This is a genomic window from Pseudomonas sp. LFS074 (assembly GCF_047978165.1).
Taxonomy (GTDB): domain Bacteria; phylum Pseudomonadota; class Gammaproteobacteria; order Pseudomonadales; family Pseudomonadaceae; genus Aquipseudomonas; species Aquipseudomonas putida_P.
Genome location: NZ_JBFPFV010000003.1, coordinates 315,172 through 429,587 on the forward strand (window position 1 = coordinate 315,172; position 114,416 = coordinate 429,587).

103 protein-coding genes, 1 other RNA gene and 4 pseudogenes (2 of these 108 only partly in view) are annotated in these 114,416 nt (G+C 61.7%); 51 read left to right on the forward strand and 57 right to left on the reverse strand.

What is annotated here, in order from left to right; all coding sequences use genetic code 11:
* From carB to grpE, 6 genes are all read right to left on the reverse strand, one after another.
* On the reverse strand, positions 1–722 hold the 5' portion of the coding sequence (gene carB, locus ACNQP3_RS25435; protein WP_012274252.1) for a carbamoyl-phosphate synthase large subunit. Its footprint begins 2,500 nt before the window's first position; only the first 722 of its 3,222 coding nucleotides appear in the window; its start codon is at positions 720–722; its stop codon lies beyond the left edge, outside the window.
* A gap of 105 nt (positions 723–827) precedes the next feature.
* Positions 828–1,964 (reverse strand): glutamine-hydrolyzing carbamoyl-phosphate synthase small subunit, encoded by a 1,137-nt coding sequence (gene carA / locus ACNQP3_RS25440; RefSeq protein WP_003249935.1) that lies wholly within the window; start codon positions 1,962–1,964, stop codon positions 828–830.
* A gap of 264 nt (positions 1,965–2,228) precedes the next feature.
* Entirely contained in the window at positions 2,229–3,032 is an 804-nt protein-coding gene (gene dapB / locus ACNQP3_RS25445) for a 4-hydroxy-tetrahydrodipicolinate reductase (RefSeq protein ID WP_012274253.1), read from the reverse strand.
* A 13-nt stretch (positions 3,033–3,045) separates the two neighbouring features.
* Positions 3,046–4,170, reverse strand: coding sequence for a molecular chaperone DnaJ (gene dnaJ, locus ACNQP3_RS25450; protein WP_012274254.1), 1,125 nt, complete (start codon positions 4,168–4,170; stop codon positions 3,046–3,048).
* Between the two features lie 194 nt (positions 4,171–4,364).
* Complete coding sequence (dnaK, locus tag ACNQP3_RS25455) at positions 4,365–6,290, reverse strand: molecular chaperone DnaK (RefSeq protein WP_012274255.1); 1,926 nt, start codon at positions 6,288–6,290, stop codon at positions 4,365–4,367.
* 101 nt (positions 6,291–6,391) lie between these two features.
* Positions 6,392–6,946 carry a nucleotide exchange factor GrpE gene (gene grpE / locus ACNQP3_RS25460; protein ID WP_012274256.1) on the reverse strand — a complete coding sequence of 185 codons (555 nt, stop codon included), beginning with the start codon at positions 6,944–6,946 and terminating at the stop codon, positions 6,392–6,394.
* 190 nt (positions 6,947–7,136) lie between these two features.
* Here grpE and recN point away from each other — a divergent pair, with 190 nt between their 5' ends.
* Positions 7,137–8,810 (forward strand): DNA repair protein RecN, encoded by a 1,674-nt coding sequence (recN, locus tag ACNQP3_RS25465; protein WP_012274257.1) that lies wholly within the window; start codon positions 7,137–7,139, stop codon positions 8,808–8,810.
* A 116-nt stretch (positions 8,811–8,926) separates the two neighbouring features.
* Here recN and fur read toward each other — a convergent pair whose 3' ends face one another.
* Positions 8,927–9,331 carry a ferric iron uptake transcriptional regulator gene (gene fur / locus ACNQP3_RS25470; RefSeq protein ID WP_012274258.1) on the reverse strand — a complete coding sequence of 135 codons (405 nt, stop codon included), beginning with the start codon at positions 9,329–9,331 and terminating at the stop codon, positions 8,927–8,929.
* Between the two features lie 97 nt (positions 9,332–9,428).
* Between fur and ACNQP3_RS25475 the strand changes: the two genes are divergently transcribed.
* The gene (locus tag ACNQP3_RS25475) at positions 9,429–9,965 is read left to right on the forward strand and encodes an outer membrane protein assembly factor BamE (protein ID WP_012274259.1); all 537 of its coding nucleotides are present in this window, start codon (positions 9,429–9,431) and stop codon (positions 9,963–9,965) included.
* Positions 9,966–10,025: 60 nt separating this feature from the next.
* Here ACNQP3_RS25475 and ACNQP3_RS25480 read toward each other — a convergent pair whose 3' ends face one another.
* Entirely contained in the window at positions 10,026–10,460 is a 435-nt protein-coding gene (locus tag ACNQP3_RS25480) for a type II toxin-antitoxin system RatA family toxin (protein WP_012274260.1), read from the reverse strand.
* A 163-nt stretch (positions 10,461–10,623) separates the two neighbouring features.
* Here ACNQP3_RS25480 and smpB point away from each other — a divergent pair, with 163 nt between their 5' ends.
* Positions 10,624–11,106: an SsrA-binding protein SmpB gene (gene smpB / locus ACNQP3_RS25485; protein ID WP_012274261.1), complete on the forward strand. Its 483-nt coding sequence runs from the start codon at positions 10,624–10,626 to the stop codon at positions 11,104–11,106.
* 132 nt (positions 11,107–11,238) lie between these two features.
* Here smpB and ACNQP3_RS25490 read toward each other — a convergent pair whose 3' ends face one another.
* A complete protein-coding gene (locus ACNQP3_RS25490) occupies positions 11,239–12,006 on the reverse strand; it encodes an FCD domain-containing protein (RefSeq protein ID WP_071984694.1) in 768 nt (255 codons plus the stop codon).
* 255 nt (positions 12,007–12,261) lie between these two features.
* Between ACNQP3_RS25490 and ACNQP3_RS25495 the strand changes: the two genes are divergently transcribed.
* The 10 genes from ACNQP3_RS25495 (at position 12,262) to ACNQP3_RS25540 (ending at position 24,515) form a co-directional block, all read left to right on the forward strand.
* Entirely contained in the window at positions 12,262–13,932 is a 1,671-nt protein-coding gene (locus tag ACNQP3_RS25495; protein ID WP_012274263.1) for a lactate permease LctP family transporter, read from the forward strand.
* A gap of 63 nt (positions 13,933–13,995) precedes the next feature.
* Positions 13,996–15,141: an FMN-dependent L-lactate dehydrogenase LldD gene (gene lldD / locus ACNQP3_RS25500; protein WP_012274264.1), complete on the forward strand. Its 1,146-nt coding sequence runs from the start codon at positions 13,996–13,998 to the stop codon at positions 15,139–15,141.
* 75 nt (positions 15,142–15,216) lie between these two features.
* Positions 15,217–18,027 carry an FAD-binding and (Fe-S)-binding domain-containing protein gene (locus tag ACNQP3_RS25505; RefSeq protein ID WP_264316564.1) on the forward strand — a complete coding sequence of 937 codons (2,811 nt, stop codon included), beginning with the start codon at positions 15,217–15,219 and terminating at the stop codon, positions 18,025–18,027.
* A gap of 317 nt (positions 18,028–18,344) precedes the next feature.
* A complete protein-coding gene (locus tag ACNQP3_RS25510; protein WP_012274266.1) occupies positions 18,345–18,635 on the forward strand; it encodes a hypothetical protein in 291 nt (96 codons plus the stop codon).
* A 99-nt stretch (positions 18,636–18,734) separates the two neighbouring features.
* Positions 18,735–19,133, forward strand: a transfer-messenger RNA (tmRNA) gene (gene ssrA / locus ACNQP3_RS25515).
* 188 nt (positions 19,134–19,321) lie between these two features.
* Positions 19,322–20,578 carry an integrase domain-containing protein gene (locus ACNQP3_RS25520; protein ID WP_264316565.1) on the forward strand — a complete coding sequence of 419 codons (1,257 nt, stop codon included), beginning with the start codon at positions 19,322–19,324 and terminating at the stop codon, positions 20,576–20,578.
* Between the two features lie 966 nt (positions 20,579–21,544).
* Positions 21,545–22,942 carry a YfjI family protein gene (locus ACNQP3_RS25525; protein ID WP_264316566.1) on the forward strand — a complete coding sequence of 466 codons (1,398 nt, stop codon included), beginning with the start codon at positions 21,545–21,547 and terminating at the stop codon, positions 22,940–22,942.
* On the forward strand, positions 22,926–23,285 hold the full coding sequence (locus tag ACNQP3_RS25530; RefSeq protein WP_264316567.1) for a hypothetical protein: 360 nt from the start codon (positions 22,926–22,928) through the stop codon (positions 23,283–23,285). The genes ACNQP3_RS25525 and ACNQP3_RS25530 overlap by 17 nt, the downstream gene beginning before the upstream one ends.
* On the forward strand, positions 23,263–24,243 hold the full coding sequence (locus tag ACNQP3_RS25535) for an integrase domain-containing protein (RefSeq protein WP_264316568.1): 981 nt from the start codon (positions 23,263–23,265) through the stop codon (positions 24,241–24,243). The genes ACNQP3_RS25530 and ACNQP3_RS25535 overlap by 23 nt, the downstream gene beginning before the upstream one ends.
* Positions 24,240–24,515 (forward strand): hypothetical protein, encoded by a 276-nt coding sequence (locus ACNQP3_RS25540; RefSeq protein ID WP_095169491.1) that lies wholly within the window; start codon positions 24,240–24,242, stop codon positions 24,513–24,515. The genes ACNQP3_RS25535 and ACNQP3_RS25540 overlap by 4 nt, the downstream gene beginning before the upstream one ends.
* Positions 24,516–24,573: 58 nt before the next feature.
* On the opposite strand, the gene ACNQP3_RS25545 is transcribed toward ACNQP3_RS25540, so the two are convergent.
* From ACNQP3_RS25545 to ACNQP3_RS25575, 7 genes and pseudogenes are all read right to left on the reverse strand, one after another.
* Positions 24,574–25,290 carry a M48 family metallopeptidase gene (locus ACNQP3_RS25545; protein ID WP_264316569.1) on the reverse strand — a complete coding sequence of 239 codons (717 nt, stop codon included), beginning with the start codon at positions 25,288–25,290 and terminating at the stop codon, positions 24,574–24,576.
* Positions 25,290–28,442 (reverse strand): type I restriction endonuclease subunit R, encoded by a 3,153-nt coding sequence (locus ACNQP3_RS25550; RefSeq protein WP_264316570.1) that lies wholly within the window; start codon positions 28,440–28,442, stop codon positions 25,290–25,292. The genes ACNQP3_RS25545 and ACNQP3_RS25550 overlap by 1 nt, the downstream gene beginning before the upstream one ends.
* A 19-nt stretch (positions 28,443–28,461) precedes the next feature.
* A complete protein-coding gene (locus ACNQP3_RS25555) occupies positions 28,462–30,435 on the reverse strand; it encodes a DUF262 domain-containing protein (protein ID WP_264316571.1) in 1,974 nt (657 codons plus the stop codon).
* Positions 30,428–31,837, reverse strand: coding sequence for a DUF262 domain-containing protein (locus ACNQP3_RS25560; protein ID WP_264316572.1), 1,410 nt, complete (start codon positions 31,835–31,837; stop codon positions 30,428–30,430). The genes ACNQP3_RS25555 and ACNQP3_RS25560 overlap by 8 nt, the downstream gene beginning before the upstream one ends.
* Positions 31,834–33,051, reverse strand: coding sequence for a restriction endonuclease subunit S (locus ACNQP3_RS25565; protein ID WP_264316573.1), 1,218 nt, complete (start codon positions 33,049–33,051; stop codon positions 31,834–31,836). The genes ACNQP3_RS25560 and ACNQP3_RS25565 overlap by 4 nt, the downstream gene beginning before the upstream one ends.
* Positions 33,042–35,525, reverse strand: a complete 2,484-nt coding sequence (locus tag ACNQP3_RS25570; RefSeq protein ID WP_264316574.1) for a type I restriction-modification system subunit M — start codon at positions 35,523–35,525, stop codon at positions 33,042–33,044. Before ACNQP3_RS25570 ends, ACNQP3_RS25565 begins: the two co-directional genes overlap by 10 nt.
* A 454-nt stretch (positions 35,526–35,979) precedes the next feature.
* Positions 35,980–36,273: pseudogene (locus tag ACNQP3_RS25575) on the reverse strand (helicase-related protein); the annotation flags it as partial.
* A gap of 413 nt (positions 36,274–36,686) precedes the next feature.
* Between ACNQP3_RS25575 and ACNQP3_RS25580 the strand changes: the two are divergent.
* The 12 genes and pseudogenes from ACNQP3_RS25580 to ACNQP3_RS25635 form a co-directional block, all read left to right on the forward strand.
* A pseudogene (locus tag ACNQP3_RS25580) lies at positions 36,687–37,252 on the forward strand (WYL domain-containing protein); the annotation flags it as partial.
* Positions 37,253–37,985: 733 nt separating this feature from the next.
* Complete coding sequence (locus ACNQP3_RS25585; protein ID WP_264316575.1) at positions 37,986–38,228, forward strand: hypothetical protein; 243 nt, start codon at positions 37,986–37,988, stop codon at positions 38,226–38,228.
* An 87-nt stretch (positions 38,229–38,315) separates the two neighbouring features.
* Complete coding sequence (locus ACNQP3_RS25590; protein WP_264316576.1) at positions 38,316–38,585, forward strand: DUF3077 domain-containing protein; 270 nt, start codon at positions 38,316–38,318, stop codon at positions 38,583–38,585.
* Between the two features lie 315 nt (positions 38,586–38,900).
* Entirely contained in the window at positions 38,901–39,110 is a 210-nt protein-coding gene (locus ACNQP3_RS25595; RefSeq protein ID WP_264316577.1) for a hypothetical protein, read from the forward strand.
* Positions 39,111–39,167: 57 nt separating this feature from the next.
* Positions 39,168–39,401: a hypothetical protein gene (locus tag ACNQP3_RS25600; protein ID WP_264316578.1), complete on the forward strand. Its 234-nt coding sequence runs from the start codon at positions 39,168–39,170 to the stop codon at positions 39,399–39,401.
* Between the two features lie 84 nt (positions 39,402–39,485).
* Positions 39,486–40,355, forward strand: a complete 870-nt coding sequence (locus tag ACNQP3_RS25605; protein WP_069942895.1) for a GTPase — start codon at positions 39,486–39,488, stop codon at positions 40,353–40,355.
* 11 nt (positions 40,356–40,366) lie between these two features.
* A complete protein-coding gene (locus ACNQP3_RS25610; protein ID WP_069942896.1) occupies positions 40,367–40,960 on the forward strand; it encodes a hypothetical protein in 594 nt (197 codons plus the stop codon).
* 7 nt (positions 40,961–40,967) lie between these two features.
* Positions 40,968–42,731: a dynamin family protein gene (locus ACNQP3_RS25615; RefSeq protein WP_264316579.1), complete on the forward strand. Its 1,764-nt coding sequence runs from the start codon at positions 40,968–40,970 to the stop codon at positions 42,729–42,731.
* A complete protein-coding gene (locus ACNQP3_RS25620; RefSeq protein ID WP_264316580.1) occupies positions 42,728–44,362 on the forward strand; it encodes a dynamin family protein in 1,635 nt (544 codons plus the stop codon). The genes ACNQP3_RS25615 and ACNQP3_RS25620 overlap by 4 nt, the downstream gene beginning before the upstream one ends.
* Positions 44,355–44,684 carry a YkgJ family cysteine cluster protein gene (locus ACNQP3_RS25625; RefSeq protein WP_069942899.1) on the forward strand — a complete coding sequence of 110 codons (330 nt, stop codon included), beginning with the start codon at positions 44,355–44,357 and terminating at the stop codon, positions 44,682–44,684. The genes ACNQP3_RS25620 and ACNQP3_RS25625 overlap by 8 nt, the downstream gene beginning before the upstream one ends.
* A 10-nt stretch (positions 44,685–44,694) precedes the next feature.
* Positions 44,695–45,435, forward strand: a complete 741-nt coding sequence (locus ACNQP3_RS25630) for a DUF3944 domain-containing protein (RefSeq protein ID WP_069942900.1) — start codon at positions 44,695–44,697, stop codon at positions 45,433–45,435.
* Positions 45,435–46,331 (forward strand): hypothetical protein, encoded by an 897-nt coding sequence (locus tag ACNQP3_RS25635; RefSeq protein ID WP_069942901.1) that lies wholly within the window; start codon positions 45,435–45,437, stop codon positions 46,329–46,331. Before ACNQP3_RS25630 ends, ACNQP3_RS25635 begins: the two co-directional genes overlap by 1 nt.
* Positions 46,332–46,440: 109 nt before the next feature.
* Here the strand turns inward: ACNQP3_RS25635 and ACNQP3_RS25640 are convergent, their stop codons facing one another.
* Positions 46,441–46,701, reverse strand: a complete 261-nt coding sequence (locus tag ACNQP3_RS25640) for a hypothetical protein (protein WP_264317310.1) — start codon at positions 46,699–46,701, stop codon at positions 46,441–46,443.
* 119 nt (positions 46,702–46,820) lie between these two features.
* On the opposite strand from ACNQP3_RS25640, the gene ACNQP3_RS25645 reads away from it, so the two are divergent.
* Complete coding sequence (locus tag ACNQP3_RS25645; RefSeq protein ID WP_264316581.1) at positions 46,821–47,696, forward strand: WYL domain-containing protein; 876 nt, start codon at positions 46,821–46,823, stop codon at positions 47,694–47,696.
* Between the two features lie 98 nt (positions 47,697–47,794).
* On the opposite strand, the gene ACNQP3_RS25650 is transcribed toward ACNQP3_RS25645, so the two are convergent.
* Together ACNQP3_RS25650 and ACNQP3_RS25655 are read right to left on the reverse strand one after the other, a co-directional pair.
* Positions 47,795–50,188, reverse strand: a complete 2,394-nt coding sequence (locus ACNQP3_RS25650; RefSeq protein ID WP_264316582.1) for a TonB-dependent siderophore receptor — start codon at positions 50,186–50,188, stop codon at positions 47,795–47,797.
* A gap of 119 nt (positions 50,189–50,307) precedes the next feature.
* Positions 50,308–51,852, reverse strand: a complete 1,545-nt coding sequence (locus tag ACNQP3_RS25655) for an MFS transporter (protein WP_264316583.1) — start codon at positions 51,850–51,852, stop codon at positions 50,308–50,310.
* 126 nt (positions 51,853–51,978) lie between these two features.
* Between ACNQP3_RS25655 and ACNQP3_RS25660 the strand changes: the two genes are divergently transcribed.
* On the forward strand, positions 51,979–52,848 hold the full coding sequence (locus tag ACNQP3_RS25660) for a LysR family transcriptional regulator (RefSeq protein WP_264316584.1): 870 nt from the start codon (positions 51,979–51,981) through the stop codon (positions 52,846–52,848).
* A 7-nt stretch (positions 52,849–52,855) separates the two neighbouring features.
* Here the strand turns inward: ACNQP3_RS25660 and ACNQP3_RS25665 are convergent.
* From ACNQP3_RS25665 to ACNQP3_RS25680, 4 genes and pseudogenes are all read right to left on the reverse strand, one after another.
* Positions 52,856–53,467: pseudogene (locus ACNQP3_RS25665) on the reverse strand (PDDEXK nuclease domain-containing protein); the annotation flags it as partial.
* A gap of 110 nt (positions 53,468–53,577) precedes the next feature.
* Complete coding sequence (locus ACNQP3_RS25670; protein WP_264316585.1) at positions 53,578–54,897, reverse strand: amino acid permease; 1,320 nt, start codon at positions 54,895–54,897, stop codon at positions 53,578–53,580.
* Between the two features lie 387 nt (positions 54,898–55,284).
* Positions 55,285–56,640 carry a glucarate dehydratase gene (gudD, locus tag ACNQP3_RS25675; protein ID WP_264316586.1) on the reverse strand — a complete coding sequence of 452 codons (1,356 nt, stop codon included), beginning with the start codon at positions 56,638–56,640 and terminating at the stop codon, positions 55,285–55,287.
* Between the two features lie 19 nt (positions 56,641–56,659).
* Positions 56,660–58,012 carry an MFS transporter gene (locus tag ACNQP3_RS25680; RefSeq protein WP_060494254.1) on the reverse strand — a complete coding sequence of 451 codons (1,353 nt, stop codon included), beginning with the start codon at positions 58,010–58,012 and terminating at the stop codon, positions 56,660–56,662.
* 260 nt (positions 58,013–58,272) lie between these two features.
* On the opposite strand from ACNQP3_RS25680, the gene ACNQP3_RS25685 reads away from it, so the two are divergent.
* Positions 58,273–58,974, forward strand: coding sequence for a FadR/GntR family transcriptional regulator (locus tag ACNQP3_RS25685; RefSeq protein WP_012274295.1), 702 nt, complete (start codon positions 58,273–58,275; stop codon positions 58,972–58,974).
* Positions 58,975–59,140: 166 nt separating this feature from the next.
* Here ACNQP3_RS25685 and ACNQP3_RS25690 read toward each other — a convergent pair whose 3' ends face one another.
* The 7 genes from ACNQP3_RS25690 to ACNQP3_RS25720 all read right to left on the reverse strand — a co-directional run bounded on the left by ACNQP3_RS25690 (position 59,141) and on the right by ACNQP3_RS25720 (position 65,489).
* Positions 59,141–59,902 carry an ABC transporter ATP-binding protein gene (locus ACNQP3_RS25690; RefSeq protein ID WP_060515619.1) on the reverse strand — a complete coding sequence of 254 codons (762 nt, stop codon included), beginning with the start codon at positions 59,900–59,902 and terminating at the stop codon, positions 59,141–59,143.
* On the reverse strand, positions 59,899–60,960 hold the full coding sequence (locus tag ACNQP3_RS25695; protein ID WP_012274297.1) for a FecCD family ABC transporter permease: 1,062 nt from the start codon (positions 60,958–60,960) through the stop codon (positions 59,899–59,901). Before ACNQP3_RS25695 ends, ACNQP3_RS25690 begins: the two co-directional genes overlap by 4 nt.
* Positions 60,957–62,069: an ABC transporter substrate-binding protein gene (locus tag ACNQP3_RS25700; RefSeq protein WP_264316587.1), complete on the reverse strand. Its 1,113-nt coding sequence runs from the start codon at positions 62,067–62,069 to the stop codon at positions 60,957–60,959. Before ACNQP3_RS25700 ends, ACNQP3_RS25695 begins: the two co-directional genes overlap by 4 nt.
* 130 nt (positions 62,070–62,199) lie before the next feature.
* Positions 62,200–63,210 (reverse strand): zinc-dependent alcohol dehydrogenase family protein, encoded by a 1,011-nt coding sequence (locus ACNQP3_RS25705; RefSeq protein WP_012274299.1) that lies wholly within the window; start codon positions 63,208–63,210, stop codon positions 62,200–62,202.
* A 102-nt stretch (positions 63,211–63,312) separates the two neighbouring features.
* Positions 63,313–63,906 carry an HAD family hydrolase gene (locus ACNQP3_RS25710; protein ID WP_012274300.1) on the reverse strand — a complete coding sequence of 198 codons (594 nt, stop codon included), beginning with the start codon at positions 63,904–63,906 and terminating at the stop codon, positions 63,313–63,315.
* Complete coding sequence (gene tesB / locus ACNQP3_RS25715) at positions 63,903–64,772, reverse strand: acyl-CoA thioesterase II (protein ID WP_012274301.1); 870 nt, start codon at positions 64,770–64,772, stop codon at positions 63,903–63,905. The genes ACNQP3_RS25710 and tesB overlap by 4 nt, the downstream gene beginning before the upstream one ends.
* A gap of 147 nt (positions 64,773–64,919) precedes the next feature.
* Complete coding sequence (locus ACNQP3_RS25720; RefSeq protein ID WP_012274302.1) at positions 64,920–65,489, reverse strand: GNAT family N-acetyltransferase; 570 nt, start codon at positions 65,487–65,489, stop codon at positions 64,920–64,922.
* A gap of 179 nt (positions 65,490–65,668) precedes the next feature.
* Between ACNQP3_RS25720 and ACNQP3_RS25725 the strand changes: the two genes are divergently transcribed.
* The 3 genes from ACNQP3_RS25725 to ACNQP3_RS25735 all read left to right on the forward strand — a co-directional run bounded on the left by ACNQP3_RS25725 (position 65,669) and on the right by ACNQP3_RS25735 (position 68,698).
* Positions 65,669–66,355, forward strand: a complete 687-nt coding sequence (locus tag ACNQP3_RS25725; RefSeq protein WP_060494258.1) for a histidine phosphatase family protein — start codon at positions 65,669–65,671, stop codon at positions 66,353–66,355.
* A 38-nt stretch (positions 66,356–66,393) separates the two neighbouring features.
* Complete coding sequence (locus tag ACNQP3_RS25730) at positions 66,394–67,308, forward strand: histone deacetylase (protein ID WP_012274304.1); 915 nt, start codon at positions 66,394–66,396, stop codon at positions 67,306–67,308.
* 148 nt (positions 67,309–67,456) lie between these two features.
* Positions 67,457–68,698 carry a TIGR03862 family flavoprotein gene (locus ACNQP3_RS25735; RefSeq protein WP_060494259.1) on the forward strand — a complete coding sequence of 414 codons (1,242 nt, stop codon included), beginning with the start codon at positions 67,457–67,459 and terminating at the stop codon, positions 68,696–68,698.
* Between the two features lie 108 nt (positions 68,699–68,806).
* Here ACNQP3_RS25735 and ACNQP3_RS25740 read toward each other — a convergent pair whose 3' ends face one another.
* From ACNQP3_RS25740 to ACNQP3_RS25760, 5 genes are all read right to left on the reverse strand, one after another.
* A complete protein-coding gene (locus ACNQP3_RS25740; RefSeq protein WP_060494260.1) occupies positions 68,807–70,138 on the reverse strand; it encodes a DEAD/DEAH box helicase in 1,332 nt (443 codons plus the stop codon).
* Between the two features lie 55 nt (positions 70,139–70,193).
* Positions 70,194–71,108: a drug/metabolite exporter YedA gene (yedA, locus tag ACNQP3_RS25745; RefSeq protein WP_012274307.1), complete on the reverse strand. Its 915-nt coding sequence runs from the start codon at positions 71,106–71,108 to the stop codon at positions 70,194–70,196.
* A 133-nt stretch (positions 71,109–71,241) separates the two neighbouring features.
* On the reverse strand, positions 71,242–71,847 hold the full coding sequence (locus tag ACNQP3_RS25750) for a PolC-type DNA polymerase III (RefSeq protein WP_060494261.1): 606 nt from the start codon (positions 71,845–71,847) through the stop codon (positions 71,242–71,244).
* Positions 71,848–71,855: 8 nt separating this feature from the next.
* A complete protein-coding gene (locus ACNQP3_RS25755; RefSeq protein WP_060494262.1) occupies positions 71,856–72,335 on the reverse strand; it encodes an NYN domain-containing protein in 480 nt (159 codons plus the stop codon).
* A gap of 180 nt (positions 72,336–72,515) precedes the next feature.
* Positions 72,516–73,274, reverse strand: a complete 759-nt coding sequence (locus ACNQP3_RS25760; RefSeq protein WP_060494263.1) for a DUF2076 domain-containing protein — start codon at positions 73,272–73,274, stop codon at positions 72,516–72,518.
* A gap of 166 nt (positions 73,275–73,440) precedes the next feature.
* Between ACNQP3_RS25760 and ACNQP3_RS25765 the strand changes: the two genes are divergently transcribed.
* Together ACNQP3_RS25765 and ACNQP3_RS25770 are read left to right on the forward strand one after the other, a co-directional pair.
* On the forward strand, positions 73,441–74,097 hold the full coding sequence (locus tag ACNQP3_RS25765) for a YciC family protein (RefSeq protein ID WP_012274311.1): 657 nt from the start codon (positions 73,441–73,443) through the stop codon (positions 74,095–74,097).
* A gap of 87 nt (positions 74,098–74,184) precedes the next feature.
* Entirely contained in the window at positions 74,185–74,676 is a 492-nt protein-coding gene (locus tag ACNQP3_RS25770; RefSeq protein WP_060494264.1) for a hypothetical protein, read from the forward strand.
* Positions 74,677–74,694: 18 nt separating this feature from the next.
* Here ACNQP3_RS25770 and hrpB read toward each other — a convergent pair whose 3' ends face one another.
* Positions 74,695–77,223, reverse strand: a complete 2,529-nt coding sequence (hrpB, locus tag ACNQP3_RS25775) for an ATP-dependent helicase HrpB (RefSeq protein WP_060494265.1) — start codon at positions 77,221–77,223, stop codon at positions 74,695–74,697.
* Between the two features lie 116 nt (positions 77,224–77,339).
* Between hrpB and ACNQP3_RS25780 the strand changes: the two genes are divergently transcribed.
* Entirely contained in the window at positions 77,340–77,759 is a 420-nt protein-coding gene (locus tag ACNQP3_RS25780) for a hypothetical protein (protein WP_012274348.1), read from the forward strand.
* A 22-nt stretch (positions 77,760–77,781) separates the two neighbouring features.
* A complete protein-coding gene (locus tag ACNQP3_RS25785; RefSeq protein ID WP_012274349.1) occupies positions 77,782–78,654 on the forward strand; it encodes a cation diffusion facilitator family transporter in 873 nt (290 codons plus the stop codon).
* A 34-nt stretch (positions 78,655–78,688) separates the two neighbouring features.
* On the opposite strand, the gene ACNQP3_RS25790 is transcribed toward ACNQP3_RS25785, so the two are convergent.
* Positions 78,689–79,525, reverse strand: a complete 837-nt coding sequence (locus ACNQP3_RS25790; protein WP_060494266.1) for a DUF6515 family protein — start codon at positions 79,523–79,525, stop codon at positions 78,689–78,691.
* A gap of 393 nt (positions 79,526–79,918) precedes the next feature.
* On the opposite strand from ACNQP3_RS25790, the gene ACNQP3_RS25795 reads away from it, so the two are divergent.
* Together ACNQP3_RS25795 and ACNQP3_RS25800 are read left to right on the forward strand one after the other, a co-directional pair.
* A complete protein-coding gene (locus ACNQP3_RS25795) occupies positions 79,919–80,395 on the forward strand; it encodes an Lrp/AsnC family transcriptional regulator (protein ID WP_003249795.1) in 477 nt (158 codons plus the stop codon).
* A gap of 54 nt (positions 80,396–80,449) precedes the next feature.
* Positions 80,450–80,653, forward strand: a complete 204-nt coding sequence (locus ACNQP3_RS25800; RefSeq protein ID WP_003249787.1) for a DUF2788 domain-containing protein — start codon at positions 80,450–80,452, stop codon at positions 80,651–80,653.
* 35 nt (positions 80,654–80,688) lie between these two features.
* On the opposite strand, the gene ACNQP3_RS25805 is transcribed toward ACNQP3_RS25800, so the two are convergent.
* From ACNQP3_RS25805 to ACNQP3_RS25820, 4 genes are all read right to left on the reverse strand, one after another.
* Positions 80,689–81,327 (reverse strand): pseudouridine synthase, encoded by a 639-nt coding sequence (locus tag ACNQP3_RS25805; RefSeq protein WP_060494267.1) that lies wholly within the window; start codon positions 81,325–81,327, stop codon positions 80,689–80,691.
* A 6-nt stretch (positions 81,328–81,333) separates the two neighbouring features.
* Positions 81,334–82,797, reverse strand: a complete 1,464-nt coding sequence (amn, locus tag ACNQP3_RS25810) for an AMP nucleosidase (RefSeq protein ID WP_012274352.1) — start codon at positions 82,795–82,797, stop codon at positions 81,334–81,336.
* 105 nt (positions 82,798–82,902) lie between these two features.
* Entirely contained in the window at positions 82,903–84,555 is a 1,653-nt protein-coding gene (locus tag ACNQP3_RS25815) for an acyl-CoA dehydrogenase family protein (protein ID WP_060494515.1), read from the reverse strand.
* A 125-nt stretch (positions 84,556–84,680) separates the two neighbouring features.
* Positions 84,681–86,669 carry a sensor histidine kinase gene (locus ACNQP3_RS25820; RefSeq protein WP_060494516.1) on the reverse strand — a complete coding sequence of 663 codons (1,989 nt, stop codon included), beginning with the start codon at positions 86,667–86,669 and terminating at the stop codon, positions 84,681–84,683.
* Between the two features lie 265 nt (positions 86,670–86,934).
* Here ACNQP3_RS25820 and ACNQP3_RS25825 point away from each other — a divergent pair, with 265 nt between their 5' ends.
* From ACNQP3_RS25825 to ACNQP3_RS25840, 4 genes are all read left to right on the forward strand, one after another.
* Positions 86,935–87,732: a hydroxymethylpyrimidine/phosphomethylpyrimidine kinase gene (locus tag ACNQP3_RS25825; protein ID WP_012274355.1), complete on the forward strand. Its 798-nt coding sequence runs from the start codon at positions 86,935–86,937 to the stop codon at positions 87,730–87,732.
* A 13-nt stretch (positions 87,733–87,745) separates the two neighbouring features.
* The gene (thiE, locus tag ACNQP3_RS25830) at positions 87,746–88,369 is read left to right on the forward strand and encodes a thiamine phosphate synthase (protein WP_012274356.1); all 624 of its coding nucleotides are present in this window, start codon (positions 87,746–87,748) and stop codon (positions 88,367–88,369) included.
* Between the two features lie 16 nt (positions 88,370–88,385).
* Positions 88,386–89,669: a glutamate-1-semialdehyde 2,1-aminomutase gene (hemL, locus tag ACNQP3_RS25835; protein WP_060494518.1), complete on the forward strand. Its 1,284-nt coding sequence runs from the start codon at positions 88,386–88,388 to the stop codon at positions 89,667–89,669.
* 286 nt (positions 89,670–89,955) lie between these two features.
* Positions 89,956–90,501, forward strand: a complete 546-nt coding sequence (locus tag ACNQP3_RS25840) for a tetratricopeptide repeat protein (protein ID WP_012274358.1) — start codon at positions 89,956–89,958, stop codon at positions 90,499–90,501.
* Between the two features lie 3 nt (positions 90,502–90,504).
* On the opposite strand, the gene ACNQP3_RS25845 is transcribed toward ACNQP3_RS25840, so the two are convergent.
* Positions 90,505–90,831, reverse strand: a complete 327-nt coding sequence (locus ACNQP3_RS25845) for a DUF1820 family protein (RefSeq protein ID WP_041166798.1) — start codon at positions 90,829–90,831, stop codon at positions 90,505–90,507.
* Between the two features lie 188 nt (positions 90,832–91,019).
* On the opposite strand from ACNQP3_RS25845, the gene ACNQP3_RS25850 reads away from it, so the two are divergent.
* From ACNQP3_RS25850 to lnt, 4 genes are read left to right on the forward strand one after another with little or no spacing between them, the layout of a single operon-like run.
* Positions 91,020–92,018, forward strand: coding sequence for a PhoH family protein (locus ACNQP3_RS25850; RefSeq protein ID WP_060494519.1), 999 nt, complete (start codon positions 91,020–91,022; stop codon positions 92,016–92,018).
* Positions 92,011–92,484, forward strand: coding sequence for an rRNA maturation RNase YbeY (gene ybeY / locus ACNQP3_RS25855; RefSeq protein ID WP_012274361.1), 474 nt, complete (start codon positions 92,011–92,013; stop codon positions 92,482–92,484). Before ACNQP3_RS25850 ends, ybeY begins: the two co-directional genes overlap by 8 nt.
* A gap of 25 nt (positions 92,485–92,509) precedes the next feature.
* Entirely contained in the window at positions 92,510–93,349 is an 840-nt protein-coding gene (locus ACNQP3_RS25860) for an HlyC/CorC family transporter (protein WP_003249762.1), read from the forward strand.
* A gap of 8 nt (positions 93,350–93,357) precedes the next feature.
* Entirely contained in the window at positions 93,358–94,875 is a 1,518-nt protein-coding gene (gene lnt / locus ACNQP3_RS25865) for an apolipoprotein N-acyltransferase (protein ID WP_012274362.1), read from the forward strand.
* A 126-nt stretch (positions 94,876–95,001) separates the two neighbouring features.
* Here lnt and ACNQP3_RS25870 read toward each other — a convergent pair whose 3' ends face one another.
* Positions 95,002–95,763 (reverse strand): YdcF family protein, encoded by a 762-nt coding sequence (locus ACNQP3_RS25870; RefSeq protein ID WP_264316588.1) that lies wholly within the window; start codon positions 95,761–95,763, stop codon positions 95,002–95,004.
* 133 nt (positions 95,764–95,896) lie between these two features.
* Entirely contained in the window at positions 95,897–96,211 is a 315-nt protein-coding gene (locus ACNQP3_RS25875; protein ID WP_012274364.1) for a hypothetical protein, read from the reverse strand.
* A gap of 228 nt (positions 96,212–96,439) precedes the next feature.
* Between ACNQP3_RS25875 and leuS the strand changes: the two genes are divergently transcribed.
* The 6 genes and pseudogenes from leuS to ACNQP3_RS25905 all read left to right on the forward strand — a co-directional run bounded on the left by leuS (position 96,440) and on the right by ACNQP3_RS25905 (position 103,161).
* Positions 96,440–99,046, forward strand: a complete 2,607-nt coding sequence (leuS, locus tag ACNQP3_RS25880; protein WP_264316589.1) for a leucine--tRNA ligase — start codon at positions 96,440–96,442, stop codon at positions 99,044–99,046.
* Positions 99,047–99,107: 61 nt separating this feature from the next.
* The gene (gene lptE / locus ACNQP3_RS25885; RefSeq protein ID WP_012274366.1) at positions 99,108–99,713 is read left to right on the forward strand and encodes an LPS assembly lipoprotein LptE; all 606 of its coding nucleotides are present in this window, start codon (positions 99,108–99,110) and stop codon (positions 99,711–99,713) included.
* Positions 99,714–99,752: 39 nt separating this feature from the next.
* A pseudogene (gene holA, locus ACNQP3_RS25890) lies at positions 99,753–100,691 on the forward strand (DNA polymerase III subunit delta); the annotation flags it as partial.
* Complete coding sequence (gene lasR / locus ACNQP3_RS25895) at positions 100,690–101,409, forward strand: transcriptional regulator LasR (RefSeq protein ID WP_347032980.1); 720 nt, start codon at positions 100,690–100,692, stop codon at positions 101,407–101,409. The pseudogene holA and the gene lasR, both read left to right, overlap by 2 nt.
* Positions 101,410–101,619: 210 nt before the next feature.
* Positions 101,620–101,784, forward strand: coding sequence for an alternative ribosome rescue factor ArfA (gene arfA / locus ACNQP3_RS25900; RefSeq protein ID WP_012274368.1), 165 nt, complete (start codon positions 101,620–101,622; stop codon positions 101,782–101,784).
* A gap of 60 nt (positions 101,785–101,844) precedes the next feature.
* Positions 101,845–103,161 carry a lytic murein transglycosylase gene (locus ACNQP3_RS25905; protein ID WP_012274369.1) on the forward strand — a complete coding sequence of 439 codons (1,317 nt, stop codon included), beginning with the start codon at positions 101,845–101,847 and terminating at the stop codon, positions 103,159–103,161.
* Between the two features lie 90 nt (positions 103,162–103,251).
* On the opposite strand, the gene ACNQP3_RS25910 is transcribed toward ACNQP3_RS25905, so the two are convergent.
* The 13 genes from ACNQP3_RS25910 to ACNQP3_RS25970 form a co-directional block, all read right to left on the reverse strand.
* On the reverse strand, positions 103,252–104,190 hold the full coding sequence (locus ACNQP3_RS25910) for a S66 peptidase family protein (RefSeq protein ID WP_012274370.1): 939 nt from the start codon (positions 104,188–104,190) through the stop codon (positions 103,252–103,254).
* 87 nt (positions 104,191–104,277) lie between these two features.
* Positions 104,278–105,294: a lipoyl synthase gene (lipA, locus tag ACNQP3_RS25915; RefSeq protein ID WP_012274371.1), complete on the reverse strand. Its 1,017-nt coding sequence runs from the start codon at positions 105,292–105,294 to the stop codon at positions 104,278–104,280.
* Between the two features lie 2 nt (positions 105,295–105,296).
* A complete protein-coding gene (gene lipB, locus ACNQP3_RS25920) occupies positions 105,297–105,944 on the reverse strand; it encodes a lipoyl(octanoyl) transferase LipB (RefSeq protein ID WP_012274372.1) in 648 nt (215 codons plus the stop codon).
* Positions 105,944–106,219: a DUF493 domain-containing protein gene (locus ACNQP3_RS25925; RefSeq protein WP_003249736.1), complete on the reverse strand. Its 276-nt coding sequence runs from the start codon at positions 106,217–106,219 to the stop codon at positions 105,944–105,946. The genes lipB and ACNQP3_RS25925 overlap by 1 nt, the downstream gene beginning before the upstream one ends.
* 73 nt (positions 106,220–106,292) lie before the next feature.
* Positions 106,293–107,453, reverse strand: coding sequence for a D-alanyl-D-alanine carboxypeptidase family protein (locus ACNQP3_RS25930; RefSeq protein WP_012274373.1), 1,161 nt, complete (start codon positions 107,451–107,453; stop codon positions 106,293–106,295).
* A gap of 222 nt (positions 107,454–107,675) precedes the next feature.
* A complete protein-coding gene (locus ACNQP3_RS25935) occupies positions 107,676–108,677 on the reverse strand; it encodes a septal ring lytic transglycosylase RlpA family protein (protein WP_060493401.1) in 1,002 nt (333 codons plus the stop codon).
* Positions 108,677–109,687 (reverse strand): lytic murein transglycosylase B, encoded by a 1,011-nt coding sequence (gene mltB / locus ACNQP3_RS25940; protein ID WP_012274375.1) that lies wholly within the window; start codon positions 109,685–109,687, stop codon positions 108,677–108,679. Before mltB ends, ACNQP3_RS25935 begins: the two co-directional genes overlap by 1 nt.
* Before the next feature lie 17 nt (positions 109,688–109,704).
* Positions 109,705–110,808, reverse strand: coding sequence for a rod shape-determining protein RodA (gene rodA / locus ACNQP3_RS25945; RefSeq protein WP_049773313.1), 1,104 nt, complete (start codon positions 110,806–110,808; stop codon positions 109,705–109,707).
* 38 nt (positions 110,809–110,846) lie between these two features.
* Positions 110,847–112,736, reverse strand: a complete 1,890-nt coding sequence (gene mrdA, locus ACNQP3_RS25950; protein ID WP_012274377.1) for a penicillin-binding protein 2 — start codon at positions 112,734–112,736, stop codon at positions 110,847–110,849.
* 16 nt (positions 112,737–112,752) lie between these two features.
* Positions 112,753–113,220: a 23S rRNA (pseudouridine(1915)-N(3))-methyltransferase RlmH gene (gene rlmH, locus ACNQP3_RS25955; RefSeq protein WP_012274378.1), complete on the reverse strand. Its 468-nt coding sequence runs from the start codon at positions 113,218–113,220 to the stop codon at positions 112,753–112,755.
* Positions 113,221–113,230: 10 nt separating this feature from the next.
* The gene (gene rsfS / locus ACNQP3_RS25960; protein ID WP_009685825.1) at positions 113,231–113,650 is read right to left on the reverse strand and encodes a ribosome silencing factor; all 420 of its coding nucleotides are present in this window, start codon (positions 113,648–113,650) and stop codon (positions 113,231–113,233) included.
* A 43-nt stretch (positions 113,651–113,693) separates the two neighbouring features.
* Positions 113,694–114,353, reverse strand: coding sequence for a nicotinate-nucleotide adenylyltransferase (gene nadD, locus ACNQP3_RS25965; protein ID WP_012274379.1), 660 nt, complete (start codon positions 114,351–114,353; stop codon positions 113,694–113,696).
* A gap of 1 nt (position 114,354) precedes the next feature.
* Positions 114,355–114,416, reverse strand: partial view of a glutamate-5-semialdehyde dehydrogenase gene (locus ACNQP3_RS25970; RefSeq protein WP_060493402.1) — the 3' end only. The gene runs 1,210 nt beyond the window's last position; the window shows 62 of its 1,272 coding nt (coding positions 1,211–1,272); the start codon falls outside the window, past its right edge — the gene reads right to left on this strand; the stop codon is at positions 114,355–114,357.

Consider the following 114,416-nt stretch of genomic DNA (forward strand, 5'->3'; position numbering starts at 1 on the left):
CCCATCGGGTCGAAGTTTTCGATGGAGCAGACGATGATGCAGTTGTCCTTTTTGTCGCGGACCACTTCCATCTCGTACTCTTTCCAGCCGATCAGCGATTCGTCGATCAGCAGCTCTTTGGTCGGCGACAGGTCCAGACCACGGGTGCAGATTTCTTCGAACTCTTCACGGTTGTAAGCAATACCACCGCCAGTGCCACCCATGGTGAACGACGGGCGGATGATGCATGGGAAGCCGAGCTTCTCGAGGACCGCATTGGCCTCTTCCATGCTGTGGGCGATACCGGAGCGCGGGCACTCCAGGCCGATGTCCTTCATCGCCTTGTCGAAGCGCGAACGGTCTTCAGCCTTGTCGATAGTGTCGGCGTTGGCACCGATCATCTCTACGCCGAACTTCTCCAGAACGCCGTGGCGCTCCAGGTCCAGGGCGCAGTTCAGTGCAGTCTGGCCACCCATGGTCGGCAATACGGCGTCTGGGCGCTCTTTCTCGATGATCTTGGCCACCGACTGCCACTTGATCGGTTCGATGTAGGTGGCGTCGGCCATGGCCGGGTCGGTCATGATGGTGGCTGGGTTGGAGTTCACCAGGATGACGCGGAAACCTTCCTCGCGCAGGGCTTTACAGGCCTGGGCGCCGGAGTAGTCGAATTCGCAGGCCTGGCCGATCACGATCGGGCCAGCGCCGAGAATCAGGATGCTTTTGATGTCTGTACGTTTTGGCATGGTGGTCACTCAAATCCGGGGTCAGTCGGCAAGCCGCTTTGAACAATCTGGGTCAGGCGCTTCCGGGCGCGGCAGGAGCCGGCCCGGGGCCTTGATGCAGGATGCTCAGCGGCGCTTGGCCATGGCATCGGTGAAACGATCGAACAGTGGCGCGACGTCGGTCGGGCCTGGGCTCGCTTCAGGGTGGCCCTGGAAGCTGAACGCGCTCTTGTCGGTACGCTCGATACCTTGCAGGGTGCCGTCGAACAGCGACTTGTGGATGGCGCGGACGTTACCCGGCAGGGTGGCTTCGTCAACGGCAAAGCCGTGGTTCTGGCTGGTGATCATGACCACGCCGGTGTCCAGGTCCTGGACCGGGTGGTTGGCACCATGGTGGCCATGGCCCATTTTCACGGTCTTGGCGCCGGAAGCCAGGGCCAGCAGCTGGTGACCGAGGCAGATGCCGAATACCGGGATCTCGGTTTCGAGGATTTCCTTGATCGCCTGGATGGCGTAGTCGCACGGCTCGGGGTCACCAGGGCCGTTGGACAGGAACACGCCGTCCGGGTTGAGTGCCAGCACTTCGCTGGCCGGGGTCTGGGCCGGCACCACGGTCACGCGGCAGCCACGGGCAACCAGCATGCGCAGAATGTTCAGCTTGACGCCATAGTCGAAGGCAACCACGTGATACGGCAGGTCGGCAGCGTCGATGGTCGGGTGGCTGTCGGTTTTCAGCTCCCACACACTGGAGCGCCATTCGTAGCGTTCCTTGGTGGAGACAACCTTGGCCAGGTCCATGCCCTTCAGGCCTGGGAAGCCACGGGCAGCGGCGATGGCGGCTTCTTCGCTGATGTTGTCACCGGCGAGGATGCAACCGTTCTGGGCGCCCTTTTCACGCAGGATACGGGTCAGGCGGCGGGTGTCGATGCCGGCGATGGCAACGACGTTGTTGGCCTTGAGGTACTCAGGCAGCGACTGGGTGTTACGCCAGTTGCTGGCCAGCAGCGGCAGGTCACGGATGACCAGGCCAGCGGACCAGACGCGGTTCGACTCGGCATCTTCCGGCGTGGTGCCGGTGTTGCCGATGTGCGGGTAGGTCAGGGTAACGATTTGCTGCGCATAGGAAGGGTCTGTAAGGATTTCCTGGTAGCCGGTCATAGCGGTGTTGAATACCACCTCACCAACGGTCTGACCGTCGGCACCAATGGCTTCACCGCGAAAAATACTGCCGTCGGCAAGGGCGAGTATGGCTGGCTTTGTCAAGAAGACCTCCCGTAAATCAAGCATGAAAGGGCGATCGCAGGTTGCAAAAAAGCGGAGTGACGTATGGACACGTCACCCCGCTTTCATGTGCTGAATTCAATTCGCTGCGCGCTTTTAGTGGACACACTAAAGCTGTAGCTTACAGAAAAGTGCGTTTTCGGTCTACCGTGGATGTGTCTCTAAAACACATGAATGCGACAGGCTGACGTCCATGTTGGTTTCTTCGCGGGCAAACCCGCGAAGAAACCAACACCGCGTAGCGGCTTAACGCAGCTCGAGCACATCCTGCATGTCGTACAGCGCAGGCTCACGCCCATCCAGCCACAGCGCCGCACGCACGGCCCCCTTGGCGAAGGTCATGCGGCTGGAGGCCTTGTGAGTGATTTCCAGGCGCTCGCCTTCGGCAGCAAACAACACGGTGTGATCGCCCACCACGTCGCCGGCCCGCACGGTAGCGAAGCCGATGGTCTTGCGATCACGCGCGCCGGTCTGGCCTTCGCGGCCATACACCGCCACTTCCTGCAGGTTACGCCCCAGCGCATTGGCAACCACTTCACCCATGCGCAATGCAGTACCCGACGGCGCATCGACCTTGTGCCGGTGGTGCGCCTCGATGATCTCGATATCGACATCATCACCCAGCACCCGCGCCGCCATATCCAGCAACTTGAGGCTAAGGTTCACACCCACACTGAAGTTGGCGGCGAACACGATTGGAATGTCCTTGCCGGCCTCGGCCAGCAACTGCTTCTCTTCGACAGAGAAGCCCGTGGTGCCAATGATCATGGCTTTGCCGTGCTTGCGGCAGAACGCCAGGTTCTTCAGGGTCACCGAAGGGTGCGTGAAGTCGATCAGCACGTCGAACTCGTCAGCCACCTTGGCCAGGTCATCGGAGAGCAACACTCCGATCCGGCCGAGGGCCGCCAGCTCACCAGCATCAGCGCCCACCAGCGAGCTGTCAGGGCGATCGATCGCCGCCGTCAGCCCAGCACCAGGGGTTTGCTGTACGGCTTCGATCAGGGTCTTGCCCATCCGCCCAGCCGCACCCATTACCGCAATACGTCGCATAGCCATTTCCTTGTCAGAGATCGCCGAAGAAGCGCTTCACGCCATCGAACCAGCCACTGGCCTTGGGCGAGTGGGAGCTGTCGCCTTCCAGCGAATCACGCAGCTCCTCGAGCAGCTCGCGCTGGCGGCGGCTGAGGTTGACCGGGGTTTCCACCGCCACGCGGCACAGCAGGTCGCCCGCACCACCACCACGTACCGGAGCAACGCCCTTGCCGCGCAAACGGAACTGCTTGCCGGTCTGGGTGCCTTCCGGAATTTTCAGCTTCACGCGGCCATCCAGGGTCGGCACTTCCAGCTCGCCGCCCAGGGCGGCATCGGTGTAGCTGATCGGCACTTCGCAGTACAGGTGCTTGCCGTCGCGCTGGAAGATCTCGTGCTCACGCACGCTGATCACCACGTACAGATCACCGGTCGGGCCACCATGGGTACCGGCCTCACCCTCGCCCGACAGGCGAATGCGGTCACCGGTATCAACACCCGCCGGCACCTTGACCGACAGCGTCTTGTATTCTTCGACACGGCCTTCGCCGTGGCACGAGGTGCACGGGTCGGTAATGATCTTGCCTTGGCCATGGCAGCGCGGGCAGGTCTGCTGCACCGAGAAGAAGCCTTGCTGCATGCGCACCTGGCCGATGCCGCCGCAGGTCGGGCAGGTCGAAGGGGTCGAACCCTTCTTGGCACCAGAACCGTCGCAAGGCTGGCAGTTGACCAAGGTAGGCACGCGAATGCTGACCGTGGTGCCGCGCACCGCTTCTTCCAGGTTCAGTTCAAGGGTGTAGCGCAGGTCGCTGCCGCGCTGGGCACCGCCACGTCCGCCACCGCGGCCGCCACCGAAGAAATCGCTGAACACATCACCGAAGATGTCGGAGAAGTTGGCGCCACCGAAGCCGGCACCGCCGCCACCCATGCTTGGGTCGACGCCAGCGTGGCCATACTGGTCGAAGGCCGCGCGCTTGCTCGCGTCAGACAGCACTTCGTAGGCCTCGTTGGCCTCCTTGAACTTGTCTTCCGACTCTTTATCGCCCGGGTTGCGGTCCGGGTGATACTTCATCGCCAGACGGCGATACGCCTTCTTGAGGTCAGCTTCGCTGGCGCCGCGCTCGACACCCAGGACCTCATAATAATCACGCTTGGACATAGGTCATTTGCACCTTGTTAGGCGTCAGGCATCTGCGCCGCGCCGTCAACACCTGCCCACCCCCAAGGAGCGCTGACAGATGCTGTAAAAATTCTCGAATTCCAGATACGCCAACGCGGGAGCAAGCCCCCGCGCGGCGACATCCTACCAGTTCACCGGCAAACACCGGTGAACTGGCCGACAACATGCAACGATTACTTCTTGTCGTCGCCTTTCACTTCTTCGAACTCGGCGTCAACCACGTCATCGTGCTTGGCTTCCGGCTCGGCCTGCTGCGCGCCACCCTGAGGCTGTTCGGCCGACTGCTCGGCGTACATCTTCTGGGCAACCGGGGCAGAGACCTTGGACAGCTCTTCGACCTTGGCGTCGATTGCGGCCTTGTCGTCGCCTTTGACAGCGGCTTCCAGGGCAACCACGGCAGCTTCGATCGCGGCCTTCTCTTCAGCAGTGACCTTGTCACCGGCATCAACGACCATCTTGCGAGTCGAGTGCACCAGCGCGTCACCCTGGTTACGGGCAGCGGCCAGTTCTTCGAACTTGCGGTCTTCCTCGGCGTTGGCCTCGGCGTCACGCACCATGCGCTCGATTTCCTCGTCCGACAGACCGGAGTTGGCCTTGATCACGATCGACTGAGCCTTGCCGGTGGCCTTGTCTTTGGCGCCAACGTGCAGGATGCCGTTGGCGTCGATGTCGAAGGTCACTTCGATCTGCGGTACACCACGTGGTGCTGGCGGAATGTCAGCCAGGTCAAACTTGCCCAGCGACTTGTTCTGCGCAGCCTGCTTACGCTCACCCTGCAGCACGTGAATGGTCACGGCGCCCTGGTTGTCATCGGCGGTCGAGAACACCTGCGACTTTTTGGTCGGGATGGTGGTGTTCTTCTCGATCAGCGCGGTCATCACGCCACCCATGGTTTCGATACCCAGGGTCAGCGGGCTGACGTCCAGCAGCAGTACGTCTTTCACGTCACCGGCCAATACCGCGCCCTGGATGGCAGCACCCATGGCAACTGCTTCGTCCGGGTTGACGTCCTTGCGCGCTTCTTTACCGAAGAAGTCAGCAACGGTTTTCTGCACCAGCGGCATACGGGTCTGGCCACCGACCAGGATCACGTCGTCGATCTTGCTGGCGTCGATGCCGGCGTCTTTCAGGGCGATGCGGCAAGGCTCGATGGTACGTTGAACCAGGTCTTCAACCAGCGACTCCAGCTTGGCGCGGGAGATTTTCACGTTCAGGTGCTTCGGACCTGTCGCATCTGCGGTGATGTACGGCAGGTTGACGTCGGTCGACTGAGTCGAGGACAGCTCGATCTTGGCTTTCTCGGCAGCTTCTTTCAGGCGCTGCAGGGCCAGCGGATCGTTCTTCAGGTCCATGCCGGACTCTTTCTTGAACTCGTCGACAAGGTAGTCGATCAGGCGCATGTCGAAGTCTTCGCCACCCAGGAAGGTGTCGCCGTTGGTGGCCAGTACTTCGAACTGATGCTCACCGTCGACTTCGGCGATTTCGATGACCGAAACGTCGAAGGTACCACCACCCAGGTCATAAACGATGACGGTGTGGTCGCCTTTGGCCTTGTCCATGCCGTAAGCCAGAGCAGCGGCGGTCGGCTCGTTGATGATGCGCTTGACGTCCAGACCAGCGATGCGGCCGGCATCCTTGGTGGCCTGGCGCTGGCTGTCGTTGAAGTAGGCCGGAACGGTGATGACCGCCTCGGTGACAGGCTCGCCGAGGTAGTCTTCGGCGGTCTTCTTCATTTTTTTCAGCACTTCGGCGCTGATTTGCGGTGGCGCCATGTCCTTGCCGCCGGCCTGTACCCAAGCGTCGCCGTTACCGCCCTTGACGATTTTGTATGGCACCAGCTTGATGTCTTTCTGCACGACCTCTTCTTCGAAGCGGCGGCCAATCAGGCGCTTCACTGCGAACAGGGTGTTGTGCGGGTTGGTCACAGCCTGGCGCTTGGCCGACTGGCCAACCAGGATTTCGCCGTCGTTGGCATAAGCCACGATCGAAGGGGTAGTACGCGCGCCTTCGGCGTTTTCGATGACCTTGACGTTACCGTTTTCCAGAATGGAGACGCACGAGTTGGTGGTCCCCAGGTCGATACCGATGATTTTGCCCATGTTAACTCTCCCGAAACTTGAATTTGGCGGCAGCGGCTACTTCGGCCAACTGCGGTAATACTTGATCGCTTGACACCTAGATGGGGATGCCCGGACTAATTTCAAGCCTTCTCGTCGATAGAAGGTTGCGGGGCAGCCGGCGCCTTGCTGACCACCACCATGGCGGGGCGCAGCAGGCGGCCATTCAGCAGGTAGCCTTTCTGGAACACGTTCAGCACGCTGTTTGGCTCTACTTCGGCGTTTTCCTGCATGGCCATGGCCTGGTGGTGCTCAGGGTTGAACGGCTGACCGTGCGGGTCGACAGCTTCGAGGTTGTAGCGCTTGAGGGTGTCCTGGAACATCTTCAGGGTCAGCTCGACGCCTTCACGAATCTGCTTGACGTGCTCGTCGTCGGCGCTGGAGTGAGCCAAGGCCAGTTCCAGGCTGTCGATCACCGGCAGCAGGTCGCTGGAGAATTTCTCGAGGGCGAACTTGCGGGCCTTGTCGACTTCCTGCTCGGCGCGGCGAATGCTGTTCTGCGCTTCTGCTGCGACACGCAGGGACTGATCCTTGGCGGCGGCCAGCTGCTCCTCGAGCTCCTGAACGCGGGCGCCGTTATCCACTGCAGCGGCTTCTTCGGCATTAAGGTCTTTCTCGTTCAGCTGATCGTCAGCCATGGGTTCTCTCCTCCGCAATTTCTGTAGTACGAGCAAAGCTCGCCGTGTCTGCCGGCTATATGGGGCCTGAAAAACCAGCTTCAAGGGGCAAGGTGGTTTTCAGGGCCGCAACAGAATCTGCCAAGGGGCATTGGCAGGCCTGAAAAAAGTACTGTATAAATAACCAGACCTGACTTTCGGGAGCCGCCCCATGCTGGTGCACCTGTCCATTCACAATTACGCCATCGTCGAGCACCTCGACCTCGAAATCGCCCGTGGCATGTCTGTCATCACCGGCGAGACCGGCGCCGGCAAATCGATCATGCTCGACGCCCTTGGCCTGGCCCTGGGCGACCGAGCCGACAGCGGTGTGGTGCGCCCCGGCACCGACAAGGCAGACATCCTCGCCACCTTCGACCTGGTGGACATCCCCGAGGCGCATGCCTGGCTGACCGAGCGCGACCTGGACAACGACGGCCTGTGCATCCTGCGCCGGGTGATCACCGCCGAAGGCCGCAGCCGCGGCTACATCAACGGCACGCCCTGCCCGCTTGGCGACCTTAAAGCGCTGGGCGAACTGCTGATCGACATCCATAGCCAGCACGAGCACCAGTCGCTGCTCAAGACCGACACCCATCGCCGCTTGCTCGACGAGTATGCGGGCGCCGTCGACCTGGCCCGCCAGGTACAGCTGGCAGCCAAGCGCTGGAACCAAACCCGCCTGGAGCTGGAGCGCCTGTCCAATTCCGGCGACGAGCAGCGCGCCCGCCACCAACTGCTCAGCTACCAACTGGAAGAACTGGACAACCTGGGCCTTGGCGAGCACGAACTGGAGCAGCTGGAACAGGAGCACAAGAACCTGACCAGCGCCGAAGCCCTGTTCGGCATCTGTCGCCAGGTCATCGACCAGTGCAGCGAGAGCGACTCGGGCAACGTGCTCAGTGCCCTCACCTCCTGCCTCAATCGTCTGGGTGCCGCCACCAACTCACCCAAGGCACTGGGCGAAGCAGCCAACCTGATCGCCAGCGCGCAAATCCAGGTCGAGGAAGCCGTGGGCGAACTCAACCGCTTCCTCGACAACTTCGATGCCGACCCGATGCGCCTGCAGGCCTTGGAAGAGCGCCTCGACACCCTCTATACGCTGGCGCGCAAACACCGCGTGCACCCCACCGAACTGCCTCACCTGCAGCAACGGCTGATGGAAGAAATCGAAGGCCTTAACGCCAGTGACGAGTCGATCGAGCGCCTGGGTGAAGAGCTTGCCGCCTTCGCCCAGCACTATAAAGAGAAGGCCCGCGAACTCAGCGGCCTGCGTCAGCAGGCAGCCCAGCAACTGGCGGGCGCCGTCGAACAGGAAATCCAGCGCCTGGGCATGCCTGGCGGTCGCTTCTGCATCGAGCTGACACCTAACGAGGGCTCCGACCTCTCACCCCATGGCCTGGAGCAGATCGAGCTGCTGGTCAGCGCAAACCCCGGCCAACCACTCAAAGGCCTGGCGAAGGTGGCCTCGGGCGGCGAACTGTCGCGTATCAGCCTGGCGATCCAGGTGATCACGGCACAGACCTCGCGCATCCCGACCCTGGTATTCGACGAAGTCGACGTGGGTATCGGCGGCCCCACTGCCGAAATCGTCGGCCAATTGCTGCGTCGCCTGGGCGAGCGTGGCCAGGTGCTGACCGTGACACACCTGCCACAGGTAGCAGCACAAGGGCATCATCACCTGTTCGTACACAAGGTGCGCAACAGTGATACCACCCACACCGCCGTGGCCAGCCTGGGCAAACGTGAGCGGGTAGAAGAAGTGGCGCGGATGCTGGGCGGCATCGACCTGACCAAAGAGTCCTTGGCGCATGCGCGCAAGATGGTGGTTTCTGGAAAGGCTTGAGCTGCTCTACCAGGCCAATGCAGTTGTTGTGAAAGCGACCTGCGTTGCCTTAAGACCCTCAGAAAGCACAAAGGCGACCCGAAGGTCGCCTTTGCTATTCATAACGATATAAATCGTTACTTCTTCTTACGCACGTACAGGACCAGATTGTGGTCCACCAGCTCGTAGCCATGCTCGGCCACGATTTCGCGCTGGCGCTTCTCGATTTCGGCATCCATGAACTCGATGACTTCACTGGTATCCACGTTCACCATATGGTCGTGGTGACCGCCATCGGCCAGTTCGAACACCGCGTGGCCGCCGTCGAAGTTGTGGCGAACCACCAGACCCGCCGCTTCGAACTGAGTCAGCACGCGATAGACGGTGGCCAGGCCCACATCTTCGCCAGCCTCCATCAGCGCCTTGTAGACATCCTCTGCACTCATGTGACGCTGCTCGGTAGAGTCGAGCATCTGAAGGATCTTTACTCGAGGCAGGGTCACCTTGAGACCGGCTTTGCGCAATTCGCTATTTTCAACCATGGTCAGCTTTCTCGCCGATGCTGCTTCGCAGCTTCTCTTAATACGGGTATGATCGGGGTTTACGTTGTCCAGCCAAGATAGTGGAAGTCGCCCACCGATGCAAAACACCAAGCTCTTGCTAACCAGCCTCACCCTAGTGGGACTGCTCGCACTCGCCGGTTGCTCGTTTCCCGGGGTTTACAAAATCGACATCCAGCAGGGCAATGTCGTCACGCAAGACATGATAGACCAATTACGCCCGGGAATGACCCGACGGCAAGTAAGGTTTATCATGGGCAACCCGCTGATTCAGGATACCTTCAACACCAACCGTTGGGATTACCTGTATAGCCTGCAGCCTGGTGGCGGTAAACGCCAGCAAGAGCGCATGAGCATCTTCTTCAACGAAAGCGACCAACTGGTCAGCCTGTCTGGCGACTTCATGCCGGGCGTAAGCCGCGACCAGGAAATCCTCGGCGGCAGCAGCGACACCACCGTCAGCCCAGCCACCGAGCCAGGCCAGGCCGAACAGCCGGCACCACAGCCGGTGGAAAAACCAGCCAAGCCTGGTTCGACCGAAGAGTCCATCCAGCGCGAAATCGATACCATCGAGACCACCCCAGTCCCGACGCCAGCACCACTGGAAACCCGGTAATCGCACAGCAGATACAAAAAAGCCCGGACCTGGTCCGGGCTTTTTTTTGCGCCTTATCCGTCAGGCATGCAATTGCTTGGCGCGCTGGCAGAAGGCATCGACCAGGGTGTTGGCTGCCTGATTGAACAGCGGCCCCAACGTGGCACGCACGATCGGCCCGGCATAATCGAAGGACAGGTCCAGGCTGATCTTGCAGGCTTTTTCACCCAGCGGTTTGAACACCCACACACCATGCAGCTGAGTGAATGGCCCCTCTTCGAGGTTCATCTCGATGGACTGCCCCGGCACCAGCACATTGCGCGTGACGAAGTGCTGGCTCATGCCGCCCTTGGCCACTTCGAGCTTGGCCCGCATGTGCGTGTCACTGGCTTCGATCACCGTCGAGGCCGAGCACCACGGCAGAAACTCAGGGTAGCTGGCCACATCGTTGACCAGATCGTAGAGCGCCTGGGCGGGGTATGGCAGCAGGGCGGAGCGTTGAATATGGGTAGTCATCCAGGCGTCACTTCCAAGGCTGGGTGGCGGCGCTTCGCAGCGTGCCGAAAACAGGTTCTGTGCGTATGACAGGGGTTGTATTGTCCGGTATTCATTCCGGTGGCTCAAGCACACCGAAATCCCATAGCGGACGACGCGCGGACTTGCCTATAATGCCGCCCCTATGGCTAAGCAAAAAAAACATCCGACCGGGACCATCGCGCAAAACAAGAAAGCGCGACACGATTACTTCATCGAACACAAGTTCGAGGCCGGGCTGGTCCTGTCCGGCTGGGAAGTAAAAAGCCTGCGAGCTGGCAAGGCGCACCTGACCGACAGCTACGTGCTGCTCAAGGACGGTGAAGCCTGGCTGTTCGGCAGCCACATCACTCCGCTGACCACCGCCAGCACCCACGTCATCGCCGACCCCATCCGCACCCGCAAGCTGCTGCTGAACAAGCGCGAGCTTGAGCGCCTGGAAGCGGCCGTGGCGCAAAAAGGCTACACCTGCGTGGCCTTGGCGCTGTACTGGAGCAAGCACCTGATCAAGTGCGAAATCGCACTGGGCAAGGGCAAGAAGGAGTTCGACAAGCGCGACACCATGCGCGAGCGCGACTCCAACCGCGAGCTGCAGCGGGCTGTGCGGAACAAGGGCAAGGAAGACTAGATCTTCTTTCGCCTGTTCGGCCCTCTTCGCGGGTAAACCCGCCCCCATAGGTATATCACTGCCCTTGAAGGCTGTGAGAACCCTGTGGGAGCGGGTTCACCCGCGAAGAGGCCAGCACTGCCACCACAAATCTCAACGCCCGCTACGCCGCTCTGCCCGCGCCACCCGCTGCGCCTCTTCGTGCGCCTCTTCCAGCACCTCCTGCACATACAGAATGTGCCGGCTGGACACCTCGCGCGCATCCTCCGCCCTGCCCTCGACAATCGCCAGGTACAGCTCCCGGTGCTGACTGATCAGCATGTCCCGGGTTTCGGTGCGCTGCTGGTACATGCCGCCAATGTTAGTCACCACGTTGCGCTTGAGCAGGTCGAACAACCCCCGAATGGTATGCAGCAACACTGCGTTATGGCTGGCCTCGGCAATCGCCAAGTGGAAGCGTGCATCCGCCGCGCCCTCCTCCGCCCGGGTCACTTCGTCGACCCTGGCATAGCAGTCCTGCAACACATCGAAGGCCGCCTTCAGCCGCGCTCGGTCAGGCTCGGTGGCACGTTGGGCAGCATAGTAGGCACACGACGCCTCCAGGGTATGGCGGAATTCGAGCAGGTCACGCTGCGCCTCAGCACTGTGCTCGAGCAACTGCAGCAATGGGTCGCTGAAGGTGGACCCCAGCGACTCGGCAACAAAATTGCCCCCGCCCTGACGGCTGACCAGCAGCCCTTTGGCCACCAGCTTCTGGATCGCCTCACGCAGTGACGGGCGGGACACACCAAATTGCTCGGCAAGGACGCGCTCGGCCGGCAGCCGCTGCCCCGAGGTCAGCGTGCCTTCCAGAATCATCCCTTCCAACCGATCGACAATGTCGTCGGACAGGCGCCGTTGGCGGACCTGATCAAAAACCATCACATGCTCTCCACAAACCCCCAGCAAATTTCAGGGGGCGCCTATTCTCGCCGATCCAGGACGCGCACACACCCATCAAGCCGCGATTTTCCCAGCGCATCAGGTGCCCGCTCATCGGCACGCGACCAAAGTTTTGCGCAGGACAAATTGACACACCCACGACAGCGCTTTTAACCTAGCGACCAGCCATTGTAAATTGGTCTTACCAATTATCCAATGCCAGTGCTGACCAACAACAATTAGGGGCCACCCCATATGCAAACCTGGCAACAACTCTATAGCCCGCTTGGTAGTCTTGGCCTGTCCGCACTGGCGGCGGTCATCCCCATCGTGTTCTTCTTCCTGGCCCTCGCCGTGTTCCGCCTCAAGGGCCACGTAGCGGGCAGCATCACCCTCGCGTTGTCGATCCTGGTGGCGATCTTCGCCTTCCAGATGCCTGTCGACATGGCCTTCGCCGCCGCGGGTTACGGCTTCCTCTACGGCCTCTGGCCAATTGCCTGGATCATCGTTGCCGCGGTGTTCCTGTACAAACTCACGGTCAAGAGCGGCCAGTTCGAGGTGATCCGCAGCTCGGTGCTGTCGATTACCGACGACCAGCGCCTGCAAGTACTGCTGATCGGCTTCTGCTTCGGTGCCTTCCTGGAAGGCGCTGCAGGCTTTGGCGCACCCGTGGCAATCACTGCCGCGCTGCTGGTGGGCCTGGGCTTCAACCCGCTGTACGCCGCCGGCCTGTGCCTGATCGCCAATACCGCACCGGTGGCCTTCGGCGCCCTGGGCATCCCGATCATCGTGGCCGGCCAGGTCACCGGCATCGACGCCTTCCACATCGGCGCCATGACCGGCCGCCAGCTGCCACTGCTGTCGCTGTTCGTGCCGTTCTGGCTGGTGTTCATGATGGACGGCCTGCGCGGCGTGAAGGAAACCTGGCCTGCCGCGCTGGTCGCCGGCCTGAGCTTCGCCGTCACCCAGTACTTCACTTCGAACTTCATCGGCCCAGAGCTGCCAGACATCACCTCGGCACTGGCCAGCCTGATCTGCCTCACCCTGTTCCTGAAGGTCTGGCAGCCCAAGCGTTCGTTCAGCGAAGCCAAGGGCAGCGTCGGCGCCGCCGTGGTGCAGCCAAGCGGCAGCCAGCCTAGCCCGTACAGCTTTGGCGAGATCTTCAAGGCCTGGTCGCCGTTCCTGATCCTGACCGTACTGGTCACCATCTGGACCCTGAAGCCGTTCAAGGCAGCGTTCGCCCCAGGCGGCGCGATGTACAACTTCGTGTTCAACTTCGCCATCCCACACCTCGACCAGCTGGTGATCAAGACCGCACCGATCGTTGCCGCGCCGACCGCCATGCCTGCGGTGTTCAAGCTCGACCCGATCTCCGCCACCGGCACCGCGATCTTCCTCTCGGCACTGATCTCCATGGCGGTGCTGAAGATCAACTTCAAAACTGGTCTTACCACTTTCAAAGAAACCTTCTGGGAACTGCGCTGGCCGATTCTGTCGATCGGCATGGTGCTGGCCTTCGCCTTCGTCACCAACTACTCCGGCATGTCCTCGACCATGGCCCTGGTGCTGGCCGGCACCGGCGCTGCATTCCCGTTCTTCTCGCCGTTCCTCGGCTGGCTGGGCGTGTTCCTGACTGGCTCGGACACCTCGTCCAACGCCCTGTTCAGCTCGCTGCAGGCCACCACCGCGCACCAGATCGGGGTTAACGACACCCTGCTGGTAGCGGCCAACACCAGCGGCGGCGTGACCGGCAAGATGATCTCGCCGCAATCGATCGCCGTGGCCTGCGCCGCCACCGGCCTGGTGGGCAAGGAATCGGACCTGTTCCGCTTCACCGTCAAGCACAGCCTGTTCTTCGCCACCATCGTCGGCCTGATCACCCTGATCCAGGCTTACTGGCTGACCGGCATGCTGGTTCATCACTAAAGTGAAAGGGGCCGGGCGCCATCGCGCGCCCGGCACTCCCCACAAGCAACGCTGCGAGAATCCATGATCATTTCTGCCTCTACCGACTATCGCGCCGCGGCCCAACGCAAGCTGCCTCCCTTCCTGTTCCACTACGCCGATGGCGGCGCCTACGCCGAGCACACCCTGCGCCACAACGTCTCGGACCTGGCCAGCATTGCCCTGCGCCAGCGCGTGCTGAACAACATGTCCGAGCTCAGCCTTTCCACCCGCCTGTTCGACGAAACCCTGAGCATGCCGGTGGCCCTGGCCCCGGTCGGCCTCACCGGCATGTACGCCCGCCGTGGCGAAGTGCAGGCGGCGCGTGCGGCGGCCGCCCATGGCATCCCGTTCACCATGTCCACGGTGTCGGTGTGCCCGATCGAAGAAGTGGCGCCCGCCATCGACCGGCCGATGTGGTTCCAGCTGTATGTGCTCAAGGACCGCGGCTTCATGCGTAACGCCCTGGAGCGGGCCAAGGCTGCCGGGGTCAAGACCCTGGTATTCACCGTCGACATGCCAGTGCCCGGCGCCCGCTACCGCGACGCCCACTCCGGCATGAGCGGCAAGAACGGCCCGCTGCGCCGCGTGCTGCAAGCCATGACCCACCCAGAGTGGGCATGGGATGTCGGCGTGATGGGCCGCCCGCATGACCTGGGCAACATTTCCAAATACCGTGGCAACCCAACCGGCCTTGCCGACTACATCGGCTGGCTGGGCAACAACTTCGACCCGTCCATTTCCTGGAAAGACCTGGAATGGATTCGTGAGTACTGGGACGGCCCGATGATCATCAAGGGCATCCTCGACGCCGACGACGCCCGCGATGCGGTCAAGTTCGGTGCCGACGGTATCGTCGTGTCCAACCACGGCGGGCGTCAGCTCGACGGCGTGCTGTCCAGTGCCCGCGCCCTTCCGGCGATTGCCGACGCGGTCAAGGGCGACCTCAAGATTCTGGCCGACTCCGGCATTCGCAGCGGCCTCGACGTGGTGCGCATGATCGCCCTGGGCGCCGACACCGTCTTGATCGGCCGCGCCTTCCTCTACGCCCTTGCCGTGCATGGCCAGGCTGGCGTGAAGAACTTGCTGGAGCTGTTCGAGAAAGAAATGCGCGTGGCCATGGTGCTGACCGGTGCCAAGTCGATCAGCGAGATCACCCGTGACTCGCTGGTACGCGAACTGGGCGCCTGACCGCCTGCAAGAACGACCGCCTGATTGACCCGGGGCATGTGGCGCACAGACGCCACAGCCCCGCGAGGAGATTGCATGAGCCTGCCCGCCGCGTTCCTGCGTGATGCCGAGCGCCTGATACCCGCCGAACGCCGCTTCGACGACCCCACTTCCACCCTGGCCTTCGGCACCGACGCCAGCTTCTACCGGTTGATCCCCAAGCTGGTGGTACGCGTCGAGTCCGAGGACGAAGTGGTCGGCCTGATCAAACTGGCCCAGCGCGAGCGGGTGCCGGTCACCTTCCGCGCCGCCGGCACCAGCCTGTCCGGCCAGGCCATCACTGACTCGGTGCTGATCGTACTCGGCGACAGCTGGGGGGGTAAGGAAATCCGCGGCCAAGGCGAGCAGATCCGCCTGCAACCTGGCGTGATCGGCGCCCAGGCCAACGCCTGGCTGGCCCCCTTCGGCCGCAAGATCGGCCCGGACCCGGCCTCGATCAACGCCTGCAAGATCGGCGGCATCGTCGCCAACAACGCCAGTGGCATGTGCTGCGGCACCGCGCAGAACACCTACCACACCCTGGCCGGCCTGCGCCTGGTGCTGGCCGACGGCACCCGCCTGGACAGCGAAGACCCGGCCAGCGTGGCCGCCTTCGAAACCAGCCACGCCGAGCTGCTGGAGGCGCTGGCCCGCCTGGGCCGCGCAACCCGCGCCAACACCGCGCTGGCCGAACGCATCCGGCACAAATACCGGCTGAAGAACACCACCGGCCTGTCACTGAACGCACTGGTGGACTACGACCAGCCGCTGGATATCCTGCAACACCTGCTGGTTGGCTCCGAAGGCACCCTGGGCTTCATCAGCGCCGTCACCTACGACACTGTGCCCGACCACCCGCACAAGGCCAGCGCCCTGCTGGTGTTCCCCAGCGTCGAAAGCTGCTGCCGCGCGGTGACCGTGCTCAAGCACCAGCCAGTCTCGGCCGTGGAACTGCTCGACCGCCGCAGCCTGCGCTCGGTGCAGAACATGCCTGGCATGCCGCTGTGGGTAAAAGGCCTGTCGGACAACGCCTGCGCCTTGCTGATCGAGTCCCGCGCCGCCAGCCAAAGCCTGCTGCACGAGCAACTGCAACAGGTGATGGCCTCGATCGCCGACTACCCACTGGAACAACAGGTGGACTTCAGCGAAGACCCGGCCGTGTACAACCAGCTGTGGAAAATCCGCAAGGACACCTTCCCCGCTGTCGGCGCTGTGCGTCAGACCGGCACCACAGTCATCATCGAAGACGTCACCTTCCCCGTCGAACAGCTGGCCGAAGGCGTCAACCGCCTGATCCAGCTGTTCGACAAGCACCGCTATGACGAAGCGATCATTTTCGGCCATGCACTGGAAGGCAACCTGCACTTCGTCTTCACCCAGGGCTTCAACAGCGCCGAAGAAGTCACCCGTTACCAGGCGTTCATGGACGACGTGGCGCAACTGGTGGCGGTGGAGTTCGGTGGCTCGCTCAAGGCCGAGCACGGCACCGGGCGCAACATGGCGCCGTTCGTGGAGCTGGAATGGGGCCATGACGCCTACCAGCTGATGTGGCAGCTCAAGCGCCTGCTCGACCCCAACGGCATTCTCAACCCCGACGTGGTGCTGAGCGAAGACCCGGACATCCACCTGAAAAACCTCAAGCCACTGCCTGCCGCCGACGAAATCGTCGACAAGTGCATCGAATGCGGCTTCTGCGAACCGGTGTGCCCGTCCAAGGGCCTGACCCTCAGCCCACGCCAGCGCATCGTCATGTGGCGTGACATCAAGGCCAAGCAACGCGCCGGCATCGACACCCGCGAACTGATGCAGACCTACCAGTACCAGGGCATCGACACCTGCGCCGCCACTGGCCTATGTGCCCAGCGCTGCCCGGTCGGCATCAACACCGGCGAACTGGTGAAGAAACTGTGTAGCCAGGCCGCCGACCACAAAAAAACCGCCGACTGGCTGGCCGAACATTTCCACACCGCCCTGAGCGGTGCGCGCCTGACACTCACTGCCGCCAACACCGCCCGCAAGCTGCTGGGTGCCCCGCGCCTGGGCCGCTTGAGCGCCTCGCTGAGCAAAGCCAGCAAAGGCCGCCTGCCACAGTGGACCCCGGCCATGCCGCAACCGCTGCGCCCGATCAGCTTCGGCCCGGCCAGCAACGATGCCCGCCCCCGCGTGGTGTACCTGGCGGCCTGCGTTTCACGGGTGATGGGCCCGGCCTACGCCGACCGCGAACAAAGCTCGCTGCTGGACAAAACCCGCGCCCTGCTGGAAAAGGCCGGCTACCAAGTGGTGTTCCCCGACAACGCCGACAGCTTGTGCTGCGGCCAGCCGTTCGCCTCCAAGGGCTACCCCGAGCAGGCCGAACACAAGCGCCAGGAACTGATCAACGCCCTGTTGCACGCCAGCCGTGGCGGCCTCGACCCGATCTACTGCGACACCAGCCCCTGCACCCTGCGCCTGGTGCAAGACCTGGGCGACAACCGGCTGGACCTGTACGACCCGGTGCGCTTCATTCGCACCCACCTGCTCGACCGCCTGGAATTCACCCCCCAGGACGAACCCGTAGCCGTGCACGTGACCTGCAGCACCCAGCATCTGGGTGAAAGCCAGGCGCTGATCGACCTGGCGCGGCGTTGCAGCAAACAGGTGGTCATCCCCGAAGGCATTCATTGCTGCGGCTTTGCCGGCGACAAAGGCTTCACCACCCCCGAGCTGAACGCCCATTCGCTGCGCAGCCTGAAAGATGCCGTGCAGTATTGCAGCGAAGGCATCTCCACCAGCCGCACCTGCGAAATCGGCCTGTCGAGCCACAGCGGCATCGACTACCACGGCCTGGTCTACCTAGTAGACCGCGTCACCCGCCCCCGCAGCATCTGAAGGCTGGCACCTTCACCTTTGTAGGAGCGGCCTTGTGTCGCGATCGGGCCGCAAAGCGGCCCCACGATTTATGCACCCACGCTGACATCCTAGGGCTGCTTCGCAGCCCGATCGCGACACAAGGCCGCTCCTACACAGGTACAGCGCAAGCCCGGGCCAAGCACGGTCCAGTGGGAGCGGCTTCAGCCGCGAACACCGGCAAAGCCGGTGCCATCCCCCCTCTCATATCGCCCCGCCACCATCCCGATTGAACCCCCGCCAATCCCCCACAGTCCACCTTACAGGCCCACCTTCCAGAGGCCCCAGAGGAGACACCCATGAAAGGTACCGCGCTTTCGGCCCTGTTCGCGGCCGCCACCCTGCTGGCTTCGCCGGTGTTCGCCGCCGAAGACCTTTGCACCACCAACCTGCAAAAGATCGACGACAGCATGGCCACTGCCGGCGCCACCTCCGAGGGCCTGGACAAAGCCATCACCGAGCACGTCGACAAAGCCAAGGCCGCCCAGGCCTCGGGCGACACCAAGGAATGCATCGCCATCACCAGCAAAGTGCTGGAGCGCCTGGAAAAAACCGAGAAAGGCAGCGGCACCGGCAGCGGCGGTGCGTAAGCCCGAAGGCGGGCGACAGGACCGGCTGTCGACGTCGCCCGCGCAATGCCGTATACTCCATCCCACGCGCCGTAAGGTGCGTTAGCGTAACGCTAGTGTGGGGCCGATTAGGATTCGACGCCGGTAGCGAAACTCTAGGTGCATGCCGAGTTGGTAACAGAACTCGTAAATCCACTGTTGCAACTTTTATAGTTGCCAATGACGAAAACTACGGCGCGGAGTTCAAGCTGGCCGCTTAAGCGGTCCTCTTGACCCGTTGCTTCTGGTAGCTTCGGCTCCAGCAATCACTAGGGGATGCCTGTAAACCCGAACTGATTGTCATACAGAACAGGATCGTCGCGTAGCACGTTGTGGGCGAAGTGACTAAAACTTACACAACTCATCCAAAGCACCCTGCCCGTCGGGCGGCTGCGGATTAAATCAGTAGACACGGCTAAGCATGTAGTACCGACAGCGGAGTACTGGCGGACGGGGGTTCAAATCCCCCCGGCTCCACCAAATGATCAATCAAAGACGTCCACGGACGTCTTTTTTTGTGCCTGGAAGTCAGTGAAATCAAGGGCTTACTGCTCTTTTGAGGACCACAATGGTTTTTTGAGTTCCAGCCATCCCGGTATTCCCGGTGGTATTCCAGCCTACCTGGGGCTAATCTTGGGAATACCAAAAGGTGTCATGGAGCTTCTCCCATGTGCGCTCAAACAGCTCGCCTCTCCGACCGCCAGCTCAAGGCAGTCAAGCCCAAAGACAAGGACTATGTCCTCACGGATGGCGACGGCCTCCAGCTCCGAGTCCGGGTCAACCGCTCGATGCAGTGGAATTTCAACTACAGGCATCCGGTCACCAAAAATCGAATCAACATGGCGCTCGGCTCCTACCCTGAGGTCTCTCTGGCGCAAGCTCGGCGGAAAGCGGTTGAGGCTAGGGAAGTACTTGCGCAGGGGATTGATCCCAAAGCTCAGCGCAATGAGCTCGCGCAGGCCAAGCTAGCCGAGACGGAACATACGTTCGAGAAAGTAGCTAGCGCCTGGTTCGAGCTGAAAAAGGACTCGGTCACGCCGGCCTATGCTGAGGACATCTGGCGCTCACTCACTCTGCACGTTTTCCCGAGTATGAAATCGACTCCGATCTCGGAAGTCAGCGCACCGATGGTGATAAAGATCCTTCGCCCTATAGAAGCCAAAGGCAGCTTGGAAACGGTGAAGCGTCTTAGCCAGCGCCTCAACGAGATCATGACCTATGGGGTCAATTCGGGAATGATCTTCGCGAACCCGCTCAGCGGGATTCGGGCGGTATTCAAGAAACCGAAGAAAGAAAACATGGCGGCGCTACCACCCGAGGAGCTTCCTGAACTCATGCTGGAAATAGCGAACGCCAGTATCAAGCGCACGACCCGCTGCCTGATCGAATGGCAGTTGCACACCATGACTCGCCCCGCCGAGGCGGCGACTACTCGTTGGGCAGACATCGATTTTGAAAGGCGTGTCTGGACCATCCCACCGGAGCGGATGAAGAAGCGCCGACCGCACAGCATCCCGTTGAGCGATCAAGCCATGTCATTGCTGGAGATACTGAGGTCCCACAGTGGTCATCGAGAATACGTCTTCCCGGCAGACCGAAACCCTCGTACTCATGCCAATAGCCAGACCGCCAACATGGCGTTGAAACGCATGGGCTTCCAGGACCGCTTGGTCAGCCACGGCATGCGCTCGATGGCCAGCACCATATTGAATGAACATGGGTGGGACCCGGAGCTCATCGAAGTGGCGCTGGCGCACGTCGACAAGGATGAGGTGCGCAGTGCCTACAACCGAGCCGACTACATCGAGCGACGGCGGCCGATGATGGCTTGGTGGAGCGAGTACATTCTGAAGGCGTCGACGGGCAATCTCTCGGCCAGCGCGATGAATGTGGCTAGGGATCGGAACGTAGTACCCATCCGATAGGGCGCGGCGACAACGGCGACACTGGCGACAGACCGCGTGCCATCTACATCCTTGCCGTCTGAGCGGATGGCGACAGTCGCCAACTCGCCTCGATTTTGGCTTCTCCGGCTAAGCCCGTGAGCATGGGGAGGCTTCGCATCCCCATGCTCACGGGCTAACACTAGAAAAGCGACAAACGGCCACTCTGCCACTGACACCCACCGACTTCCAAAGCACGCCAGAGGTGGAATCTGGCGCATTTCCATGTGCCCGTCACCAATTGACCCGTGCCGCGGCGACCGATAGAACGAAGATTCAAAGCGCTGCCTTAGGCAGCACCCCAGATGACCAGAGCCTTCAAGGTCATGCCGCTAACCCGGTGGTTCAACCCAAAGTGCGATTCGCGCCCGGAGGCTCGCACAGTCATTCGCCAGAATGATGGACGCCCTCTAAACAATCCGCCTAGTGCGGCTGCCCGCTAACCCTTTAGCCCTGCAGCAACGAACCTGCTCGGCCAATGTTTTGCGCCAACCGTTCGCCCGTCTCTTTTTCCAGAAAAGAGACGGGCGCTCCTACCACTGCTGCAGCCCTCATCGTACATGGCTTTGCGGCAATTCCCCTCGTGACAATCGGCGTGACAAGCGCCGATGTCACCAGCAACAGCGCTGTAGATGATGGTGCCGCAGACCAGGGAATGGACTGCACCTGACTGACAGTCAGGCATGCCCCAGTCATCGCATTGCTGCTTGCACATGGCTCAGGATCTCGCGGCACGGGTCTCGTCAGCCAATGCAGCCTCCACCCGCCCACCGGTAACGGTGCTCAGGAGGCCAGATCATGAGATGCCCTTGCTCCTGGTCGTAAGGAGCCGCCAGTCCCGCGTCAGTGGACACCCTCACAGGTCGCAGGGGCCTTGATCCCTGATAACACTCAGCATTCTTGGCGGGATGACGTGAGGGAGAGATCGGTAATTTATGGAGGACGGCTATGCAACTGCGCGAAGTACAAGGGCCACCACGCCCCTTGTTGGAACAGCAGGTTACGCCCCTACCCTACCCGGTCGCGGCGCTGGGCGATCTATTGGGGCCTGCCGTGGAACGCATGGCCGATGTGATCGGCGTGCCCTGCGCCATGGCCGCGCAATCCATTCTGGCCACGGCAGCTTTAGCGAGCCAGGCGCACGCCAATGTTCACCTCGACGGCCGAATCTATCCGTTGTCGCTGTACTTGCTGACGGTGGCTTGCTCGGGTGATCGCAAAAGCGCGGTGGACCATATTGCACTGCAGGCCGTACGCGACTGGGAAAGACAGCAGTGGATCGCCTATGGCGAACAGCTCAAGGCGCACCGAGCTGCAATGAGCCTCACCGCGAAGTCACCGACCTCGAAGAAGTCAGCACAGCTAGCGCTGGACGCCCAACCTGAACCCGTCCAACCGAGACTCCTCAGTGCTGAGCCGACCATTGAAGGCCTGGTCAAAAGCCTCTGCCATGGTTTGCCGAGCATGGGGCTGTTCAGCGATGAAGGCGGGCAGTTTTTGGGCGGCAGCACCATGAGCAAGGACAACATGATCAAGGCGATCACTCACTTGTCGACGTTATGGGACGGTAGCCCGATTGATCGGTCACGCGCGATGGCTGGGGAAAGTCTGCGTGCCTATGACCGCCGCCTCAGCATGCACTTGATGCTGCAACCACGCCTGGCAGACCGCTTGCTGCAGGACGCTGATATCAAAGACCAAGGCATCCTGGGACGTTGCCTGATCAGTTGGCCCGAGCGTCTGGTTGGACAACGGCTGTACAAAGCCATCGACCTGACCCGAGATCCAAAGGTGCACCTGTACCAGCAGCGCATTGCCGCGCTGATGCAGAAGCCTTGGTCACGCCATAAAGACGGCGGCCTCAACCCTGCGGCCCTGGAGTTGAGCCCCCGCGCCCGTGAGGCCTGGATTGCCATTCACGACACCATTGAATGCGAGTCAGGGGAGTTCGGCGAGTTGGTCAACGTGCAAGCTGCCGCGGGCAAAGCCGCCGCGAACGTACTACGCATGGCTGGTGTGATGGCGGTGGTTGAGGAATCGACTGTATTGGAAGACATGCACATTCAGCGCGCCTCCACGCTGATGGATTACTACCTGGCCGAGAACCAACGCCTGACTGAACAGGAACCACTGAATAAGCTTCGCGCAGAGGCTGATTGCCTGCTGCGCTGGTTGATAAAGAAGAACTGGCCACCGTTTCGCCTACGCGACCTTACGCGCAACGGCCCCCGCTTTGCCCGTAAAAGCACGCGGCACACCTTCGAGTTATTGCTGCAACTGGTTGCCCATAACTGGCTGGACAATGACGGGGACATATTCGAGGTGCGCCATGTTCCGACTCAATGACGCCGTGCGCCGCTATCAGGCGCAACATTGCTCGCCGACCGAGTTACGGCGTGTCGCCGCCACTGCCACCACTTTGTCGCCACGTGCCAATCCAGATGCGGCGGGGGTTGTCGCCAGTGTCGCCGCTGTCGCCGCTCCAACATCTGAGTCAATCGACCTCACTCGGCTTATCGAGCAGTTGCAAGAAGAAGGGGCTTTGCTGCAACGCAGCGAAAATGCCCTCCTCATCCGCCCAGCGCACTGGGGACAGTTGGACACCATCGGCCCCCATTGGAAAGCCCTGCTGCTGCTCCTTCAAACCAATGATCAAGGTGAAGACAATGGCGCTGGTCGGTCGGCGTGACGGTCGCAACTTTGGCTACGGTCGCCAACTGAGCTATGCCGGTCGGCAGGCACTGGAAGATCTGTTTGCCGGCGGCCACTTCTCCACCGTCAAAGCACACAGCGATCGCTGGCAAGCCTTCGTGCGCTGGTGCCGGTCAGAGGACGGCCCCGGTTACAACGATGCACGCCAGATTGATCGACAGACGCTGCTAGAGTACGTCGCGTACCTACGTCAGCAGATCCAGCAAGGCGATCTGTGCATCGCTACCGCGCAAAACCGCCTGAGCAGCGTTAACCGCACCCTCGCTGCGCTGCGCGGTGATCAGCACGTGAGAGTCATCAGCCCGTGCCAGGCGTTAGGGCAGCAGCGCTCCAACGTACGCACTCGAGCACCAGATGGCCAAGACCATCAAGAAGTACAGCGAGTGCTTCATTCGCTTGTTGAGCAGCAACACGAGCGAATAGCGGCCGTTGTCATGCTGGCCCGCGCAACGGGTATGCGCCTGCGTGAAGCGATCCTGGCGGATCTGCCACGCCTGCAACGCGAAGCAGTGCACCTAGGCCGCATCAATATTCAGGACGGTACCAAAGGAGGCCGCTCAGGGGCATCTGCACCACGTTGGATCATTGCCACTGAACAAGTTAACGCGGCCCTCCAATTTGCGCTTGATGCGTCGCCGCCCCGAAGCCGCAACTTGCTCGCCAGCGACGAAAGCTACGCCGCATTCCTGCAAAAGACCGTGCTCCCCGCCCGCGAAACGCTGCATGAACACGGACTGAAGGGGCTCCATGACCTACGAGCAGCCTACGCATGCGAGCGTTATGAGCAACTCACGGGCCATACCGCCCCGGTCAATCGTAGCCACTGCTATCGCATTGACCGCGGCCTTGATCAACTGGCGCGCCAACAGATCAGCCTTGAGCTTGGGCATAACCGGATCGATGTGGTTTCGGCCTACATTGGAGGTCGAGCGTGACCAAGCCCTTCGATATGGCGCTGTTCCTGAGCGGCGTACTGACTGGCTCGAAGGCCACCCAGCAACGACATCTACGGCAAGCCCGAATCATGCAAGCTGCCATTCAACAGCGATGGCAGCGAGATAATCCTTGGACCTGGCAGCTCAAGCATTTGCGCTGGTTTCTCACTCAGCACCTGAAAGACCATACCGACGCCACCCGGTATTACTATCGACTCACAGCTCTTTTGCTCTGGAAGCGATTAGGGAGAGTCCGAGAGCTGCTGATGTGATATTCGCCGAGTCCTAGCCTAGCCCACCAGTCGCACTTACAATCGGGCAAGTGCAACCTCACTCTTTCCAAACCTCAGCAGCCAACGGCAACTCATTCAACTCGGCGCGGGCCTCGCGCCAGGTTGGAAAATGCTCCCCGAGGATGGAGATAAAGCGCTCATTGTGGGTGGGTTCGAGCAGGTGAACCATTTCGTGAACGATCACGTACTCAAGCAGGTCTTTAGGCTTCTTCACCAACTCGGTGTTCAGTCTAATGTTCCCTGCTTGATGGTTACAGCTGCCCCATTTGGTTTTCATCCGCTGCAGGTAATAACCCACCACCTTCACCTTCAGCTTGCGCTCCCACTTCTCGATTAACAACGGCACCACGGCGTGCAGTTGCCGCTTCTGCCATTCATGGATCACTTCGGCGCGCTTATGTGCATCACTGCCCGGGCGAACGGTTAAGGTGATGCGTTTGTGGTCAAGCACCACCGATGGCTTGGTGTCCAAGTGGTTAACCACCATCAGGTAGCGCCGACCCCAGACATAGTGGCTTTCTCTTTCCACAAACTGACGCGGCGCTTCACGCGCCTGCGCCTCCAGTTTGTTCTGCTGCTCGCGAATCCAGCCCAGCCTGGAAATAGCATAAGCCCGGGCGACTTCAAGCCGAGTGCTTGTCGGGGCGACTAACGTTACCCGCCCATCGGGCGGGTGCACGCTCAGGTGAACATTCTTGATGTCTTTCCTGGTCACTGAAATTGAAATATCGCCTAGCTCAATAATCTCGTTCATCAATATCCCTGTTGGTTCTTGATGATCTCGAATATTGCCGAAGTCGCTACACGGTCACGCCCCATCAGAGGGAACAGCGCATTCAGAACCTGCGCTTCCCGCGCTGGGTCTCCTCGCCAGGATGAAGGAGCCGAGCCGCGCATGGCCAGATCAATATCCAAAGCCAGCTTCACCTTTGCCTCTTCATCTATCGGGCACTGGAAAGTGGTCGTTGCAATGCTGTCCAGGTTGTTGAACAACACGATGGCTTCCCGATGTCCGTTCAATGCAGCTGGAGAGCTTCCCGGTCCCTTCTGCGCCAGCTGTTTGACCAGCGCCTCGGCCTTGCGCAAAAACTCCTCGTAAGCGGCTGCATCTTCACGACTCTGCTTGATCAGGTCCTCGAGCAACCTCGACATACCCTCGTAGAACTTCGGGTCTGTCAGTTGTTCACGAATGATGGTCTTGCGCACGTTGTTGATAATGCCTTCGGCAATCGCACCCTTGGAGAGGTTACCTTTGGCATTGAGCTTTTTGGCGATGGCATCGTGAACGCCAGTCTGAACGATCAGCTCAACCAGCGAGAAATTATCGACGGTGCTCATCGGGTTCGCGTGATCTGCCTGAATGTAGGTATTGAGCAGATGCCGCATGTCCGCTTCGAATGGCTTGATATCTAGCTCTTCGCCCGAATGCTTTTTGATCGCCTCACGAAGGTCAGCGTAGAACTGCACTTCTGTCTGAAGCCTGCCGGCTTCAGCAGCCGAGTAACCGGCTTCGGTCAGGTTCTGCGCCAAGTCGGCAAACGCCCGCACAAACGAAGCCACCGCCTTGTAGAAGGACACTCGCAATGCTTCCGTCTCATCCAGCCCATTGGCGTTTGCGGCAGCACCACAGAAGTAATGGATAAACTGCTCAACCTCACGCGGCGGTGCCACAGGGGCGCACAAGTAACTCAATGCCTCTCGGGCGGCGTCCAGCTGTTTCTTGCCCTCAACTAGCCAGTTCTTCAGTTCAACGTTGTTGCCGTCACCACTGCCAGCTTCCTCATCCAACTCGTCAGAGGTGTAAACCGAAATGACGTCTTGCACATCGCCGAACAGCTCTTTGAAATCGACGATATAGCCAAAGTCCTTATCATCACCGTCGAGCCGATTGGTGCGGCAAATTGCCTGGAACAGGTTATGGTCCCGCAGCTCATTGTCCAGATAGATGTAGGTGCAACTTGGCGCATCGAAGCCGGTTAGCAGCTTGCTGACCACGATAAGTAGCTTCAGGTTGGCCGGCTCCTCAATGAAGCGACGCTTGGTCTCTTCTTCATAGGCAGTCGTAGTCTGCCCCTGCTTCAACACGTGCTGCGTATAGGTATCGAACTTGTAACGCTCATCGCTTTTCGCCGGTTCTCGGGAGATCAAGTTGTGATTCGGCTCATAGGAGGTTACGATTCCGCAGTGCGTGCCGAACGAGGTGTTTTGAAACAAGCGAAAGTAGTGGCAGGCATCGTAGATACTGGCCGCCACCAGGATGGCTGTGCCCCGGTCATTGTTCAGCCGTGGTTTCAGACTGAAATCCTCAATGATGCTGGCGATGATGCGCTGCTTACGCTCACCCGCACTCATCAGCCCTTCCATAGTTGCCCAGCGCTTACGCAGGACCGACTTCTGGTAGTTGTTCAACCCTTTGGTTGCCCCCTCGAACCATTTATCGATAGCCTCTTGCGAAGCCAATTGCTGCGGTACGTCGCGCGCCTCGTACTTAAGGTCCAGTACCACCTTGTCCGCGACAGCTTCGTGGAATTTGTAGGTGTGAATGTTGGTGCCGAACACGTCACGTGTAGTTTGTTTGTCCTTGCGCAGCAGCGGTGTACCGGTAAAGCCAATAAACAGGGCATTGGCCAGCCACTGCTTCATTTGCTTGTTCATGTCACCGCCTTGGGTGCGGTGACATTCATCCACGAATACATAGAAGCGCCCATGCATGGGCGGTGGCGGTACGCTCAAATCAGGCTCGAACTTGTGCAGCAACGCGCAAAGCAATCGTGGCGTACTGGCGGATAGTTTCTGCACAAGATCGGCACGCGAGACAATGCGTGGCGAGGGCGAGTCGTTACCGATTACCCCGGCATTACGCATCACCCCGGATATTTGCTTGTCTAACTCATCGCGATCGGTGATGACAAGAATGCGCGCCTCAGGATCATGCTCCAGCAACCACTTGGCGATCAGCACCATCAGAATGCTCTTGCCACTGCCCTGGGTATGCCAGATAACCCCGCCCTCTTTACGCCGAACCCGCTCCTGCGCGGCCTTCACTGCAGCGTATTGATGAGGGCGCGGCACCTTCTTGATACCCGCATCGAAGATGATGAAGTTGCGGACCAGGTCAAGCAACCGCGACTTCTCGCACATCTGAGCCAAGGGGACATCTAGCAGATAGCCCGACTGTGCCGCTTCCGGGAAAGGAGTCACTTGATAGTGGGCGGGCATCTCGCGCTGGATATTCAGCTCTTCTGACTCTGTTTTTAATGCTGTCGCCTTCCACTCGACAAAAAACTCGGCGCGGGTAGTCGCGGTGCCATAGCGCAAGCCTTGGGAGTCACTGCCAGCGAAGACCAACTGCACTGTACTGAAGAAGCCCTTGTTGAAGATTTCCTCCTGGTTGGTGATCAACTGGTTAACACCATCGGCCACCTCAACCGAACTGCGCTTGAGCTCAATCACGCCGATGGCGATTCCGTTCAGGTAAATCACCAAATCAGGGCGGCGCTCATAGCCACCGCGCAAGGTCACTTCTTCGGCAATGGCGAAGTCATTGTCCTCAGGGTGCTCCCAATCAATCAGATGCACCGTTTCGTGGGCCTGCCCAACGGCTACCTGTACCGGCACGCCGTAACGCAGCAGTTGGTAGGTACGCAAATTAGCTTGATACAGCGTGATGCCGGTGGAATCAGCCGCAGCCATGAGCTTTTGCAACGCTGCTGAAATTTGCGCATCGGAGTAGTCCCGCTGCTTCAGGTTTGCCTGCAACAGCTCGACTTCAATGTTGCGATTTTGCCCACGCTTGCTCCACTCACCCAGGTAGTTGTAGCCAAGACAATCAGGCCGCGACTTGTCCGTAAACAAGGCCACAATGCGATTCTGGGTGCGACGTTCGGAGCGAGGTTGTTGAATCATCAGGTGCATCCTGCAGGGTTTACTCGGATTCGTGTTTGCTGACGAGACTGTTGAGCAACACGTTATTCATTTGTTCGGAATGGGCGCGTATGGCGTCGGCATCCCAAGATTCTATTTCCATCATCAGATACTGTTTAACGCTATCGATGGTGTTGTTTTTATAAAACTCTTTCTTGGCCGAAGGCATGAAATTGCTCAAGCGAGAGTTCTTGCTGTGGCTGATCAGGCACAGATTGCCGAACGAGTTAAGCGTGTCAGCATCCAGCTGAACTTGTCCGTCTAGCGGATGCTGCGGGTAGTAATGCTCAATCGAACTACGGAAGGTGAATTCATAGGATTTAACCGACTCCTTCGCCCTGTGTTCAAGCCAAAGCAAGTAGTCCAGAAAGTTGAACACCAGGTTGTTTTCGATGTTGCCGAACGTCAACCTAGACTCAATCGTCTCTGCCGCAATACTTTCGCGGCGCGTCTGACAGACGCCCCGGTTGGTATAAATCATCGCAAAGTAATCAAGACCCGCCCCTTGAGCCAGAATACGGTCAAAGACAAACGCTTTTGCTACCGACTCCATGTGCTGCAGATAAGCCTGAGCCTCAATCTGTTCAACATAAAACAGGTGAAACAGCGCCGCATTCAACCAGTGCTTGTAAACCAGCGTTGGCGTAGAAACATGAAACGCTGACAGCAGCATCAGGATGCGGCGGTTGATGCCCTCGTTGCCATCCTCCTCGCCGAAGGTATTCACATAACTCCCCCGCCCCGCCCGGCTACGTTCTCCGCCGTCATTCCATTTGAAGCGTTTGAGGCTCCAGCCATCTGCGCCCTTGATGAACTCACGCTTGATTACATACTGGTCAAACAGATACTTGCAGCGCAGCAGGCTAAAGGTAAAACGCTTCACCGCGGCTACAGGATCTGGCTGTTTGAGCACATAAGCTTCAAAGGTATCGAGCAGACGTTTGTCATCCAATGGGATGTCAGCTTTCGTATCGACACGCAGTACATGCAACAAGAAGTTCGGGAAGTTTATAACCGTGTTGAAACGCTCTGGCGCATCCTCACTTGACTCATCCTGCTTCGCAGCAACCGGTGCCTTGGCAATGATCTGATCAAGGGTTAAGCGGGTTTCCTGCTTGGCGGCCTCCTCTTGCGAACTGTGCAGCGCAGCCCGCAGCGCATCAAAGTCAGCAAGCTCAAACTGTCCCCAGTCCTTGTCGCCAAAAATGCTGCCACGTTGGCCAGGCGTGAAGCCCATTTGCACATAGCGCTCCATGTTCGCGCAGGCTTCCCAAACGGCATGGAGGCAGTTCTGGCTCTGCTCGCAGCCCTGCAACTCCTTCATCATCCGCGCCTTGAGCACCTCGTGCTTTTCCAGCTGCTCACCGCGGTTATTCATGATCTCGAAGTAATGGTTCAGCTCCGTATCCGCCGGAACCTTCACCCGCATGATTTGCACGTAGCGGAACAGGTAGTCGTAGAACTGCTGAAGCGAAACGCTGTTCTCTTTCAGCTTTTGCGGCAAAAGTTTCTGGATGAGGCGGTAGCCATTGAGAATGCCAGTATTGATCTGTTTCTCAGCCAGCACCTCGGCAGGGTCGTCGTTGAATTTCCCCTCGAAAATGGCCGAAAAGGTGGCGCGCGAATGCTCACGGCTATCGAAGTGGATACTCAGGTTCGAGTACCAGGCAAGATCAACCAACCGGGTGTTTTTCAAGTACGAAGTCAGTAGCGAGAGGGTCGTCAGCCGCTGTTGGCCGTCAATGGTTTCAAACACCGGTGTTTTGCTATCCGGGCGCTCATACACCACCAAGGTGCCAATGTAGTAATTGCGCTCTTTATCGTCCTTCTTCGGCAGGTAATCGATCACGTCCTGAATCAGCTGCGTGATTTCGCCCTCCTCCCAGGCGTAATTACGCTGGTACATCGGGATGACGTACTCATCCCGACCGCTGAGCAGCGCCTTGATGGATAGCTGACTGATTTCGCTACTCATAATATTTCATCGCCTTGAACAGAGCTTCGATCTCACCGGTTCTGGTTGACTTCTGGCCACTCAATACCGGCAGGGTGCAGCTAATAAAGTCAGCCGGACGTGTGGCGTCCTTGATCAACCGGAACAGATTGTTCTCCAGTACGTGGTTATCCATGCTGGCCAGCTGCACCACCTGCATCTTCAGGCGCAGGCTGTAGGCCCAGATAAAAATCTTCTCGATGGCACGGGAAATGCCCGCCTGACCGAACTTGTCGATATAGTAAATCAACAGGCAATCGAACATCGCCCGCACATAACAATCGCCGGTGCGGGTTCTTGCCGGATAGCTATTGAGCGTATCCATGATGGTTTTCGCATAGCCATCGAGCCCTTCAGCACCCACCAGTTCATGCCCGTTCCAGGACTCGGCGCTGATCCGCGCCACTTTGCCCTGATAGTGGCTGATCAACTCAAAGAAGCGCCGGCCATTGATGATGATCTGATCCAGGTGGAAGGGAAAACCAAGCTCGCGCGAGTCGATCTTGCGCTCGTACTGCCCGTTGTAGTTATCGACAAAATGGTGGGCGATACGCAACTGCTCCACATAGGGGTAGCTGGTCACCGTGTCGATGTTTACGCCCTTGAATAAGTCACTGTCATCCTTGCTGAAGTAACGCGCCGAAACCCCTTTCGACCAATTGCGGATGCGGTACAGGTACTGCGAAAACAGCGTGGCTAACTCCTCGGTATCACTGCTTTCCCAGCGCGCCACCGTGGCCGCTTTAAACTGCTCGTCGCGCGGGCCGAACTCACGCAGATGGTAAGCCTTGAGCAGATCATGGGGCTCCAGATCCCGGCCCCGCGCATTCTGCGAGTCAAAGAACTGGAAGGCTTCCGACACATCGTTCAAAGCCACGGCCACGACCTGGCACTTGTTCAGGAAGAAGTCTATATGCGCCTCGGTAAAGTCCGCACGGGAAACAATGCGGGCCACCTCAAGGTAATTGCTGTGGATGTTCTTCTGCGAGATTTCGCTGGTAAAACCGGGGTTCACCATCGCTTGCTCAAGCTCGAGCAGGCGTTCGCGCAAGTCTTTGCGTTCGAGCTTTTTTTCCTTGTTCCGCTGGATCAGCGCACGGACCGCCAGCAGCAGGCTGATGGTCCGCTGCTGGCCATCGACGATGTTCCTGGTCCCACCTTCGTGGTGAAATACGATAGTGCCCAGGCGGTAGGCGGACTTGTCCTTATGGATAGCGATATCGGAGAACAGTTGGCTGATGTTCTTGCCGGTCCACTTGTAGGGGCGCTGGTACTGGGGGATATCCAGCGCAGAATCCATGAGCAGTTCGTAAACGCTGATGATATTGCTGGAGAGCTCAGTAGCCTGTAGCAGTTGAGGCGCATCCATGCTCAGGTTGGTCATAGCAGTCGGGTTCTTCCGGTTAACAGTTCTTGCATCATCCCCTGCTTAAGAGCTCGGGTCTTAACCAGACGCTGTTCCAGCGAGGTCAGCTCTGCGTCCATATCGGTCAGTACTGCGGCGATAGCGGTTTGCTCTTCGATGCGAGGGATTCGTATCGGTGCTTCCAGAAGCGCAGTATTTTCGAAGTTAACCTGACTTTCTGCCATGCCAGTTGTCCGCTGGTCCAAGTATGTCTGAGCGTCACGGGCGGAGATCGCGGTAGCCAACATCAGTGACTCAACTTTATTCGGACGGGGTCGAAGTGCGATCATCTTGCCGGAAGGGATGATTCGCGGCGGCACATAATTAACCCAAGCGGCCACGCCGACCCGGTGCCGAGGTCCAGCCTTCGTGACGATAACATCGCCCGTCCTGAGTTCGATCTGAGGCTTGTTCCAAAACACTCGCGGCAGCGTCTTATGCTTAGTCCAATCCCAGCCATTCTCTTTGGTTGCAGCAGTCGTTTTTAAAACGCCCCACTCGGACTCGTCTTGGATATTCCGCTCCTCGCAAGTTGGGCTCGGTCCGCAGAAAAAACCCGAGATCACATCCTGAACCTGCACGAACTCCCACTCTCCATGGAAACCAGGGAGACGAATCTGGCCTGAGAGAAGTTGTTGCATGGCGGCCTGCTTAAGGTAGCGCTTCTTGGCAATAAGCAGCTCTAACGCACCCAGTAGCGCATCCACATCATTCAAAGTCGTAGCGATGGCCTGTTGTTCTTCCGGAGGAGGAACAGGGAGTCGATATTTTGAAATCTGCGGAGCGGTCAGCTGCGGTACGCCAGTGCTCTCATTTGCGAACTTGACGCTATTGTTAATGACTTGTGCGAAGTAAAAACCAGCCATCTCGCACTTTGGGTTTAGCACCAGAACTCGACCGATTGCGGTATAAGGATGGTCGCGGAAATTCGCTCTACCAACCATACCGCGAGCTGTAATCGTAATCGAGTTTGCCGGGTGGTCGGCATAGGAACAATAGCCGTATAGACCGCTGTTCGTCAGTGCATTTGAATAAATCGGATACGGATGGATGGAGTCTTGGAATGATTGAGAGCGCTTCGGGTCAAAATCGGCCCCTGCGGTAATATTGAACAATTCGCTGAAAGTAGAGACATCCCACTGTTCCGGAACTACGCCCACCTCCGTTTGTTTATAACCCGGCTTCACTGCCATACCGCCCCCATCTTTTTCAGATGTTCTTCCACGCGACTGGCAAGCGTGGCGACTTCGTTTTCGAGCTGCGGTAACGGGGTGGCGTAGCGCTCACTCAGCTCACGAATACGTCCGGTCAGGGTTTGGGAGACGCGATCCAGTTCACCCTGTGCAGCTGCAGCCAGGGTGGCCAGCCACTTATCGTCAACCACCAGGGTTTTGATTTCAGCCTCGCTAAGCTGCGGGTATTTAGTGTGGATTTTGCCGTCGAGGCTTTCTTCTACCGCTTTGAGTTTGGCCTTGAAGGTGCTTTGCTGGTCGAGCAAGATGGCATATTCGGTCAGGACCTTGAGTTCGTCCTCATAGTCAGGGTCTTTACCAATCTCGCGCTGGCGCGCCTTGATCGCTTTGGCGGTGACCTTTTGCCTATCGCCCTCGCCATCTATCACTTCGCTGAGCGAGCCATCTTCACCGCTATGCTCTTCAATCATTTCGCTCATGCTTTGCTCGACGCTTACCAGCTGGGTTTCGAGCTCCTCAATGGCGATGCGCTCAGCCGTAAAGTAGCGGGCAACCAGCAGCTCGACCGGAATCAGGTCGGACTTAAAGCGGCGCTTGCCTTGGCAGTAGTCATGCTTCTCGGCCCAAACCAGCTTGTTGGTCTTGTCCTTTACCTTCAGGATTTCACGCACTTTAGCGCCGGCCTTCCAGCCGTCGGCGCTGATCAGGTAGCAGTCATCCTGCATGCTCCCAGTCCAGTAATCCATGAGATGCTGGTAGATGTCGTAATAGTCGAGCAAGGGAGCTTTGGCGAAGGCGCTGAGCAGATCTTCAGACAGTATGGCGATCAACGTCTTGGGGTGGCTGCTGGCCTCATCGGCAGCAAAGCTTTTCAGTAGCGGGATGCTGCGGGCCAGCCACTGGTTGAACAGCGTATCCACACCCGCCTTGAAGGCGGTGAACTGCGGGTGAGCGAAGATAACCGGCTTCACCTCGCGACTGGCGAGCTCAAAGTAACCGAGGTGGCTGGCCGGCTTGAACAGGGCCGCGCGCAGGGCAGGCATGACCTGCCAGTAGCTATCGAACGCATCGATATCACGCTCGGGAATGCCACCGCGCAAATGGCCGTCGATATCCTGAATGTCCTCAGGCTCGCTACTGTCGATATAGCGGGGCAGGTTGAGGCTGAAGTTGTTCTTCGGATCACTGATTTCGTCGAAGGAAACCATACGCGCGTAACGCGGCACATCGGCCATTCGGGTAAAGGTATCGACGATCTTGTGCACATCCTGATCGCGCAGGCGATTCTTCGGGCCGTCCTTGATAAAGCCCTTGGCGGCATCGATCATAAAAATGCCTTTGCGGGCGCTTGCGTTTTCCTTGTCCAATACCAGAATGCTGGCGGGAATACCAGTGCCGTAAAACAGGTTGGCCGGCAGACCGATAATGGCCTTCAGGTAACCAGAGCGCACCAGTTGCTCACGGATCACCGCCTCGGCATTACCCCGAAACAGCACGCCGTGGGGCAAAATGCAGGCACCTTTGCCGGTGCCCTTCAACGAGCGGATGATGTGTAGCAGAAAGGCGTAATCACCCTGTTTTGCCGGTGGCTCGCCCCAGGCAAAGCGCTGATAGGGATCTTTGGCTGGCGTCAGGCCGACGCTCCAAGACTTGACCGAGAACGGAGGGTTAGCCACTACGTAGTCATAGGTACGCAACTGTTCGCCGTCCTTGAACTTGGGCGTGGACAGCGTGTTGCCCTGCTGAATGTTGGCAGTCGGAAAGTCATGCAAGATCATGTTCATGCGGGCGAGACCGGCGGTGGTCACGTCCATCTCCTGACCTTCCAAGGTGATCTGCTTGCCCGCCTGGTCAGCCACTTTTAGCAAGAGCGAGCCTGAGCCGCAGGTGGGGTCATACACAGTCGTGGCGCCCACTGCATTGGTCGGACTGATGCCAATGACCTTGGCAATGATGCGACTGACCTCGGACGGGGTGTAGAACTGGCCCTTGCTTTTGCCGCTCAGGCTTGCGAAGTGGCACATCAGGTATTCGTAGGCGTCGCCGAGAATGTCATCGTTTTCGGCGCGATTTTTCGAGAAATCCAGCTCGGGTTTTTCGAAGATGGCCACCAAGTTGGTAAGACGTTGCACCATCGCATCGCCTTCGCCCAGCTTGTTTGGGTCGTTGAAGTCGGGGAAGTCACTGCGCGCAAGCCGGGTGTTGGCATCGATCAACGGCTGGATGATCTGCGTGTTGATCTTGTCGCCGATATCGGACTTGCCCTTGAGGGCGATCATGTCTTTAAAGCTGGCTCCCGGCGGGATGGTCACCGGCGGAGCGAAGTCATCCGAGTTCCCGTACTTGTCGGAGATGTACTTGATAAACAGCATGAACAGGACGTAGTCCTTGTACTGGCTGGCATCCATCCCACCGCGCAGCTCATCGCACGAGGCCCAGAGGGAGGAGTAAAGATCGGATTTCTTGATAGCCATTGGCAACCCTGACTGAGGTAACGAGTAAGTGCGCAGGCGCCCCCTGTTACGCGCTCGGGAAAATGCCCATGGCGCCAACATTAGTCGGGGGTCGACAGATATTTGTAGCGAAGCGGTGCTTTACCTGCGGTTAATGGGTGAACCTTATCTACTTCGGCTTCGTCTGGCCAGCATTTCGCCCTTGATTCTGGTCTTCATCCACGGCCACAGTTCAATCACCCGGAAGGTCGCAGACCGTGGCCGGCGGACTTGGATGCCGCGAACAGTAAGCCGCTGAGCTTTCGGCGCCAATACTGGACGTGTGCACAGGTAAGTAATCCGCTCACATACCGATAGCACTACGCCGCTAGGCAAACACCACTTCGCTGATTTTTGATAATTTGCAAAGCTGAAGATGAACTTACCTGTACTCATAGTTTACATATCGCCCAGCACTGGTTTTCCGCAGGCGGGCTCAGCGTGCTTTCAGCAACCCCTCAAAATCCGAAGCCTGAATCTCCGAAGCCCCACTCAACATGTCCCGCGCCAACGCCCGTCGCTTACTCAGCAACTCATCGAGCGTCGCCTCAAACGGCGGCATGGTCACATCCCGAACCGTTGGGTAGTACACATACACATCCTTCTGCTGCCCAATCCGATAAGCCCGATCTGTCGCTTGATCTTCCTTGGCCGGGTTCCAGCAACGAGTGAAGTGAATAATGTGGTTGGCCGCTTGCACGTTCACCCCAAACCCGATGGCAAGGGTCGTTCATGAACGCGCGAGTACGTATCACCAACGGATCGCTTGTCACCTCCCCCAGCAACTGGTTGTCCAGATGGCGCAGGAAGCCGTAATAGCGCTCCACCTCCCCAAGGCCGCCACGCAGTGTCTGCGCATGCTTGTGGATGAAGTAGAGAAATGGCGTGAGCCAATAATGAGTGGTAGAGCATGCCCTGCAGCAACGACAAACCCTGATGCTGAGCGGCATCACGTCTACGGTTGATGTAACGCTTGTCATCACTGGCAGAAATCGAGGTATGGTAGATCTGGTGGATCTCGTCATCACCCTGATCTACCCACTTGATCACATATTCATCCCACAGCACACGCATACGCCAGAGCAGGTCAATAAAGCCTTCGGCCCTCGCTGCACGCTGCATGCTGCTCTGGCTCCGCCGCCTCGCGCGCCGCATATCGAGGGGCTGGCATTGGCCTATGCCCATACGCGGGTGCTGGAGGTGCCAGACCGCTTGATCAATGCCGAGATTCTGAGACCCTTGCTGAAAGCCTGCCGCGAACACCTACGGTTGGAAGTCGAATACGTTTCGTTGGCCAACCCTGAGCCTGAAGTCAGGCTGATCGCGCCTCATACGCTTATTTACACCGGCATGCGCTGGCACGTGCGCGCGTTCTGCGAGGAGAACCAGGCGTACCGCGATTTCGTGCTGAGTCGCCTGCGCGGTGTACCGGAGTTCATGGATGACGTGACCGAAACGGTATCGACGGAGATGACGAATGGAACACCGAGGTACCCGTGCTGATCGTGCCGGATGAGCGGCTAACCCCTGCGCAGAAGGCAATTATCGAGACCGATTTCGGGATGGTGGGCGGAGAGCTCGAAATCTCCAGCCGTCAAGCCCAGGTAAAGTATGTGCTACAGCGCTATCAGATCGACCCGAAGAAACTAGACCCCAAGCCTGAGGCGCAGCAGATTTTGGTTGAGAATCTAAGGGGATTGAAAAGCTAATTATACGACTAGATCGGCCCATAGGTTTGCCTACTACGGGCCACAGGTTTGACCCTAGGTATGGCAACATTCCAGTTGGTATCCCGACTTAGAATTTAACCCCATCACAACCACAGAGCACGGCCGAAATATTCACTCAGCGTGGCAGGAGGTGGGATCCCTTACCTTGACGCAGTGTGTCCAAACCTGAGCTGGAGCACTACAAGGGAGCAAGCTTTGTGAACGTCTTAGAAAGACGAATTTAAGAGCTTTATCAAGCGGTATTCCAAAAGGTATTCCATTAGTTTTTTAAACCAAAGAATTTTCATAAAAGTCATACAGATAGAGTATTGATTCAGATTACCCCGGCCCACCAAATCCCAAAAAATAATAGCCCAAAGAACGTCTTTTTTCGCCTGTGGAATGCACAGTTCAAAAACCGGATTTACCCCCTTCCGTGTAGGACGTTTCCCAAAGATACTCGCAGCGCCTATTTTCCGTTGCACACGCAAAACACGGTCTCTAGTCTCGACGTGTCGTTGCCATTCAACGACCGGGTTTAGCCGCCCGACTTCGTCAGACAACACAGCCATGCAATACCGAGCAATCGGCATTGGCGCTTTATGGCGGCTGTGCGTGGGGCACCTTCGGGTGCGCCGGGTGCCTGACGTCCCGGTCGGCTAACCCGCGTACAGCTGCCACCTTACTGTTTAGCCGCGGTGGGTGGTTGCTTCACTACGACAGGAGCCACACCATGCTAAAAATTGTCCCCGCCCCACCCCACCATCTCCATTCCCTGGAAGACACAATCATCCTGGCCTCGGACTACGCACTCTGTGCAGAAGCCGTAGCCCAGCAAGCGATGCTGCTGCAGCCCAGATCACCCGCATCGGCCTTGATCATGGCCTCGATGCACGAGCTTGAAACCTTGCGCCGACTCCTCGAATCAGCGCTGGCGCAAATGCAGCAGCCCGCGAACCGGCAACCGATGCATTGATGCACATGCCGAACCAAAACCTGTGGAAGCCCGGCTCATCGGCGACGGGGCCAACCCAGGCATCAAAAAGACCAGGGAGATTGATCAATGACCACCGAAGCCCCCCAATGCACTGTCGGTAAAACCATTTTCTTTCAAGGCGAAAACCAAACCCACCCACTGTTTCGCATTGAGGCCGGCATCCCTTGCCAGAACGCCCGCGAACAGGCCTCGGAACTGATGGGCTACGCGCGGGACCTGACCATCGACGGTCTGATGGAAGATAAACCCAAGCTGATTTGGGCGGCGCACTACCTGTGCGCGTTGGGCAAAGCGCTGCTGGACGATGCCGAGCTGGGCATGATGAAAACGCCTTGAAATAGCCCTACAGCCCCGCGTTCTGAAAGCAGCCTCATGTCGCGAAAGGGCCGCAAAGCGGCCCTAGCGGTCCAAGCTCCCGCATAAATGTCCAAGAGCCGACCTGCAACAGGTCAACGCTTCAACAACAATCCATCAGCCCAAACCTGTCTAGATAAACAGGTAAATCATCCGCACACATAACTTCAAAAAACCCGTCAAAAAAGCCGCTTCCAGCCCCTACTCTCGCCAATAACAGTGCGTTTTATTGACAGTTTACGAAGGGTAATCAGAGTGCCATCATGCGCCCACTCTGAACTCATACAGGATGTGTGAATGCCTATCCCTCCTAGCCCCATGACCTTCCACTGCGATCAATGCAACTGGAGCATGACCGTGGCCCCAGCCAGTGACGCGCTGGGCCCAGGAGACTGGCATCACAGCTGCCCTAAGTGTGGCAACCCCAACCTGCAAGTTGCTCGGGCCGGTGCCCTTGCCGGCCTGCTGGCCAAAGCCGCCCGGCATCTGCACATCCGCAAGCATTAAGCGCCTTGCACTAGCCCTGTTGTTGCGAACACGCCCGGCACTTAAAGGATTATCACCATGCTCGAAAGCCAAAAAGCCTTCGCCACTTACCTGAAGAAAATGCAGGGGCTGCACGAAGGCCAGATGGTCACTTTCGACCAAACCTTGCTGCCTAAAGTCATGACGACCGAACGGATGGTGCCGGTAATCGCTGCAGTCATTCCCCGTTCCCACCCAAGCCGTTCGCTTTCAGCAAAAGACCATAGCAGTGCCCCTTCCCGCCCAACAAAAGTCAAACAGCAAAGTTACTAGCCATATGACATCATGCCGGCACCCGGAGCCTTGCAGTGGGCTGATGCACTGCAGCAACAGTGATGCGACAGGAGACGCTGACTGATGGACCGAACCAAACGACTTGAGGCGCTGGAGGCGGAGTACCAGCTGTTTGCCAGCCAGCGCGACGAGGCTTCCCCGGCCAAGCCCCGCATTGCCGCCTGGGGCCTGGTCAAAGCAGGGAAAAGCTCCCTGCTCAATATGCTCAGCGGCCATGCCAGCGACGAGCATTTCCAAACGGGTGATGTGCGTACCACCCGTACCAACCAGGCACTGGAACTAGACCACTACGTGCTAGTGGACACCCCAGGCTTGGGCTATGACCAGGACGACACTCTGCAAGCGAACCAGGGCCTTGATGCCGCTGATGTCGTGCTGTTCGTCCATGCCCCACCTGGTGAGCTTGACCAGGAAGAAGTGGCCCTGCTCGATCAGTTGCGCAGCGCCTATGGCCAAGACGTGGGTGAACGCGTGGTGTTGGTGATCAGCCAGCTGGACAAGCTGCAAGACGCCGACCTCGCCGCAGTCAAGGACACCATCGAACGTCAGGCCCTGATCCATCTAGGCACGGCGCCTGAATGCTTTGTCATTTCCAACACGCGTTTCAAAAGCGGTGTAGAGAAAAACAAGCAAGGGCTCTGCGAAAAAAGCGGCATTCCACAGCTGGCGCAACACCTGCAATCGCTTTCGAAGCGCCTCGCCAAGTCGCTCGCTGACGCCCGGCAACAGCGCCTGGCACGGCGCGCCTTGGAGCTGGGCACGCGTATCGACGCATTGATTGAACAGGACCTCAAGCTGATCGAGCAGATCACCGAGCCGTATGTGGTCAAGGCCAAAGCCTTCGTCGAGCACATCGACAGCGCTCGCCGGACCTTCAAGACCCATACGTCCGACATGCAGAAAGCACGCACCAAACTCGACAGCCTCAAGTAAGGAGACTTGCAATGCCTCTACCTTGGTTGATCGGCGTTGCGGCAGTCGCTGCTGCCGCCGCCATTGCTAAAGCGGTCAGTGACGACACCCCTTCGTCTTCAAGCACCACCACCCACTACGACGATAGCGAGCGGCTTGAGCAGGAGCGGGAAGCCAAGCGCCTGCGCGAGCAAGAAAACCTCAAAGCCCGCGTCCAGTCTCTGGCCGGCGAGCGGCGGGAACAGCTCAAGGCCCAGCTCAGAGGGGCGGCATCGACACTGGCCGCCTCGCTGGACAAGCACAACCCGGTCTCTGAAGGCGTAACCAAGATGACGCGCTTGACGCTCGAAGGGGTGACGGGGGATCAGCTTGAACAACGTATCCGCAGCACCGCGTCGTCGACGTCCAATTACGGTAAGACGGTCAAAGCTATTCTCCAAGCGTCGCCCACTATGGAAGGTGGGCACATCGTTCATTTCATGCAGGGCGTGAACCTGCTCGAATCCGTGACCGCGCCTGCCGAAGCATCTGCCTCCGACCAGGCGGCGCTCGCCCAAGCGCAAGTCGCCCAGGCACGTATCGAGCGCCTGCAGCAACTGAAACGTCAACTTCTGCTTAAGGCGTGATAGATCGATGAGCACCGTTACTCGTGATGAATTGATGCAGGTCTTTCAACAACTGCAGGGGCAATTCTCCAGCCAGAAGCAAAACCTCGCGCAAGCTCAGCAACGCTTCGACACGCTGCGCACCGGTTTTGTAAAGCACTTGCGTCAGCAGACCGAAAGCATGGCCAGCGCGGTCAGTGACAACAATCCGCTCAAGGAAGGTGCGACCCAGATGGCGCAGCGCCTGACTGACCAATTCATGGTCTGGGAAGAGCGCGCCGAGGTGCGTGCGAAGGGCGCGGTCTTTCGTGAGAACTTCAACGACTCCTTACTGGTGTTCGTGTACGGCAAGGTCAAATCAGGCAAAAGCTCGCTGGGCAACTACGTGGCTTGGGGGCACAGTGAACCCACTGCGCAACTGAAAGCCCAGGCCACGCTGAAACCCACTTACTTTTCTCATGACCGAACCGACGTCGCCAGTGGCGACAAAGAAGGCGAGGCATGCAGCTCCAAGCAATTCAGGGTCGGTGCCACTGAGGCCACCAGTTCGATTCAAGGATTCAAGCTGCCTGGGTTCACCTGGGTCGACTCGCCTGGGCTGCATTCCACCAATGCGGCCAATGGCAACTTGGCGCGCAAGTATGTCGACCAGGCGGACCTGATTCTCTACACCATGAACTCGCAAGCGCCTGGCCGCCAGTCGGACATGAGCGAGGTCAGGAGCCTGCTCGATGGCAAACGCTCGTTGATGATTCTGCTGACCGGCAGCGATATCACCGAAGAAGACGAAGACGATGATGGGCAACTCGTCACCGAAGTATTGATGAAATCCAAGGAAACCCAGCAGCGGCAAATCCAGGAAGTCACCGGCAACCTGGTGGAGATGCAGAAGGACGCTGCCAGCCATGTCCGCATCCTGCCCATCTCGACCCGCTTCGCCGAGCGCCACCCCTCGCACTTGCAGGAAAGTGGCCTGGGCACCCTGTTCCAAACCCTCAAGACGCTGTCGCAAGGTGAAGGTCTCAACCTCAAGCTGACCACCCCCTTGAACAACCTGCGCAAGGCCGTGGCTGAAACCTGCGACGACCTGAGCTTGATCAAGGAACTGACCGAGACGTTCGAGCTGCAGATCCAGAAGCAGGAGCAGGCAGTGGAGCGCGAGCTGCGGACCCTGAGCCAGAAGGGCGTCACGGAAATGCGCAGTTTCGTCAACCAGCTCTACAACGGGCCACGCCCCGGCGACGCACAGCCTCAGCTGCGCGAGCGCCTGGCCACCCTGCTGGGCCGCCTGACCGGCGAGGCCATGAAGGGTATCGGCGAAAGCCAGCAAAATGCGCTGCAACGTGCCTTCGATACCAGCCGCATCGGCGCCATTCCGGCGTACCGCGAGGTCACGGTCGAGAAGGAATACATCAGCGGCACTCGCAGCAGCACCAAAACCGCTTGGGGAGCGGGCGGGGCGGTTGTCGGTGGTGTCATTGGCTTCTTCGTCGGCGGCCCCGCAGGCGCCGCAGCCGGGGCTTCGCTGGGCAGTGCCGCGAGCATGATTGGTCGCAGCGCCGAGGCCATCCGCGCCAAACACAATGTGGTGGTCGGCGACAACCTGGAAGAACAACGCCAGGCAGCTCTCGAGCAGTACGCCGACGCCCTGCCTGCCTACCTCAACGAGCAGGTACGTGGCATCTACGATCCCCTACGGGACTCCATGCTCGAATACTGCCAAATCCTGACCATCGAAATGGAGCGCCTGCGTCAGGCGCTCATAACCCTTGAAACGAGCACCGCGCAATGACTCAACCAGGCCCGATGACCCAACTGCTAGCCCTCTACGACGAAGTGGATGGTCTGTGTGAAACCTACAACCCGCACACTGTCGCCAGCATTCGCGAACTGAGCCGGGCGAAGAAGGCGCAAGCGGGTGCGAGCATCATGGTGTACGGCGTCTATAACGCCGGTAAAAGCACGCTGATCAACGCCTTGCTTGGCAAAGAGTTGGCTGCGGTAGCCGATGTGCCGGAGACCGCCCGTGTGCAGGGCTATCGCTGGGGGGACTTCGAAGTGCTCGATACACCCGGCATCGACGCGCCGCTAGAGCACGAGGCCATCACGCGCGAACAGCTGGTGCAGTCGGATGTGGTGATCTTCGTGGTCAACCCGCTGGGTGTGGTCGAGGAGGAAAAAACCCTCGATGTGCTGCTGGAACTGGTGCTTGCCGGCAAGATGATCTTTCTGGTGCTCAACTGCAAAAGCCGCTTCGACCCGATCGACCTGGCCCGCATCAAGGACGAACTCAGCGAGCGCATTCAACAAAAGGCCGGCTCCCAGAAGGTGCTGGGGCATATCCCGATCGTCGAGGTTAACGCCCGCTCCGCGCTCAAGGCGAAACTGGAGAACAAGCAGAACCTGCTGAACAGCTCGGGCTTTCCAAAGTTTGAACGCGATCTGGAAGGGTTCTTCGCATCCGTGGAGCAGAAGGCAATCGTGGCGCGTGTCGCTAACGAACTGCGCAGCTTCCTCGATGCAACGGTAGCCGAGCTGGACAAACGCCAGGACCAAGCTGCGATCAAACGCCTGGACGCCTTCTATGGCGAGATCGCGCGCCGCGAAATCGATATTCGCCATGGTTTGAAATCGCTGATCGAAGCCAAGGCCGCCTACATTGCCAAGAGCACGATCACAGCGCTTAACCAAAACATCGAAGGCGCTCAAGGCAAGGTCGAGCAGCTTATCGGGCAGGCCAACGAACAAGTCTGCAGCGAGCTCGAAGACGCACTCACCCGCCTGGGCCTGGACGCCTCCGAGATGCTCGACGAGGTCATTCGAGAGGTACAGGTACAACCACAGGCTTACAACGCTCAGGCTGCACCCGACCTCGATACAGCGCAGGCCCCCGCCAACCAGTTGCCCGCATCGCAGGGCGTCGACTTGAGCCTGCTCGAATCCGGTGTCCGTCAGGCCAGCAGCATGCTCAAGGCCGAGCATGTCGTCAGCGCGCTGAAAGTCGGCAAACAGTGGCTGCCGACACTGTTCAAAGGGGTCGGGCCGGTCACCATGGGCAAGGTTGCCGAACAGATCGTCGGTAAGGTCATCCCCGTCATCGGTATTGCTTTCCAGGTAGGCAGTGCGCTGTATTCCGCCTTTGCCGGCGACCCTGAGCAGCAGCGACTGGAAGAACAAGCCAAACGCGAGGAGCAGGAGCGCGAGCGCCGCGAACAGGCAATCCAAGCATTCGCCGACGAAACGGCCTGGGAATTCTCGCGGTCGCTGAACGCCATGGTCGATAGTCACCTGAAGACCAACTTTGCCGATATCAAGGACAAACTGCAGAGCCTGCGTGGCAGCCTTGGCCAGGACCAGCGCCGTCTCAGCGAGGACCGTGAACGGTTGGTCCAGGCCCAGGCCGCGATGGGTGAGTATGCCTGATACCCCCACGCCCTTTGCCTGCAGCCGCTGCATGGAATGCTGCCGACGTGTGCACTTGCTTGCTGAAACCGCGGTGATGGACCGCGGCGACGGTGTATGCCGGCACCTGGATGAAGCCAACGCCGGGTGCCGCATCTACGACCAGCGGCCGGACGCCTGTCGCATCGATAGGCAGTACGAACTGCATTATCGCCAGGCAATGAGTTGGGAAACGTACGTCAAGAAGAACGAAGCCGGGTGCAAGCAATTGCAGGCGCTCGGCGCTGGCGAGGCCACCCGGGTAATCCTGGCTTCTACAGACAACCGCTTTACACAACCATAGGGACTTCAGAATGGGTATCAGCTACCGCGCGGATGATGACCTGGCCTTCCTGCAATACTGCCGGGAAGACGACATCCGCAACCTGGCGGCCTATCTCATGTTCGACAAGGACGGAGAAAAGCGCAGAGCAAGCGAAATCGCCGATGAGCCGCAATTCAAGAAACTGCAGGGCCAGCCAGATCAATGGCGTCGCTGCTGGCAACTGGTTGCCGGTGAGTTGCAGCATTTCGCGGGTGACTCCATCGTCAACCTGTTCCGCCGTCAGGGTGTGCTCTACAAGGAAATGCTCTGCGACGTCTGCGACAAGACCGATGTGAAGTACGACAGCAAAGCCAGCGCCTACGCCATCGAAAACCAGCTCATCGAAAAACTGGTAGAAAAGAGCTGGGAACAAATGTCGCCGGAACAGCGGCGTAGCACAGCCGAGGAAATGAACCTCAATGGCGCGCTCGGCGCGCTGCCGCTGGCCGCGATCATCAATGCCATTCGTGCAGGTGGTCTGGGTTCGCTGCAGTGGTCATCGTGGCTTGCAAGGGGTACCACTGCGTCATTCAGCAATGCGATCGGGGTGACCCTCGGCGGTGCTGCAGCGCTGGTAGGCGGGCGCGCGGTAGCGGCCATCGCCGGGCCTTTGGCAGCGATCGCTGTGACCGTTCCTCTGCTCAGCGGTACGGCCTATCGGGTCACGATCCCGGCAGTCATTCAAATCGCGTTCATGCGGCGCCAGTATGAAAAAGAGGATCACTTCTAATGCAGGCAGCAGCAGAACTTCTGAGCAAAATCTGGGTACTCGACGAGGCGGCCTTTTCGAAGCCCCTCCTGGATGCGCTGGCGGCAGGCAAGGCAGTCATCCATGACGGCGTGGCGTATTACGCGGCGGGCAGTGGCAAGACGGGCGTCATCCAGCACCTGCCGTTCAAAGAAGCCGTGTTCAAGTCCGCCGAAGAAGCACTCAAGGCCGCGCAGATGACTACCGTCATGGCCACCGCCGCGTCCACCTGCGTGATTCTCGGGGCGCTGATCATCCAGACCAAGTACCTGGCGGCAAAACTCGACAAGATTCAGAACACGGTCGACGAAATCGCCAAAGAGCTGCATACCCAGAACATCGTCTATTACATGGACAAGGTCACCGACTACATCGGCAGTATCGAAGTCGCCCGCACCTTGCTCAAAGACCGCAGCCTGGCAAGCGAAATCAAGGATGTGGCTTACCCCTTGCTGGCATCAGCTGCAGCCAAGCGTAACCATGCGATGTCGTTCATCGACAACGTCCTGGCATTGGCGCAAAACAGCAGCGAGGTAAGCAGTAAGCACTACGAGCTGGTGGTCAACTTCGCCCACATGATGCTGGAGATCATGCCGCTGGGCATTCACACGGAATATTTGCTGGCCGCCCGTGTAGGCAAGCCGATGCTCGCCCAGCAGATACTGGAAGATGGCGCAGAGCGGTATCAGGGTGCAATGCAACAGTACAAGGGGTTCCTCAATGCCCAACATCGCGAGTTGGTGCGGGGAAACATGGGCGACAAGACCGTAGTCCTGCAGCGCATCGAAGATAGGGCACGGCAACTGATTCAGTCGACAGAAAATCAACTATTGCTCACGTTGCCCAATGGCCGTATGGCAGTGCTCGAAGCTGCGTAAGTTCACTGGCCAGCACCGTTGATAAGGGGCTCGAACATGAGCCCCATGCCCGGCCAGTTCAAGCATGGCTCGCCTGAGCAGCCTCCAATCCGTTCAGTTTTGCCCATACTCAACGCTCATTCGCATGGGTCATGCCCTGCAAGATTTCCACCTTGCGCCGCAACTGCCCCACATGTTCCCGCTCCGCCCGCAACGCCGCCCTCAGCTCGCGGTTCTCCATTTCCCAAATCTGCAACCAGCGCAAATCCTTCTGGCAGTGCTCCACCTTCTTGCCCAGCTCGCCCAGCCTCAACCCCTGCTGAATCAGCACCAGCAAGATGATCCCCATCGCCACCAAGGCACCCGTCGCAACCACTTCCGGCATCGTCATGCTCATGTCCTTTGCTACCTTCGGAGCGTTCCGAAGACGAACCAAAGATATGTAATGCATAACTACACGTCTAGAATGTAGACTTATACAGGTAAAGTAATCGCGCACATGGAGAGGGTATGAAACGCAAGCAATCCATCGAGCAGGTACGCTGGGACCTGGCACTTCGCTATCGTTTGATCGAAACCGTTGCCTGGTGGGAAGGCCGGCTGACCACGGGCCACCTGATGCAGAGCTTTGGCATCAGCCGCCAGCAGGCGTCGAAGGACATCAATACCTACATCACCGAACATGCGCCCGAAAACTTGACGTATGACAAGCAGATCAAGGGCTATGTACCGAGCGAGCAGTTCGAGCCGCTGTTCATCGATAACAGCGCCAGCGCCTATCTGCACCTGCTCTACCAGAACAACGAACGGGCGCCGCACATCGACGGGTTGGCACTGGCCTACGCGCACACCCGTGTACTGGAGGTGCCTGACCGCCCTATTCGGCCAGAGGTGCTGCGCCCATTGCTCAAGGCTTGCCGTGAAGGCCTGCGCCTGGAAACCGAATACGTATCCTTCAACACCCCCAACGTCGAGGTGCGCCTGATCGCCCCGCACACGCTGGTGTACACCGGCATGCGCTGGCACGTGCGGGCCTACTGCGAAAAGAACGGCCAGTACCGCGACTTCGTCCTCAGCCGCCTGCGTGGGCAGCCAGGCTTGCTCGACGCGTCGCCGAACACGCGTGAGCAGGATGAAGACTGGAATGTCGAGGTGCCGGTCATCTTCGCGCCTGATGGGCGGTTGAACACGGCGCAGCAGGCAATCATCGAAACCGACTTCGGCATGACCGATGGCCAATTGGTGGTGCCTAGCCGCAGGGCATTGGTGAAGTATGTGTTGCAGCGGTATCAAATCGACCACCGCAACATGGCGATACTGCCCGAGGCCCAGCAACTGGTGGTGAGCAACCTCCAGGAACTGCAACCGTGGTTGATGAAGTACTGACGCAGGGCGCTTGCTCTAGCTGCAACGCGTCATGTGTTGTTCTGTGGGAGCGGGCTTGCCCGCGAACACGGGCGAAGCCCGTGCCAGCCCGCCCCACCTCACCAGCTGTAACTCAACTTGGCCGTCACTTCGCGCCCCGGGTTGTAGTAGTTCGCCGTCCCCGACCCAACCACATGTTGCTCGTCGAACAGGTTGCTGACATTCAGCGCCAGGTCGGTCCCCTTGGCGATCTTGTAGTTCAGCGCCGCGTCGAACAGTGTTGTGCCGTCGCTCTTCTTGGTGTTGGCAGCATCCATGTAGTAGGCACCCACGTACCGCGCGCCCAGACCCACGCTCACATCCGTGCCCGGTACGTCGTAATAGCTCCACAGCGATGCGGTGTGCTTCGGTGCAGTGGCAAATTCATTGCCCTTGAGCGAGTCGCCGTTCCACAACGACCCGCGCAGCACCTCGGACTCCATGTAGGAGTAAGCACCGATCACGCTGATGTCTTGCGTGACTTGCGCCTTGGCTTCCAGATCCAGACCGCGCACGCGTGACTCGCCCACTGTCTGCTGCTCGATGATGCCGCTTGGCAGCACCACGGCAATGGTCACGTTCTCCTGGGTCAGGTCGTAAACGGCAGCCGAGAACAGTGCGTCCATGCCCAAGGGCGAATACTTCACGCCCACTTCATACTGCCTGCCCGTTTGCGGCGTAACGCCAACTTGCGGGGGTGATACGGACTCCACCATGCTCACATAGGTAGAGACTTCATCGTTGACGATATAGGTCAGTGCCGCGCGATAAGAGGTTTCGGAGAAGTTGTCCTTTTCCGTCTGCTCGCCACCGATGTACTCCTTGCTGGACAGGTCCATCGAGTCATTACGCACGCCTGCGGTGGCGATGACGCGGTCAAAGAACGACAGGTTCTGCTGCAGGAACACCGCCTTGGTGGTGGCATCATTCTTCTTGCGGGTATAGGGCGTGATGCCGCCTGGCACGCCGGTGAATACCGGGTTGGCGATGTCGATGGAAGGCGCCAGGCCGTAGACCGAACTCTGCTTGGACGTCGAGTCGAGGTACTCCACGCCCACCAGGGTGCTGCTGTCGATATGCTCGAATTGGGCATCGTACTGCAGCATCAGGTTGCCATTGAGCTGATCAGCATCACTGTCGGTGCCGAAGATGTAGCGTGGAATCGTAGTGCCGACACGCGAGGTGCTGTCGCTCAGGTACGCGTAGCCAAAGTCATCGCTCAGCTCGCTGTAACGCAGGTTGCTGCGCAATACGAAGCCATTGTCGAAGTCGTGGGTGATGTTGCCGCTGAGGCTGGTGCGCTCCACATTGTGGAAGTTGTAGCTGGGCTCGCCATAGAAATCGCTGCGGTCGTATTCCTTGTCCAGCGGGTAGCCGCCACTGTTCGGCGAGCTATCGGTTTTCAGGTAGTCGAGCACCATGGTGGCCGAGGTAAAGTCGGTGGGCGCCCAGGTCAGGCCGCCCATCACGAACCGGTTGTCGTCCTGGGAGTGGTCGTACTCGCGGTCGCTGTTCTGCATCTTGGCCGTGAAGCGGCCGGCCAGGGTTTGCTCGTCGTTCAAGGCATCACCTACATCGATACCGGTTTCGGCATGGTTGTAGGAGCCGTAGGTCACGTAGCCCTGGCCAAACTTCTCGAAGCGCGGTTGCTTGGTCACGAAGTTGACCGAGCCACCTGGGTCTGCCGGGCCGAACAGCGTGGAGTTGGCACCACGCAGAATTTCTATGCGCTCGTAGGCGTAAGGGTCTTCACGCACACCGCGCATCGAGCTGAGGGTCAGGCCGTCACGGTAGGTGGTGGCCTGAAAGCCGCGGATCAGGAAGTAATCGTTGCGGTCGTCCGAACCGTAGTAGTCGCTGACCACGCCGGGGGTGTACTGCAGCGCCTCTTCGGTGGTGCTGACGCTGCGCTGCTGCATTTCCTTGTTGGTCACCACAGACACGGAGGCTGGCGTGTTGAGGATGCTGGTCGCCACCTTGCCGCCTACCCACAGCTCCTTGGCAACCACCGAGTTGCTGTCTTCGTCGGCGCTGGCTTTGACCTTGGCATTGATGATGACGGGCGCCAGGCGGTAGTCCTCGGTCGCCCCCAGCTCCAGCGGGCCGGCAGGCTTGGGCTGCGGTACCACCAGGTAAGCACTGGGGCCTTGCTGCTGCGCCTGAAGCTCGGTCCCCTGCAACAACTGCGAGAGAGCCGCCGACGTGCCCAGCGTACCTTGCACACCTGCCGTGTTGCGGTCGGCTATGCGCTGCGCGTCGAAGGACAGGCTAATGCCCGCCTGGCGTGCAAAGCGGTCAAGCGCCGGCGCCAGTGGGCCGCCAGGAATGTTCCATTGCTGCGCCTGGTTGCTGTGTTCAGCAGTTGCAGATTGCGCAAGGGCAGGCAGCGCACAGCTACTGACAACCAGGCCCAGGAAAGCACCGTGCACAGCACGACTCAATGGGTGGCGCTGTGGAACCGGGGTCGAACTCATTTTTCTCGCTCCGTAGAGGGGTCGGCGGGCTGGCCTGTATTCCGGCCTTCTCTACAAGCCGAACGAGAATGATAAAACACCTCATTTATTTTTAGATCGTTGCACGGACCCTGGCCGTTTCAAGGTCGCCCTTCGGCCATCAGCCCCTCCTGCATGGCAGGCAGTGGCCGGCTCAGCAACACGCCGACCAGCAGCGCAAACAGCAACGCCGCCACACCCGCGACCTGTAACACAGCCTCGAAACCGCCCATGAATGCCTGGCGGGCCAATGGCGTCACCGCCTCACGCAAGCCTGGCTCAAGCAGGGCCAGCGCCGCCTGCAAGTCGCCCGCTGCAACCCGCGTGGCCATCGCGGCAACCTGGCTCGATTGTGCGGGTGCCACAGTGGCCATGGCCTCCTGCAGCAACTGCCCGCTACGGGCAGCGAGCACACCCCCGAGCACACCAATGGCCAGCACGATCGCACCAAACCGCGTGGTGGTGCTCAGGCCCGAGGCCATACCGGTACGCTCACGCGGTACGCAGGCCATGATGTTTTTCTGCGTATCGCCATTGAGCAGCCCGGCGCCCGCCCCCAACACCACGCTGGCCAGGGCGAATGCCCCATAACCGCCGTGGCGCGTGGCCCAGGCACACAGCAAGTTGCCCGTGCCCACCAGCACCAGGCCCAGCGCAAACACCTGCGCCGGGCTGCAGTGGGCAGCCAGGCGCATGCCCAGGCGCGGCGTCAGCAGCATGGCAACGGCGAACGGCAACATGCCCGCCCCCGCGGCCAGGGCCGACAGTTGCAGGCCGTTCTGCAAATACAGCGGCAGCAGGGTCATCATCACCTGGGCGCAGGCGGCGTAGGCAAACATGCCCAGCAGAGCCCCTACAAAACGCCCGCTACGCATCAGTTGCAAGTCGATCATCGGCCGCTGCTGGCTGCGCTCGACCATGATGAACAGGCTGAACAGAAAGGCGCTGATCACCAACCGGCCAAGGGTTTGCGCACTGCCCCAGCCCACCTGGTTGGCATCGATCATCGCCCAGATCAGGTAGCCCAGGCTGCCGGCGAAGGTCAGGCTGCCCCAAGGGTCCAGGCGTGCCGCCGCACTGTCCCGAGACTCTTCGATACTGCGCATGACCATTACCGCCAGCAGTGCCACCAGCGGCAGGTTGATGTAGAAGATCCAGCGCCAGCCCAAGGTACTGGCAATCACCCCGCCCAGCAGCGGCGCGAAGGTGATGGTGGCGCCCATGCAGGCGCCCCAGAAGGCCCAGGCACGCATGCGTTCTTGTGGCTGATGGAACCGGTTGCCAATCGCCGCCAGGGCCGAGGTCAGCAGCAACGCAGCGCCTACCCCCTTGGCGGCTCTGGCCAGGTCGAGAAACAGCAGGCTGGGCGCCGCACCGCAGGCCAGCGAAGCCACGCCGAACAGCACCAGGCCGAGCAGCAGCATGCGCCGCCGGCCGAAGCGGTCGGCCAGGCTACCGGCGGGCAACAGGCAAGCGGCGAAGGCCAGCAGGTAGGCGCTGACTACCCATTCGATGTCGGCGAACGAGCCGGACAGGTCTCGCGCGATACTGGGCAGGCTGACCGCAACAATGTTGGTGTCGAGGATGATCAGGGCGCAGACCAGGGAAGCGGTAAGCAAGGTAAAGCGTGCTGAAGGGGCAGGCATGGCAGGCTCCAGAAGCAGGCTGGTCGTATCAGCGCCAGCCTTGTAGTGTTGACCCCACCATAACGCCGCCAACACCAAGCCTTGTTAGCCCCGGCGGCCTGCGTCATTACCCTGTAGGTAACACCCATGGAAATCCGCCATTTCCGCTACTTCCTCTGCGTCGCCCGCCACGGCCATTTCACCCGGGCCGCCGAGCAACTGGGCATCGCCCCGCCCACCCTCAGCCGGCAGATCCAGGACATGGAGCGCGAGCTGGGCGTGCGCCTGTTCGAGCGTAACCAGCGCGAGGTCAACCTTACCGCCGCCGGCCAGGCGCTGTTGATCGAGGCTGAACAGGCCGTGCGCCAGTTCGACGCCGCACAACTGGGCGCGCAGCGCGCCGCCCGTGGCGAAAGCGGGCGCATCGAGCTGGGCTACGTGGCCTCGGCCGCCTACTCGGGCATGCTTCAGCAGCAAGTCAGCCACTACAGCGAAACCTGCCCCGGCGTGCGCCTGAATATCCGCGAACTGCCCATGGCCGATCTGCCCGGCATGGTTCGCGATGGCCTGCTCGACCTGGCCTATGTGCGCTCGCCCATGGAGCTGCCGGAAGCGCTCGAAGCCATTGCCTTGCGCCAGGAAGGCTTCGTGCTCGCCCTGCCCGCCAGCTCGCGCATCAATGAAGTACCACAGATCCCGGCCGCGCGCCTGGCCAATGAAACCTTCATCCTGCCCGAGCAGATCTCCGGCACGCTGGAGGTGGCCGCGCAAGGTGGTTTCGTGCCACGGCTCGGCCCGCAACCTGGCAGCCTGGTGGCGGTGATTACCCTGGTGTCCCTTGGCCAAGGCATTGCCGTGGTCCCGGAATCGGTCGTGCAGCGCATTAGCCTGCCGCAGGTGAACTTCCGGCGAATAGTCGACTGCCAGGCCAGCTCGTGGCTGAGCCTGATCCATCGACGCTTCGAAAAAGCGCCGGCAGTGATGCGGTATGTGCAAAGCGTGATGGGCGGCACTTGATGGCTGCTCAAACGCTCGGATCGTCTGCAGTACCCAAGGCATAGAACTCATGCAGCTTGGCTTGCAGCAGTGCCTTGTCTGGCAAGCGCGTTTGATACTCGGCAATCAGCGCGGGGGACAAACAGCGATTGAGTGCGTACTCAACCACCTCGTCGTCTCTGCTGGCGCATAGCAACACACCGATGGCCGGGTTTTCATGAGGCTTACGCTCATTGCAGTCCAGTGCTTCAAGATAGAAATCCAGCTTGCCCAGGTACTCTGGCTCGAAGCGACCGACTTTCAGTTCGATCGCTACCAGGCAGTTGAGGCCACGGTGGAAGAACAGCAAGTCGAGTGCGAAGTCACGGCCGCCGACCTGAAGCGGGTATTGTGAGCCGACGAAGCAGAAATCCCGGCCCAGCTCGATCAGGAACTGTTTGAGCCGGTCCATCAATGCGCAATGCAGGTCTGATTCGGCATGCACACCAGGCAGACCAAGAAATTCGACCATGTAGGTATCCCGAAAAACGTCCATGGCCGCAGGATAGTTCTGCCTCAGCGCTGCCGAAACTTTTGCCGGGTTAGCAACGCAGCGCTCATACAGAGCGGCTTTAAGTTGACGCTCAAGCTCACGCCGCGTCTACGCCTGGCAAGCCCCACGCCGACCGCTCGTGCTGCCAAACAAGTGTTTCAAAAAACAAAGGGCACCCATCCACGAGTGCCCTTTGCCCTACCACCCGGTGAACTCAATCACCCCATCGACCGCGCCCCCACCGGTTGCGCATGGCCCCGCGAGGTCACGATCCCCAGGAAGGAAATCACGATCGCCAGGCCCAACGTGGAACTCACTTCCGCCCGGTGCTCAGGCGTGTACATCATCACCGCCAGCGCCCCGGCAATGAAGATGATCACCGCCCAGGTCAGGTACGGGAACAGCCACATGCGGAACTTCAGCTCGGTGTTTTCCCGCTCCAGGCGGCGGCGCATACGCAGCTGCGAGATGGCGATGACCATGTACACCAGCAAGGCAATGGCGCCGGAGCTTGCCAGCAGGAACTCGAACACACCCTTCGGCGCGAAGTAGTTGAGCACAGCGATGGCCGCACCGATCAGCGTGCTGCCGAACACCGCGGCACGCGGTACACCGACCTTGGAGGTCTTGTTGAGGAAGGCCGGGGCGTCACCGCGCTTGGCCAGCGAGTACATCATCCGCGAAGCGATGTAGATCGACGAATTCATGCAACTGGTCACGGCCACCAGCACCACCAGGTCGACCATGAACGCCGCGTTGGGGATGTTCATGATTTCCAGCGCACGCTGGTACGAACCCACCACCGCCAGCTGCGGGTCGTTCCACGGCACCACCGAGATGATCACGAAGATCGACAGGATGTAGAAGGTGCTGATACGCCAGATCACCGAGCGGGTGGCCTTGGCGATGTTGCGCGATGGGTCGCTGGACTCGGAGGCCGCGATGGTCACCGCCTCGGTGCCGATGAAGCTGAACATCACGGTAATGAACGCACCGACCACGGCCGACCAGCCCTTCGGCGCGGCGAAACCCAGGCCGATGAAACCCAGAATGGCGGTGACCTTGAGGATGGCGAACCAGAACTCGAACTCGCCGTACTTGGCCACACTGAACAGGTTGGTACCGGCCAGCAACAGCACCGAAGCCAAGGCGAAGATCCAGCTGTCCACCTGCGGGAACCAGGCGTTCAGCACATGCCCGGCGGCCAGCGCTTCGATAGGGATGACCAGCACCCAGAACCACCAGTACAACCAGCCGATGGTGTACCCGGCCCAGCGGCCAATGGCCTGGTCGGCATAGGTGGAAAACGATCCGGTGTCAGGGTGTGCCACGGCCATTTCGCCGAGCATGCGCATGACCAGTACCACCAGGGTCCCGGCCACGAAATAGGAAATTATGGTTGCTGGCCCGGCTGCCGCGATGGCATGGCCGGAGCCTACGAAAAGTCCGGCGCCGATGATGCCGGCGATGGACAGCATCGTTACATGACGTGGCTTGAAACCTTGTGCAAGGTTGCCATCAGATCCCACGGTGTTCATTGATGTTGTTCTCTTTTTGCTGACACAAGGATGGACGGGCAGGCGTAGGCGAAAATATCTCCTTTGAATTCAATAAGTCGACAGCTTACTCGCGTTCTGTTGTTGATCTTTGGCACGCATCACAGAGCAGCTGTCAGTGCAGGACGGGCTTCATTTAAGCCCCGCATGGCTGTGGGTAATTACACGAGAACGCCCCGGAACTGTTCGATCACGACAGGGCGTTTCCATTAACGCCAGATGTCGCGAATGGCATGCCCGATCGCGTCACCGGGCCGTTTGGCGCTTTTGTTTTTCATTTGGATGTGTGTTGCCTGCACTGGCCCTATCGGTCAGATACAAAAAAGCCCCGGTTTCCCGAGGCCTTCCTTGCAAAGTCTTGAACCCGCCTTAACGAACCAGGCAAGGCCGCTTGTTATCGAAGCACCACCCCGGTATCAGGTACTGCATCGCCACGCTGTCATCCCGCGCGCCAAGGCCCATGTTGCGGTAGCACTCATGCGCCTTGGCCAGTTGGTCTTCATCCAACTCCACCCCCAGCCCTGGCCGCGCCGGCACCCGCACATGCCCGTCGACAATACGCAGCGGCTCGCGGGTCAGGCGTTGGCCGTCCTGCCAGATCCAATGGGTGTCGATGGCGGTGATCTCACCCGGCGCCGCAGCCGCCACCTGAGTGAACATCGCCAGCGAAATGTCGAAGTGGTTGTTGGAGTGGGAACCCCAGGTCAGCCCCCAGTCGTTGCACATCTGCGCCACCCGCACCGAACCCTGCAAAGTCCAGAAGTGCGGGTCGGCCAGCGGGATGTCCACCGACTGCAACTGGATGGCATGGCCCATCTGTCGCCAGTCGGTGGCGATCATGTTGGTGGCGGTGGGCAGACCAGTGGCGCGGCGAAACTCGGCCATCACTTCACGGCCCGAGTAACCGTTCTCGGCACCGCACGGGTCTTCGGCGTAGGCCAGCACGCCGTGCTTGTCGCGACACAGGGCAATGGCCTCTTGCAATGACCAGGCGCCGTTCGGGTCGAGGGTGATGCGCGCTTCGGGAAAGCGCTCGGCCAAGGCCGTTACCGCGTCCATCTCTTCTTCGCCGCGCAATACCCCGCCCTTGAGCTTGAAGTCGCTGAAGCCATAACGCGCCTTGGCGGCCTCGGCCAGACGTACCACCGCCTCTGTGGTCAGCGCCGTTTCGTGACGCAGGCGGAACCAGTCTTCATCGCTATCGGTTTCGTTGCGGTAAGCCAGGTCGGTCTGCTGACGGTCGCCGATATAGAACAGGTAACCGAGCATCTTCACTGCATCGCGTTGCTGCCCCTCGCCCAGCAGTGCCGCCATCGGCACGTTCAGATGCTGGCCGAGCAGGTCGAGCAGCGCCGACTCGATGGCGGTCACCGCGTGCACGGTGATGCGCAGGTCGAAGGTTTGCAGGCCACGGCCGGCCGAGTCGCGGTTGGCAAAGGTGTGGCGCATGGCATTGAGCACACGCTGGTAATGGCCGATTGGCTGGCCGACCACCAGGCTGCGGGCGTCCTCCAGGGTTTGGCGAATCTTCTCGCCGCCGGGCACTTCGCCAAGGCCGGTGTTGCCGGCGCTGTCGCGCAGCACCACCACGTTGCGGGTGAAGTACGGGCCATGGGCGCCACTGAGGTTGAGCAGCATGCTGTCATGGCCGGCGACGGGGATCACGCGCAGGTCGGTGACCACCGGGGTGCTGGTGTGAACGGCTGGGTTGGTCTGCATGTTCATGGTTGTTGTCTCGCAGTCATCAGTGGGTCTGGCCCAGGGCCGAAGGGGCCTTGAGGTCATCGGAAGGGGCGCCTTTGGGGCGCATGCGTACGAAGAAGATGGCGATGGCTGCAAGCACCGAGGTTACCGCCAGGCCGTACAGCCCACCCTGGATCGAGCCGGTTTGCTGCTCCAGCAGGCCAAAGGTGGTGGGGGCGACGAAGCCGCCGAGGTTGCCGACCGAGTTGATCAGGGCAATGACCGCTGCCGCGATACGGGCATCCAGGTAGCCCTGGGGGATTGGCCAGAACAGCGACGACGCCGACTTGAAGCCAATCGCGGCGAAGCACACCGCGACGAAGGCGAACACCGGCCCACCGGTAGTGGACATGAACATGCCGATGGCGGCGACCAGCAGGGCACCCGCCACCCAGGCCTGCTGGAATTTCCAGCGTGTGGAACCGGCGGCGAAGGCGTACATGGCCAGGATCGAGATCAGCCACGGGATCGAGTTGAAGAACCCGACCTGCATGTCACTCAGATCGCCCATGCGCTTGATGATGCTCGGCAGCCAGAACGTGGCGGCATAGATGGTCAACTGGATGCAGAAGTAGATCAGGCAGAACAGCACGATCTGGCGGTCCTTGAGCAGGCTCCAGGCCGACGGTTTGACAGCGCCAACGGCCTCGCGTGCTTGCTGCTCGCGGTCGATGGTGGCGACCAGTGCGTCCTGTTCGGCCTTGCTCAGCCACTTGGCATCTTGCGGCTTGGAGTCGAGCCAGAAGAACACGAAGAAGCACAGCACCACCGAGGCCATGCCTTCGATGAACAGCATCCACTGCCAGCCATGCAGGCCCAAGCCCTGAAGCTGCATCAGCGCCCCGGCCAGCGGCCCGGAAATCAACGAAGCCAGTGCCGAACCGCTGAGGAAGATGGCAATGGCCTTGCCGCGCTCGGCAGCCGGCAACCAACGGGTGAAGTAGTAGATCACCCCTGGGAAGAACCCCGCTTCGGCCACACCCAGTAGAAAGCGCAGCACATAGAACTGGGTTTCGTTCTGCACAAAGGCCATGGCCGTGGCCACCAGCCCCCAGGTGAACATGATGCGGGTCAGCCACAGGCGGGCACCGACCTTTTGCAGCAGCATGTTGGAGGGCACTTCGAACAGTGCGTAGCCGATGAAGAACAAGCCGGCGCCAAAGCCGAAGGCCGCAGCGCTGATGCCCAGGTCACTTTCCAGGTGCGGGCGGACAAAGCCGATGTTGACGCGGTCGAGGTAGTTGACGATGAACATGATGACGAACAGCGGCAGTACGTGGCGCTTGACCTTGGCCACGGCGCTGGCCAACGCGTCGCCGTCATGTCGGCCAGACGGAGCGAGGGTGTCGTTCACTTGCGGATCTCCCACTAATTGTTTTTGTGCGGGTCGAGGTTGTCTGACATGGCAGTGGGGGTGAGCATATGCGCCGCGCAGTTGTACGACAAGCTCACTAACGTCGGTAAATCCTCAAAATACAAGCCATCACAATGGCAATCTGCTTCGATTATGCAAAAACACTTAACCTACGCGTTGACTTGATCACGTGAAAAACCAGCAAAAAATATTTCTATCGATTAACTTGTCGTACAAGTACAACAGTCAGCGGATGGCACATGGAACCCGAACACGCCCGTAAACGCGGCCACAGCCGCGCTCATGACCTGGTTTCCAGCCTGACCCAGCACATTTTGCTGGGCACCTTCAAACCGGGCGACAAGTTGCCCTCGGAAAACACCCTGGTGCGCGAGCACGGAGTCAGCCGCACGGTGGTGCGCGAAGCCTTGTCCAAGTTGCAAGCTTCGGGGCTGGTGGAGCCGCGCCACGGTATCGGTACGTTCGTGATGGAGCGCCAGGCCCAGGCCGGCCTGCGCGTGGCGGCGGAAAGCGCGGCGAATGTGCGTGATCTGCTGGAACTGCGTATTGGCCTGGAGGGTCAGGCCGCCGCATTGGCCGCGCTGCGCCGTGACGAGGGGCAGCTGGCACGCATGCGCCAGGCGCTGGATGACTACCAGGACCTGGCCGCAGCTGGCGACAGTTGCATCGAAGCCGACCGGCGCTTTCACCTGCTGATTGCCGAGGCCACTGGCAACCTGTATTTCACCGAGATGCTGCTGCAGCTAGGCAACGGCCTGATCCCGCGTAACCGCATGGCCCTGGCCGAACGCTCCGGGGCCAAGCTGGCGCGGCAAGCCTACCTGGCCAACCTGGAGCACGAGGCGATCCTCAATGCCATCCGCCGACAAGACCCGGATGCGGCGCGGGCGGCTGTGTGCCTGCACCTGTCCAACAGCCGCGACCGGTTGCTGCCAGGTTGATAATCATCCGACTGGCGCATCCCCCCTGTGTAGGAGCGGCCTTGTGTCGCGAAAGGGCCGCGAAGCGGCCCCCGGTCATCAGCTATATCGCATAAATCGGGGGGCTGCTTCGCAGCCCTTTCGCGGCACAAGGCCGCTCCTACAAGGGACCGCATCTGGCCGGTTTTCAAGCCACCGCCCGGTCCACCAGCACCTGCAGGCGCCCCTGCGAACAGCGCTCCACCCGGGCCACCACGCCATACACCTCAGCCAACAGCCCCGGCTGCAGCACATCCACCGGCGCCCCGCAGGCCACCACCCTGCCCTCACGCAACACCACCAGCCAATCTGCGTGGCTGGCTGCCAGGTTGATGTCATGCAGCACCGCCACCGCCAGCAACCGATGCGCCTGCACGCGTTCGCGCACAGCGCCCATCACCCGCAACTGGTAATGCAGGTCCAGCGCACTGGTCGGCTCGTCTAGCAACAGCACCTGTGGGTTGCGTGCCAGCAACTGGGCCAAGGCCACCAGCTGCCGTTGCCCGCCAGACAAACTGTCCAGCGAGCGCTCGGCCAAACCCTCGATGCCCAACTGGCGCAACGCATCGAAGGCGCAGCCCAGCAGATCGCTGCCAGCGCTCACGCGCAAGGCCGCAACAATGCTTTCCAATACGCCCAAGGCGATACCCGGCGGTAGCTGCTGGGGCATATAGGCCAGGCGACGTGAGCGCTCGGCAAAGCCCAGGCGCGTCACATCCTGCCCATCCAGGCGCAAACCACCGCGCATCCGCTCCAGCCCTGCCAAGGCACGCAACAACGTGGATTTGCCCGCACCATTTGGCCCGACCAGCGCTACCAGGCTGCCGGCCGGCAACGCCGGCAGGCTCACCCCCTGCAGGATCTGCCGCGCGCCGTAGGCCACCGAAACACCCTCGATCAACAGGCTCACAACCTTCTCCCCCGGCGGAACACCAGCACCACGAATACCGGCACGCCCACCAGCGCGGTAACGATGCCCACCGGCACGATCACCCCCGGCAAGATCGCCTTGCTGACAAGCGACGACAGCGACAGCATCAACGCCCCCACCAGCGCACTGGCGGGCAGCAGGAAGCGTTGGTCCTCACCGACCAGCAGCCGGGCGATGTGCGGCCCGACCAGGCCGACAAAACCGATGGTGCCGACGAATGCCACCGCCGTTGCCGACAACAGGCTGATGCGCAGCAGCGAGGCAAAACGCAGGCGCCGGGTATCGACGCCAAAACTGCGCGCACGGTCCTCGCCCATGCGCAGCAAGGTCATGGCCGGTGCCGCTCGTAGCGAGAACGGCAACAGCAACCCCAGCACCAGGGCCAGCATGCCAAGCTTGTGCCAGTCGGCGCGGGCCAGGCTACCCAAGGTCCAGAACACCAGTTGCTGCAGCACATCCTCGGTGGCCAGCAATTGCAGCAACGAGACCAACGCATTGCAGCTGAACACCAAGGCGATGCCAAACAGCACCAGGCTCTCGACCCCGGCGCCACGCAACCGCGACATGGCCTGCAACAGCACCACCGACAGGCAGGCGAAGATGAACGCCATCACCGTCACCTGGGCGCTCGGCGCCAGCCAGGCAATGCCCAGTGGGTAGGCAATCGCCAGCGAGGCGCCGAGTGCCGCCGATGACGACACACCCAAGGTGAAGGGGCTGGCCAGCGGGTTGTCTAGAATCGCCTGCATCTCGGCACCGGCAAGCGCCAAGGCCGCCCCCACCAGCACCGCCATCAGCGAGTACGGCAGGCGCACGTTCCAGATGATCACCCGCTCGGTGGCACTCAACGTCGCCGGGTCGAAGACGCCATGCAGCAATTGCCCCAGGCCCATGCCCGAGGCACCGCTGGCCAGGTCGCCCAGTACCGACAACAACAGCAACAACGCCAGCGTGAAGACCAGCAAGGCCCGCCGCCACAACAGGCGACGATAATGCCAGGCTGCCAACGCCGCGCCTTCGTGGGCCAGCGCGGTCACCTGGCATCGACCCAGTACTGGCCGTCCAGGCCGACCTTGAGCATGCGGTTGATTTCACCCATGGTTGCCTGCGGGTCGAGCGCCTTGAAACGCTCCGGGTGTACCCATCGGGCCATGGCCTCGACCGCCAGGATGTTGAAGGGCGAGTTGTAGAAGTCATGCCACAAGCCATGGGCCTGGCCAGCCTGGATCGGCCGCAGCGGGGCGAACTCGGGGCGCGCGGTGATCTTCGCCAGGCTCTGGCGTGCCGTATCGGTGGAGACGCCAGCCCCCAGCAGCACCCCGGGCGCGCGGTTGCCGGTGGCGATGTACACGTCCGGGTCGGCTTGCAACACGTACTCGACACTCACATCACCCAGCGCCCCAGGCACCACATCGGCACCAATGTTGTGCCCGCCTACGGCTTCGACCACGCTGCCCAATCCGCTCTTGCCAGTGGTATGCCCCGGTGCCTGCCACACGCCAGCCAACAGTTCGAGAAACACCTTGGGCCGCTCGCTTTCCTTGATCCTGGCCACGCCGTCGGTTACCCGCTTCAGGTGACGGTCGTACAGGTTCAGGTACTCCGCCGCCTGCGGCTCACGCCCCAGCAGCGTGCCCAGTGCCTGCATGCTCACCCGGGTATTGCGGATCGGGTGCACGCGAAAGTCGATGAACAGCACCGGCACCCCGGCCTTTTCCAGTAGATCGGCCACCGGGCTGTGCTGGGTCGGGCCCTCACCGGCGATGCTGAAAATGGCCAGGTCGGGCTTGAGCGCCAGTATCTGCTCAGCGCTCACGCTCTGCTCGGACGCCTGGCCGATCAGCGGCAACTTGGCCACTTGTGGGTACTGCTGCGCATACACCTCATAGGTATGCGGGTCGAGCAGGCGCATGTCGTTCTGCCAGCCAACCACCCGCTGGAACGGGTTGTCACGGTCAAGCAAAGCCAGCGCGAAGAACAGGCGCCCTTCGCCAAGCACGATGCGCTGAGGCGGGTGGTCAACCTCGACCTTGCGCCCGAGCACGTCGGTCACTTGCATGGCGCTGGCAGGTTGGATGAAGCCGAGGCAGGTAGCCAACAGCAAGACAGGCAGCAAACGCTGCCAGAAAAGGGGAGTCGGGCACATCGGGGCATCCTCTTGAAGAGAACCAATCGCAACAGAGCGGGGCATTCTAGCCAGCCGCCCTGTGCTGCCGATGTGCGCGAATGTATTGGCTTGTAGGGTGGCCGTTACATCCAGCCGCCCTCACCTATCCTCACCAAGTCAGGCAGATCTTGCCGAAATGCCGGTTGCTCTCCTGGTAACGGAACGCCTCGACGATCTGCTCCAACTCGAAATGCTTGTCCACCACCGGGCGCAGGCCGTTGGCATCGATCGCCCGCACCATCGCCTGCTGCTGCGCACGGCTGCCTACCAGCACCCCTTGCAGGCGAATCTGCCGCACCAGCGCCTGCACCAGCGGCAACTGCCCAGCCACCCCGGTGAGGATACCGATCAGCGAAACATGCCCACCGATGCGCGCGGCAATCATCGACTGCTCCAGCGTCGCCGGGCCACCCACTTCGATCACATGATCAACCCCGCGGTTGCCCGTCAGCTCACGCACTTTCTCACCCCAGGCCGGGGTGCTCTTGTAATTGATCAGGTGGTCGGCACCCAACGCTTTCAGGCGCTCCAACTTGGCATCGCTGGACGAGGTGGCGATCACTGTGGCGCCGGCCAGCTTGGCGAACTGCAAGGCGAAAATCGACACACCGCCAGTGCCCTGCACCAGAACCGTGTCGCCGGGCTTGAGGTGATCATCACTCATCAGCGCGCGCCAGGCGGTAAGCCCGGCGGTGGTCAGGGTGGCCGCTTCGGCATGGCTGAAACCCTTGGGCGCCAGGGTGAACGCAGTGGCACGGGCGGTGACCTGCTCTCGGGCGTAGCCATCGAGGCCGTCGCCAGGCACCTGGGCAAAGCCCTCGACATTGGCCTGGCCATCGAGCCAATCGGGGAAGAAGGTGCTGACCACGCTGTCGCCGACCTGGAACTCGGTAACGCCAGCCCCCACCGCGACCACCTCACCGGCGCCATCGGCCATGGGGATGCGCCGCTCGCTCGGGCCCCACATGCCGCTGACCACGGCGAAATCGTGGTAGTTGAGGGAGCTGGCGTGCAGGCGCACGGTGATCTCGCCGGCCTTGGGGGCCAGGGCCTCGCTGGTGCCGACCTCGACCTTGTCGTAGCCGCCGCCGGGTTGTACGTAGATGGCCTTGCTGGTCATGGGTAGGTCTCCGTATCAGAAGAAAGAATGGGGTTCAGCATAGACAGGTCCGGCCCTTTCGCGGGCATGCCCGCGAACAGACCCGCATTGCCAATACAAGAATCAGCCCAGCATCACCTTCAATGCCTGGCAATCGGCCGCATGCCAATCCACCAGCTCCGGCCACGGGTTATCCGGCAGGTTCACCAGCACCGTGCGCGCCCCCGCCGCCCGTCCACAGTCCAGGTCAAAGCGGTAATCCCCCACCATCACCAGCTCACTGGGCGCCACGCCCCAGGCACTGGCAATTTTCAGTAACCCATCCGGGCTCGGCTTGGGCGCCGCTTCGTCACGCCCGAGAATGTGCTCCACCGCGAAGCAGTCCGCCAGGCCGATGGCCTCCAGCGTCACATGCGCAAGCTCACGCGCATTGCGGGTAAGAATACCCAGCCGGCAACCGCGCTCGGCCAGTTCGCGCACCAGTTCCACCGCCCCGGTGGCCGCCGTGGAGGCAACCGCCAGGTCCCGCTCGTGCTCCAGCAACCAGGCATGCTTGGCTGCCGCCTCATCAGCCGGCAGCGCCGCCAGGTGGGTGAGGATGTCGTGCTCGGCCGGGATGTCCAACGCCACGCGAATGGCGGCAAAGTCGTGCACCGCCACGGTCAAGGTGCCGTCCATGTCGAACACCCAGTTGCGCACCTCGCCAAGGAGGCTCATGCCCAATCCTTGCGATGACGAATCAGGCCTTCCTGGCTGGACGATGCCACCAGTTGCCCGGCCTGGTTGAAGATGCTGCCGCGGCAGAAACCACGGGAATTACCGGCCCAGGGGCTATCGGTTGCGTACAGCAGCCATTCGTCAGCGCGCAGGTTGCCATGGAACCACAACGAATGGTCGAGGCTGGCGATCTGCATGTCGCGCTGCCACACCGACTTGCCATGGGGCAGCAGCGCAGTGGTCAGCAGGCCGAAATCCGAGGCGTAGGCCAGCAGGTACTTGTGCAGGGCGGGTACGTCAGGCAGGTTGCCGTCGGCGCGGAACCAGGCGTACTTCACCGGGTCGCCGGGCTTGGGGTTGAACGGGTCACGCTCGGTGACCGGGCGGATCTCGATCGGCTTGGCGCACAGCACTTTGTCGCGAATGCGCTCGGGCAACTGGTCGGCCATGGCGCGGGCCAGTTCTACTTCGGTCGGCAGGTTTTCCGGGCCGACCACCTCTGGCATCTGCGCCTGGTGCTCGAACCCTTCCTCGTCGTACTGGAACGATGCGCTGCAGGTGAAGATGGTCTGGCCTTTCTGGATCGCCGTCACCCGCCGGGTGCTGAAACTGCCGCCATCGCGCACGCGGTCCACCGAGTACACCACCGGCAGGCTGGCATCGCCCGGGCGCAGGAAGTAGCCGTGCAACGAATGCACATGGCGCGCGTCCTCGACCGTCTGGCTGGCTGCCGACAACGACTGCCCCAGCACTTGCCCACCGTACAGCTGGCGGAAGCCCAGGTCCTGGCTGCGGCCACGGAACAGGTTCTCCTCGATGGCTTCGAGGCTCAACAGGTCGACCAGGTCGTCCAACACATGACTCATCGGGGGTTCTCCGTAGGAGCGAGCTTGCTCGCGATGCGCCGCCCGAGCGGCGCTCGATCTCACAGGCGCTGAACGTGCAACATGCAGCGCCTTCCAAGTGGGCAAATAATACAGGGTTTGTCATTGGTGCCGGGCATGGCCATGCATTCAGGGGCGCAGGGTGCGCTCCCAATGGGTGCGGTCGATGCGGTACAGCACATGCGGGCGCAGCGGGTGGCCCTCAGGCAGGCGGGGGTGCTCGAAACTGCCCTGCGCGTCCTGCTGCATACCGATGGCTTGCATGACCTTCTGCGACGGCAGGTTGCTCTCGCTAGTGAACGACACCACTTCCTCCAGGCGCAATTGGGCGAAAGCACAACGCAGGCAGGTCCACGCCGCCTCGCTGGCAAAACCCAGGCCCCAGTGACGGCGGGCCAGGCGCCAGCCAATCTCCACAGCGGGGGTGAAATCGGCCTCGAAGCCCACGTGCAGCAAACCGGTCATGCCGATGAACGCGCCGCTGTCCTTGCGCTCAAGGGCCCACAAACCAAAACCGTATTCATTGAAGTGCCCGCGCACCCGACCGATCAATGCAGCGGCTTCCAGACGCGTCAGGGGCGCCGGGAAGTAGCGCATCACCTGCGGGTCGGCGCACAGCGCGGCGAACTCGCGCAGGTCGTCGTCGTGCCATTGGCGCAGCACCAGCCGTGCGCTTTCCAGTTCAAGGATGGGGGTCATGGGGCCTGCTCCGGTTTTGCCGCCTTGCAGTGTACAGCGTAGGCGCGGGCTCGGCTTTCACCCAACCGGTAGCCGCCGAATGCAATTTTCACACGCCCTTCACCGGCCCCCGACAGGCCCCTCAGCACAATGCCGCCATCTCTGCCGCGCCAGACGCGGCCATGCCAACGGAGCTACGCATGCAATCGAGCAATACCCTGGGGCACGCTGCCATACACACCCGGCGCAAGCGGCGCCTGTCTCGCAAAGCCCTCGGTGCCGCCCTTGGCCTGTGCATGGTCGTGGCGGCGTTGACCACCTGGCTGGCGACGAGGACGCATATCGTGGACCTTGGCAACGAGCAACAACTGAGTGACAGCGGTTTACTGCAAGACTGGGCCGAAGGCGCGGTGATCGTGATGATCCGCCACGCCGAACGCTGCGACAGCGCACCCGGCCCCTGCCTGGACGACCCCACCGGTATCACCGTCAGCGGTAGCCAGGCCGCAACCCGTGTTGGCCAAGGGCTGAACCGGCTGGGCCTGCACAACGCCGACCTGCTGACCAGCCCGAAACTGCGCACCCGGCAAACCGCGCACTTCATCCTCGGTCAGGCGGTGGCCAGCGAAGGCTGGCTGGAAACCTGCGACAGCCAGTTCGCCAGCGAGGCGCTGGCGCGCAAACGTGCGGGGCACAACCTGGTGCTGGTGACCCACAACGGCTGCATCGACCATTTCGCCCGCCAGCAGAACGTTGCCGGTGGCGAGCGTCAAAGCAGCTACGCCAGCGCTTTGTTCGTGTCGGTGGATGGCGATGGCAAGGCGCGCATCCTAGGGCGCCTGAACGAGCCGGACTGGCAACGCGTATTGGCCAGCGCAGGACGATAACTGGCAAGATCAGCACTGGCCCCGATTGTGAACACCCCATGCCGCTGCCGCTGATCTACCACGAAGACTACAGCCCGGAGTTCCCCGCCGAACACCGCTTCCCGATGGACAAGTTCCGCCTGCTGCGCGACCACTTGGTCGACAGCGGGCTGACCACCGACCAAGCCCTGCTGCGCCCGGACATCTGCCCCAACGACATCCTCGCCCTGGCCCACGACCGCAGCTACATCGAGCGCTACATGAACGGCGAGCTGTCGCGCGAGGACCAGCGCCGCCTCGGCCTGCCCTGGAGCGAGGCGCTGGCCCGGCGCACCGTGCGCGCCGTCGGCGGCTCGCTGCTCACGGCCGAAATGGCCCTGCAGCACGGCATCGCCTGCCACCTCGCCGGTGGCACCCACCATGCCCATTACGACCACCCCGCCGGCTTCTGCATCTTCAACGACCTCGCGGTGATCAGCCGTTACCTGCTGGCGGCTGGCCGGGTACACCGGGTGCTGATTTTCGACTGCGACGTGCACCAGGGCGATGGCACCGCGCGCATCCTGCACGACACGCCAGAGGCCATCACCGTGTCGCTGCACTGCGAGCAGAACTTCCCGGCCCGCAAGGCGCAAAGCGACTGGGACATCCCCCTGCCCCGTGGCATGGGCGATACCGCCTACCTGAAGGTGGTGGACGACGCCCTCAATTACCTGCTGCCGTTGTATCAGCCCGACCTGGTGCTGTATGACGCCGGCGTCGATGTGCACAAAGACGACGCCTTGGGCTACCTGCAACTGACCGATGCTGGCGTTGCCGCCCGTGACGAAGCCGTATTGCGCCACTGCCTGGGCCGCGATATCCCGGTGGTGGGCGTGATCGGCGGTGGTTACAGCAAGGACCGCGCAGCCTTGGCCAAACGCCACGGCATCCTTCACCACAGCGCAGCACGCGTCATCGGTTGTTCACAATGACTGTGGAACCGCTTGTGGATAACCTGCGGGAAAGGCGCTACAGCCCTTTGATGGCAAGGCCTGCAGACTTCTGAGCATTTTTTGACCAGTGCTTCCATGGCCAGCGCTGCGCTAGAATGCGCCTCTTTTCCACAGCCTGCTGCCCACCATGCCCGATCTGAACCCCGCATCCTCTCCCCTCGCTGTCGTCATCGGTGGCGGCCCTGCCGGCTTGATGGCTGCCGAAGCACTGGCCCAGGCAGGCCTGTCAGTCGAGGTGTTCGATGCCATGCCTTCGGTTGGGCGCAAGTTCCTGCTGGCGGGCGTCGGCGGCATGAACATCACCCATTCCGAGCCCTACTCGGCGTTCGTGGCCCGCTATGCCGAACGCCAGGGCGAGATCGAGGCGTTGCTGCGCGACTTCGATGCGGACGCATTACGCCAATGGATTCACGGCCTGGGCATCGAAACCTTCGTCGGCACCTCGGGCCGGGTGTTTCCGACCGACATGAAAGCCGCGCCGCTGCTACGTGCCTGGCTCAAGCGCCTGCGTGACAACGGGGTAGTTATCCACACCCGTCATCGCTGGCTGGGCTGGAACTCCGATGGCGCCTTGCGGATTGCTTATCCACAGGGCGAACGGCTGGTGAAAGCCGCCGTCGTGGTGCTGGCACTGGGGGGCGCCAGCTGGGCGCGACTGGGCTCCGACGGCAGCTGGCAACCGCTGCTGGCCGAACGGGCTGTGGATATCTCGCCTTTGCAGCCGAGCAACTGCGGTTTTGAAGTAGACAGTTGGAGCGCCTTGCTCAAGGACAAGTTCGCCGGCGCGCCGCTGAAGAACATTGCCCTCAGCGTACCGGGCAGTGCACCGCGCAAAGGCGAGTTCATCCTCACCGCGCAAGGTGTGGAGGGCAGCCTGGTGTATGCCTGGTCGGCTCCGCTGCGCGAGGCCATCAACCGTGACGGCCGTGGGCTGCTGTTGCTCGACCTGCTGCCGGACAAGCCTGTGGACAAAATTGCCCAGGCACTGGCCAAGCCACGCGGTTCACGCTCCATGGCCAAGCATCTGCACAGCCAGTTGGGTATCGATGGGGTCAAGGCGGCACTGCTGCGGGAGCTGACTGATCACGCGAGCTTTGCCGACCCGCAGGCGCTGGCCCGATCGATCAAGGCATTGCCGATCACGTTGGTGCGTACACGGCCGCTGGATGAAGCGATCAGTAGCGCCGGCGGGGTGCGTTTCGAGGGGCTGGATGAGGGGTTGATGGTCAAGGGCATGCCGGGGGTGTTCTGTGCCGGCGAAATGCTGGACTGGGAGGCGCCGACCGGGGGGTATTTGCTAACGGCGTGCTTTGCCAGCGGCTTGCGCGCCGGGCGAGCGGCGGCGGATTGGGTTAAGCCGGTTTCCTGAAAGATTGCCGGGGCTGCTGCGCAGCCCTTTCGCGACACAAGGCCGCTGCCACAGGTACGGCGCGGGCCTGAACTGTGTCGCGATGGGCCGCAGAGCGGCCCCGAAATCTCAGGGCTTACGCTTGCGCGGCCCACCATTGAAACTCGGCACCTTGCGCACCGCCTTGACTGCCGGCTCGGAATTACCCGCCTCAGAACTGTCCATCCAACGGCCCAGCCCGCGCTTGGCGCTGTTTTCTTTCGGCTTCTTGGGCTTCTTCGGTTTCTTGATCACCTGGCCACTGGCATCGGTCAGCGGCACCCGATGATCAGGGATAAAATCAGGCTCTTCATGACGCGGCAGGGTCTGCCGGGTCAGCACTTCGATAGCCGCCAGCAGTTGCACTTCATCCGCGCACACCAGCGAAATCGCCTCGCCCTTGTTGCCCGCCCGCCCGGTACGGCCAATGCGGTGCACGTAGTCCTCGGCAACGATCGGCAGGTCAAGGTTGACCACCAGCGGCAAATCATCGATGTCCAGGCCACGGGCTGCCACATCGGTGGCCACCAGCACCTGCACTTCGCGGGCCTTGAAGCTGTCCAGCGCGCGCTGACGGGTAGCCTGCGGGCGGTCCCCATGAATGCCGTCGGCGTTCACACCTTCGGCCAGCAAACGCTGCACCAGTTGGTCGACACCGTTACGGGTCTTGGCGAACACCAGCACCTGGGTCCAGCGCTGCTTGCGCAGCAGGTGGCAGAACAGGTCTTCCTTGCGCTTTTTATCCACAGGCACCAGCCACTGCTTGACGCTGGTCGCGGTGGCGTTGCGCGGGCTCACTTCGATACTGAGCGGGTCATTCAAGGCCAACCCCGCCAGCACGCGAATCTGATCGGAGAAGGTGGCGGAGAACAGCAGCGTCTGGCGCTTGCGGGGCAGCACCGCGTAAACCGATTGCAGCTCCTCGGCAAAGCCCAGGTCGAGCATGCGGTCAGCTTCGTCCAGTACCAGGGTCTGCACCTGGTTGAACTTCACCGCGTTCTGCCGGAACAGGTCGAGCAAACGACCCGGGGTGGCCACCAGCAGGTCGACACCACGGCGCAGGCGCATCATCTGCGGGTTGATGCTGACGCCGCCATACACCGCGTAGGTGCTCAGCGGCAGGTTCTCGGCGTATTCGCGCACGTTGTTGTGCACCTGCTCGGCCAGTTCGCGGGTAGGTACCAGCACCAGCGCACGGATGGAGTTGCTGGCCACCTTTTCGCCTTCCAGCGCCAGGCGCTGCAGCACGGGCAAGGCAAAGCCTGCGGTCTTGCCGGTACCGGTCTGGGCTGCGGCCATCAGGTCGCGGCCGGCCAGCACGGCGGGGATGGCCTTGGCCTGCACCGGGGTCGGGGTGGTGTAGTCCAGCTGCTGCAGGGTACGCAGCAGCGGTTCGATCAGGCCGAGTTTGGCGAAATTCATGGCAATACCGTCGGGGGGTTCAGCGAAGGCGGCAAGTTTACCGCATCACCCCTGCCTACTTGCAGATTTCGCCTTTCAACGGCTGCGCAGGCGCCTTGCGCCACTGTGGGAGGCCGATCAGCACCACCGCACCGATAATCACCGCCATCGCCACGCACTCTTCGGCGCCAATCTGTTCGCCGGCGAAGACGATGCCCAACAGCACCGCCACCGCCGGGTTGACGTAGGCGTAGCTGGTGGCGGCTGCCGGGCGCACATGTTTGAGCAAATACATGTAGGCACTGAACGCCAGGATCGAGCCGAAGAACACCAGATAGGCCAACGCCCCCCAGCCGGCAGCGGTCGGCATCTGCGTCATACGCTCGCCCGACAGCACACTGCCCAGCAACAGTACCGCCCCCCCCACCAGCATTTCTGCCGCGCTGGCCATCGGCCCCTGGGGCAGCGGCAAGGTTTTGCTCCACACCGAGCCGAACGCCCAGGACGCCGCTGCGAACAGGATCAGCGCTGCACCCATCGGGCTTGCCTGCAGGTTGGAACCCAGGTTCAGCAGGCCGATACCCACCAGCCCCAGGGCAATGCCCGCCCACTCCAGCTTCGAATTGCGGTGCCCGAACAACAGGCCGAACAGCAGGGTGAACAGTGGCACTGTCGCCACGGCCAGCGCCGCTACGCCCGACGCCACGCCAGCATGCTCGGCCACGGTCACACCACCGTTACCACAGCTAAGCAGCAAAAAGCCAATTGCCCCTGCCGCCCGCCACTGCGGCCAGGTAGGCGCGGGCACACCGCGCCAGCGCAAAAAACCGTACAGCAGGCCGCCGGCAATCAGAAAGCGCACCCCGGCCATGAGCATCGGAGGCCAGCTCTCCACGCCGATACGAATGAACAGATAAGTGGAACCCCAAACCAGGTACAAGGCCAGGAAAGCACCAATGAGCAACAGCGGGAAGCGACGGGCGGCAGGCATGGGAAAACTCGAAATCCGTTTACGGGTGCTTCAGTTTAACGGCCTGCCTGGGCGAAGATACGTTACAGAACGGGCTCAAATGAGCGGCACACTTTTGGTGCGTTCGGCTTGAGCCCTGTATTGCCGGCCAGCCCTAACGGTACTTGGCCAGCGTGTCGCGCACCTTTGCAGCCGGGACTTTCTGCAACCGACAAAGCAGATCGTGCGAAAGTTGCTGTAAACCGTGGTCCTGGCGCAACACGCCAGTCAGGTGTTGCAGCAGGTTGGCGGCCATTTCGGCATCGGCCATGGCCCGGTGCGCGGTCCCGGTGTCCGGCAACCCAGCCCAACGTGTCAGAGTACCCAGCTTGTGGTTCGGCGCCGCCGGCAGCAGGCGCCGTGACAGCAGCAGAGAGCAAGCGAACGGCTGGCTGCGGCTGCGACCGATGCGGCTCAGTTCGTAGTCCCAGAACTTCTGGTCGAAGGCCGCGTTGTGCGCCAGCAATGGGGTGCAACCGACAAACTCGGCCACCTCGTTCATCACTTTGTCCACCGGCGGCGCAGTGCGCAACATGGCGGTGGTGATGCCGGTCAGGCCGGCGACGAAGGCCGGCACTGGCACGCCCGCGTTCATCAGGCTCTGGTAGCGCTCGACAATGCGCCCGCCTTCGAGCATTACCACCGCCACCTCGGTGGCGCGGCAACCGGCACCGGGGGAAATACCGGTGGTTTCAAAGTCGATGACAGCGATACGTTCCATGAAAAACCTTAGTGTTTGAGCAACAGTGTGCCCTCAATGGGCACATAGCGGGTGGCGGCACGGATCAATGACAGCGCCGTCAGCCCCGGCACGCCATACACCACGGCTTCGGTGCCATGGCGCTGGATCACCCGCTCCAGCAGCAGGTCGAAATCACCATCGCCAGAAGCCAGCACTACCTGATCGACCCTGCTTGCCGCGTCGATTACATCCAGGGTAATGCCCACATCCCAGTCGCCTTTGGCCGAGCCATCGCTGCGCTGGATGAAGGGTTTGAGACGCACGTCGAAACCGAGGTTGCGCAAAATCTGCTGGAACTGTTGCTGCTTGGCGTCGCCACGGTCGATGGCATAGGCCACGGCTTCGACGATCTGGCCTTCGCGGCTGACGTCGGCCCAAAGGGCGGTGTAGTTGAAATGGCAGCCATGGGCCTGGCGCACGGTGTAGTAGAGGTTCTGCACATCGGCGAACAGCGCGATCTTTTTCACCTGGGAACCTCGTGTCCGGTCTGGGATTTTGGGGCTGCGTTGCAGCCCTTTCACGACACAAGGCCGCTCCCACAGGTCGGGCAATGCGTGTGAAACCTGCACTTTACCTGTGGGAGCGGCCTTGCGTCGCGAAAGGGGCGCACAGCGCCCCTCAAAAATGCCAGCAGTATGCCAGACCTGTCAGACGTACGAGTCGTCGTCCGAGAAGAACCCGCCATCATCGCTGCCATAATCGCTGTCGGCGTAACCACCCTGGTCACTGCCCCAACCGCCATTGTCAGCCACTTGCTGCTGACCGCCCTGGTCGTTCCAGCCGCCGTTGTCGCTGGCCGGTGTCGGTTCTTCCTTGATCACCTCGACCACTTCTTCCGGCTGCGAGTTGTGGTTGAACAGGCTGCTGATACCCTGCGCCAGCAACACACCACCGGCCACACCGGCAGCGGTCTGCATGGCCCCACCGAGGAAACTGCTGGCGCCGCCGCGCGCCGGCGCGGCGGCAAAGCCAGGTTGCTGTGTTGGCGGCTGGGAGAAGCCCGGTGCCGAAGGCTCGCGCCAGCCACCACCCGACGCCACCGGGGCAGCAGCGGGACGCTGCGGCTGCACCGCCGGGGCCGCGTTACGCCCACCCGAACCAAAGAGGCTGGACAGGAAACCACCCCCGCCATTGCTTGGCGCGCTGCTGGCGGCTTGTGCGGCCTGGGCCTGGGCGCGGGCCTGCTGCAGTTCGGCCTCCAGCTGCTTGTTCTGCTCGTCGAGGCGCTTGATCGCAGCCTCCTGCACCAATATGGCTTGTGCCATGTAGTAAGGCGCCGCCGGCTGTTGACGCAGATGTTGCTCGATGCACGCCTGGGCCTGCGGATCGCGCGGCTGGCTCGGGTCTTCAGCTTGCTTGATGCGGCCGAACAGGCCGTCGATCAGGGTTTGTTCTTCAGTGTTCATGGGCGACCTCGTGGGGTAGCGGGACAACGGACAGCGTCAAAGATGGGGCGTACGGACGCGGGATTCAATCACCGGCGCGGTGAAACTTTTTTCAGCAAGTGACAGCCCCAGGCCTGCTTTGGGCTAAAGTTAGGCCCCTGTTTTTACTGCCATGCGATGTTGACTGATGAATCCGCTGAGCGTTCTGCGCGACTCCCTGTACTTCTTCCGCCGCCACCTGCCGAACATTGTCCAGCTGTGCCTGCCGCTGGTGGTGCTGGAAGCCCTGCTCACTCAGTTGCTGTACCGGCAGTTGGGCGACCAGGCATCGCCTGCCTACGGCATGCTCGTCAGCCTGCTGCTCTACCCGCTGTACAGCGCCGCGCTGATCCTTTACCTCGATACCCGCAGCAAGGGCCAGGAAATCGCCAAGCGCGACCTGTTCGCCCGCGCCCTGCAGCTCTGGCCACAACTGGCCCTGCTGATTCTCATCAGTTCGCTGCTGATCATGGCGGGCCTTGCCTTGTTCGTCTTCCCGGGCGTATGGATCATGATCAATCTGGTGTTCGCCGAGTACCTGCTGGTGCTGCGCGGCCGCCCGGTGGTGCAGGCGATGCGCGAAAGTGCCAGCATGACCACCGGTCACTTCATGCGCATCATGTTCTGTGTGGTGGCTGTGCTGGCACCGATCTGGCTGATCGACGGGCTGCTGCTGATGGCTTTCCCAGAACCCTCGCCTGGCATGGAGCTGGCCATGGACAGCCTCAGCGGCTTCCTGCAGCTGTTCAGCACCGTGGTGCTGTACCGCCTGTTCATGCTGCTGGAAGGTGAAGCCGGCGCCTGAGGCAACCGGGGAAAGTCTTCGATCTGCCTGGGCGTCGCGCTTGGGCATTAGGGTGCGAAACCTTCAATGCCAACCGAGGAAAGCACCATGCACGAAGACATCAAAGCGGAATTTGCCAGGTCGTTTCGCGGCAGGCTGTACATGCGCGCCGTCAACCGGTACATCCCACTGCGCCTGAGCCGCAGCAGTGACAAGTTCAGCTGGGGGGTTACCCCTGAGGATGACTGGCTACAGGTTGGGGGAAAGCAGGACTCGCCGGTGATGGACTTTCATTACCACTCGCAGACCGACGATCGCCTGCATCACCACATCAGCATCCCTGGGCGACCACAAGCCAAGAAACTGGGCATCAGCCGCAATGGCTACCTGGGCTTCTACTGGCATGCCGACGTCACTGACTACTGGAAGATCGAGCCACTGGAGCTGACCGAGGACGGCCTGGTCTGCCATCTGCGCGACCACCGAGGCCACAGGGTTGGCATCATCAAGGATACGCCGCACAAAAGCGGCGACTGGGTGGCCTTGCTCAATGTCGAGGAAGGTGAAGTGTTCACCTTCCTGCTCGTACCGCTCGGCTGACAGCCGCCCCGGCCACGCTCAGGTCCCCCGAGGTTTGGCTCGCGCCGTAGCCTCGGCCACCAAGGGGTCGTCAGGCCAGTAATGCTTCGGATACCGCCCCTTCAAATCCTTCTTCACCTCGGCGTAGGTGGTGCGCCAGAAGTTCGCCAAGTCCTGGGTCACCTGCACCGGCCGGCGTGCGGGTGACAGCAGGTGCAGCTTGACCTGCTGCCGGCCGTTGGCGATGCGTGGGGTGTCGGCAAGCCCGAACAGCTCTTGCAAGCGCACGGCGAGGACCGGCGGGCTCTCGCTGTAGTCCAGACGAATGTTCGAGCCGGACGGCACCGCCAGGTGCGCGGGGGCCTGTTCGTCCAGGCGCTGTGGCAGCGGCCAGGGCAACAGGTTGCGCAACAGCGACGGCAGGTCCAGCGCGGCAAAGTGGCTAAGGCGCGACACTTTGCCCAGGTAGGGCTGCAGCCAGTCTTCCAGGTTGGCGAGCAGGGCCTCGTCGCCCAAGTCGGGCCATTCGCTGTGGCCATCCTTTCCCAGGTCCAGCTGGCGCAGCAGTGCCACCCGTGCCTGCCACTGGCGCAGTTCCGGCGTCCAGGTCAGCAGGTTCAGGCCCTTGCGCCGAACCAGGCCAAGCAGCGCCCTGGCCTTGGCCTCGTCATCCAGGCCCGGTAGTGGCTCACGGCTGAGGACCAGTTCGCCAACCTTGACCTGCCGCTCGGCGCGCAACACCTGCTCGCGCTCGTCCCAATCAACGATATCGACCCGCTCGACCTGCTCGGCCAGCACGCCATCGAGCAACGCCGGATCGAATTCGGCGGCCAGGTAGATGCGCTCCTCACGCTGCCCCTGGCGGCTACCCAGGTCGGCGACTACCAACCACGGGCACTTCATCAACGCGTCAACTTCGGCAAACAGCGCCGCACGGCCATTGGCCAACCGATACTCCGCCCCACCCTCGCGGCGCTGCAAGGCGACGCGGTCGGGGTAGGCCAGCGCCAGAAGCGCGCCCAGCCAGCGCGAGTGGTCCGGGTCGGCGACCGGCGCACCGGCCTTGCCTCGCAACAGGCCACGGTACTGGCGGGCCAGCTGACGCGCCCGCTGCACGCCACCCTGGCCGCCACGCGCCGCCTTGCTTTCGCCGCTGACCAGCGCCAGCCGGTTGTGCAAGTCCGCGCCACCCCCACGCTGGATATCCCGCTCCCCCAGCAGCGCAGCCACATCGCAGGCCATCTGTGCCAGGCCCAGGTCCTGGCCACGCAGCAGCAAATGCGCGATGCGCGGGTGCGCCGGCAGTTCGGCCATGGCCTGGCCGTGTTCGCTGAGGTTGTCACGGCTGCCAGGCTTGAAGGCATTGAGCCGCACCAACAGGTCTTGGGCCTGGGCGAACGCGGCAGCCGGCGGTTGGTCAAGCCAGCGCAACTGCTCGGGGGTAACGCCCCAGCGCGCCAGTTGCAGGGCCAACCCGGCCAGGTCGGCCTGGAGGATTTCGGCGCTGCCATGGGCGGCCAGTTGCTCATGCTGGGCTTCGGACCACAGGCGGTAGCACACGCCGGGCTCCAGGCGGCCGGCCCGGCCGGCGCGCTGAGTGGCGCTGGCGCGGGAGATACGCTGAGTGTCCAGGCGGGTCATACCGCTGCCAGGGTCGAAGCGCGGCACACGGGCCAGGCCGGCATCGATCACCACACGCACGCCATCGATGGTCAGGCTGGTTTCGGCGATGTTGGTGGCCAGCACCACCTTGCGCAGGCCCTTGGCCGGCGGGTCGATGGCGGCACGCTGGGCATTGAGATCCAGTTCGCCATGCAGTGGGCAGAGCAGAATTTCGGGCCGATCGCCCAAGGCCTCCTGCAGGCTCTGGTGCACCCGGCGGATCTCGGCCTGCCCAGGCAGGAATACCAGCACGCTGCCGGCTTGGTCTGCCAGCGCCTGCAGCACGCTGTCCACCACCCGTGGTTCGATGAACTCGCCCGGCTGGAACGCTCGCCCCCAACGGATATCCACCGGATGCATGCGGCCTTCGCTGCTGACCACCGGCGCATCGTCCAGCAACCGCGACAGGCGCTCGCCTTCCAGGGTGGCGGACATCAGGAGAATCTTCAGCGGCGGGTCGTCACGCAGCAACTCGCGGCCATTGAGGCTCAGCGCCAGGGCCAGGTCGGCATCCAGGCTGCGCTCGTGAAATTCGTCGAAGATCAGCAAGCCCACACCCTCCAGTGCCGGGTCGGCCTGCAGGCGGCGGGTGAGGATGCCCTCGGTCACCACTTCGATACGGGTTTTAAGCCCGACCTTGCTGTCCAGGCGGATGCGGTAACCCACCGTTTCCCCCACCTGCTCGCCCAGCTCGCTGGCCAGCCGCTCGGCGGCCGCCCGCGCCGCCAGGCGCCGTGGCTCAAGCATCAGGATGGTCTGCCCGGCCAGCCACGGCTCGTGCAGCAGCGCCAACGGCACGCGGGTGGTCTTGCCAGCGCCGGGCGGCGCTTCAAGCACCGCTTCGTCACGGTTTGCCAGGGCCTGGCGCAAAGCGGGCAAGGCCGCATCAATGGGTAATGAAATCATGGTGGTCCTCGAACAGTCTGGCGAGTATAACGGCGAACCCAGCCTGCTCTATCATGGTCTTAGCATCAGGCGCAGGCGCTTCGCTTGCCCTGCTGAACACCTTCTCGGAGATTTACATGCGCATCTCGACCCGCGTCATCGGTGGCGCCCTCATTGCCACCCTGCTGACCCAACTGACGGCCTGCGGCACCATTTTCTACCCGGACCGGCGCGGCCAGATCGGCGGCAAGATCGACCCTGTGGTTGCCGCAATGGACGCCATTGGCATCCTGTTCTACGTGATCCCTGGGCTGATCGCCTTCGGCATCGACTTCGCCACGGGCGCCATCTACTACCCAGGTGGCCGCACCGCCCAGGTCGACCCAGCCAAACTGCAAGAAGCCGTCAAACCAGATGGCAAGGTCGACAACCTCAAGTTGCAGGCCATTCTCGAAAGCGAACTGGGCCAGCGCCTGCCATTGGACGACCCTCGGCTGATCCAGCACCGCGGCAGTGTCGAGCAGTTGGCCAGCCTGGGCCTGGTGCCAGCCGCCTGAGCCACAAGGACACCGACCACGGATGATCACCACCCCGGCTGAACACCAGCGCCTGCTACGCCTGGCCACGCGCGCGTCATTGGCGGTGGCCAGTATTCTGGTGCTGAGCAAGGCGCTGGCCTGGTGGCTGAGCGGTTCGGTGAGCCTGCTGGCCGGGCTGACCGATTCGGCACTGGACGCTGTAGCCTCGTTCCTCAACCTGCTGGCGGTGCACTATGCGCTGCGCCCGGCAGACGACGATCACCGGTTCGGCCATGGCAAGGCCGAGGCCCTGGCCGGCATGGCGCAGGCGCTGTTCATCGGGGTCAGTGCAGTGCTGATCGGCGTGCAGGCGGTCGAGCGCCTGCACACCCCGCAACCGCTGGGTGATACCGCCATCGGCATCGCGGTGATGCTGCTGTCGCTGGTGCTGACCGTCGCCCTGCTGGCCTTGCAGTACAAGGTCATCCGCCTGACCGGCTCTACCGCGGTGCGGGCCGACTCCCTGCACTACCGCTCGGACTTGCTGCTAAACAGCAGCATCCTGCTGGCCCTGCTGCTGGCGCGTTTCGGCTGGCCCCAGCTGGATGCGCTGTTCGGCCTGGGCATCGCCTTTTACATCCTCTGGAGTGCCTTGCAGATTGCCCGCGAAAGCACGGCAATCCTGATGGACAAGGAACTGCCCAGCGATGTCGGCGAAGACATGGCCACGCGGGTACTGGCCATTCCCGGCGTCAAGGGCGTGCACGACCTGCGTACGCGGGTGTCGGGCAACCAGTGGTTCGTGCAGTTGCACCTGGAGCTACCAGGGCAGCTACCACTGCATGAAGCACACGGATTGTGCGTGGAGGCCTCACGGGTGATCCGCCAGCGTTATCCACAGGCGGATGTGATGGTGCACGCCGACCCGGTATAGATATTCTTCAGGCTAACAGGCCGCGCCTACCGCTTTAGTTGATGCTGTATCCCCGGCCACTGAAGCAGGCACCCAGCGCCCGCCGGTAATTGTCGAGCACATTGGCTGGCGGTGCGTACGTCGCCGTCGCCGGATCGAAGCCGGATTGGCTCACTGCCCAGCGATGGCACTGGTAACGGTCCTGCTCCTGCTGTTCCTGCCCCTGGCCATACATCGGGTAAGCCACCACGTCATACCCACCGTTCGACGGTGCCACCGGTACGGGCGCCGGCACGCCGACCGGTGGGTTGACCACCACGTACTCCTGGCTGTCCGCCAGGTACTGGTAGTAGGTATCGGCTACCAGGAAGAACAGCCCACCCCCCAGCCACACTTCCCGCGCATAAGGCGGCAGGTAATTGACCCGCACGCCATAGGGCGGCCTCACCACGATGTAGCTGCCACCATGAGGGCGGTACCAGTAGCCGCCGGAGTAGAAGTAGTCAGCACCACGGTAAGGCACTTTCCAGTAGCGGTCGGGAAAATGGTCGACGGTGTGCCCGGGGCGATACTGCGGCCCAGGCCCCCAGCCATTGCCATGGCCATCTGGGCGCCCTTGCCAGTCACCACCGGGCCGTTGCCCAGGGCCACCGGCTTGCCAGTGATGGTCATCACCGTGGCGGCGGGGAATGTCCTGGTAATAACCCTGGCGCGGGGGCTGGGTCTGGCGCACTTCGTCGCGCGAGTTGAGCGAGCGGCCAGGCCCGCCCTCACCTTGCACCTGCTGGCCGCGTTCGCCATGCCCCTCGCCCGGCCCTTCGGCCATGGCCCCGAGGCTGATGCTCAAACCCAGCAAACCAACACCTGCCAACTGCCAGATGCGCGACTTCATGGTATTCCTCTCGGTAGAAAAACTGCGCCCGCAACCAGTCTACCGCGCCCATCACGCAGGCCAATTAAATTTCCAGACAGAAAAAAGGGAGGCCACAAGGCCTCCCTTCAGGAATTGTCGTCCGTGCTCGGCACTTGTGGCGCCGGCTCACCTCACACCGTCTTCTGGAGGGTGTGTAGCCCGGGGGCCTGCAGATCCTGTTGGATGGCTGGCCGCGACCGCCCGCTTAGGGCGCGTCGCCGTGGACTGATGTCCGGGCAGTGATTCTGGTGATAAAGATACCGGACGGCTTGCGACAGATGATTGCGAAGATTGCTCAGATAAATAGCACTTGCGCAATTTTTCACCCTGGATTGATAATTCGCCGCAATACGAACAGAAAAGGCAAATGCCATGAGCAAACTTGACCGTTACGACCTGAGCATCCTCGCCGAATTGCAGCGCGATGCGCGCATTTCCAACCAGGAGCTGGCCGAACGCATCGGCCTGTCACCTTCGCCATGCTCGCGTCGGGTCAAGCAACTGGAGGACGATGGCTACATTTCGCGCCAGGTTGCGCTGCTCGACCGCAAGAAGCTGGGCCTGAGCCTGACGGCCTATGTGCTGATCGGCATGGACCGCCACACCCCTGAGCGTTTCGAAACGTTCGAGGCCGCCATCCGCAACCTGCCGCAGGTGCTGGAATGCAGCCTGGTCACCGGCATGGATGCCGACTACCAGCTCAAAGTGGTGGTGCCCGACATGGACCACTACCAGAAACTGCTTCTAGGCAGCCTGACCCGTATCGAAGGCGTCACCAGCGTGCGTTCGAGCTTCGTGCTCAACCAGGTACTGGCCAGCACCGAGTTGCCATTGACCCACCTGCGTTAAACCCTCACGCCAGCCAGCGTATAATCGGACGCTCAACCCGCCTGGAGAACACCGATGGATCCCGCCGTATTCGAAGAGTGGATGATGATCATCCTGGTCACCGTGCTGATCGGTTTCATGGGCTTCATCGTCTGGGACCTGGCAAAAAAATCCAAGGCGGGCAAGTTCGGGACGCTGATCCTGTTCTTCGTGCTGGGGCTCGGGGTGCTGGCCTTCATCATCAAGAGCGTGGTGGTGGGGTTTCTCGAAGGGGTGTAAGGCTCAAGGCTGCCGGGAGCGTGCTGCGGCCCCGGCTAGCGCTTTAACTTTGCCGGGACTTCGCGCCAGCAACCCTGCTCCAGCCCATCCAGCGCCCAATCGCCAATCCTCACCCGCACCAGGCGCAAGGTCGGCAACCCCACCGCTGCCGTCATCCGTCGCACCTGGCGGTTACGCCCCTCCCGGATCACCAGTTCCAGCCAGCTGGTCGGTACGCTTTTGCGAAAGCGTACAGGCGGGTTGCGCGGCCATAGCTCGGGTTCTTCCAGCCGCCGCGCCTCGGCCGGCAAGGTTGGCCCATCGTTCAGTTCCACACCGTCACGCAAGCGCTGCAACTGCTCGTCGCTCGGTTCGCCCTCCACCTGTACCCAGTAAGTCTTGGCCAGCTTGTGCTTGGGGTCGGCAATCCGCGCCTGCAGCCCGCCATCGTTGGTCAGCAACAGCAGGCCTTCGCTGTCGCGGTCCAGCCGACCGGCCGGGTACACGCCCGCGATGTCGATGAAGTCTTTGAGGGTCGCGCGCCCTTCGCCGTCGCTGAACTGGGTCAGCACGTCGAACGGCTTGTTGAACAGGATCAGGCGCGGCTCGGCCGGTGGCGCCTTGGCCTGGCGACGCGGGCCGGTGGCAGGCCGCGCCTGGGGACGGCGCGGCTTGTTACGGGGTGGCAGTGACATGAATCCTCAGCGGAACGGCGGCTCATCGAAGCTGCGCAGTTTACGCGAGTGCAGCGAGTTGAGCTCGGTGCGCAGCAGGTCGAGAGCAGCAATGCCGATTTTCAGGTGTTGGCTGACCGCGCGGTTGTAGAAGGCGTTGGCCGAACCCGGCAGCTTGATCTCGCTGTGCAGCGGCTTGTCGGACACACACAGCAAAGTGCCGTACGGCACGCGCAAGCGGTAGCCCTGGGCAGCGATGGTGCCGCTTTCCATGTCCACCGCCACCGCACGCGACAGGTTGATCAGCGGGCGCTCCTGGGCCCAGCGCAGCTCCCAGTTGCGGTCGTCGTAGGTGAGCACGGTGCCGGTGCGCAGGCGCTTCTTCAGCTGTTCGCCACGCTCGCCAGTGACCTGCGCGGCGGCTTCCTGCAAGGCCATCTGCACTTCGGCCAAGGCCGGGATCGGGATATTCGGCGGCACAACCCGGTCGAGAATCCCGTCGCGGCGCATGTAGGCGTGGGCCAGCACATAGTCGCCAATGGTTTGCGACTGCCGCAGGCCACCGCAGTGGCCGATCATCAGCCAGCAGTGCGGGCGCAGTACCGCCAGGTGGTCGGTGATGTTCTTGGCGTTGGACGGGCCGACACCGATGTTGACCAACGTAACACCGTCGCCGTCGGCGGCAATCAGGTGGTAGGCCGGCATCTGGTAGCGGTGCCAGACCACGCTGGCCACCAGGGCCTGGGTTTCGCCGTGGTCCATGCCCTTTTCGATCACCACGTTGCCCGGTAGCACCATGCGCACGAAGCGCGGGTCGTCACGCAGTTGCTCCAAGCCATGGCTGATGAACTGGTCGACATAACGGTGGTAGTTGGTCAGCAGGATCCACGGCTGCACATGGCGCCAGTCGCTGCCCGTGTAGTGCACCAGGCGGCGCAGCGAGAAATCGACCCGCGCGGCATCGAACAGCGCCAGCGGCAGCACTTCGGCACGGTCCCAGTCGTACAGACCATCGGCGATATTGTCGGTGGCGGCCGACAGGTCGGTGCTGGGGAACACCCGCGCCAGCTGCGCGGCGGTAATGCCGCTGCCGGCCAGCTCGTCGCCCTGATCGACCACGTAGGGGTACGGGATGTTCTGTTCACTGACGCCGACTTCTACCGTGACGGTGTAGTCGTGCATCAGCGGGCGCAGTTGCTCCAGCAGGTAGCCACGAAATGCAGCAGGCTGGGTGACGGTAACGCTGTAGGTACCGGCTACCTGGACCTTGGCGTAGGCGCGCGTGGTGGCGGCGACCTCACCGTGGCTGATGTAGGTCAGGCGCAGTGCCGGGTAGCGGAACAGGTCGCGCTCCTCGGCGTTCGGCTCGGTACGGTCCTTCAGGTAACGCTTGAGGGCCTGGCTAAGGGCCCCGGTGGCCTGTTCATGCAGGGCCGCCAGACGGTCGACGGCCTGTTCGGGGGTATCAACGACTACAAAAGCTTGGCTCACACTGTGCTTCCTGTCTGGACATGCATGTGAACCATCTTGCCTGCCTTCTGGGTTAAATACACCCCCATTGATCGGTGCTGGATTCATTCGCGGGCAAGCCCGCGCCTACAGCGGCCAGGCGGGCGTAGCCCTTGTTACCAGCGCCTCGGCATCAACCCCCCGCGGCAATGCCCCGTACGCCCTCCCGCTCCCCGCCAGGCGGCTGCCGATAAACGCATCGCTGACCACCGCATTCCCCGCCTCCAGCAACAGCTTGGCCTGCAACGCCAAGGCAATATCTTCGGTCAACTGCCGCGCTCGGTACTGCATATCGCCGGTGTCGGCAAACGCACCCTTGAGGTTGCCGATGTGCGCCGCCAGGCGCGGGTCGCCATGGCCATCGCCCAGTTCGGTGAACAGCGCATCGAGCACACCCGGCTCCTTGGACAAGGCCCGCAGCACATCCAGGCACTGCACATTGCCCGAGCCCTCCCAGGTCGAGTTGACCGGCGCCTCGCGGTACAGCCTTGGCAGAATGCTGTCTTCCACATAACCGGCGCCACCCAGGCATTCGGCAGCCTCGTTGATCATGGCCGGCGCACGCTTGCAGATCCAGTACTTGCCCACCGCCGTGACCAGCCGGGCGAAATGCGCTTGCTGTGGGTCGTCCAATTGCTCCAGCGCCTGGCCCATGCGCAGGCTCAGGGCCAGTGCCGCCTCGCTTTCCAGGGCCAGGTCGGCCAGAACGTTCTGCATCAGTGGCTGCTCGTTCAGCACACGGCCACCGACCTTGCGGTGCGCACAGTGGTGGGCGGCTTGGGTCAACGCCTGGCGCATCAAGGCGCTGGAGCCGACCATGCAGTCAAAACGGGTCATGGCCACCATCTCGATGATGGTCGGTACGCCCCGCCCTTCTTCGCCAATCATCCACGCCAGCGCCCCACGGAACTCCACCTCGCTGGAGGCGTTGGAACTGTTGCCCAACTTGTTCTTCAGGCGCTGAATATAGAACTGGTTGCGGTTGTCATCCGGCCGGTGGCGCGGCAGTAGGAAGCAGCTCAGGCCTTTTTCGGTTTGCGCCAGGGTGAGGAAAGCATCACACATGGGCGCCGAGCAGAACCACTTGTGGCCGACCAGCTCATAGGCCTGGCCAGGGCCTGGTGCACCGACAGGGTAGGCCCGCGTAGTGTTGGCGCGCACGTCGGTACCGCCCTGCTTTTCAGTCATGGCCATGCCCAGGGTGACTCCGGCCTTGTGCCGGTCGCCGACGTTGCGCGGGTCGTACTCGCAGGCAAGCATTTTTGGCAGCCAGTATTCGGCCAGCTCAGGTTGCAAGCGCAGCGCCGGCACAGCGGCGAAGGTCATGGTCAGCGGGCAACCGGTGCCAGCCTCGGCCTGGCTGTGCAGGTAGGTCATCGACGCCCGCGCCACATGGGCGCCTGCGCGGGGTTCGGCCCATGGCAAAGAAGGTAACCCGTGCTCGACGGCGGTGCGCATCAGCACGTGGTAGGCCGGGTGAAACTCAACCAGGTCGATGCGATGGCCATAGCGGTCGTGGCTGCTGAATTCAGGCTTATGCGCGTTGGCCAGGAAGCCCGCCTGCATCAGTGGGCCGCCGGCCAGGGCACCGTAGGCATCGATCCGCGATTCGGCCCAGCCCGCGCCAAAACGCCGGGACCATTCTTGCAATGGCAAGTCGAGGCGGTACAGGTTGGCACCGTCGAGGGACGGCGGCTGGTTGGTGACTTCGTGGGTTTCAGCGTACTGGTGCAGGTTCATCGGGGGCTCCTGGATCCGGGTAGGCTTGAGAGACCCAGTGAAGCACTCCCTGCGGGGCAGTCAAAGTGGCATTCATGACTAAACGTGTGGCGGTGGGAGCAAACGCGCGCCACAGGCCATGAGTGCTACAGCGAGCGCCGTGACTGCAGGATACTCGGACTCATCTGCACCTGCGAAATAGCCATGTTCAAACTGAGTTCAAACCGGCTGCCCAACCCGCGCGTCGACTCATGCGCCAACCTGGCGCCCAGCAATTCCCCCATCTGCCGGCAAATCGACAACCCGATCCCCAAGCCGCCGTAGCGCCGGGTCATCGAACCATCCACCTGGAAGAACCGCTGGTACAGGGTCGACTGGTCCAGGTCATCAAAGCCGATACCGCTATCACTGACCGTGAAGGTCAACGCCAGATCGTCCGGCCCCACGCGGCGGCCGCGCACCTGAATCATCACCCCACCCTGATGAGTGAACTTCAAACCGTTGTCCACCAGGCAGCCCAGGCAGTGCGCCAGTTTCTGCCCGTCACCGAGCAACCCGTCCGGCAGGTCGGCCGGGATATCCAGGCTCAGGTACAAACCTTTGCCCAAGGCCTGCCCGGCATAACCGGCGCGCAACCCCTGCAACAGGGCGCGCAGGCTGAACGGTGCTGGCTGCGCCCGTAGGCGGCCGGCCTGCAGTTCGGACAGGGTGAGGATCGCATCCACCATGTCCATCATGCCCTGGGCAGACCCCGCCGCCGTGCGATGGTACTGCGCCATTTCGGCCTCCATCGGCAGGGTGTGCATCAGCTCCAGCGAGCCAATCACGCCGTTCATCGGGGTACGCAGTTCATGGGTGACGCTGGCCAGAAACTCGTCCTTCAGACGGTTGCTCCTGGCCAGTTGCAGGTTCAGTTGCTCCAGTGTGCGCCCGGTTTCGCGCAGGGTCTGCGCCTGCTGCTCACGCAGGCTGTTGATACGGTCGGCCAGCGCCAGCGACAGCAAGGCCACCTCCAGCGCAGAACCCAACTGGCTGGCATACATGGTAATGAACACATTTGGCAGGTAGCCCAGCACCATCAAGGTGTTGACCAAGCCACCGAGCAGGAACGCAGTCCAGGCGATAATGAACCAGCGCGCCACGCGCAAGCCACGCCACCAGGCGTACAAGCCGGCGCTGAAGATGCTCACGGTAAACAGCAATGCCAGCAGCGTGGCCATGCGCAGGGCAATACCGTAGGGCATGCTCACCGCCAGCACCATGACCAGCGCGCCGCCCAGCATCAGTAGCTGCAGCAGCCGGTCGAAACCACGGCTGGTGTTGCCCAGTTGCAGGAAGTGCCGGGCGAACTGGCAACCGAACAGGCCGGAGGCACCAATGAACAGTGGCGTGGATGCATTCGCCCACCAGGGGCTGTCCGGCCAGAAGTAGGCCACGCCCGCACCGTTCACCGACACCTGGTACAACCCGAACGAGGCAATATAGAGGATGTAGTAGAGGTAGCTGACGTCGCGCACGCTGAGGTAGATGAACAGGTTGTACACCAGCATCACCAGCAACACGCCGTAGATCATCCCCAGCACATACAGGCGTGTGGGCTGCTCCTCCATGTAGGCCTCGGCGGACCACAGCGCCAACGGCGCCTGCACCGAACCCTGGCTGTGCAGCCGCAGGTAGGCGGTGGTCACCTTGCCAGGGGGCAACTGCAGTTCGAACAGGTAGTTGTTCTGCAGGATCTGCCGGCTGTCGTAGGGCAAGGCATCACCGGTGCGTTGCGCCAGGCGGTACAAGCCGCTGCTGTCAGGCAAAAATAGCTCAAGGTGATCCAGCGGCGGGTAGGCCAGCTCCAGCAGCCATTGCCGTGGTGCCACGCCAGGCGCGGCAAGCGGGCGCAACTCGACCTTGAGCCAGAACACCGAGGTAGAGTAACCGGCGTTCAGCACGTCTTCATGGTGGGCTTGGAAGTGTTTGGCGAACCCAGGGGCACTGACCTGGGCAATGCTGGCACTGCCATCGAGGTCTTCATAAACCTGCATGGCCTTGCCCAGTGGAAGATGCCGGGTAGCGTCGTCGAAATCGACCGCTCCGGCCAGCACGGGCAGCAAACCCAGAAGCACAATCAGCAAATAGCGCATACAGCCCCAGCATGGCCTGTCCGGTCGCGTCGCGGTAGCCTCCCATCCGTTTGAGACGACGTGATCCTGCAGAACCCGTTTGTCGAGTTATCCGAGCACTCTAGCATAGCTTCACAACCTGGTAATCGGCCATATAAAAACACAAAGAAAAGGCTCTAACTCAATGCTTTCAGAAGAAAAACAAAATCTAATCTGACCGTTCGATCAACAAATCTCGTTTGTCGGACGATCCGCCCAAACAGGTTTGGTGGTAAGCTCGCCGACCATGAATACCTACAGCTCCCGCCCCGTTGTCCTCTGTCTCTCCGGCCACGACCCCAGTGGCGGCGCCGGCTTGCAGGCAGATATCGAAGCCCTGATCGCCCAAGGCTGTCACGCTGCACCTGCAGTGACCGCCCTGACCGTGCAGGATACCGTCAACGTTTCCGACTTCCGCGTGCTCGACCGCGAGTGGGTGCTGGCCCAGGCCAACGCCGTGCTGGCCGACTCCACGGTGGCCGCCGTCAAGCTGGGCATGCTCGGCTCGATCGACATGGTTGACACCGTCGCCGAACTGCTGGCTGCCCACCCGCACCTGCCGCTGGTCTGCGACCCGGTGCTGCGGGCCGGTGGCGGTGGCCGCCTGGGCAAGGACGAAGTGGGTTATGCCCTGCGCGAACGCCTGCTGCCGCTGGCGACCATCGCCACGCCGAACCTGCCCGAAGCACGCATCCTCGCCGAGCTGCCTGAAGGCACCGCCGACGAATGCGCCGAAAAACTGTTGCCGTTCTGTAGACACCTGCTGATTACCGGCGGTCACGGCGACGAAGTCGAAATTCACAACCGCCTGTACACCCAGGACGGCCAGCAACACACCTGGACCTGCCAGCGCCTGCCAGGCAGCTACCACGGTTCGGGCTGCACGCTGGCCAGCGCCCTGGCGGGCCGCCTGGCCCTCGGCGAACAGCTGGAAAGCGCCGTGCGCAGCGCCCTGGACTATACCTGGCGCACCCTGCGTGATGCCGAGCAGTTGGGCAAAGGCCAGTTCGTGCCGCGCCGCCTGCCCCTGGACTTCTGCTCCTGATACGAGGCCTTCAATGAAGCTACGCGGTCTGTATGCCATCACCGACAGCCAGCTGCTCGCCGGCCGTTTCCTGTCCCATGTCGAGGCGGCCCTGGACGGCGGCGTGTGCCTGCTGCAGTACCGCGACAAAAGTGACGACGCGGCGCGCCGTCTGCGTGAAGCCGAAGGGCTTATGAAGCTCTGCGAGCGCTACGGCACCCAATTGCTGATCAACGACGACGCCGAACTGGCCGCACGCCTGGGCGTCGGCGTGCACCTGGGGCAGACGGACGGCCCGCTGACCCCGGCCCGCACCCTGCTCGGCCGCCAGGCGATCATCGGCTCCACCTGCCACGCCAGCCTCGAGCTGGCCGCCCAGGCCGCCAGCGAAGGCGCCAGCTACGTGGCCTTTGGCCGCTTCTTCAACTCCGTCACCAAGCCGGGCGCGCCCGCTGCCAACGTCGACCTGCTGGAGCAGGCCCGCGCCCAGGTGAAGCTGCCAATCGCGGTGATCGGCGGCATCACCCTCGACAACGCCGCCCCGCTGGTCGCCCATGGCGCCGACCTGCTGGCGGTGATCCACGGCCTGTTCGGTGCCGACAGCGCGCAGGAAGTCACCCGCCGCGCCCGCGCCTTCAATGCCTTGTTCGCATCCTGATTTCGAGAGAACTTCCATGTCCCGTTCCGAAGACCTGTTCGCCAAAGCCCAGAAGCACATCCCCGGTGGCGTCAACTCGCCGGTCCGCGCTTTCAAGAGCGTTGGCGGCACGCCGCTGTTCTTCAAGCATGCCGAAGGCGCCTATGTCGTTGACGAGGACGACAAGCGCTACGTCGACTACGTTGGCTCCTGGGGCCCGATGATCCTCGGTCACGGCCACCCGGACGTGCTGGACTCGGTACGCAAGCAACTGGAGCACGGCCTGTCCTATGGCGCACCGACCGCCATGGAAACCGACATGGCCGACCTGGTCTGCTCGCTGGTGCCGTCCATGGAAATGGTGCGCATGGTCAGCTCGGGCACCGAAGCCACCATGAGCGCCATCCGCCTGGCCCGTGGCTACACCGGCCGTGACGCCATCATCAAGTTCGAAGGCTGCTACCACGGCCACTCCGACAGCCTGCTGGTAAAAGCCGGCTCCGGCTTGCTGACCCAAGGCGTGCCAAGCTCGGCAGGCGTGCCGGCGGACTTCGCCAAGCACACCCTGACCCTGCCGTTCAACGACATCGCCGCGGTCGAGAAGACACTGGCAGAAGTCGGCCAGACCGTGGCCTGCATCATTGTCGAGCCGGTGGCTGGCAACATGAACTGCGTCCCCCCGGCGCCGGGCTTCCTTGAAGGCCTGCGCGAGCAGTGCGACAAGCATGGCGTGGTGCTGATCTTCGACGAAGTGATGACCGGCTTCCGCGTCTCGCTCGGTGGCGCCCAGGGCCACTATGGCATCAAGCCGGACCTGTCCACCTTCGGCAAGATCGTCGGCGGCGGCATGCCGGTCGGCTGCTTCGGCGGCAAACGTGAAATCATGGGCTGCATCGCTCCGCTCGGCCCGGTCTACCAGGCGGGCACCCTGTCGGGCAACCCGCTGGCCATGGCCGCCGGCCTGACCACCCTGAAGCTGATCAGCCGCCCAGGCTTCCACGCCGAACTGACCGACTACACCAGCCGCATGCTCGACGGCCTGCAGCAGCGCGCCGATGCGGCTGGCGTACCATTCGTCACCACCCAGGCCGGCGCCATGTTCGGCCTGTACTTCAGCGGCGCTGACGACATTGTCACCTTCGAAGACGTGATGGCCAGCGATGCCGAACGCTTCAAGCGCTTCTTCCACCTGATGCTCGACGGTGGCGTGTACCTGGCGCCGAGCGCGTTCGAGGCGGGCTTCACCTCCATCGCCCATGGCGACAAGGAGCTGCAGATCACCCTGGATGCGGCTGAAAAGGCTTTTGCAGCGCTGAAATAAGCAGTTGCTCCCCTTTGTGGGAGCGGCCTTGCGTCGCGATAGGGGCGCAAAGCGGCCCCAGCGATTGATGCATTTTTGCTGAAATTTTGGGGCTGCTGCGCAGCCCTATCGCGACACAAGGCCGCGCCCACAGCGGCTGGTAGAGGCAACAAAAGACCGCGCACAATCAGCTAACGCCCCCAACCAAGCAGAAATTCGAGTAAAACTTTGTAAGGTTGGCGCTGCTTATCCCATAATGTGCCACCAGAGACATTGGCCGCAGCTTTGCAGAGGTAAGTCGATCCCCATGAACCGCACCGGCCGCGCCCTGACCCTGGGCTGCCTGTTGCTTCTTCAGCCCCTGCTGGCCTTGGCGGAGGGCGGTAACTCGTTGCTGATTCCGGCGACGGGCCGCTGCACCTTGAACGTTCAGCCTGAAGACCTGGCAAACGCCCTCAAGGCCTGCGAGCAGACGGCAACCGCGGGGGATGCCCAGGCGCAGTTCGAACTGGGCGAGTACTACTACACGCAAACGCCAAAAAAACTCGACAAAGCCCTGGACTGGTTCCAGAAGGCTTCGCTGCAAGGCCAGGCTGATGCCCAGTATCGCCTGGGTGCCATGTTCTTCCATGGTGAAGGGGTCAAGGCCAACAACGTACAGGCCTACATTCTGCTGAAGATGGCCGCGGTCAATGGCGCCGAAGATGCGCTGGACATGGCCGACGAAGTGACCGAGCAAATGCCCCGCGACGAGCTGGAGCATGCCACCCAGGTGCTCGGCCAGATCTTCCGCAAATACCTGCTGGAACTGCAGAACGCCGAAGGCCGCACGCCGTTCTCGCCACTCCCCTGAGGGTTACTTTTCCGGCATCGGCATCGGGAACGGCATGACATTGCCGCCACCCTTGGCTTCGCTGATTTTCGCCGTGCCCAGTCGCTCCACCTCATCGATGCGCACAATCGCATGCATCGGCACGAAACTGCGGATAACGCCCTCGAACTGGCTCTTGAGCTTCTCCTCGCTCGGGTCCACCACCAGTTGCGAGCGCTCGCCGAACACGAACTCCTCGATTTCCAGAAAACCCCAAAGGTCGCTCTGGTAGATCTGCTTGGCGTACATCTCGAAGACCTGCCCCTGGTTGAGGAAGATCACTTTATAGATGGCAGGTTCGCGTTTGCTCATGTTCGACGGGATAACACATGCGTAAGAAAAGGCGGGCATCATAGCAGTGCCGGCCTGCTCGCGGGTAAACCCGCGACGAGGCCGGAACAGGCCGCACATACCGTTGAACGTTTCAGTGCTTTCGCCACTGCCATTCAAGGGTTATTCTTGAGTTCACATCCATCGCCGTCGAGCGGCTAAAAACGACCTTGAACGCACCCATAGAACCCCATCGTTTCATCCTCGAGCCCTTCGAGGCCCACCGTTTCGCCAACTTGTGCGGCCAGTTCGACGAGCACCTGCGCCTGATCGAACAGCGCCTTGCAATCGAAATCCGCAACCGCGGCAATCAGTTCGAACTGATCGGCGAACCCAGGACCACCTCCGCTGCCGAACAGCTGCTGCGCCGTCTCTACCGCGAGACCAAGGCCACCGACCTGTCGCCGGAAACCGTGCACCTGTACCTGCAGGAATCGGCTGTCGAGAACATCGACAACCCGGCCGTCAACGAGGTCAGCGTGTCGTTGCGCACGCGCAAGGGCAACATCCGCCCGCGCGGGCTCAACCAGCAGCGCTACGTGAAGGAAATCCTGGCCAACGACATCAACTTCGGCATCGGCCCGGCCGGTACCGGCAAGACCTACCTGGCCGTGGCCTGCGCCGTGGACGCGCTGGAGCGCGAACAGGTGCGCCGCATCCTGCTGGTGCGCCCGGCGGTCGAGGCGGGTGAAAAGCTCGGCTTCCTGCCCGGCGACCTGGCACAGAAGATCGACCCGTACCTGCGCCCACTGTACGACGCGCTGTACGAAATGCTCGGCTTCGAACACGTTGCCAAGCTGATCGAACGCCAGGTGATCGAGATCGCCCCGCTGGCCTACATGCGTGGCCGCACCCTGAACAACAGCTTCATCATCCTCGACGAAAGCCAGAACACCACGCTGGAACAGATGAAAATGTTCCTCACCCGCATCGGCTTCGGCTCCACGGCGGTGATCACCGGTGACATCACCCAGGTCGACCTGCCACGGGGCACCAAGTCGGGCCTGGCACACGTCATCGAGGTGCTCGAGGACGTTCCGGGTATCAGCTTCACCCACTTCCAACCCAAAGATGTGGTTCGTCACCCACTGGTGCAGCGCATCGTCGAGGCCTACGACCGCTTCGAAGGCCGCCAGAACAAGCCCGAGGCGCCCGGCAAAGATGCTTGAACTTGATATCCAACGGGCCACGGATGCCGCCGCCCCGGATGACGCCGCCTTCCGCCGCTGGTGCGAACTGGCCCTGCGCCAGCGCACCGCCGACTCTGAAATGACCATTCGCCTGGTCGACGAAGCCGAAGGCCGCGAGCTGAACCACACCTACCGGCACAAAGACTACGCGACCAACGTGCTGTCGTTCCCGGCCGATGTGCCCGATGACCTGCTCGATATCCCGCTACTGGGCGACCTGGTGATCTGCGTGGCGGTGGTCGAGCGCGAAGCGGCCGAACAGGGCAAATCGCTGGAAGCGCACTGGGCACACCTGGTCATGCACGGTTGCCTGCACCTGCTCGGCTACGACCACATCGAGGATGAGGAAGCCGAGGAAATGGAAGGCCTGGAACGGGAATTGCTGGCAGAACTGGGTCACCCCGACCCGTACGCCGACGATGAAACCGACACAATCACACACTGATACACGAAGGATCACGAGAACCGCCATGAGCGAAGATCGATCGAGCAACGGGCAGAAGTCCTGGTTGGGTAAACTGACCCAGGCTTTTGCCCATGAGCCGAAAAACCGCCAGGAGCTGCTTGAGCTGCTGCGCGAAGCCCATCAGAACAAACTGCTGGACAGCGAAGCACTGACCATCGTCGAAGGCGCCATCCAGGTCGCCGACCTGCAGGTGCGCGACATCATGGTGCCGCGCTCGCAGATGAACAGCATCAAGGCAGGTCAGTCGCCACGCGAGTTCCTGCCGGCGGTGATCGACGCCGCGCACTCGCGCTACCCGGTCATCGGCGAAAGCCATGACGATGTGCTCGGGATCCTGCTCGCCAAAGACCTGCTGCCGTTGATCCTCAAGGAGAACGGCGACAGCTTCAACATCAAGGACCTGCTGCGCCCGGCCACCTTCGTGCCCGAGTCCAAGCGCCTGAACGTGTTGCTGCGCGAGTTCCGCGCCAACCATAACCACATGGCCATCGTCATCGACGAATATGGCGGTGTAGCGGGCCTGGTCACCATCGAGGACGTGCTTGAGCAGATCGTCGGCGACATCGAGGACGAGCACGACGTCGAGGAAGACAGCTACATCAAGCCGCTGCCCAGCGGTGATTTCCTGGTCAAGGCGCTTACCCCGATCGAGAACTTCAACGAGTTCTTCGACAGCGAGTTCTCCGATGACGAGTTCGACACGGTCGGCGGCCTGGTGATGAGCGCCTTTGGCCACCTGCCCAAGCGCAACGAAACCACCGAGATCGGGTCTTACAAGTTCCGTATTCTCAACGCCGACAGCCGGCGGATACACTTGCTGCGCCTGACCCCGATCACCCGTTAAGGACAAACATGCGTTGGATCACCCGCCCCGGCTGGCCCGGTAACCTGCTGGCCCTGGCGGCCGGTGCTTCCACCCTACTGGCCTTGGCGCCGTTCGACATCTGGCCGCTGGCCGTGCTGTCCATCGCCATGCTCTACCTCGGCTTACGCGAGCTCAGCCCGCGCCAGGCCATGTGGCGTGGCTGGTGGTTCGGTTTTGGCCTGTATGGCGCTGGCACCTGGTGGATCTACGTCAGCATGAACACCTATGGCGGCGCCTCGCCGCTGTTGGCCATTCTGCTGCTGTTGGCGTTTTTCGCCGCCCTGGCGTGGTTCTTTGCCCTGCCCACCTGGTTATGGGCGCGCTGGCTACGGCGCAACGAAGCGCCACTGGCCGACGCCCTGTGCTTCGCCGCCCTGTGGCTGCTGCAAGAGGCCTTCCGCGGCTGGTTCCTGACCGGCTTCCCCTGGCTCTACGCCGGCTACAGCCAGCTGGACGGCCCACTGGCCGGCCTGGCACCACTGGGCGGCGTGTGGCTCATATCCTTCACCCTGGCCCTCACCGCTGCCCTGCTGTGCAACCTGCACCGCCTGCGCGCCCGCCCCTCGTTCCTGGCGGTGGCCACTGTACTGCTACTGGCCCCTTGGGTGCTGGGCCTGGCGCTCAAGGGCCATGCCTGGACCAAGCCGGCTGGCGACCCGCTGAAAGTGGCGGCAATCCAGGGCAACGTCGAGCAGGACCTGAAATGGGACCCGGCACACATCGACGCGCAACTGGCGCTGTACCGCGACCTGAGCTTCAGTTCCAAGCCGGTGGACCTGCTTGTCTGGCCGGAAACTGCGGTGCCGGTACTCAAGGACCAGGCGCAAGGCTACATCGACGTAATGGGCCGCTTCGCCGCCGAGCGGCATTCGGCGCTGATCACCGGCGTACCAGTGCGTGAAGAAGTGCACCACCAGCGCCGCTACTACAACGGCATCACTGCCACTGGCGAAGGTGACGGCACCTACCTCAAGCAAAAGCTGGTGCCGTTTGGCGAATATGTACCGCTGCAAGACCTGCTGCGTGGCGCCATCGAGTTCTTCAACCTGCCCATGTCGGACTTTGCCCGCGGGCCGGAGGACCAGCCGCTGCTGCAGGCCAAGGGTTACCAGATTGCGCCGTACATCTGTTACGAGGTGGTCTACCCCGAGTTCGCCGCCGGCCTGGCCGCACGCAGCGACCTGCTGCTGACCATCAGCAACGACACCTGGTTCGGTAAATCGATCGGCCCCTTGCAGCACCTGCAAATGGCACAAATGCGTGCGCTGGAAGCCGGCCGCTGGATGATCCGCGCCACCAACAACGGCGTGACTGCGCTGATCGACCCATTTGGCCGCATTACCACGCAGATTCCGCAGTTCCAGCAAGCCGTGCTGTATGGCGAAGTAGTACCGATGCAGCAACTGACGCCTTACCTGCAATGGCGTTCGTGGCCGCTGGCGATTGTCTGTGCGCTGCTGCTGGGTTGGGCGTTGCTGGCAGGCCGCATAGCCAAGACTGTTTAAGTTCTCCTGCACTGGCCTCTTCGCGGGTAAACCCGCTCCCACAGGTACACCACCGCCCGAGAAACCTGTGCGGCTTCTGTGGGGGCGGGTTTACCCGCGAAGAGGCCGGTACAGGCGACAGAAGGCTCAATAGAACACCCGATACCCCACCAACCCCACCACTTCATTGAACAACTGCCCGCTTTGCCACATCGCCCGGCTCTCGGGCAACAAGCCCGCAAACGGCCGCGCATGATCGCGCCCCAGGAACCCCACCGGCGCCGGCACCACCTCGAACCCCGCCTGTTCAAAGCTCCAGCGCGAGCGTTGCATGTGCCAGGCCTGGGTTACCAGCACCACCCGGCGAATCCCCAACGGCTGCAGCACCTTGGCCGTCAGCTGGGCATTTTCCCAGGTCGTGCGGCTGGCCTCTTCGCGCCACTTCACCGCGACAGCGAAGTCTTCCTGCAGGCGATCAGCCATCAGCCGAGCCTCACTGGGCGGCGTGCCGTAATGCAGCCCGCCACTGGTCAACACTGGCAGGCCCGAGGCCTTGGCCAATCGCGCAGCAAAGCGCATGCGCTCAAGTGCCGTGGCGGTGGGCTGGTCACTGCCGCCCCAAGCCGGGTCACCGCGTTCGCGCCCCGCGCCCAGCACCACAATGGCATCGGCCCGGCTCGCCAGGCCTGCCCAGTCGCCCACCACCAGTGGCGGCTCGGTTTCCAGTTGCCGAGCCGTTTCCTGCACCACCAGCGGCAGGCTCATCAACCATAGGCCACCCAACCCCACGGCAAAGCACAGCACCGCCAGCCGTGGCCGCCGCGTACGCAGCCACCAAGCCGCAAGCAGCAGCAGGAACAAGACGCCCGGCGGCATCAGCCATTGTTTGATGAAAAATCGGATCGGCATCGGCCACACCTCCTTGGCAGGCGTGCAGCCTAGAAGGATCGACGCCGGTCAACAAGTGCGCTCCGGCGTCGATCTGAGTTGTGTGATATTGAAGAACCGGCGCGCGATGGCCTGCGCCTGGCGTCCTGAACGGCTAGCGATGTGGCAGCGTCCTGGATCTCGCCGTACTGGCGGGGCGTTTCTTGTCCTTGAGCCAAATGATCTTGGCCGATGTCGGCTCCGCTTGTGGGTAACTGCCAACAGAGGCATTGTGGCGCTCCGGGAGGGATTCCAGGTAGGCCCTGATCACTTCGAACTCTGCGTGGCTCAGGCCACGCAACTCCAGCTCGGCTGGCATCTCGTCGCGCAATCGTACCGAGGTCCTGGCCACTTCCAGTGCCAGGCCAAGCCGGTCGATCAGGCGTTCGTAAAGCTCCGGTTTCATAGCGGGTAGCTGCGTCTCTCCCATCCGTTCACCTCATTGAAGATAAAGAATATCTCCCCCCACACCTGAGCTTAGCGGCGCTATGAAAAGCAGCCGGACGCCGCGACCAGCGGGCATTCGCAACGAAGGTTTCCCACGATGCACAGCGCTGCTGTATGCTACGGCGTTCACTCTAAACGACACCGGAGTGCCGGACGCAGCGAGGTTCCGCTGCCTGGAACAAGGTCTCTTCTCTCTCAGCCAAAAGTAGCCATGCACGAACAATACACGCCCCGTGATATCGAAGCCGCCGCCCAGAAGTTCTGGGACGAGCAACAATCGTTCGCTGTTACCGAACAGCCAGGCAAAGACACTTACTATTGCCTATCGATGTTCCCGTACCCGAGCGGCAAGCTACACATGGGCCACGTGCGCAACTACACCATCGGTGACGTGATTGCCCGCTACCAGCGCATGCTGGGCAAGAACGTCCTGCAACCGATGGGCTGGGACGCTTTCGGCATGCCCGCGGAAAACGCGGCGATGAAAAACAACGTCGCCCCGGCCAAGTGGACGTACGAAAACATCGACTACATGAAGACCCAGCTCAAGAGCCTGGGCCTGGCCATCGACTGGGCACGTGAAGTCACCACCTGCAAACCCGACTACTACCGTTGGGAGCAGTGGCTGTTCACCCGCCTGTTCGAGAAAGGCATCATCTACCGCAAGAACGGCACCGTGAACTGGGACCCGGCGGACCAGACCGTACTGGCCAACGAACAGGTCATCGACGGCCGTGGCTGGCGTTCGGGCGCGCTGATCGAAAAGCGCGAAATCCCGATGTACTACTTCCGCATCACCGACTACGCCGACGAGCTGCTGGAAAGCCTCGACGAGCTGCCGGGCTGGCCTGAACAGGTCAAGACCATGCAGCGCAACTGGATCGGCAAGTCGCGCGGCATGGAAGTCCAGTTCCCGTACGACCAGGCCAGCATTGGCCATGAAGGTACGCTGAAGGTCTTCACCACCCGTCCCGACACGCTGATGGGCGCCACCTACGTCGCCGTCGCCGCTGAGCACCCGTTGGCCACCCAAGCCGCCCAGGGCAACCCGGCGCTGCAGGCGTTCATCGACGAATGCAAGAGCGGCAGCGTTGCCGAAGCCGACATGGCCACCCAGGAGAAGAAGGGCATGGCCACTTCCCTGCTGGTCGAGCACCCGCTGACTGGCGAGAAGCTGCCGGTATGGGTCGCCAACTACGTGCTGATGCACTACGGCGATGGCGCGGTCATGGCCGTGCCAGCCCACGACGAGCGCGACTTCGAGTTCGCCCACAAGTACAACCTGCCGGTCAAGGCCGTGGTGCGCACCAGCGCTGGCGATGAAGTCGGCAGCGAGTGGCAGGCCGCCTATGGCGAGCACGGCCAACTGATCAATTCCGCCGAGTTCGACGGCCTGGACTTCGCTGGCGCCTTCGACGCCATCGAAGCAGCCCTGATCCGCAAGGAACTGGGCAAATCGCGTACCCAGTTCCGCCTGCGCGACTGGGGTATCAGCCGTCAGCGCTACTGGGGCTGCCCGATCCCGATCATCCACTGCCCGTCCTGCGGCGACGTACCGGTGCCGGAAGACCAGCTGCCGGTCACCCTGCCGGAGAACGTGGTGCCGGACGGCGCCGGCTCGCCACTGGCGCGCATGCCTGAATTCTACGAATGCACCTGCCCGAAATGCGGCACCGCGGCCAAGCGCGAAACCGACACCATGGACACCTTCGTCGAGTCGTCCTGGTACTTCGCCCGCTACGCCTCGCCAAACTACGACAAAGGCCTGGTCGACCCGAAAGCAGCCAACCATTGGCTGCCGGTGGATCAGTACATCGGTGGCATCGAGCACGCGATCCTGCACCTGCTGTACGCGCGCTTCTTCCACAAGCTGATGCGTGACGAAGGCCTGGTGACCTCGAACGAGCCGTTCAAGAACCTGCTGACCCAGGGCATGGTGGTCGCCGAGACCTACTACCGTGTGGCCAGCAACGGCGGCAAGGACTGGTTCAACCCGGCCGATGTCGAAATCGAGCGCGATGCCAAGGCCAAGATCATTGGCGCACGCCTGAAGACCGACGGCCTGCCGGTGGAAATCGGTGGCACCGAAAAGATGTCGAAGTCGAAGAACAACGGCGTCGACCCGCAGTCCATGATCGAAGCCTACGGCGCCGACACCTGCCGCCTGTTCATGATGTTCGCCTCGCCGCCCGACATGAGCCTGGAATGGTCCGACTCCGGCGTCGAAGGCGCCAGCCGCTTCCTGCGCCGTGTCTGGCGCCTGGCTCAGGCTCACGTCAGCCAGGGCCTGCCAGGCAAGCTGGATGTTGCCACCCTGGACGACGCGCAAAAGGTCATCCGCCGCGCCATTCACGCTACCATCAAGCAGGCCAGCACCGACGTGGGCCAGTTCCACAAGTTCAACACCGCCATCGCCCAGGTGATGACCGTGATGAACGTGCTGGAAAAGGCCCCGCAAGCCACCGAACAGGACCGCGCCCTGCTGCAGGAAGGCCTGGAAGCCGTCACCTTGCTGCTGGCGCCGATCACCCCGCACATCTCCCACGAGCTGTGGCAGCAACTGGGCCACGCAGGGTCGGTGATCGATGCCGCCTGGCCGAGCGTCGACGAACAAGCGCTGGTGCAGGACACCATTACCCTGGTGGTTCAGGTCAACGGTAAACTGCGCGGCCAGGTCGAAATGCCTGCCGCTGCCAGCCGCGAAGAAGTCGAGGCCGCTGCCCGCAGCAACGAGAATGTCCTGCGCTTCATTGATGGTCTGACCATCCGCAAGGTCATCGTGGTACCGGGCAAGCTGGTCAACATCGTCGCCAACTGATGAAAACGCCCACCCGCATTGGCTGCGGGTGGGCGGAACAGGCCCACAAGGGAGCAACAACATGATCAAACGCAATTTGCTGGTAATCGGCCTGGCGGTCATGCTGAGCGCCTGCGGTTTCCAGCTGCGCGGCACCGGCTCCACCGAGCTGAGCGTGAAGGAAATGGACGTCAGCGCACGCAATGCCTACGGCCCGACCGTGGTTCAACTGCGTGAAGTACTGGAACGTAGCGGCGTCAACGTGCACGCAGGTGCACCGTATCGCCTGGTGCTGACCAACGAACAGGAGCGTGAGCGCTCGGCCACTTACAACAGTGGCAACCGTACCGCCGAGTACGAGCTGACCACAGAGCTGAACTACAGCATCCAGGGCCTGAATAACCTGGAGCTGATGAGCGACAAGCTGGAAGTGCGCAAGATCTACGTGCGTGACGGCTCGAACATCACCGGTTCCGAGCAGGAAGCCAACCGCGCCCGTGAAGAAATGCGCCGCGACCTGGTCAACGGCATGGTCGTGCGTTTGCAAATGCTGACCCCGTCCCAGCTGGACGAGCTGCAGCGTAAAGCCGACGAGCGCGCCAAAGCCGAAGCTGCCGCGTTGGAGGCTGCCCGCCGCCAGCAAGCCGAAACACCTCAGCAATCGCCACTGGAAGTACCGGGCAACTAAGCCCGTGCGGGGCGCCCTCGGGTGCCCCGCCTGTTCCCCATGAAGCTCGCCCCCGCCCAACTCAACAAGCACCTGCAAGGCGCCCTGGCACCGGTCTACGTGGTCAGCGGCGACGACCCGCTGCTGTGCCAGGAAGCCGCCGACGCCATCCGCAATGCCGCGCGGCAGCAAGGTTTCGACGAACGCCAGGTATTCAGTGCCGACGCCAACTTCGACTGGGGCACGCTGCTCCAGGCTGGCGCCAGCCTCTCGCTGTTCGCCCAACGCCGCCTGCTGGAACTGCGCCTGCCCTCGGGCAAGCCCGGTGACAAGGGCGCCGCCGCGCTGATGGAGTACTGCGCCAACCCTGCCGAAGACACCCTGCTGCTGATCAGCCTGCCCAAGCTCGACGGCAGTGCGCAGAAGACCAAGTGGGGCAAGGCATTGATCGAAGGCGCCCACTGCCAGTTCATCCAGATCTGGCCGGTGGATGTGCACCAGTTGCCGCAGTGGATCAACCAGCGCCTGCAACAGGCCGGTTTATCAGCACAGCGTGACGCCGTCGACCTGATTGCCGCCCGTGTGGAAGGCAACCTGCTGGCAGCCGCGCAGGAAATCGAAAAGCTCAAATTGCTGGCCGAAGGCAGCCAAATCACCGTGGAAACCGTGCAGGCCGCCGTGGCCGACAGTGCCCGCTTCGATGTCTTCGGCCTGGTCGATGCCATTCTCAACGGCGAAGCTGCACATGCGCTGCGCATGCTCGAAGGCTTGCGCGGTGAGGGTGTGGAGCCGCCAGTCATCCTCTGGGCCCTGGCCCGCGAGCTGCGTCAGCTGGCTGGGTTGGCCCAACAGTTCAGCCAGGGCGTGCCGCTGGACAAAGCCTTCAGCCAGGCCCGCCCGCCTGTCTGGGACAAACGCAGGCCGCTGGTCAGCAAGGCCCTGCAGCGCCTCTCGGCGCAGCGCTGGGCGCAGTTGCTGCAGGACGCCCAGCGCATCGATGGCCTTGGTTGACGGTTTTCTTGAGCTGGAACGCTCAAGTGGAAAATTGGAGTGGAGCGCCATCCTGCAGAAGATGGCGAGCGACCTTGGATTCTCGAAGATCCTGTTCGGCCTGTTGCCTAAGGACAGCCAGGACTACGAGAACGCCTTCATCGTCGGCAACTACCCGGCCGCCTGGCGCGAGCATTACGACCGGGCTGGCTACGCGCGGGTCGACCCGACGGTCAGTCACTGTACCCAGAGCGTACTGCCGATTTTCTGGGAACCGTCCATCTACCAGACGCGAAAGCAGCACGAGTTCTTCGAGGAAGCCTCGGCCGCCGGCCTGGTGTATGGGCTGACCATGCCGCTGCATGGTGCTCGCGGCGAACTCGGCGCGCTGAGCCTCAGCGTGGAAGCGGAAAACCGGGCCGAGGCCAACCGTTTCATAGAGTCGGTCCTGCCGACCCTGTGGATGCTCAAGGACTACGCACTGCAGAGCGGTGCCGGACTGGCCTTCGAACATCCGGTCAGCAAACCGGTGGTTCTGACCAGCCGGGAGAAGGAAGTGTTGCAGTGGTGCGCCATCGGCAAGACCAGTTGGGAGATATCGGTTATCTGCAACTGCTCGGAAGCCAATGTGAACTTCCATATGGGAAATATTCGGCGGAAGTTCGGTGTGACCTCCCGCCGCGTAGCGGCCATTATGGCCGTTAATTTGGGTCTTATTACTCTCTGAATGCGCAAATCAAGGGCCAGGCGGAGGGATCGCCCTGGACGGGCCTGGCGCGGCTATCACTGTTGATGGCTGGGCAGCGCCTGACCCTCCCCCCTGAGTAATGGGGGCTGCTTTGCAGCCCTTTCGCGGCCATAAACACAATCAATTGGCCCCACCCCGCACCACGCCCTACAGTGCGCCCCGAAACCCACCCAACCGGGGAACCCCGCCATGAGCAAAAAGCCGAAAAAACACGGCCCCAACAAGGCCAAGTCGATCATCGCCCAGCCCCTGTTCCGCTGTCGCCAGGAACAACCCGACAAGGGCAAAGGCAGCTACCGCCGCGAAGCCTTCCAATCGAGAGATTGGGAGGCTTCCTACTTTTTGGCGGCATGAAAGCATCGCAAGCGCAGGCATGGTATGGTCGTCACCTGACCTGCAATTCTGGATCTGTGCATGCTCTTCCGTCTTCTCCCCCGCTGGGAAACCCGCCAGCTGATCGCGGCCTCCAGCTTCATCCTGCTTGTGGCCTGCGCGGAAAAACCCACCGCCGCCGACGCACTGCCGCTGGCCCCTGCCCAACCCGCTCCAGTGGTGACTGTGCCCGGCACAACGCCTGACGTCAGCACTGAAATCCAGCCTCTGCAAACCTTCGCCCAGTGGCAGGCAGGCTTCCGCCAGCAAGCCCTGCAAGCCGGCATCTCGCCGAGCACCTTCGACCGAGCCTTCCTCGGCGTCACCCCCGATATGGACGTGATCAAGGCCGACCGCAGCCAGCCGGAGTTCACCCGCCCGGTATGGGAATACCTCGAAGGCGCCCTGTCGCCCCTGCGCGTGCGCAACGGCAAGAAGCTGCTGGAGCAGAACGCCGAACTGCTGACCCGCCTCGAACAACGCTATGGCGTCGACCGCCAGGTGCTGGTCGCGGTGTGGGGCATGGAAAGCAACTTTGGCCAGTTCCAGGGCAACAAGTCGGTGATCCGCTCGCTGGCCACCCTGGCCTATGAGGGCCGCCGCCCGCAGTTCGCCCAGGACCAGCTCATCGCCGCGCTACAGATCATTCAGCATGGCGACATCCAGCCCGAGGCCATGCGCGGTTCGTGGGCCGGCGCCATGGGCCAGACCCAGTTCATCCCGACCACCTACAACACCCATGCCGTGGACTTCGACGGTGATGGCCGCCGCGACATCTGGAACAGCACACCGGACGCCCTGGCCTCGACCGCGCATTACCTGCAAAGCTCGGGCTGGAAGCGTGGTCAGCCGTGGGGCTTCGAGGTACAGGTGCCGGCTGGTTTCGACTTCTGGCAGGCCGATGGCGCGCTGCGCAAACCGGTGAGCGAATGGCTGGCGATGGGCGTGAAACTGCCAGCAGGCACCCAGCTGCCGGCCGGTAGCAACCAGCTGTCTGCCGCCCTGCTGCTGCCGGCTGGCGCGCGCGGGCCGGCGTTCCTGGTACTGGACAACTTCCGCGCCATTCTCAAGTACAACAACTCGTCGTCCTACGCGCTGGCAGTGAGCCTGTTGGGTGACCGCTTTAGCGGCTGGGGCTTCATTGCCGGCGCTTGGCCGAAGGAAGACTTGCCGCTCAGCCGCAGCGAGCGCATGGAGTTGCAGAACCTGCTGAACAGCCGTGGGCATGATGCGGGCAATGCCGATGGCATTATCGGCGCCAACACCCGCAAGGCAATCCGTAATGCCCAGCAGGGGCTGGGGTGGCCGGCGGATGGATACCCGACCCACAAGCTGCTCGAGAGCTTGCGCCAGCAGTGAGATTGCCCGGGCCGCTCCCACAGGAGGATCGCATCGCTCTGGTGGGAGCGACCTTGTGTCGCGATGGGCTGCAACGCAGCCCCGGCAATCTCAAGCCTTGTACAAGTCCTGCTCCAGCACCAAGCTCTGCCGATCACTGTCCAGCCTGACCCGAGCCCCCAGCGGCAAACATACATTCGGGTCGCAATGCCCACTGCGCCACCCCGCCAGCACCGGCACACCCAGCGGCGCGAAAGTGTCCTCCAGCAACGGCGCCAACGCCGCCGTGGTAATCCCGGCAAAGTCCCCCACCAGCACACCTTTCACCCCTTCCAGCTTGCCTGCCAGACGCAACTGGGTCAGCAACCGGTCCACCCGGTACAACGGCTCGTTGACGTCCTCGATGAACAGGATGCACCCCTGGGTATCCAGTTCGGCAAGGGTCCCCATGGTCGCACCCAACATAGACAGGTTGCCGCCCAGCAGCGGCCCGCTGGCCGCTCCCGGCAACACACTGCTCAAGGCATAGTCCGCCGGGTGCGCGATCTGCTCGCCTGCCCGCACATGCCCGCCCAATTGCGCCAGCAACGACGACTCGGTCGGTGGCAACTTCGCCCCCAACAGGTCGGCATTGAGCATCCCCCCATGGAAGGTAACCAGCCCGGCATGCCGGTAGATCGCCGTGTGCAACGCAGTGATGTCGCTGTAACCGATCAACGGCTTAGGGTTGCGCCGAACCAGCTCGAAGTCGAGCTGGTCGAGCAAGCGCATGCTGCCGTAGCCCCCACGCATGCACAGGATGGCGTCGATGGACGGGTCGGCAAAGGCATCGTGCAGGTCCTGCAGGCGCTGTTGGTCCGGCCCGGCCAGGTAACCCTGGGCTTGCAGGGCCCCCGGGTAGATACGACAACGGTAGCCACGGTCAGCGAACCACTGGCTGACCTTGTGCGTATCCAGACGCGCCGCACCCGCCGGGGCGACAATGGCAAAGCAGGCGTTGGCCGGCAGTGCGGCTGGCAGGCTGGGTTGAAAGGTTTCGGCGCAATTCATCGCGGCTCCTTGCAGCGCGTGTGGCACAAACAAAAATGCCGATGCCGCCTTACGGCGTGCATCGGCATAGGTCGCTCTGCGCTAGGCTCAGAGCTTGATCTTGGCTTCGTGAGCCTGTTGGTCGGCGTGGTACGAAGAGCGCACCAGCGGGCCGGAGGCAACGTTCTTGAAGCCCATCTTGTAACCTTCTTCGGCGAACCAGGCGAAGGTGTCCGGGTGCACGAAACGTTGTACCGGCAGGTGGCTGCGCGATGGCTGCAGGTACTGGCCGAGGGTGAGCATGTCGATTTCATGCTCACGCATGCGGTGCATCACCTCGATCACTTCTTCGTCGGTCTCGCCCAGGCCGAGCATCAAGCCCGACTTGGTCGGTACGTGCGGCACCATCTGCTTGAACTTCTGCAGCAGGTCCAGCGACCAGTCGTAGTCCGAGCCTGGGCGTGCGGCCTTGTACAGGCGCGGTACGGTTTCGAGGTTGTGGTTGAACACATCTGGCGGCTCTTGCGCGGTGATCTCCAACGCAACGTCCATGCGGCCACGGTAGTCCGGCACCAGGGTTTCCAGTTGCACACCCGGCGACAATGCGCGGATTTCGCGGATGCAGTCGGCAAAGTGCTGGGCACCGCCGTCACGCAGGTCGTCGCGGTCCACCGAGGTGATCACCACATACTTCAGGCGCAGGTCGGCAATCGCGACAGCCAGGTTTTTCGGCTCGTCCAGGTCCAGCGGTTTCGGCCGGCCGTGGCCAACGTCGCAGAACGGGCAACGACGGGTGCAGATGTCACCCATGATCATGAAGGTAGCGGTACCACCGGAGAAGCACTCGCCTAGGTTCGGGCAGGAGGCCTCTTCGCACACGCTGTGCAGCTTGTGCTTGCGCAGCAGTTGCTTGATGCGGTCTACCTCGGGCGACACCGGGATCCGCACGCGGATCCAGTCAGGCTTCTTCGGCAACTCGTCGGTAGGGATGATTTTTACCGGGATGCGCGCCACCTTGTCGGCGCCACGCAGCTTGACCCCAGCTTCCACCTTCTTTGGCGCTGGGCGCGGGGTGGCATCCTGGGTAGGTATCAGGTTCGGCACGGCTTCTTGCACAGTTGTCATATTCAGTCGATTCCGCCCGTGAGGGTCGTCTGCTCAGCGTAGTCGAGGTGCTTGACCAGCTGTCCGCGCAGCCTTGTCCTGACCTCGTCGAGTTCGATCGGGCCTGCCAGATCGCGCAGCTGGGTCATGGCCAGCCCCGCATAGCCGCAGGGGTTGATTCGGCGGAATGGCGCAAGGTCCATGTCCACGTTCAGGGCAAGGCCGTGGAACGAACGGCCGTTGCGGATTCGCAGGCCGAGGGAGGCGATTTTCGCTCCATCGACATAGACGCCCGGAGCATCGGGCTTGGCCGATGCCTGCACGTCGTAACTGGCGAGCAGGCCGATCAAGGCCTGTTCGATACGGCTGACCAGCTCACGCACGCCAAAGCCCAGCCGGCGCACGTCCAGCAGCAGGTAGGCCACCTGCTGACCGGGGCCATGATAGGTCACCTGGCCACCGCGGTCAGTCTGCACCACCGGGATGTCGCCCGGCACCAGCAGGTGCTCGGCCTTGCCAGCCTGGCCCTGGGTGAAGACCGCGGGGTGCTCGACCAGCCAGATTTCATCCTGGCTGTCCGGGCTGCGCTGCTCGGTAAAACGGCGCATGGCCTCCAGCACCGGTTCATAGGGCTGCAGGCCAAGCTCGCGAAAACCGAGGCAAGCGGACATCAGAGCACCATTTTCACGATGCCGGTAGCGCGCAGGGCGCTGTTGATATCGTGCAGCTGGTTCTCGCTTTCGGCAACGATGTGCAATTGCACGGTGGTGTACTTGCCTTCCTTGCTCTGGCGTTCGGCCAGGGTGGAAAGGTCGACTTTGGCGTGCTTGCTGAGAATCTCGATGACCGTGTCCTTGAAACCGACAACGGTATCGCCGATTACCTTGATCGGGTAATCGTCGCAAGGGAATTCGATCTTATGCGACTTGACGTCTGGTTCGCTCATGGCGGAAACGGCCTCGTAAGCCGTGGCAACAACAACGCCCCCGCGAGATACGCGGGGGCATGCAGGTCACGTATCAGTTGAACAACCCGTAGAAGAATAGACGGATGCTATCCCACATACGGCGGAAGAAACCACCTTCCTCGACGCCATCGAGGGCGATCAGGTCGGCGCTGTGAACCACTTTCTCGTCCAGTTTGACTTCCACTTTGCCGATCACGTCACCTTTGGCGATCGGTGCGGTGAGCTGCGGGTTCATGGTCATCGAAGCCTGCAGGCGCTTCAATTGGCCTTTAGGCATAGTCATGGTGAGGTCGTCAGCCAGGCCAGCCTTGATCTGGCCGGTGGCGCCCTTCCAGACCGGAGCCTGGGTCAGCTCGGTGCCCTTCTGGTAGAAGGTCTGGGTTTCGAAGAAGCGGAAGCCATAGGTCAGCAGCTTTTGGGTCTCGGCAGCACGCGACTGCTCGCTGTTGGTGCCGAACACCACGGCGATCAGGCGCTGGCCGTCACGAACGGCCGAAGCCACCATGCAGTAGCCGGCTTCGTCGGTGTGGCCGGTTTTCAGGCCATCGACGGTCTTGTCACGCCACAGCAGCAGGTTGCGGTTGGGCTGCTTGATGTTGTTCCAGAAGAACTCTTTCTGCGAGTAGATCGCGTAGTGAGCCGGGTCGACGGTGATGATCGCGCGGGCCAGGGTCGCCATGTCGTGCGCCGACGAGTAGTGCTCCGGGTTCGGCAGGCCAGTCGGGTTCATGAAGTGGCTGTTGGTCATGCCCAGGTCGGCAGCCGTCTTGTTCATCATGTCGGCAAACGCATCTTCGCTGCCGGCGATGTGCTCGGACAAGGCGACCGAGGCGTCGTTACCGGACTGAATGATGATGCCGTGCAGCAGGTCGCTGACAGTCACCTGGCTGCCAACCTTGATGAACATGCGCGAACCGCCGGTACGCCAGGCGTTTTCGCTGACGGTAACCGGGTCGTTCTCACCGATTTGGCCACGGCGGATGTCCAGGGTGGCGATGTAGGCGGTCATCAGCTTGGTCAGGCTGGCTGGCGGCAGGCGCTCGTCACCGTTGTTCTCGACCAGCACGTTGCCGCTGGACGCGTCCATGAGTACGTAGGACTTGGCTGCCAGTTGCGGTGGCGCCGGCGTCATCTGCTCTGCCGCGAAGGCGGCAGGCGTGATCATCAGCAGTACAGGCAGGCAAAGTCGTTTGGCAAGGTTGGTGATGTTCATCCGTCTCTCGAAAATCGCTAATGGTCTGAGATGTTCCCTGGGCAAGATCATGTGCCCAGCGCCAGTCAGTCTAGTTTTATGGCCGGTGGCCTGGCCCGCGAACGTGCGGCTTTATGTCGCTGCGGGCAAAAGCCGTCATTGTACATGGGCGCGCCCGGCAATTCATGACAAAACCGACAGTTTGGAGTTGCCCTGCAGGACCGGGCAAGCCCGCTTCCACAGTCAGTCAGCTGTGACCAGCTTGGCCTGCCCCAAGTTCGCCAGGCGGATGCTGTCTTGTGCTTGCTGGATCTCACCTTGGCTGCCAATCGGCCCCAGGCGCACGCGGTGCAGGGTCTGCTGGTTTCGCACGATCGAGCTGATGAACACCGGCGCGCTGACCATGGTGCTGAGCTTGGAGCGCAGCAACTCGGCAGCGTCCGGGTTGGCGAAAGCGCCTACCTGCAGGAAGCTGCCGCCGTTGCCGCCGGGTACATTGTTGCCACCTACCTGAACCGGCACCACCGGCGCCGCATGCTGCTGTGGCGGCGGGGTCCATTGCTCGACGCGCCCGGTGCTGGCCGGGATCGCTTGGGTCTGCGCCACTTGTGGCTCTTTCAGCACCATCGGCGGCGTCTGGCCACGCTGGGCCCACCACTGCTGCGGGTCGATACCCTCGACGCGCACGTGCGCGGTGCCGATCTCCGCATAGCCGAGCTTTTTCGCCGCGGCATAGGACAGGTCGATGATGCGGTCGGAATAGAACGGGCCACGGTCGTTCACCCGCAGGATCACGCTACGGCCGTTGGCCAGGTTGGTCACCCGCACATAGGCCGGCAGCGGCAGGGTCTTGTGCGCCGCGCTCATGCCATACAGGTCGTACAGCTCGCCGTTAGCGGTGTTTTGCCCGTGGAACTTGGTGCCATACCACGACGCCGTGCCCTCGGCGCGGTAGTTGCGCGAGTCCTGCATCGGGTAGTACGTCTTGCCCAGCACCGTGTACGGGTTGGCCTTGTAGTTGCCGGTATGCACGGTCGGCGTGGCATCGGGGATCTTGTTCACATCCACGTCCCACCACGGTGCGCCGTCCTTGTGCGCCCGGTTGATGTCCAGGCCCGGCTGGCTGCGCACGACATTGCCACTGCTTTGCTGGGCCGGGCGGCTGGAAGAGCAACTGGCCAGCGCCACGCCGACGGCGAGGCAGGTGAACAGCTTGAAAGCGTTGCCAGAAATGATTGCACGCATTACTTGACGCCCCGTACTTGAACCAGCTGTTCCGCGAGCTGATGCACCGCCATGGCATACATCACGCTGCGGTTGTAGCGAGTGATCGCATAGAAGTTCTTCAGGCCCATCCAGTACTCGGGGCCGTTGTCGCCCTCGAGACGGAAGGCGGTAACCGGCAGATCATCGCGCAGCGAATCATGAACCGACCAGCCAAGCCCGCGCAACTCCCCTACCGTTTTCACCGGTTCGATGCCGGTAGTCAGGCCTTCGTCTGCGCGCTCACCTTCGATCCAGGCACGGCTGACCACACCCTCACCAGCCACCCAGCCGTGGCGCTTGAAGTAGCTGGCCACGCTGCCGATGGCATCGTCCGGGTTGTTCCAGATATTGATATGACCGTCGCCGTCGAAGTCCACCGCGTAGTTGCGAAAACTGCTTGGCATGAACTGCGGCAAGCCCATGGCGCCGGCGTACGAGCCCTTGAGCGTCAAGGGGTCGAGCTGTTCCTCACGCGCCAGCAGCAGGAACTCGCGCAGCTCCTTGCGGAAGAATTCGGCCCGTGGCGGGTAGTCGAAGCCCAAGGTCGACAGGGCGTCGATCACGCGGTAGTTGCCGGTATTGCGGCCGAAGAAGGTTTCCACGCCGATGATCGCGACAATGTACTGCGCCGGTACGCCGTATTCCTGCTCGGCACGCGCCAATACCGCCTCATGCTGGCGCCAGAAATCTACACCGCGGGCAATGCGCGCATCGGTGAGGAACATCGGCCGGTAGTCCTTCCACGGTTTTACCCGTTCGGCCGGGCGCGAAATGGCGTCGAGGATCGACTGCTTGCGCTGTACCTCACGGAACACGCCCATCAGTTGCTCAGGGGCAAAACCATAGTCGCGGCTCATTTCGCCAACGAACTCGGTTACCTGCGGCGAGCCCTCGTAATCACCGGCATGGGCCAGCTGTACAGCGCCGAACAGGCCCACCGCACCGATCCACGGCGCACAACGGGCAGCCCAGTTACGCACTGCTTGCATGAAATTGTTCACCTTATTCAAACCTGCGCGATCCATTTGCGGTGCGTATGGATCGACATCAGAACGCCAAACGCTGAAAGCAGCGTCACCAACGATGTTCCGCCATAACTGATGAAAGGCAGCGGCACGCCCACCACAGGCAGAAGGCCGCTGACCATTCCGATATTGACGAACACGTATACAAAAAAGGTCATGGTCAGGCTGCCCGCAAGCAGCTTGCCAAACAGGGTCTGTGCCTGGGCGGTGATCATCAGGCCACGGCCGATCAGCAGCAGGTAGACGATCAACAGCAGGCAGATACCGACCAGGCCGAATTCCTCACCAAGCACGGCGATGATGAAGTCGGTGTGGCTTTCCGGCAGGAAGTCCAGGTGCGACTGAGTGCCGAGCAGCCAGCCCTTGCCGAACACGCCGCCCGAGCCGATCGCCGCCTTGGACTGGATGATGTTCCAACCGGTGCCCAACGGGTCGCTTTCCGGGTCGAGGAAGGTCAGCACCCGCTGCTTCTGGTAGTCGTGCATGACGAAGAACCACATCGCCACCGCCACCGGCACCGTCGCGGCCAGCACGCTGAGGATCCAGCGCCAGCGCAGGCCACCCATGAACAGCACGAAGGCGCCGGAGGCGAGAATCAGCAAGGCTGTGCCCAGGTCGGGCTGACGCACGATCAGGATGAACGGCACGCCAATCAGCACCAGGCTGATTGCCACGTGCTTCAAATGCGGCGGCAAGGTGCGTTTGGACAGGTACCAGGCGATGGTCGCCGGCATGATGATCTTCATGAATTCCGAGGGCTGGAAGCGAATCACCCCGGGGATGTTGATCCAGCGCGTGGCGCCCATGGCGTTGTGGCCCATCACGTCCACCACTACCAGCAACAGCACCCCGGCCAGGTAGGCCAGCGGCACCCAGCGGGCCATGAAGCGCGGCTCCAGCTGGGCGATGACGAACATCGACACCAGGCCGATGCCGAACGAGGTGGCCTGCTTGAGCAGCAGGTCCCAGTTCTTGCCACTGGCCGAGTAAAGGACGAACAGGCTGCCAGCCGCAAGGGTCAGCAGAATGATCAGCAGGGGGCCGTCGACATGGATGCGCTGCAGAAAGCTGGCGCGCCGACGCATCACATCCTCGCTGGAGAGCATGCGATCGAAATTGTTCATCACAGAGGCGATTCCTGGGTAACGGTGGCAGGCGCGAACTCGGGCTTGAGCCGGCCATTTTCGTCGAGCAGCCAGGCGTCCATGATCTGGCGTACCACCGGCGCGGCGACGCCAGAGCCGGACTCACCGTTCTCGACCATCACCGACACCACGATTTTCGGGGCCTCGGCCGGGGCAAAAGCGACGAACAGCGCGTGGTCGCGGTGGCGCTCCTGGAGCTTGTTGCGGTCGTACTTTTCGCCCTGCTTGATCGCCACCACCTGGGCGGTACCGCTCTTGCCGGCAATGCGGTACTGAGCACCGGCGGCGGCCTTGCGCGCGGTACCACGGGCGTTGTGCATCACCTGCTCCATGCCATGGGTGACCTTGGCCCAGTCGGACTTGTCACGCAGCACGATGTCTTCCATCGGGTTGTCGTCCACCGGTGCCTGGCCTTCGATGGTCTTGGCCAGGTGCGGGCGGTTCCACACGCCTTTGTTGGCGATCAATGCAGTGGCCTGGGCCAGTTGCAGCGGCGTGGCCTGCATGTAGCCCTGGCCGATGCCGAGAATCAGGGTTTCGCCGGGGAACCAGGCCTGGCGACGGGTAGCACGCTTCCATTCGCGCGAAGGCATCAACCCGGCGGACTCCTCGAACATGTCGAGGGAAACCCGCTGGCCGATGCCGAACTTGTTCATGTAGCTGGACAGCCGATCGATGCCCATCTTGTGCGCAAGGTCGTAGAAGTAGGTGTCGTTGGACCGCATGATGGCGGTGTCCAGGTCGACCCAGCCATCACCGGAACGGTTCCAGTTACGGTATTTGTGATCGTAGTTGGGCAACTGGTAGTAGCCCGGGTCGAACACCCGGCTGCCCGCATTGACCACACCACTGTCCAGGCCAGCAATGGCCACCGCCGGCTTGATGGTCGAACCCGGTGGGTACAGGCCGCGCAGCACGCGGTTGAACAGCGGCCGGTCTATCGAGTCGCGCAGTTCGGCATAGGCCTTGAAGCTGATGCCGGTAACGAACAGGTTGGGGTCGAAGCTTGGCTGGCTGACCATCGCCAGCACCTCGCCGGTCCGAGGGTCGAGCGCCACCACCGCGCCGCGTCGGCCACCCAGGGCAGCCTCGGCAGCCTCCTGCAGCTTGATGTCCAGGCTCAGCACAATGTCCTTGCCCGGTTTAGGGTCGGTACGCTTGAGCACCCGCAGCACACGGCCACGGGCGTTGGTCTCGACTTCCTCGTAACCCACCTGGCCGTGCAGGGCATCTTCGTAGAAGCGCTCGATGCCCGTCTTGCCGATATGGTGGGTGCCGCTGTAGTTCACCGGGTCGAGCGTTTTCAGCTCTTTCTCGTTAATCCGCCCTACATACCCCACCGAATGGGCGAAATGCGCGCCCTGCGGGTAATGCCGCACCAACTGGGCCACCACTTCCACGCCCGGCAGGCGGAACTGGTTTACCGCCACCCGGGCGATCTGCTCTTCGTTGAGCTCGAACAGGATCGGCACCGGCTCGAACGGCCGGCGGCCCTGGCGCATGCGCTTCTCGAACAGGGCGCGGTCGTCGTCGGTCAGCTCCAGCACTTCAACGATGGTATCCAGCACTTCCTGCCAGTTACCCGCGCGTTCGCGGGTCATCGACAGGCTGAAGCTGGGCCGGTTATCGGCGACGATCACCCCATTGCGGTCGAAGATCAGCCCGCGGGTCGGCGGGATCGGCTGCACGTGCACCCGATTGTTTTCCGACAGCGTGGAGTGGTAGTCGTACTGGATGATCTGCAGGTAGTACAGCCGCGCAATCAGCACGCAAATAAGCAGCATGATCGCCACCGCGCCGACCACGACGCGGTTGCGCACCAGGCGGGCGTCTTTCTCGTGGTCCTTGAGACGGATCGGCTGCGACATCGGACTGCTTACAGGCTCATTTGTGGTAAGGGTGCCCGGACAGCACGGTCCAGGCGCGGTAGATCTGCTCGCCGATGAGTATCCTTACCAACGGGTGCGGCAAAGTCAGCGGCGACAGCGACCAACGTTGCTCGGCGCGCGCGCAAACCTCGGGCGCCAGGCCTTCCGGGCCACCCACCATCAAATTCACCGTGCGCGCATCCAGGCGCCAGCGGTCCAGCTCGGTGGCCAGCTGCTCGGTACTCCAGGGCTTGCCATGGACCTCGAGGGTGACAATGCGTTCCCCAGGCTGCACCTTGCTCAGCATGGCTTCGCCCTCCTGACGGATCAGACGGGCGACGTCGGCATTCTTGCCACGGGTATTCAGCGGGATTTCCACCAGCTCCAGCGACAGCTCGGTGGGCAGGCGCTTGGCATATTCATGCCAGCCTTCCTCGACCCACTTGGGCATGCGCGAGCCGACCGCAATCAGGCGCAGACGCACAGCGCTTTCCTTATTCGCGGTCTTTGAGCTTGTCGGAGTACTCGTGAGCATGGTCCGGGCTGTGGTGCTTGCCATCGGCGGCACGGCTTTGCTCGGCACCCTGCCACAGACGCTCCAGGTCGTAGAACTGGCGGGCAGCGGCGGTCATCATGTGCACGATGACGTCGTTCAGGTCCAGCAGCACCCAGTCGCTGTCGCCTTTGCCTTCTTCACCCAGTGGCTGGGCGCCCTTGGCCTTGACCGCTTCACGGACCTTTTCGGCCATCGCGTTGATCTGGCGGTTGGAGGTACCGGTGGCAATGATCATGTAGTCGGTCAGGCTGTGCTTTTCGCGCACGTCGATGACCTGGATGTCCTGGGCCTTGACGTCTTCCAGCGCTGCCTTGGTCACTGCGACCAGTTCTTCGCCGTAAATTTTTTGCTTGGTCATAAAAAACTCGTTCAACTCGTTGGATGAGGCGCCAGAGGCACCGTCAGTTGGGCGCACGATACAGTTCGTGCGCCTCGATATAGGCCAGTACGGCGTCCGGCACCAGGAACCTCACCGATTTGCCGCTGGCCAGCAGCTGTCGGATCTGTGTAGCCGACACCGCAAGCGGCGTCTGCCAGACGAACGAAATATTTCCCGCCGGGCCGGACATGGCGGTGGGATCGCTCTCCGAGCGCGCAGCCAGCAGGTTGCGCAGCTCGTCAGGGGGTTCTACGTCGGCATCCGGGCGTTGCAGCACCAGGATGTGACAGTGTTGCAGCAACTCTTCCCAGCGGTGCCAGGCAGGCAGGCCACAAAAGGCATCCCAGCCCAGCACCAGGAACAGCTGGTCGTTGCCGGCCAGTTCGGCGCGGATCGATTCCAGCGTATCGATGGTGTACGACGGCTTGTCGCGCTCCAGCTCGCGGGCGTCGACGCTCAGGCAAGCGACGCCCTGCACCGCTTCACGCACCATGGCCAGGCGATCCTGCGCGGCCACCTGTGGCGTGTCGCGGTGTGGCGGCCGGGCATTGGGCAACAGGCGCAACTCGTCCAGCCCCATGAGCTCGGCCACTTCCAGCGCGCTGCGCAGGTGGCCGATATGCACGGGGTCGAAGGTGCCGCCTAGAATGCCGATGCGCCGGACTGCCTGGGCCTTGCTCAACTCAGCAGGTCCCCTGGCCGCGCAGCTGGCCGTCACCGATTACCACGTACTTCTCGCAGGTCA

Bases quoted from the DNA above. Each gene is read 5' to 3' on its own strand.
- dapB (WP_012274253.1), bottom strand. From the start codon at position 3,032: ATGCGACGTATTGCGGTAATGGGTGCGGCTGGGCGGATGGGCAAGACC.
- dnaJ (WP_012274254.1), bottom strand. From the start codon at position 4,170: ATGTCCAAGCGTGATTATTATGAGGTCCTGGGTGTCGAGCGCGGCGCC.
- dnaK (WP_012274255.1), bottom strand. From the start codon at position 6,290: ATGGGCAAAATCATCGGTATCGACCTGGGGACCACCAACTCGTGCGTC.
- grpE (WP_012274256.1), bottom strand. From the start codon at position 6,946: ATGGCTGACGATCAGCTGAACGAGAAAGACCTTAATGCCGAAGAAGCC.
- recN (WP_012274257.1), top strand. From the start codon at position 7,137: ATGCTGGTGCACCTGTCCATTCACAATTACGCCATCGTCGAGCACCTC.
- fur (WP_012274258.1), bottom strand. From the start codon at position 9,331: ATGGTTGAAAATAGCGAATTGCGCAAAGCCGGTCTCAAGGTGACCCTG.
- ACNQP3_RS25475 (WP_012274259.1), top strand. From the start codon at position 9,429: ATGCAAAACACCAAGCTCTTGCTAACCAGCCTCACCCTAGTGGGACTG.
- ACNQP3_RS25480 (WP_012274260.1), bottom strand. From the start codon at position 10,460: ATGACTACCCATATTCAACGCTCCGCCCTGCTGCCATACCCCGCCCAG.
- smpB (WP_012274261.1), top strand. From the start codon at position 10,624: ATGGCTAAGCAAAAAAAACATCCGACCGGGACCATCGCGCAAAACAAG.
- ACNQP3_RS25490 (WP_071984694.1), bottom strand. From the start codon at position 12,006: ATGGTTTTTGATCAGGTCCGCCAACGGCGCCTGTCCGACGACATTGTC.
- ACNQP3_RS25495 (WP_012274263.1), top strand. From the start codon at position 12,262: ATGCAAACCTGGCAACAACTCTATAGCCCGCTTGGTAGTCTTGGCCTG.
- lldD (WP_012274264.1), top strand. From the start codon at position 13,996: ATGATCATTTCTGCCTCTACCGACTATCGCGCCGCGGCCCAACGCAAG.
- ACNQP3_RS25505 (WP_264316564.1), top strand. From the start codon at position 15,217: ATGAGCCTGCCCGCCGCGTTCCTGCGTGATGCCGAGCGCCTGATACCC.
- ACNQP3_RS25510 (WP_012274266.1), top strand. From the start codon at position 18,345: ATGAAAGGTACCGCGCTTTCGGCCCTGTTCGCGGCCGCCACCCTGCTG.
- ACNQP3_RS25520 (WP_264316565.1), top strand. From the start codon at position 19,322: ATGTGCGCTCAAACAGCTCGCCTCTCCGACCGCCAGCTCAAGGCAGTC.
- ACNQP3_RS25525 (WP_264316566.1), top strand. From the start codon at position 21,545: ATGCAACTGCGCGAAGTACAAGGGCCACCACGCCCCTTGTTGGAACAG.
- ACNQP3_RS25530 (WP_264316567.1), top strand. From the start codon at position 22,926: ATGTTCCGACTCAATGACGCCGTGCGCCGCTATCAGGCGCAACATTGC.
- ACNQP3_RS25535 (WP_264316568.1), top strand. From the start codon at position 23,263: ATGGCGCTGGTCGGTCGGCGTGACGGTCGCAACTTTGGCTACGGTCGC.
- ACNQP3_RS25545 (WP_264316569.1), bottom strand. From the start codon at position 25,290: ATGAACGAGATTATTGAGCTAGGCGATATTTCAATTTCAGTGACCAGG.
- ACNQP3_RS25550 (WP_264316570.1), bottom strand. From the start codon at position 28,442: ATGATTCAACAACCTCGCTCCGAACGTCGCACCCAGAATCGCATTGTG.
- ACNQP3_RS25555 (WP_264316571.1), bottom strand. From the start codon at position 30,435: ATGAGTAGCGAAATCAGTCAGCTATCCATCAAGGCGCTGCTCAGCGGT.
- ACNQP3_RS25560 (WP_264316572.1), bottom strand. From the start codon at position 31,837: ATGACCAACCTGAGCATGGATGCGCCTCAACTGCTACAGGCTACTGAG.
- ACNQP3_RS25565 (WP_264316573.1), bottom strand. From the start codon at position 33,051: ATGGCAGTGAAGCCGGGTTATAAACAAACGGAGGTGGGCGTAGTTCCG.
- ACNQP3_RS25570 (WP_264316574.1), bottom strand. From the start codon at position 35,525: ATGGCTATCAAGAAATCCGATCTTTACTCCTCCCTCTGGGCCTCGTGC.
- ACNQP3_RS25585 (WP_264316575.1), top strand. From the start codon at position 37,986: ATGCTAAAAATTGTCCCCGCCCCACCCCACCATCTCCATTCCCTGGAA.
- ACNQP3_RS25590 (WP_264316576.1), top strand. From the start codon at position 38,316: ATGACCACCGAAGCCCCCCAATGCACTGTCGGTAAAACCATTTTCTTT.
- ACNQP3_RS25595 (WP_264316577.1), top strand. From the start codon at position 38,901: ATGCCTATCCCTCCTAGCCCCATGACCTTCCACTGCGATCAATGCAAC.
- ACNQP3_RS25600 (WP_264316578.1), top strand. From the start codon at position 39,168: ATGCTCGAAAGCCAAAAAGCCTTCGCCACTTACCTGAAGAAAATGCAG.
- ACNQP3_RS25605 (WP_069942895.1), top strand. From the start codon at position 39,486: ATGGACCGAACCAAACGACTTGAGGCGCTGGAGGCGGAGTACCAGCTG.
- ACNQP3_RS25610 (WP_069942896.1), top strand. From the start codon at position 40,367: ATGCCTCTACCTTGGTTGATCGGCGTTGCGGCAGTCGCTGCTGCCGCC.
- ACNQP3_RS25615 (WP_264316579.1), top strand. From the start codon at position 40,968: ATGAGCACCGTTACTCGTGATGAATTGATGCAGGTCTTTCAACAACTG.
- ACNQP3_RS25620 (WP_264316580.1), top strand. From the start codon at position 42,728: ATGACTCAACCAGGCCCGATGACCCAACTGCTAGCCCTCTACGACGAA.
- ACNQP3_RS25625 (WP_069942899.1), top strand. From the start codon at position 44,355: ATGCCTGATACCCCCACGCCCTTTGCCTGCAGCCGCTGCATGGAATGC.
- ACNQP3_RS25630 (WP_069942900.1), top strand. From the start codon at position 44,695: ATGGGTATCAGCTACCGCGCGGATGATGACCTGGCCTTCCTGCAATAC.
- ACNQP3_RS25635 (WP_069942901.1), top strand. From the start codon at position 45,435: ATGCAGGCAGCAGCAGAACTTCTGAGCAAAATCTGGGTACTCGACGAG.
- ACNQP3_RS25640 (WP_264317310.1), bottom strand. From the start codon at position 46,701: ATGACGATGCCGGAAGTGGTTGCGACGGGTGCCTTGGTGGCGATGGGG.
- ACNQP3_RS25645 (WP_264316581.1), top strand. From the start codon at position 46,821: ATGAAACGCAAGCAATCCATCGAGCAGGTACGCTGGGACCTGGCACTT.
- ACNQP3_RS25650 (WP_264316582.1), bottom strand. From the start codon at position 50,188: ATGAGTTCGACCCCGGTTCCACAGCGCCACCCATTGAGTCGTGCTGTG.
- ACNQP3_RS25655 (WP_264316583.1), bottom strand. From the start codon at position 51,852: ATGCCTGCCCCTTCAGCACGCTTTACCTTGCTTACCGCTTCCCTGGTC.
- ACNQP3_RS25660 (WP_264316584.1), top strand. From the start codon at position 51,979: ATGGAAATCCGCCATTTCCGCTACTTCCTCTGCGTCGCCCGCCACGGC.
- ACNQP3_RS25670 (WP_264316585.1), bottom strand. From the start codon at position 54,897: ATGAACACCGTGGGATCTGATGGCAACCTTGCACAAGGTTTCAAGCCA.
- gudD (WP_264316586.1), bottom strand. From the start codon at position 56,640: ATGAACATGCAGACCAACCCAGCCGTTCACACCAGCACCCCGGTGGTC.
- ACNQP3_RS25685 (WP_012274295.1), top strand. From the start codon at position 58,273: ATGGAACCCGAACACGCCCGTAAACGCGGCCACAGCCGCGCTCATGAC.
- ACNQP3_RS25700 (WP_264316587.1), bottom strand. From the start codon at position 62,069: ATGTGCCCGACTCCCCTTTTCTGGCAGCGTTTGCTGCCTGTCTTGCTG.
- ACNQP3_RS25705 (WP_012274299.1), bottom strand. From the start codon at position 63,210: ATGACCAGCAAGGCCATCTACGTACAACCCGGCGGCGGCTACGACAAG.
- ACNQP3_RS25710 (WP_012274300.1), bottom strand. From the start codon at position 63,906: ATGAGCCTCCTTGGCGAGGTGCGCAACTGGGTGTTCGACATGGACGGC.
- tesB (WP_012274301.1), bottom strand. From the start codon at position 64,772: ATGAGTCATGTGTTGGACGACCTGGTCGACCTGTTGAGCCTCGAAGCC.
- ACNQP3_RS25720 (WP_012274302.1), bottom strand. From the start codon at position 65,489: ATGACCCCCATCCTTGAACTGGAAAGCGCACGGCTGGTGCTGCGCCAA.
- ACNQP3_RS25725 (WP_060494258.1), top strand. From the start codon at position 65,669: ATGCAATCGAGCAATACCCTGGGGCACGCTGCCATACACACCCGGCGC.
- ACNQP3_RS25730 (WP_012274304.1), top strand. From the start codon at position 66,394: ATGCCGCTGCCGCTGATCTACCACGAAGACTACAGCCCGGAGTTCCCC.
- ACNQP3_RS25735 (WP_060494259.1), top strand. From the start codon at position 67,457: ATGCCCGATCTGAACCCCGCATCCTCTCCCCTCGCTGTCGTCATCGGT.
- ACNQP3_RS25740 (WP_060494260.1), bottom strand. From the start codon at position 70,138: ATGAATTTCGCCAAACTCGGCCTGATCGAACCGCTGCTGCGTACCCTG.
- yedA (WP_012274307.1), bottom strand. From the start codon at position 71,108: ATGCCTGCCGCCCGTCGCTTCCCGCTGTTGCTCATTGGTGCTTTCCTG.
- ACNQP3_RS25750 (WP_060494261.1), bottom strand. From the start codon at position 71,847: ATGGAACGTATCGCTGTCATCGACTTTGAAACCACCGGTATTTCCCCC.
- ACNQP3_RS25760 (WP_060494263.1), bottom strand. From the start codon at position 73,274: ATGAACACTGAAGAACAAACCCTGATCGACGGCCTGTTCGGCCGCATC.
- ACNQP3_RS25765 (WP_012274311.1), top strand. From the start codon at position 73,441: ATGAATCCGCTGAGCGTTCTGCGCGACTCCCTGTACTTCTTCCGCCGC.
- ACNQP3_RS25770 (WP_060494264.1), top strand. From the start codon at position 74,185: ATGCACGAAGACATCAAAGCGGAATTTGCCAGGTCGTTTCGCGGCAGG.
- hrpB (WP_060494265.1), bottom strand. From the start codon at position 77,223: ATGATTTCATTACCCATTGATGCGGCCTTGCCCGCTTTGCGCCAGGCC.
- ACNQP3_RS25780 (WP_012274348.1), top strand. From the start codon at position 77,340: ATGCGCATCTCGACCCGCGTCATCGGTGGCGCCCTCATTGCCACCCTG.
- ACNQP3_RS25785 (WP_012274349.1), top strand. From the start codon at position 77,782: ATGATCACCACCCCGGCTGAACACCAGCGCCTGCTACGCCTGGCCACG.
- ACNQP3_RS25790 (WP_060494266.1), bottom strand. From the start codon at position 79,525: ATGAAGTCGCGCATCTGGCAGTTGGCAGGTGTTGGTTTGCTGGGTTTG.
- ACNQP3_RS25795 (WP_003249795.1), top strand. From the start codon at position 79,919: ATGAGCAAACTTGACCGTTACGACCTGAGCATCCTCGCCGAATTGCAG.
- ACNQP3_RS25800 (WP_003249787.1), top strand. From the start codon at position 80,450: ATGGATCCCGCCGTATTCGAAGAGTGGATGATGATCATCCTGGTCACC.
- ACNQP3_RS25805 (WP_060494267.1), bottom strand. From the start codon at position 81,327: ATGTCACTGCCACCCCGTAACAAGCCGCGCCGTCCCCAGGCGCGGCCT.
- ACNQP3_RS25815 (WP_060494515.1), bottom strand. From the start codon at position 84,555: ATGAACCTGCACCAGTACGCTGAAACCCACGAAGTCACCAACCAGCCG.
- ACNQP3_RS25820 (WP_060494516.1), bottom strand. From the start codon at position 86,669: ATGCGCTATTTGCTGATTGTGCTTCTGGGTTTGCTGCCCGTGCTGGCC.
- ACNQP3_RS25825 (WP_012274355.1), top strand. From the start codon at position 86,935: ATGAATACCTACAGCTCCCGCCCCGTTGTCCTCTGTCTCTCCGGCCAC.
- thiE (WP_012274356.1), top strand. From the start codon at position 87,746: ATGAAGCTACGCGGTCTGTATGCCATCACCGACAGCCAGCTGCTCGCC.
- hemL (WP_060494518.1), top strand. From the start codon at position 88,386: ATGTCCCGTTCCGAAGACCTGTTCGCCAAAGCCCAGAAGCACATCCCC.
- ACNQP3_RS25840 (WP_012274358.1), top strand. From the start codon at position 89,956: ATGAACCGCACCGGCCGCGCCCTGACCCTGGGCTGCCTGTTGCTTCTT.
- ACNQP3_RS25845 (WP_041166798.1), bottom strand. From the start codon at position 90,831: ATGAGCAAACGCGAACCTGCCATCTATAAAGTGATCTTCCTCAACCAG.
- ybeY (WP_012274361.1), top strand. From the start codon at position 92,011: ATGCTTGAACTTGATATCCAACGGGCCACGGATGCCGCCGCCCCGGAT.
- ACNQP3_RS25860 (WP_003249762.1), top strand. From the start codon at position 92,510: ATGAGCGAAGATCGATCGAGCAACGGGCAGAAGTCCTGGTTGGGTAAA.
- lnt (WP_012274362.1), top strand. From the start codon at position 93,358: ATGCGTTGGATCACCCGCCCCGGCTGGCCCGGTAACCTGCTGGCCCTG.
- ACNQP3_RS25870 (WP_264316588.1), bottom strand. From the start codon at position 95,763: ATGCCGATCCGATTTTTCATCAAACAATGGCTGATGCCGCCGGGCGTC.
- ACNQP3_RS25875 (WP_012274364.1), bottom strand. From the start codon at position 96,211: ATGGGAGAGACGCAGCTACCCGCTATGAAACCGGAGCTTTACGAACGC.
- leuS (WP_264316589.1), top strand. From the start codon at position 96,440: ATGCACGAACAATACACGCCCCGTGATATCGAAGCCGCCGCCCAGAAG.
- lptE (WP_012274366.1), top strand. From the start codon at position 99,108: ATGATCAAACGCAATTTGCTGGTAATCGGCCTGGCGGTCATGCTGAGC.
- lasR (WP_347032980.1), top strand. From the start codon at position 100,690: ATGGCCTTGGTTGACGGTTTTCTTGAGCTGGAACGCTCAAGTGGAAAA.
- arfA (WP_012274368.1), top strand. From the start codon at position 101,620: ATGAGCAAAAAGCCGAAAAAACACGGCCCCAACAAGGCCAAGTCGATC.
- ACNQP3_RS25905 (WP_012274369.1), top strand. From the start codon at position 101,845: ATGCTCTTCCGTCTTCTCCCCCGCTGGGAAACCCGCCAGCTGATCGCG.
- ACNQP3_RS25910 (WP_012274370.1), bottom strand. From the start codon at position 104,190: ATGAATTGCGCCGAAACCTTTCAACCCAGCCTGCCAGCCGCACTGCCG.
- lipA (WP_012274371.1), bottom strand. From the start codon at position 105,294: ATGACAACTGTGCAAGAAGCCGTGCCGAACCTGATACCTACCCAGGAT.
- lipB (WP_012274372.1), bottom strand. From the start codon at position 105,944: ATGTCCGCTTGCCTCGGTTTTCGCGAGCTTGGCCTGCAGCCCTATGAA.
- ACNQP3_RS25925 (WP_003249736.1), bottom strand. From the start codon at position 106,219: ATGAGCGAACCAGACGTCAAGTCGCATAAGATCGAATTCCCTTGCGAC.
- ACNQP3_RS25930 (WP_012274373.1), bottom strand. From the start codon at position 107,453: ATGAACATCACCAACCTTGCCAAACGACTTTGCCTGCCTGTACTGCTG.
- ACNQP3_RS25935 (WP_060493401.1), bottom strand. From the start codon at position 108,677: ATGCGTGCAATCATTTCTGGCAACGCTTTCAAGCTGTTCACCTGCCTC.
- mltB (WP_012274375.1), bottom strand. From the start codon at position 109,687: ATGCAAGCAGTGCGTAACTGGGCTGCCCGTTGTGCGCCGTGGATCGGT.
- rodA (WP_049773313.1), bottom strand. From the start codon at position 110,808: ATGCGTCGGCGCGCCAGCTTTCTGCAGCGCATCCATGTCGACGGCCCC.
- mrdA (WP_012274377.1), bottom strand. From the start codon at position 112,736: ATGTCGCAGCCGATCCGTCTCAAGGACCACGAGAAAGACGCCCGCCTG.
- rsfS (WP_009685825.1), bottom strand. From the start codon at position 113,650: ATGACCAAGCAAAAAATTTACGGCGAAGAACTGGTCGCAGTGACCAAG.